This window comes from Actinokineospora fastidiosa (genome assembly GCF_014648415.1).
GTDB lineage: Bacteria > Actinomycetota > Actinomycetes > Mycobacteriales > Pseudonocardiaceae > Actinokineospora > Actinokineospora fastidiosa.
The window spans coordinates 114290-227953 of sequence record NZ_BMRB01000004.1; the positions used below are offsets into that span (position 1 = coordinate 114290).

General features: G+C 73.0%; 109 protein-coding genes (2 of these 109 only partly in view). 66 read left to right on the top strand and 43 right to left on the bottom strand.

Translation table 11 applies throughout. The features are described 5' to 3' along the window. The 9 genes from IEY98_RS22630 to IEY98_RS22670 form a co-directional block, all read right to left on the bottom strand. Window positions 1-368 carry the beginning of a UDP-N-acetylglucosamine--N-acetylmuramyl-(pentapeptide) pyrophosphoryl-undecaprenol N-acetylglucosamine transferase gene (locus IEY98_RS22630; RefSeq protein ID WP_189212626.1) on the bottom strand. The gene continues 736 nt to the left of window position 1, outside the view, so only the first 368 of its 1104 coding nucleotides appear in the window; it begins with the start codon at window positions 366-368; its stop codon lies off the left edge, out of view. A 12-nt stretch (window positions 369-380) separates the two neighbouring features. Beyond that, the gene (gene vanX / locus IEY98_RS22635; protein ID WP_189212627.1) at window positions 381-995 is read right to left on the bottom strand and encodes a D-Ala-D-Ala dipeptidase VanX; all 615 of its coding nucleotides are present in this window, start codon (window positions 993-995) and stop codon (window positions 381-383) included. Continuing rightward, a complete protein-coding gene (gene vanA, locus IEY98_RS22640) occupies window positions 992-2029 on the bottom strand; it encodes a D-alanine--(R)-lactate ligase (RefSeq protein ID WP_189212628.1) in 1038 nt (345 codons plus the stop codon). Before vanA ends, vanX begins: the two co-directional genes overlap by 4 nt. Further along, entirely contained in the window at window positions 2022-3038 is a 1017-nt protein-coding gene (locus IEY98_RS22645; protein WP_189212629.1) for a D-isomer specific 2-hydroxyacid dehydrogenase family protein, read from the bottom strand. Before IEY98_RS22645 ends, vanA begins: the two co-directional genes overlap by 8 nt. Before the next feature lie 133 nt (window positions 3039-3171). After that, a complete protein-coding gene (locus tag IEY98_RS22650) occupies window positions 3172-3528 on the bottom strand; it encodes a hypothetical protein (protein WP_189212630.1) in 357 nt (118 codons plus the stop codon). A gap of 98 nt (window positions 3529-3626) precedes the next feature. Continuing rightward, window positions 3627-5348 (bottom strand): ADP-ribosylglycohydrolase family protein, encoded by a 1722-nt coding sequence (locus IEY98_RS22655; RefSeq protein WP_189212631.1) that lies wholly within the window; start codon window positions 5346-5348, stop codon window positions 3627-3629. Between the two features lie 12 nt (window positions 5349-5360). Further along, entirely contained in the window at window positions 5361-7532 is a 2172-nt protein-coding gene (locus IEY98_RS22660) for an ADP-ribosylglycohydrolase family protein (RefSeq protein WP_189212632.1), read from the bottom strand. A gap of 55 nt (window positions 7533-7587) precedes the next feature. After that, entirely contained in the window at window positions 7588-8073 is a 486-nt protein-coding gene (locus IEY98_RS22665) for a hypothetical protein (protein WP_189212633.1), read from the bottom strand. Between the two features lie 48 nt (window positions 8074-8121). Then, window positions 8122-13578, bottom strand: coding sequence for a toxin glutamine deamidase domain-containing protein (locus IEY98_RS22670; RefSeq protein WP_189212634.1), 5457 nt, complete (start codon window positions 13576-13578; stop codon window positions 8122-8124). Between the two features lie 1171 nt (window positions 13579-14749). Here IEY98_RS22670 and IEY98_RS22675 point away from each other — a divergent pair. Continuing rightward, window positions 14750-15355, top strand: a complete 606-nt coding sequence (locus IEY98_RS22675; protein ID WP_189212635.1) for a hypothetical protein — start codon at window positions 14750-14752, stop codon at window positions 15353-15355. A gap of 402 nt (window positions 15356-15757) precedes the next feature. On the opposite strand, the gene IEY98_RS22680 is transcribed toward IEY98_RS22675, so the two are convergent. Beyond that, window positions 15758-15907 (bottom strand): hypothetical protein, encoded by a 150-nt coding sequence (locus IEY98_RS22680; RefSeq protein ID WP_189212636.1) that lies wholly within the window; start codon window positions 15905-15907, stop codon window positions 15758-15760. Window positions 15908-16114: 207 nt separating this feature from the next. Between IEY98_RS22680 and IEY98_RS22685 the strand changes: the two genes are divergently transcribed. The 4 genes from IEY98_RS22685 (at window position 16115) to IEY98_RS22700 (ending at window position 20459) form a co-directional block, all read left to right on the top strand. Further along, window positions 16115-16753 carry a TetR/AcrR family transcriptional regulator gene (locus IEY98_RS22685; protein WP_229787239.1) on the top strand — a complete coding sequence of 213 codons (639 nt, stop codon included), beginning with the start codon at window positions 16115-16117 and terminating at the stop codon, window positions 16751-16753. A 232-nt stretch (window positions 16754-16985) separates the two neighbouring features. After that, the gene (locus IEY98_RS22690) at window positions 16986-18170 is read left to right on the top strand and encodes a lipase family protein (protein ID WP_189212637.1); all 1185 of its coding nucleotides are present in this window, start codon (window positions 16986-16988) and stop codon (window positions 18168-18170) included. Window positions 18171-18198: 28 nt separating this feature from the next. After that, window positions 18199-19380: an acyl-CoA dehydrogenase family protein gene (locus IEY98_RS22695; RefSeq protein ID WP_189212638.1), complete on the top strand. Its 1182-nt coding sequence runs from the start codon at window positions 18199-18201 to the stop codon at window positions 19378-19380. Next, window positions 19377-20459 carry an acyl-CoA dehydrogenase family protein gene (locus IEY98_RS22700; RefSeq protein ID WP_189212639.1) on the top strand — a complete coding sequence of 361 codons (1083 nt, stop codon included), beginning with the start codon at window positions 19377-19379 and terminating at the stop codon, window positions 20457-20459. Before IEY98_RS22695 ends, IEY98_RS22700 begins: the two co-directional genes overlap by 4 nt. Before the next feature lie 53 nt (window positions 20460-20512). Here the strand turns inward: IEY98_RS22700 and IEY98_RS22705 are convergent, their stop codons facing one another. After that, the gene (locus IEY98_RS22705; RefSeq protein WP_189212640.1) at window positions 20513-21004 is read right to left on the bottom strand and encodes a MaoC family dehydratase; all 492 of its coding nucleotides are present in this window, start codon (window positions 21002-21004) and stop codon (window positions 20513-20515) included. 146 nt (window positions 21005-21150) lie between these two features. On the opposite strand from IEY98_RS22705, the gene IEY98_RS22710 reads away from it, so the two are divergent. The 8 genes from IEY98_RS22710 to IEY98_RS22745 all read left to right on the top strand — a co-directional run bounded on the left by IEY98_RS22710 (window position 21151) and on the right by IEY98_RS22745 (window position 29926). Beyond that, window positions 21151-22338: an acyl-CoA dehydrogenase family protein gene (locus IEY98_RS22710; protein ID WP_229787340.1), complete on the top strand. Its 1188-nt coding sequence runs from the start codon at window positions 21151-21153 to the stop codon at window positions 22336-22338. Window positions 22339-22340: 2 nt separating this feature from the next. Beyond that, window positions 22341-23117: an SDR family oxidoreductase gene (locus tag IEY98_RS22715; RefSeq protein ID WP_373292440.1), complete on the top strand. Its 777-nt coding sequence runs from the start codon at window positions 22341-22343 to the stop codon at window positions 23115-23117. After that, window positions 23110-24129: a phosphotransferase family protein gene (locus IEY98_RS22720; protein ID WP_189212643.1), complete on the top strand. Its 1020-nt coding sequence runs from the start codon at window positions 23110-23112 to the stop codon at window positions 24127-24129. The genes IEY98_RS22715 and IEY98_RS22720 overlap by 8 nt, the downstream gene beginning before the upstream one ends. A gap of 27 nt (window positions 24130-24156) precedes the next feature. Continuing rightward, entirely contained in the window at window positions 24157-24918 is a 762-nt protein-coding gene (gene fabG / locus IEY98_RS22725) for a 3-oxoacyl-ACP reductase FabG (protein WP_373292442.1), read from the top strand. A 28-nt stretch (window positions 24919-24946) separates the two neighbouring features. Beyond that, the gene (locus IEY98_RS22730) at window positions 24947-26146 is read left to right on the top strand and encodes an acetyl-CoA C-acyltransferase (RefSeq protein ID WP_189212645.1); all 1200 of its coding nucleotides are present in this window, start codon (window positions 24947-24949) and stop codon (window positions 26144-26146) included. A gap of 82 nt (window positions 26147-26228) precedes the next feature. Continuing rightward, the gene (locus tag IEY98_RS22735) at window positions 26229-27608 is read left to right on the top strand and encodes an MFS transporter (protein WP_189212646.1); all 1380 of its coding nucleotides are present in this window, start codon (window positions 26229-26231) and stop codon (window positions 27606-27608) included. Between the two features lie 19 nt (window positions 27609-27627). Then, the gene (locus IEY98_RS22740; protein WP_189212647.1) at window positions 27628-28428 is read left to right on the top strand and encodes an enoyl-CoA hydratase-related protein; all 801 of its coding nucleotides are present in this window, start codon (window positions 27628-27630) and stop codon (window positions 28426-28428) included. A gap of 4 nt (window positions 28429-28432) precedes the next feature. Continuing rightward, window positions 28433-29926, top strand: a complete 1494-nt coding sequence (locus tag IEY98_RS22745) for a class I adenylate-forming enzyme family protein (protein ID WP_189212648.1) — start codon at window positions 28433-28435, stop codon at window positions 29924-29926. On the opposite strand, the gene IEY98_RS22750 is transcribed toward IEY98_RS22745, so the two are convergent. Then, on the bottom strand, window positions 29916-30515 hold the full coding sequence (locus IEY98_RS22750) for a helix-turn-helix domain-containing protein (protein WP_189212649.1): 600 nt from the start codon (window positions 30513-30515) through the stop codon (window positions 29916-29918). The genes IEY98_RS22745 and IEY98_RS22750 overlap by 11 nt on opposite strands. Window positions 30516-30885: 370 nt before the next feature. Here IEY98_RS22750 and IEY98_RS22755 point away from each other — a divergent pair, with 370 nt between their 5' ends. From IEY98_RS22755 to IEY98_RS22760, 3 genes are read left to right on the top strand one after another with little or no spacing between them, the layout of a single operon-like run. Then, entirely contained in the window at window positions 30886-31512 is a 627-nt protein-coding gene (locus tag IEY98_RS22755) for a hypothetical protein (protein WP_189212989.1), read from the top strand. Then, window positions 31509-31733: a hypothetical protein gene (locus IEY98_RS33315; protein ID WP_308425918.1), complete on the top strand. Its 225-nt coding sequence runs from the start codon at window positions 31509-31511 to the stop codon at window positions 31731-31733. Before IEY98_RS22755 ends, IEY98_RS33315 begins: the two co-directional genes overlap by 4 nt. After that, on the top strand, window positions 31726-32685 hold the full coding sequence (locus tag IEY98_RS22760) for an MFS transporter (protein WP_308425919.1): 960 nt from the start codon (window positions 31726-31728) through the stop codon (window positions 32683-32685). Before IEY98_RS33315 ends, IEY98_RS22760 begins: the two co-directional genes overlap by 8 nt. Before the next feature lie 2 nt (window positions 32686-32687). On the opposite strand, the gene IEY98_RS22765 is transcribed toward IEY98_RS22760, so the two are convergent. The 6 genes from IEY98_RS22765 to IEY98_RS22790 all read right to left on the bottom strand — a co-directional run bounded on the left by IEY98_RS22765 (window position 32688) and on the right by IEY98_RS22790 (window position 37608). After that, window positions 32688-33311, bottom strand: a complete 624-nt coding sequence (locus tag IEY98_RS22765) for a CE1759 family FMN reductase (RefSeq protein ID WP_189212650.1) — start codon at window positions 33309-33311, stop codon at window positions 32688-32690. Further along, window positions 33308-34456 carry an LLM class flavin-dependent oxidoreductase gene (locus IEY98_RS22770; protein WP_189212651.1) on the bottom strand — a complete coding sequence of 383 codons (1149 nt, stop codon included), beginning with the start codon at window positions 34454-34456 and terminating at the stop codon, window positions 33308-33310. Before IEY98_RS22770 ends, IEY98_RS22765 begins: the two co-directional genes overlap by 4 nt. Before the next feature lie 28 nt (window positions 34457-34484). After that, the gene (locus IEY98_RS22775) at window positions 34485-34649 is read right to left on the bottom strand and encodes a hypothetical protein (protein WP_189212652.1); all 165 of its coding nucleotides are present in this window, start codon (window positions 34647-34649) and stop codon (window positions 34485-34487) included. Window positions 34650-35007: 358 nt separating this feature from the next. Further along, window positions 35008-36477, bottom strand: coding sequence for a ricin-type beta-trefoil lectin domain protein (locus tag IEY98_RS22780; RefSeq protein ID WP_189212653.1), 1470 nt, complete (start codon window positions 36475-36477; stop codon window positions 35008-35010). A gap of 111 nt (window positions 36478-36588) precedes the next feature. Next, window positions 36589-37053 (bottom strand): peroxiredoxin family protein, encoded by a 465-nt coding sequence (locus tag IEY98_RS22785; protein ID WP_189212654.1) that lies wholly within the window; start codon window positions 37051-37053, stop codon window positions 36589-36591. A gap of 27 nt (window positions 37054-37080) precedes the next feature. Continuing rightward, entirely contained in the window at window positions 37081-37608 is a 528-nt protein-coding gene (locus IEY98_RS22790; protein WP_229787241.1) for an RNA polymerase sigma factor, read from the bottom strand. A 228-nt stretch (window positions 37609-37836) separates the two neighbouring features. Between IEY98_RS22790 and IEY98_RS22795 the strand changes: the two genes are divergently transcribed. Then, on the top strand, window positions 37837-38499 hold the full coding sequence (locus IEY98_RS22795; protein ID WP_189212656.1) for a lytic polysaccharide monooxygenase auxiliary activity family 9 protein: 663 nt from the start codon (window positions 37837-37839) through the stop codon (window positions 38497-38499). Between the two features lie 46 nt (window positions 38500-38545). Here IEY98_RS22795 and IEY98_RS22800 read toward each other — a convergent pair whose 3' ends face one another. Both IEY98_RS22800 and IEY98_RS22805 read right to left on the bottom strand, forming a co-directional pair. Then, the gene (locus IEY98_RS22800; RefSeq protein WP_189212657.1) at window positions 38546-38899 is read right to left on the bottom strand and encodes a DMT family transporter; all 354 of its coding nucleotides are present in this window, start codon (window positions 38897-38899) and stop codon (window positions 38546-38548) included. A 23-nt stretch (window positions 38900-38922) separates the two neighbouring features. After that, window positions 38923-39261 carry a DMT family transporter gene (locus tag IEY98_RS22805; protein WP_229787243.1) on the bottom strand — a complete coding sequence of 113 codons (339 nt, stop codon included), beginning with the start codon at window positions 39259-39261 and terminating at the stop codon, window positions 38923-38925. Between the two features lie 104 nt (window positions 39262-39365). Here IEY98_RS22805 and IEY98_RS22810 point away from each other — a divergent pair, with 104 nt between their 5' ends. From IEY98_RS22810 to IEY98_RS22820, 3 genes are all read left to right on the top strand, one after another. Beyond that, window positions 39366-39752 (top strand): MerR family transcriptional regulator, encoded by a 387-nt coding sequence (locus tag IEY98_RS22810; protein ID WP_189212658.1) that lies wholly within the window; start codon window positions 39366-39368, stop codon window positions 39750-39752. A gap of 149 nt (window positions 39753-39901) precedes the next feature. Next, window positions 39902-40309 carry a YciI family protein gene (locus tag IEY98_RS22815; protein ID WP_189212659.1) on the top strand — a complete coding sequence of 136 codons (408 nt, stop codon included), beginning with the start codon at window positions 39902-39904 and terminating at the stop codon, window positions 40307-40309. Between the two features lie 5 nt (window positions 40310-40314). Next, window positions 40315-41460, top strand: a complete 1146-nt coding sequence (locus IEY98_RS22820; protein ID WP_189212950.1) for an RNA polymerase sigma factor — start codon at window positions 40315-40317, stop codon at window positions 41458-41460. A 498-nt stretch (window positions 41461-41958) separates the two neighbouring features. Here IEY98_RS22820 and IEY98_RS22825 read toward each other — a convergent pair whose 3' ends face one another. Together IEY98_RS22825 and IEY98_RS22830 are read right to left on the bottom strand one after the other, a co-directional pair. Next, complete coding sequence (locus IEY98_RS22825) at window positions 41959-42477, bottom strand: GNAT family N-acetyltransferase (protein WP_189212660.1); 519 nt, start codon at window positions 42475-42477, stop codon at window positions 41959-41961. Window positions 42478-42671: 194 nt separating this feature from the next. Then, complete coding sequence (locus IEY98_RS22830; protein WP_189212661.1) at window positions 42672-43232, bottom strand: CGNR zinc finger domain-containing protein; 561 nt, start codon at window positions 43230-43232, stop codon at window positions 42672-42674. A gap of 85 nt (window positions 43233-43317) precedes the next feature. Here IEY98_RS22830 and IEY98_RS22835 point away from each other — a divergent pair, with 85 nt between their 5' ends. Next, window positions 43318-44178 (top strand): alpha/beta fold hydrolase, encoded by an 861-nt coding sequence (locus IEY98_RS22835; protein WP_189212662.1) that lies wholly within the window; start codon window positions 43318-43320, stop codon window positions 44176-44178. Between the two features lie 10 nt (window positions 44179-44188). Here the strand turns inward: IEY98_RS22835 and IEY98_RS22840 are convergent, their stop codons facing one another. Continuing rightward, complete coding sequence (locus IEY98_RS22840) at window positions 44189-45106, bottom strand: alpha/beta fold hydrolase (protein ID WP_189212663.1); 918 nt, start codon at window positions 45104-45106, stop codon at window positions 44189-44191. An 86-nt stretch (window positions 45107-45192) separates the two neighbouring features. On the opposite strand from IEY98_RS22840, the gene IEY98_RS22845 reads away from it, so the two are divergent. The 9 genes from IEY98_RS22845 (at window position 45193) to IEY98_RS22885 (ending at window position 54503) form a co-directional block, all read left to right on the top strand. Continuing rightward, complete coding sequence (locus tag IEY98_RS22845) at window positions 45193-46002, top strand: helix-turn-helix domain-containing protein (protein ID WP_229787244.1); 810 nt, start codon at window positions 45193-45195, stop codon at window positions 46000-46002. A gap of 71 nt (window positions 46003-46073) precedes the next feature. Next, a complete protein-coding gene (locus tag IEY98_RS22850; RefSeq protein WP_189212664.1) occupies window positions 46074-46937 on the top strand; it encodes an AraC family transcriptional regulator in 864 nt (287 codons plus the stop codon). A 1023-nt stretch (window positions 46938-47960) separates the two neighbouring features. Further along, window positions 47961-48545, top strand: coding sequence for a helix-turn-helix domain-containing protein (locus IEY98_RS22855; protein ID WP_189212665.1), 585 nt, complete (start codon window positions 47961-47963; stop codon window positions 48543-48545). A 60-nt stretch (window positions 48546-48605) separates the two neighbouring features. After that, window positions 48606-49748, top strand: coding sequence for an NAD(P)/FAD-dependent oxidoreductase (locus tag IEY98_RS22860; protein ID WP_189212666.1), 1143 nt, complete (start codon window positions 48606-48608; stop codon window positions 49746-49748). Then, window positions 49745-50002 (top strand): (2Fe-2S)-binding protein, encoded by a 258-nt coding sequence (locus IEY98_RS22865; protein ID WP_189212667.1) that lies wholly within the window; start codon window positions 49745-49747, stop codon window positions 50000-50002. The genes IEY98_RS22860 and IEY98_RS22865 overlap by 4 nt, the downstream gene beginning before the upstream one ends. Further along, the gene (locus IEY98_RS22870) at window positions 49999-51276 is read left to right on the top strand and encodes an FAD-dependent oxidoreductase (protein ID WP_189212668.1); all 1278 of its coding nucleotides are present in this window, start codon (window positions 49999-50001) and stop codon (window positions 51274-51276) included. Before IEY98_RS22865 ends, IEY98_RS22870 begins: the two co-directional genes overlap by 4 nt. Next, on the top strand, window positions 51273-52172 hold the full coding sequence (locus IEY98_RS22875) for a dihydrodipicolinate synthase family protein (RefSeq protein WP_189212669.1): 900 nt from the start codon (window positions 51273-51275) through the stop codon (window positions 52170-52172). The genes IEY98_RS22870 and IEY98_RS22875 overlap by 4 nt, the downstream gene beginning before the upstream one ends. 1 nt (window position 52173) lies before the next feature. After that, window positions 52174-53169 carry a proline racemase family protein gene (locus IEY98_RS22880; protein ID WP_189212670.1) on the top strand — a complete coding sequence of 332 codons (996 nt, stop codon included), beginning with the start codon at window positions 52174-52176 and terminating at the stop codon, window positions 53167-53169. 5 nt (window positions 53170-53174) lie between these two features. Then, complete coding sequence (locus IEY98_RS22885) at window positions 53175-54503, top strand: aldehyde dehydrogenase family protein (RefSeq protein ID WP_268244606.1); 1329 nt, start codon at window positions 53175-53177, stop codon at window positions 54501-54503. Between the two features lie 46 nt (window positions 54504-54549). Here IEY98_RS22885 and IEY98_RS22890 read toward each other — a convergent pair whose 3' ends face one another. Both IEY98_RS22890 and IEY98_RS22895 read right to left on the bottom strand, forming a co-directional pair. After that, a complete protein-coding gene (locus IEY98_RS22890) occupies window positions 54550-55578 on the bottom strand; it encodes an alpha/beta fold hydrolase (protein WP_229787246.1) in 1029 nt (342 codons plus the stop codon). Between the two features lie 13 nt (window positions 55579-55591). Next, entirely contained in the window at window positions 55592-56914 is a 1323-nt protein-coding gene (locus IEY98_RS22895) for a cytochrome P450 (protein WP_189212672.1), read from the bottom strand. Between the two features lie 233 nt (window positions 56915-57147). Between IEY98_RS22895 and IEY98_RS22900 the strand changes: the two genes are divergently transcribed. Together IEY98_RS22900 and IEY98_RS22905 are read left to right on the top strand one after the other, a co-directional pair. Further along, entirely contained in the window at window positions 57148-57912 is a 765-nt protein-coding gene (locus IEY98_RS22900) for an SAM-dependent methyltransferase (protein WP_229787248.1), read from the top strand. A 19-nt stretch (window positions 57913-57931) separates the two neighbouring features. Further along, window positions 57932-60028 (top strand): putative bifunctional diguanylate cyclase/phosphodiesterase, encoded by a 2097-nt coding sequence (locus tag IEY98_RS22905; RefSeq protein ID WP_189212674.1) that lies wholly within the window; start codon window positions 57932-57934, stop codon window positions 60026-60028. A gap of 2 nt (window positions 60029-60030) precedes the next feature. Here IEY98_RS22905 and IEY98_RS22910 read toward each other — a convergent pair whose 3' ends face one another. Next, window positions 60031-60483, bottom strand: a complete 453-nt coding sequence (locus IEY98_RS22910) for an iron chaperone (protein WP_189212675.1) — start codon at window positions 60481-60483, stop codon at window positions 60031-60033. Window positions 60484-60828: 345 nt separating this feature from the next. Between IEY98_RS22910 and IEY98_RS22915 the strand changes: the two genes are divergently transcribed. Beyond that, the gene (locus tag IEY98_RS22915; RefSeq protein WP_189212676.1) at window positions 60829-61866 is read left to right on the top strand and encodes a fatty acid desaturase family protein; all 1038 of its coding nucleotides are present in this window, start codon (window positions 60829-60831) and stop codon (window positions 61864-61866) included. Between the two features lie 45 nt (window positions 61867-61911). Here IEY98_RS22915 and IEY98_RS22920 read toward each other — a convergent pair whose 3' ends face one another. Then, window positions 61912-63207, bottom strand: a complete 1296-nt coding sequence (locus IEY98_RS22920; RefSeq protein ID WP_189212677.1) for a DEAD/DEAH box helicase — start codon at window positions 63205-63207, stop codon at window positions 61912-61914. Between the two features lie 190 nt (window positions 63208-63397). Between IEY98_RS22920 and IEY98_RS22925 the strand changes: the two genes are divergently transcribed. Beyond that, window positions 63398-63745: a helix-turn-helix domain-containing protein gene (locus IEY98_RS22925; protein ID WP_189212678.1), complete on the top strand. Its 348-nt coding sequence runs from the start codon at window positions 63398-63400 to the stop codon at window positions 63743-63745. A gap of 533 nt (window positions 63746-64278) precedes the next feature. Here IEY98_RS22925 and IEY98_RS22930 read toward each other — a convergent pair. Then, window positions 64279-64869 (bottom strand): ClpP family protease, encoded by a 591-nt coding sequence (locus IEY98_RS22930; RefSeq protein WP_189212679.1) that lies wholly within the window; start codon window positions 64867-64869, stop codon window positions 64279-64281. Next, a complete protein-coding gene (locus IEY98_RS22935) occupies window positions 64866-65489 on the bottom strand; it encodes a ClpP family protease (protein ID WP_189212680.1) in 624 nt (207 codons plus the stop codon). The genes IEY98_RS22930 and IEY98_RS22935 overlap by 4 nt, the downstream gene beginning before the upstream one ends. A 399-nt stretch (window positions 65490-65888) precedes the next feature. On the opposite strand from IEY98_RS22935, the gene IEY98_RS22945 reads away from it, so the two are divergent. Both IEY98_RS22945 and htpG read left to right on the top strand, forming a co-directional pair. Next, window positions 65889-66311 carry a DUF7919 family protein gene (locus IEY98_RS22945; RefSeq protein WP_189212681.1) on the top strand — a complete coding sequence of 141 codons (423 nt, stop codon included), beginning with the start codon at window positions 65889-65891 and terminating at the stop codon, window positions 66309-66311. Between the two features lie 82 nt (window positions 66312-66393). Further along, window positions 66394-68250, top strand: a complete 1857-nt coding sequence (htpG, locus tag IEY98_RS22950; RefSeq protein ID WP_189212682.1) for a molecular chaperone HtpG — start codon at window positions 66394-66396, stop codon at window positions 68248-68250. A 306-nt stretch (window positions 68251-68556) separates the two neighbouring features. Here htpG and IEY98_RS22955 read toward each other — a convergent pair whose 3' ends face one another. Beyond that, entirely contained in the window at window positions 68557-69300 is a 744-nt protein-coding gene (locus IEY98_RS22955; protein WP_189212683.1) for an ABC transporter permease, read from the bottom strand. After that, window positions 69297-70229, bottom strand: a complete 933-nt coding sequence (locus IEY98_RS22960; RefSeq protein ID WP_189212684.1) for an ABC transporter ATP-binding protein — start codon at window positions 70227-70229, stop codon at window positions 69297-69299. The genes IEY98_RS22955 and IEY98_RS22960 overlap by 4 nt, the downstream gene beginning before the upstream one ends. 68 nt (window positions 70230-70297) lie before the next feature. On the opposite strand from IEY98_RS22960, the gene IEY98_RS22965 reads away from it, so the two are divergent. After that, window positions 70298-70921: a TetR/AcrR family transcriptional regulator gene (locus tag IEY98_RS22965; protein ID WP_189212685.1), complete on the top strand. Its 624-nt coding sequence runs from the start codon at window positions 70298-70300 to the stop codon at window positions 70919-70921. A gap of 2 nt (window positions 70922-70923) precedes the next feature. Here IEY98_RS22965 and IEY98_RS22970 read toward each other — a convergent pair whose 3' ends face one another. From IEY98_RS22970 to IEY98_RS22980, 3 genes are all read right to left on the bottom strand, one after another. After that, window positions 70924-71832 (bottom strand): lantibiotic dehydratase C-terminal domain-containing protein, encoded by a 909-nt coding sequence (locus IEY98_RS22970; RefSeq protein WP_189212686.1) that lies wholly within the window; start codon window positions 71830-71832, stop codon window positions 70924-70926. Then, window positions 71829-73067: a coproporphyrinogen-III oxidase family protein gene (locus tag IEY98_RS22975; protein ID WP_189212687.1), complete on the bottom strand. Its 1239-nt coding sequence runs from the start codon at window positions 73065-73067 to the stop codon at window positions 71829-71831. Before IEY98_RS22975 ends, IEY98_RS22970 begins: the two co-directional genes overlap by 4 nt. Window positions 73068-73197: 130 nt before the next feature. Continuing rightward, window positions 73198-73347, bottom strand: coding sequence for a thiocillin/thiostrepton family thiazolyl peptide (locus tag IEY98_RS22980; RefSeq protein WP_189212688.1), 150 nt, complete (start codon window positions 73345-73347; stop codon window positions 73198-73200). Window positions 73348-73666: 319 nt separating this feature from the next. On the opposite strand from IEY98_RS22980, the gene nocL reads away from it, so the two are divergent. The 16 genes from nocL (at window position 73667) to IEY98_RS23060 (ending at window position 93325) form a co-directional block, all read left to right on the top strand. Further along, on the top strand, window positions 73667-74833 hold the full coding sequence (gene nocL, locus IEY98_RS22985) for a 3-methyl-2-indolic acid synthase (RefSeq protein WP_189212689.1): 1167 nt from the start codon (window positions 73667-73669) through the stop codon (window positions 74831-74833). Window positions 74834-74835: 2 nt separating this feature from the next. After that, window positions 74836-75684: an alpha/beta fold hydrolase gene (locus IEY98_RS22990; protein WP_189212690.1), complete on the top strand. Its 849-nt coding sequence runs from the start codon at window positions 74836-74838 to the stop codon at window positions 75682-75684. A 20-nt stretch (window positions 75685-75704) separates the two neighbouring features. Then, the gene (locus IEY98_RS22995; protein WP_189212691.1) at window positions 75705-76916 is read left to right on the top strand and encodes an AMP-binding protein; all 1212 of its coding nucleotides are present in this window, start codon (window positions 75705-75707) and stop codon (window positions 76914-76916) included. After that, window positions 76916-78646: a hypothetical protein gene (locus IEY98_RS23000; RefSeq protein WP_189212692.1), complete on the top strand. Its 1731-nt coding sequence runs from the start codon at window positions 76916-76918 to the stop codon at window positions 78644-78646. Before IEY98_RS22995 ends, IEY98_RS23000 begins: the two co-directional genes overlap by 1 nt. Beyond that, window positions 78643-80499, top strand: coding sequence for a TOMM precursor leader peptide-binding protein (locus IEY98_RS23005; protein ID WP_189212693.1), 1857 nt, complete (start codon window positions 78643-78645; stop codon window positions 80497-80499). The genes IEY98_RS23000 and IEY98_RS23005 overlap by 4 nt, the downstream gene beginning before the upstream one ends. Beyond that, the gene (locus IEY98_RS23010; protein ID WP_189212694.1) at window positions 80475-81875 is read left to right on the top strand and encodes a nitroreductase family protein; all 1401 of its coding nucleotides are present in this window, start codon (window positions 80475-80477) and stop codon (window positions 81873-81875) included. The genes IEY98_RS23005 and IEY98_RS23010 overlap by 25 nt, the downstream gene beginning before the upstream one ends. After that, window positions 81872-84409, top strand: coding sequence for a lantibiotic dehydratase (locus IEY98_RS23015; RefSeq protein ID WP_189212695.1), 2538 nt, complete (start codon window positions 81872-81874; stop codon window positions 84407-84409). The genes IEY98_RS23010 and IEY98_RS23015 overlap by 4 nt, the downstream gene beginning before the upstream one ends. Further along, a complete protein-coding gene (locus tag IEY98_RS23020; RefSeq protein ID WP_189212696.1) occupies window positions 84399-85367 on the top strand; it encodes a lantibiotic dehydratase C-terminal domain-containing protein in 969 nt (322 codons plus the stop codon). Before IEY98_RS23015 ends, IEY98_RS23020 begins: the two co-directional genes overlap by 11 nt. Window positions 85368-85390: 23 nt before the next feature. Next, complete coding sequence (locus tag IEY98_RS23025; RefSeq protein WP_189212697.1) at window positions 85391-86614, top strand: cytochrome P450 family protein; 1224 nt, start codon at window positions 85391-85393, stop codon at window positions 86612-86614. Continuing rightward, window positions 86611-87750 carry a cytochrome P450 gene (locus IEY98_RS23030; RefSeq protein ID WP_189212698.1) on the top strand — a complete coding sequence of 380 codons (1140 nt, stop codon included), beginning with the start codon at window positions 86611-86613 and terminating at the stop codon, window positions 87748-87750. The genes IEY98_RS23025 and IEY98_RS23030 overlap by 4 nt, the downstream gene beginning before the upstream one ends. Further along, window positions 87747-88265 carry a VOC family protein gene (locus IEY98_RS23035; protein ID WP_189212699.1) on the top strand — a complete coding sequence of 173 codons (519 nt, stop codon included), beginning with the start codon at window positions 87747-87749 and terminating at the stop codon, window positions 88263-88265. Before IEY98_RS23030 ends, IEY98_RS23035 begins: the two co-directional genes overlap by 4 nt. Next, window positions 88265-88864: a class I SAM-dependent methyltransferase gene (locus IEY98_RS23040; RefSeq protein ID WP_189212700.1), complete on the top strand. Its 600-nt coding sequence runs from the start codon at window positions 88265-88267 to the stop codon at window positions 88862-88864. The genes IEY98_RS23035 and IEY98_RS23040 overlap by 1 nt, the downstream gene beginning before the upstream one ends. Next, the gene (locus tag IEY98_RS23045) at window positions 88861-90036 is read left to right on the top strand and encodes a cytochrome P450 (protein WP_189212701.1); all 1176 of its coding nucleotides are present in this window, start codon (window positions 88861-88863) and stop codon (window positions 90034-90036) included. Before IEY98_RS23040 ends, IEY98_RS23045 begins: the two co-directional genes overlap by 4 nt. Next, a complete protein-coding gene (locus tag IEY98_RS23050; protein WP_189212702.1) occupies window positions 90033-91163 on the top strand; it encodes a cytochrome P450 in 1131 nt (376 codons plus the stop codon). The genes IEY98_RS23045 and IEY98_RS23050 overlap by 4 nt, the downstream gene beginning before the upstream one ends. After that, the gene (locus IEY98_RS23055; RefSeq protein ID WP_189212703.1) at window positions 91160-92242 is read left to right on the top strand and encodes a Gfo/Idh/MocA family protein; all 1083 of its coding nucleotides are present in this window, start codon (window positions 91160-91162) and stop codon (window positions 92240-92242) included. Before IEY98_RS23050 ends, IEY98_RS23055 begins: the two co-directional genes overlap by 4 nt. Before the next feature lie 219 nt (window positions 92243-92461). Continuing rightward, a complete protein-coding gene (locus tag IEY98_RS23060; protein WP_258907911.1) occupies window positions 92462-93325 on the top strand; it encodes an AfsR/SARP family transcriptional regulator in 864 nt (287 codons plus the stop codon). 220 nt (window positions 93326-93545) lie between these two features. Here the strand turns inward: IEY98_RS23060 and IEY98_RS23065 are convergent, their stop codons facing one another. Continuing rightward, the gene (locus tag IEY98_RS23065; RefSeq protein WP_189212705.1) at window positions 93546-94733 is read right to left on the bottom strand and encodes a cytochrome P450; all 1188 of its coding nucleotides are present in this window, start codon (window positions 94731-94733) and stop codon (window positions 93546-93548) included. Window positions 94734-95074: 341 nt separating this feature from the next. Here IEY98_RS23065 and IEY98_RS23070 point away from each other — a divergent pair, with 341 nt between their 5' ends. The 13 genes from IEY98_RS23070 to IEY98_RS23130 are packed head-to-tail and all read left to right on the top strand — an operon-like array spanning window position 95075 to window position 108411. Beyond that, window positions 95075-95911, top strand: a complete 837-nt coding sequence (locus IEY98_RS23070; protein WP_189212706.1) for an NAD-dependent epimerase/dehydratase family protein — start codon at window positions 95075-95077, stop codon at window positions 95909-95911. 17 nt (window positions 95912-95928) lie between these two features. Then, the gene (locus IEY98_RS23075) at window positions 95929-96750 is read left to right on the top strand and encodes a TylF/MycF/NovP-related O-methyltransferase (protein WP_189212707.1); all 822 of its coding nucleotides are present in this window, start codon (window positions 95929-95931) and stop codon (window positions 96748-96750) included. Continuing rightward, window positions 96747-97886 carry a glycosyltransferase gene (locus IEY98_RS23080; protein ID WP_189212708.1) on the top strand — a complete coding sequence of 380 codons (1140 nt, stop codon included), beginning with the start codon at window positions 96747-96749 and terminating at the stop codon, window positions 97884-97886. Before IEY98_RS23075 ends, IEY98_RS23080 begins: the two co-directional genes overlap by 4 nt. Beyond that, window positions 97883-98671, top strand: a complete 789-nt coding sequence (locus tag IEY98_RS23085) for a class I SAM-dependent methyltransferase (RefSeq protein ID WP_189212709.1) — start codon at window positions 97883-97885, stop codon at window positions 98669-98671. Before IEY98_RS23080 ends, IEY98_RS23085 begins: the two co-directional genes overlap by 4 nt. 2 nt (window positions 98672-98673) lie before the next feature. Beyond that, window positions 98674-99852 (top strand): cytochrome P450, encoded by a 1179-nt coding sequence (locus IEY98_RS23090; RefSeq protein WP_189212710.1) that lies wholly within the window; start codon window positions 98674-98676, stop codon window positions 99850-99852. After that, a complete protein-coding gene (locus tag IEY98_RS23095) occupies window positions 99849-101048 on the top strand; it encodes a nucleotide disphospho-sugar-binding domain-containing protein (protein ID WP_189212711.1) in 1200 nt (399 codons plus the stop codon). Before IEY98_RS23090 ends, IEY98_RS23095 begins: the two co-directional genes overlap by 4 nt. Further along, the gene (locus tag IEY98_RS23100) at window positions 101045-102181 is read left to right on the top strand and encodes a class I SAM-dependent methyltransferase (RefSeq protein WP_189212712.1); all 1137 of its coding nucleotides are present in this window, start codon (window positions 101045-101047) and stop codon (window positions 102179-102181) included. The genes IEY98_RS23095 and IEY98_RS23100 overlap by 4 nt, the downstream gene beginning before the upstream one ends. A gap of 15 nt (window positions 102182-102196) precedes the next feature. Beyond that, entirely contained in the window at window positions 102197-103243 is a 1047-nt protein-coding gene (locus tag IEY98_RS23105; RefSeq protein ID WP_189212713.1) for a glycosyltransferase, read from the top strand. Between the two features lie 8 nt (window positions 103244-103251). Then, window positions 103252-104340 (top strand): nucleotide disphospho-sugar-binding domain-containing protein, encoded by a 1089-nt coding sequence (locus IEY98_RS23110; RefSeq protein ID WP_189212714.1) that lies wholly within the window; start codon window positions 103252-103254, stop codon window positions 104338-104340. Between the two features lies 1 nt (window position 104341). Then, the gene (locus IEY98_RS23115) at window positions 104342-105748 is read left to right on the top strand and encodes an NDP-hexose 2,3-dehydratase family protein (protein ID WP_189212715.1); all 1407 of its coding nucleotides are present in this window, start codon (window positions 104342-104344) and stop codon (window positions 105746-105748) included. Further along, window positions 105745-106659: an NAD-dependent epimerase/dehydratase family protein gene (locus IEY98_RS23120; RefSeq protein ID WP_189212716.1), complete on the top strand. Its 915-nt coding sequence runs from the start codon at window positions 105745-105747 to the stop codon at window positions 106657-106659. Before IEY98_RS23115 ends, IEY98_RS23120 begins: the two co-directional genes overlap by 4 nt. Beyond that, complete coding sequence (gene rfbH / locus IEY98_RS23125) at window positions 106656-107963, top strand: lipopolysaccharide biosynthesis protein RfbH (RefSeq protein ID WP_189212717.1); 1308 nt, start codon at window positions 106656-106658, stop codon at window positions 107961-107963. The genes IEY98_RS23120 and rfbH overlap by 4 nt, the downstream gene beginning before the upstream one ends. Window positions 107964-107967: 4 nt before the next feature. After that, window positions 107968-108411, top strand: coding sequence for a hypothetical protein (locus IEY98_RS23130; RefSeq protein WP_189212718.1), 444 nt, complete (start codon window positions 107968-107970; stop codon window positions 108409-108411). Window positions 108412-108458: 47 nt separating this feature from the next. On the opposite strand, the gene IEY98_RS23135 is transcribed toward IEY98_RS23130, so the two are convergent. From IEY98_RS23135 to IEY98_RS23165, 8 genes are all read right to left on the bottom strand, one after another. Then, window positions 108459-108896 (bottom strand): DUF488 domain-containing protein, encoded by a 438-nt coding sequence (locus IEY98_RS23135; protein WP_189212719.1) that lies wholly within the window; start codon window positions 108894-108896, stop codon window positions 108459-108461. After that, window positions 108893-109507 (bottom strand): DUF488 domain-containing protein, encoded by a 615-nt coding sequence (locus IEY98_RS23140; RefSeq protein WP_189212720.1) that lies wholly within the window; start codon window positions 109505-109507, stop codon window positions 108893-108895. The genes IEY98_RS23135 and IEY98_RS23140 overlap by 4 nt, the downstream gene beginning before the upstream one ends. Before the next feature lie 13 nt (window positions 109508-109520). After that, on the bottom strand, window positions 109521-109775 hold the full coding sequence (locus tag IEY98_RS32820; RefSeq protein WP_229787255.1) for a dual OB domain-containing protein: 255 nt from the start codon (window positions 109773-109775) through the stop codon (window positions 109521-109523). A gap of 4 nt (window positions 109776-109779) precedes the next feature. After that, the gene (locus IEY98_RS32825) at window positions 109780-110142 is read right to left on the bottom strand and encodes a dual OB domain-containing protein (protein ID WP_229787258.1); all 363 of its coding nucleotides are present in this window, start codon (window positions 110140-110142) and stop codon (window positions 109780-109782) included. Window positions 110143-110279: 137 nt separating this feature from the next. Continuing rightward, the gene (locus tag IEY98_RS23150; RefSeq protein WP_189212721.1) at window positions 110280-111521 is read right to left on the bottom strand and encodes an ATP-grasp domain-containing protein; all 1242 of its coding nucleotides are present in this window, start codon (window positions 111519-111521) and stop codon (window positions 110280-110282) included. Continuing rightward, the gene (locus IEY98_RS23155) at window positions 111518-112498 is read right to left on the bottom strand and encodes a glycosyltransferase family 2 protein (protein ID WP_189212722.1); all 981 of its coding nucleotides are present in this window, start codon (window positions 112496-112498) and stop codon (window positions 111518-111520) included. The genes IEY98_RS23150 and IEY98_RS23155 overlap by 4 nt, the downstream gene beginning before the upstream one ends. Then, window positions 112495-113502 carry an NAD-dependent epimerase/dehydratase family protein gene (locus IEY98_RS23160; RefSeq protein WP_189212723.1) on the bottom strand — a complete coding sequence of 336 codons (1008 nt, stop codon included), beginning with the start codon at window positions 113500-113502 and terminating at the stop codon, window positions 112495-112497. The genes IEY98_RS23155 and IEY98_RS23160 overlap by 4 nt, the downstream gene beginning before the upstream one ends. 101 nt (window positions 113503-113603) lie before the next feature. Further along, window positions 113604-113664 carry the 3' portion of a nuclear transport factor 2 family protein gene (locus IEY98_RS23165; RefSeq protein ID WP_189212724.1) on the bottom strand. It continues 314 nt past the right edge of the window, so only the last 61 of its 375 coding nucleotides appear in the window; its start codon lies off the right edge, out of view; it ends in the stop codon at window positions 113604-113606.

A 113664-nucleotide genomic window follows, 5' to 3' on the forward strand; every position in this document is an offset into this window, starting at 1 on the left:
ACGACGATCGGCAGGCCCCGCCCGCGGGCGGCGAGGTAGGCGGGCAGGGCGACGTATCCGCCGAAGCCCACCACGGCCTCGGCCCGCACGCGGTCGAGCACCGACCCGGCCGCAAGCACGGCGTCGCGCAGCCTGCCGGGCGTCTGCAGCAGTGCCCGGTTCAGCCTGCGCGGCAACGGCGCGGGCGGGATGAGTTCGAGCGGGTAGCCGCGGGCCGGGATGAGCCGGGTGTCCAGGCCGCGGACGGTGCCGAGGGCGGTGATCCGCGCCGTGGGCGCCAGGCCGCGCAGCGCGTCGGCGAAGTTCATCGTGGGCTCGATGTGCCCGGCCGAGTGGCCGCCTGCGACGACGACGCACGGTGCGGTCACGCGGTCCTCCAGTCAGATAGCGGTGATGGGGAAATCGAAGTAGGTGTCCGGATAGGGCTCGTGTTCCAGGGTGTAGTGCCACCACTCGCAGTCGTACCGCGCGAAACCGCAGTCCTCCATGATGGAGCAGAGGTGCTGGCGGTTCTGCGCTTCCACCGCCGTGATGCCGCTGGCGCCGTGGTGGGAGACCGGGTCCATGAGGTCGTGGCCGCCGCCCATGGGGGCGAGTTCTCCCGTGGCCAGGTCGTAGAGCGTCAGGTCCACTGTGCTGCCTCGGCTGTGGCCCGACCTGGCGGCGACGTAGCCCTGCTCGAACATCGCGGCTCTGTCGAGGTTCGGGTAGTGCCGTTGCTTCGTGCGGCCGTCCTCCGGCTGCCTCGACCAGCGGACAAAGCAGTCCACGGCGCGCTGCGGGCGGTAGCCGTCCCAGAGGAGCAGGCCGAAGCCGAGGGACTCGGCCTTCTCCTGGGCGTCCCCGAGGGCCGCGCACAGCGCCTTCGTGCCGACGATGCGGTTGGCGAGGTAGCCGTCCACCGGTCTGCCGGTGAAGTTGTCCCAAGTGGCGTACTTGGCGTCCCAGCGTATCCCGGGCACCAGTTCGTCCACGAAGGCGAAGTCGTCCCTCACTGGGGTTTCCCCGCCAGGGCCGACGAGATCAGCCGGTCGATCACCTCGGCGAGCGGCAGGCCCGCGGCCGCCATCATCCTGGGATAGCGGCTGTAGGAGGTCAGGCCCGGCAGGGTGTTCACCTCGTTGAGGACCACCTGTCCGTCGGCCTTGAGGAACAGGTCGACCCGCGCGATGCCCCGGCACCCGAGAGCGCGGTAGACGGCCTTCGCCGTCTCCTGCACGTACGCGCGCGACTCCGCCGGGATGTCGGCGGGGACGATGAACGTCGAGTTCTCCGAGCCGGTCTCCGGCGCGCTCTCCTGGTGGATCCGGAAGAACCCGTGGGAGAGCGCGACCCGGTCCACCTCGCCCACGATCAGCCCGTCGCCGTCGCCGAGGATGGCGCAGCCCACCTCGCTGCCGTCGACGGCCTCCTCGATCACCACCTTCGAGTCGTACTGCCGGGCGTCCTCGACCGCGGGCGCCAGCTCCTCCTCGCGGGCCACCTTGGTGACGCCGAAGGAGGAGCCGGACCGGGCGGGCTTCACGAAGACGGGGTAGGCGAGCTGGTCGGGATCGGGCTTCTCGTCCGCGCCGACGGTCCAGAACCGCGGCGTCGCGATCCCCGCGCCCCTGACGACGAGGTACGTGAGGACCTTGTCCATGCACAGGGCGGAACTCTGGACATCGCAGCCCACGTAGGGGATGCCGGAGAGCTCCAGTAGGCCCTGCATGGCCCCGTCCTCGCCCAGCCTGCCGTGCAGGACGGGCACCACGATGTCGAGCCTGATCGTCTCGTGTCGACCCTGATCCAGGACGAGCAGGCCGTGAACGCCTGCGTCGGGGGAGAGCACGGCGGGACGGCCGCCGGTCTCCCAGTCCGCGTCCGGGCCGTCGCAGAGCCGCCAGGCGCCGCTCCTGGTGATCCCGATGTAGTACGGCTCGTACTTCGCGGTGTCGAGGCTCTTCGCGACCTCGCGCGCGGATTTGACGGAGACGGGGTGTTCCTCGGAACGTCCCCCGAAGAGGATCCCGACCTTCAACCTATCCATGGTGATTCCGGCTCTCAGACTTCAGGCAGTTGATGATGGAGTTCTCCACGGCGTCGCGCAGGGCGTGGTCCGTGTAGTAGGCGGTGTGCGGGCTGATGAGCACGTTCGGCAGGCTTTGCAGCCGCAGCAGCGACTCGCTCTCGATGGGCCTGTCCCTGTGGTCGGCGTAGAAGATCCCCTCTTCGCCTTCGAGGACGTCCAAGGCCGCGCCGCCCAGGCTGCCGTTCTCGAGCGCCGCGAGAAGGGCAGCGGTGTCGACGAGCGGGCCGCGGCCGGTGTTGATGACGTACGCGCCCCGCTTCATCCGCTCGATGCGCCGCCGGTCGAGGAGGTGGTGGGTATCGGCGTACAGCGGCGCGTGGAGCGTGACGACGTCGCTGAGCTGGAGCAGGTCGTCAAGGGGGAGGTACCTGGCGGAGGCGCCGGGGCGGAGGTCGTGGGCCAGCACGCGGCAGCCGAACCCCCGCAGCCGGTCGATGACCGCCGCGCCGATGCGCCCTGTCCCGACCACGCCGACGGTCAGGTCGCGCAGCTCTCTCCCGGGCACGTCGTTGAGCCGGTAGTCGTGGACATCCGTGCGCCGGATGGTGGTCTTCGCGTCCCGGACCGCCATCAGCATCAGCATCAGCGTGTAGTCGGCGACACTGTCGGGCGAGTAGGCGACGTTCTCGACGCGGATACCGACGCTCTCCGCGTGCTTCACGTCGATGTGGTTGTAACCGATGCTCCGCGTGGAGATGTACGCGACCCCGGCCCGTGCGAGCGCGTCAAGCGTGCTGTTCCCGATGCGGACCTTGTGGCCGACGCTGACACACCGGTTCCCGGCCACGAGGTCGACGTTGCCCTCGGACACCGGCTCGTCGGTGAGCGTCGCCAGGACGCCGAACCGCGGCGCCAGCCGCCGGAACAGGACGGCCTCGTCCTGCCCGCACCCGTAAACCGTGATCCCCGTGGCCGAGGGCGATCGACCGGGGAACGCCGCCACTCGTGCCGGTTCGCTGTAGGCCATGCCGCCCAGTCAAGGCGATCGCGTGTTGCCAGCCCGTATCCGCTTTCCGATACGGCGACGATAAGTTACCGATCGGTAGGCGCAACGGGCCTCGGCGCGGTCGCCCTGCCTGCCCGACAGCCCCCGACGCCGCTCACCGGAACTCGTGCACGACCTCGATCGGCCCGACCAGGTGCGCGTTGAACTCGTCCAGTTCCTCGGCCGGGACCCACAGCTCCAGGATGGTCTCGCCCCCGGCTTGCTGGACCGGGTACCGCCGCAGGAACTCGGACTCGACGCGGAAGCGGGTCACGTATCCCACCCCGTGATGCGGGACGTTCCACTCCTTGGCGATCTTGACCGCGTACTCCTCGTTGAGCACGGGGTAGAAGATGGGCTGCTCGGGCAGCCGGGGCGGCCAAGAGCGCCAGCCGGACCGCCGGACGAGCTCCAACTCCTCCGGCCCGGTCGGCCGCCACAGCACAGTGGTCGGGGCCTGCTCGTTCTGCACCACTGTGGACCTTCCGTTCTCGCTGATCGTGCGGGGCCTCGGAGCGTAGACAGCCGCCCGCGTCCGCGCCATGCGATTTCGGTCGGCCCGCCGCCGTCTCAGACCTCGACGGGGTCCGCGTCCGGCCAGTAGCGGCGGCGCCAGTTCTCGCGGTCGGACCGGCTCTCGCGCCAGATGCCGTGGAGGGCGAAGTTCTGGTACATGTCCTCGGCCATGGTCTCCAGGACGCCCAGGTGGGCCAGGGACGTGACCCAGGGGAGGCCCGCGATGCCGTGGCGGGCGCCCAGCAGAGCGCCGGTGATGGCGGCGGTCAACGGGCGGTTGCCGGAGTGGGTCACCGACGCCAGGAGGGCTGTCGTCGGGTCGTAGTCGCGCTTGGCTGCGGCGAGGAGGGCGCGGGACAGGACCGAGTCGGGGGAGTGGCCGTCGCCGAGGGAGTCCAGTTGGTCCTCGTCGTCCGCGCCGCGGTCGGCGCGCAGGTCCAGGATCGGTTGGGCCAGCGGGAAATCCTCGCCCGCGAGGTCGCGCAACGGGATGCAGGCGGGCCAGCGGAACTCGTGGTCCAGCATCTTGTGGAGCACCCGGACCAGCAGGTCGATGCTCGGGCCCGCGCCCTCGTCGACGACGGGGCCGCACAGCGACCTGGCCACCGCGACGCCGAAGTCCGGGGACTGGTGGACCCGGCCGTTGGCCGCGGCCGTGGCGGGCAGCGCCGTGGTGAGCAGGTCGGCGATCCCGGACAGCGGCGGCAGTTCCGCGCCGAGCACGGCCGTCAGCCAGCTCGGCTCCCCCTCGACGGGAAGCGTCGCGGGGATCGCGGTGACGCCGTCGGAGAAGTTGCGGATCACCGCCACCGACTGGGCCAGCAGGTGACGCGTCAGGACGCCCCACCGCAACGGGACACCGTCGGGATGCCGCCCGGCCTCCGCGAGCAGCCCGACCGCCTCGCCGAGCGCGAAGCCGACATACGCGCCGGACAGCGCGAAGGCGGAGAAGACGCTGTTCGGCACCTGCTCGCCGAACTTGCCGAAGTTCCACGGCCGCGGCCGCGCCACGCCGTCCGCGTCGTACCGCTCGATCAGCCCCGCTGACCGCAGGTCGTCCGGCCAGCTCTCCGGCTGACCCGCCCGGCGCCGCTCCAGGTTGTCCCGCCAGACCCGCGCCGCCTTGCCGAAAACGCGCGCCTCGGCCACCGAGAAGCCCCGGCCGCCCGCGCGGGCCTTCTCCGCGGCCCGGTTCAGATCGGCGCAGGCCACGCCGGGCTCCAACTCGGGGAGCACCAGTTCGGCGGGCTCGACCTCCGGGGTGTCCGACTCCGGGGTCTCGAACAGCTCCGCGGAGCTGATCGGCCAGTTGAACGGCTTGCCGCCCAGCTCGATCACCGCGGAGTGGCGCCGATCGGCCGTGCGGCGCCACACCTTGAGCTGCGTGCGCACGACCTTGGGGTAGAGCCTGGGCACCCTGTCCAGCGAACCGGCCACCGGGACGGTCACCGGGCCTCGCGCGGAGTCGATCTCCGCGGGCAGGTACACCTCGCAGTCCAGGACGTGCCGCAGGAAGGTCTCGCGGGTGATCCACTGCCTGCGCAGGTAGCCGACGAGCAGTTCCAGCCGGTTCGCCGGGGCCGGGAACCCGATCCAGCGGTAGCCGTCCACGTAGTCGGGGTTCGGCCGGGCGGGGCCGTTGGGCAGCCACCGGGCGTCGACCGGCACCTGCTCCCAGCGCAGGATCGCGCGGACCGGGGTGGGCTCGCCGGGCAGCGCCTGCCCGTCCCACTCGGTGTCGACGACGGGGAGCTCCCCGTACACGATGTCGGGCATGGTCACTCCAGGTCACCCACGGGGATACCGCAGCAGCCAGTCGTCCGACCGGGTGAGCGGCGGGGGCGTGCGGTCGAACTGACAGACGGCGTCGGTGGCGAGGTTCTCGATCAGCGCGCGGAACTCCAGCGGCCGGCGCAGCTCAGCGGGCAGGCCGGGCAGCCCGGTGCGGGCGCCGAGGAAGGCGCCGACGAGCGCCCCGGTCAGCGCGCTGCGCCCGGAGTGGTTCACCGCGCGCCGCAGCGCGATCGCGGGCCGGTTCTCGAACCCGGTGATCGCGGCGAACGCCCGGCCGAGCACCGACAGCGCCGAGCGGCCGTCCCCGATCTGCTCCGGGTCCCGGTAGTCCGCCTGCCCGGCCCGGAAGTCCGGCATCGACTCGGCCACCATCGCGGCGATCCCGTCGGACTCCGGGCCCAGCACCTCGCGGCCGATCACCCAGGCGGGCGCGCTGTAGGTCTCCTTGGTCAGCATCCCCTGAAACACCGTCGCCAGGTATGCCACGGCGTCCAGGTCCGTCTCGTCGCGGTACAGCACGCCAGCGGCCAGTCGAGCCGCCCTGGCCGCCGACCCGGTCTCCGAGCCCGCCAGCGTCAGCGCCGCGGGCAGCGCGGCCACGAGCACGCCCGCGCCCCGGATGGACGGCTGCGGCGTGCCCAGCACCAGCGCGCGGGCGGCGGCGAACTCCGCCGGGTCCGGGTCGCGGGAGGCGCGCAGCTCGAAGATGGCCGACAGCAGGCCGTCGGCCTTCGGCCACGGGACGCCCTGCGTGTTCACCCAGCGGCACCACGCGTGCTGGACGGCCCGGCGCAGGGACAGCTCCTCGGACGGCTCGCCGCGGTACGGGCTGCGGATCACGCCCTCGGTGAGGAACAGCAGCTGCTGCGTCAGCGGCCCGATCCGGCCCGGCCTGCCGTACGGGTCGCCGTACCCGTTGAGGCCGCCCGGCCCGTGCTCCTCGTGGATCCGCTCCAGCGTCAGGCCGTCCACGGCGGAGCCGAGCGCCTCACCGATCGCGAACCCGACGTAGGCGCCGACGACGCGGTGCCAGCCGTAGCGGACCTCCTCGATGGGCTCCAGCTGGTACTTCCCGAACGTGTCGACCACCGGGTACGTGCTGCCGTCGGCGCGGTACCGGTTGGTGCGCGCGATCTGCTGGGACGGCGGCGCCACGTCGGGATCGGGCAGCTTGAGCCAGTTGACGGCCCGGACCGTGTCGCAGCACTCCTGGAAGGTCAGCTCATAGCCGCGGCGCCGGGCGTCCGGCCCCGCCTGCGGCGGCATCCGCTCCGGCTCGGGCAGCCCCGCCTCCGCCGCGGTGCGCGCCGCCAGCTCCTCCAGCTCGGGCGTCAGCTCCTCCACCATGCCGGTCTCGTGGACCCTCGGCGCGCGGCGGGGGAGCACCGCCAGGGTCTGCGCCAGTTCGCGCCTGGGGACGGGGACCTCGGTCCAGCCGATGTTGAGGAGATAGGTGGTGTCGGGGTCGGGCGTGTGCTCGAACAGGGTGGCCATGTCGTACCGGAGGGACGCCCGCGCGTCCGGCGGCAGATGCCTGCTGGCGGCGAAGACCCGCAGCTCCCTGCGGGTCTGGTCGAACTGCCGCAGGTCCAGCTCGTGCGGGGCGCTGGCCTCCAGGAACACCTCGGACTCGACCAGCCCGGCGAGGAGCATGTCGCGGTCGATCCAGCCCTGCTGCGCGAACAGCACGAGCGTCTCGACCTGGTTCTCCGGCGCCGGGAAGCCGCGCTGCAGCGGGCCGGGGCGGTAGTCGGGGTTGAGCCGGTAGCCGATCTGGTTGCCCGCGGCGTCCAGCCGCCGCCAGCCGAGGACGACCGTGCGCGGCACGCCCAGCCGCCCGAGTCCGGACTCGGCGTAGTACGGGTCGACGTCCTCCTGCTCGAACGGCTGCCCCGGCAGGCGGACCGGGCTGCTGACGCCACCGGCGTACGGGTGCGCGAAACGCAGCTCACCGTCCGGTTCCCGGACGATGATCGCCGGGGGCGGGAAGATCTGCCGCCCGGCCTGCCCGTCGTCCAGGAAGGCGATCGAGTTGTACGGCACGTACCACCCTTCCGGGTTGCGCACCACCGCACCCGGGTCGACCCGCACCGGATTGCCCGGTGCCGCCCGGTTCAACTCGCCGAGCCACGCCTCGACCCTGGCGACCGCATCAGCCGCGTCCACTCCCTGATCCTTCCCCCTTGTCCGGACCGCTCCGGCTTCCGGTGATCTCGTGTGCCTACCGCTCGGGGCGGGGGCCGAACCGCGGCCTGCCGGGGAATTCCTCTTCCTCGTCGATGGTGGTCCGCGGTCCCACCTGGCCGAGCCAGTCGTCGAACGCGGCGACCCCCTTCATCTCCGCCGCGCGGTCCTCCGCGGTGGGCGCGTACCACCGGAGTCCGGTGCGAATGGTCAGGAGGTCGACGATGTAGGCGCTGATGTCGACGTCGTCGTACTCGACATCGTCGCTGCCGTCCGGGGCGAACAGGAAGCCCTTCTCGGCGATCGAACTCACCAGCTTGGCCACTTTCCTGCCGCCGATTCCGTGCACGGGCACCAGCGAGAGCTTGAGGCCGAACACCTCGGCGACCTCGGCGTACCACTTGTTGTATTCGCCTTCGGCGAACGTGCAGCCGAGGGCCTGCCCGACGCGTTCGGCCACCTGCGTCATCTCGTCATCCGTGTCCGCACGCACGTTGAGGCTGATCTCCTGCCGCCTATGCACTCGCTTCTCCTTCACGTGGCGGAACGCGCCGCGGGTATCCTAGTCGGCTCACCACGGCTCCACAGCGCGGATGGCGATCACCGAATCCTCGATTCCGTTGACATGCGGGAAGGCGTCCTTGAGCGCTTCGCCGATTCTGATTCCCAGGCGGGCGATATCCCTCGGCCTGCGGCCGTCCGGCATGATCTTGTCGTCGTCGATGTCGAGGGTCGGGTTCTGCCGGGCGAGCTCGTCGAAGGTCTCCCGGTCGACCACCACGTACAGGTCGACGTCGAAGTCATTGGGGTCGAAGCGGGTCTTGCCCTTGTGCGCTCCCCGCCAGCCCGTCTGCATGCTGCCGATGTACCCGATCTTGTTGCCCCGGTAGTCGAAGTCCTCCAGCACCCGGTCGATCGTGGCCTGGACCTCCCGGAACGATTCCCGCCATGCCTCGGTGCCCTCGCGGTCGATCGTGCCTTCCGCCCTGCCTTCGGCCAGTTCCGGCACTCCCGTGCTGTTCGCGAACGCGGCCAGGTCCCGCAGCAGCCGATTCGATTCCTCGGTGAAACCGTCGATGACGCCCTCGGCCATGGCCGCGCCTTCCGGCGTGAGCGAGTACTCGTCGGACTTGCTGCGGAAAAGACCCTTCCACAGCTTCTTGAACTCCGCGGTCTGCTCCGATTGCAGGCTGGCGATGCGGTCGGCGAATTCGGCCTGGAATCGCTCCCGCACCTCCGGGCTCGCCGTGCGCTCCATGTAGCTGCGGAAGTTGTCGATCGCCACCCAGGACCGGCGGAACTCCGGCGTGCCGGGCAGTTCGCCCGCGAAGCCGTTGGCGACCTCGTCGGCCGTCGTGGTGTCCAGGCCCAGCGCGTCCTCAAGGGCGGAGGCCGCCGCGCCGATGTCGGGCTGCCTGCGCGGCTCCGGGCGGTTCTCGAAGCGCTCGACGGAGCGGACCAGGCGGTGCAGGGCCGCGCGGGCGTCGAACATCGCGCGCACGTGCGGCGGCGTGGTGGGGCCGCCGTTGTTGGCGTACGTCTCCGCGAACGCGGTGCGCAGCTGGTTGATCTCGCTCCTCGACAGGCCGAACTCGTGGCCGAAGTGGCCGATGCGCTGGTCGAACAGCGCCACGTCGCGCGCCGATGAGCCGGTGGGCGCGCCCGTGGAGTCCATCGACTGGTGCATGGTCGGCGCGTCGATGACGCTCGTGCCCTCGGTCGGGTCCCACAGGAAGTTGCCGAGGTGGGCGTCGCCGTGGGCGAGGCTCGCCGGGCCAGGGTCGGCAGCGGCGGCGTCGAGCGTGTCGTTCATCGCCGTGCGGATGGCGTCGACGTCGATGCCGAGCCGGTCCAGGATCGGGCGCCGGGCCTCCAGCCGGTCGAGGTGCTCGCGGATCGCGTCGGCGTGCGGGGCCAGGTAGTCCGGGGACGCCGTGCGGTCGTCGCCGCGGTGCAGCTCGGCCATGCCGCGGGCGACCCCGGTGACCGCGTCGCGCAGGTCGGACATCGCGCCGTCGCGGTCCCAGGACAGCGGGACCCTGCGCAGCATCGTGTCGACGGACTCGCCGGGCGCCAGCGAGGAGAACAGCACGCCGCGCCGGTCCCCGTCCTGCCCGGGCACCGAGGCGACCGCCATCACGTCCGGCACGGTGAAGCCGGTGAGGTCGGCGTTGGTGAGCCGTTCGGCGGACGACAGCTCGGCGGCGAACTCGGCGCTGTCGGGGACGATCTTGACGACGCCGACCGGCTCGCCGTCCACGAGCACCCGGTACACCGGGCGCTCGGTGCGGACGCGGCCGTCGCGGCCGCCGATCGGCTCCAGCGTCACGTCCCCGCTGAACACCGACCCGGCCAGCGCGCGGATCGAGGCCTCCGACCCGTCCGGCAGGCTCGGCAGGCTGTTGATCAGCGCGGCCGCGGCCTCGGTGTCGACCTCGCCGGTGTCGGTGCGGGTCTGCGCCGCGGCCTGCATCGCCGCGTCGACCGACTCCGGCCTGCTCCGGTCGGATCCGGTCTGGGGCGTGTCGGGCGCGGAACCGTAGCCGGGCGTCCGGTCCTGCTGGGGAGCGGAGCCGTGGCGGTCGGCCGGGTCGGACCTGGTGTCGCCGGTGTTCCGGTCGGGGGTGCCCTGGTCAGGGGTCTTCTGGTCGGGCGTCCTCTGGTCGGGTGTGGTGCTGGGCGTCTGCGCGGCCTGGGTCCCGGTGTCGGCGCGCTCGGCGACCTGCGACAGGTCGACCGGCAGCAGGTCCAGCCGCTGGGGCGGGTGCGGCAGGGTCATCAGGCCGCCGGTCTGCGGGTCGACGAACGCCACGCCGTGCTCGGTGTTGGTGACGATCGCGACGTGGCCGCGGGTCTCCCCGGACGGGTCGGTGTACTGCACGGCGACGACGGCGTGGCTGCCCGGCGGGGTGTCCCGCATCGTGCGGATCACGCTGTCGTAGTCGCTGTGCTGCTCGAACCTGCCGCCCAGCGCGTCCTGGACGCGGTCCAGGGTGCCCAGCTCGTGCAGGCGGTCCGGCGGGATCGGGTCGGCGGTGGCGTCGATGCCCGCCATGCGCTGCATGTGGGCGACGACGCTGTTGGTGCAGTTGGTCTGGTAGCCGTTCTCCCGCGCGTCCTGGTCGTGGTAGTGCGGGTTGACGCCCGCGAGTTCCGGGTGGCGCTCGGCGATGTACCGGGCGTCCTGCTCCGGGTTGGCCGTGCCCGCGTGGATCGCGGGCTCGCTCGGCGGGTTCGTCGCCTGGGCCAGCGGCGACCAGTCGTGGCGGCCCGGGGACTGCTCGTCGAACCGGGCGGTGGACTGGCCGGGGCTGTCCGGGGCGTGGTGGCCCCCGGGCTCCGCGGCGCCCGCGTAGCCGGTCGGGTCCTCCTTGCCGCCGAGGCGGTCGCCGATCGAGGCGGAGGGCGCCTGCGCGGGCGGCCGGGGGTCGTCGGACCGGGCAGGGCCGCCGAGCGCCTGTTCGATGGCGGACGGGCCGCTCTCCGCGCGGGCGGCCCGGCTGTCGGGGTGCACCGGGCCGTCGCCGGTGTGGTACGGCAGCGACTGGACCGACGAGGTCTGGTTGGGGACCGTGGCGAGCCGGTTGCTCGCCGGGTCGATCAGCGCGACGCCGTGCTCGGTGCTGAGCGCGAGCAGCATCGAGTGCTTCTGGGACGGCGGCGGGCCCGGGTCGACGTGTTCGACCGACAGCGCGGTGCGGGAACCGACCGGGAGGTCGCGCGCGCTGTCGACCGCGTCGGCGAGGGAGTTGTGGCCGGTCCACTCGCCGCCGAGCTGGTTCCGCAGGGTGTCGCGCTGCACGGCGGGGTCGTGCATCGGGTGGCCGTCCGGACGCGGGTCGGCGGCCGCCTGGGAGTCGTGCGCCATCCGGTTCTCGTAGGCCAGCAGCGACTCGGTGTCGTTGGACCGGTACGCCGGGTCGGACTCGAAGAACTTCGGGTTGACGCCCTCCAGCTGGGGGGCGATCTCGTCCAGCAGGCGGCGCTGGCGCTGCGGGCTGCCGTCGGACTCCTCCGTGGCGACGGTGTCGTGGTGCAGCGCCGGGGTCGGCAGTGTGTCGGTTGGACGGTCGAGCGAGCCCCAGCCGTCGTCAGGCTTGTAGAGCTCGGGCTGCTGGTGGACGGGGGTGTCCTGTGTGGACTCGACCGCCTTGTCCTTGTGCAGGCCGAGCGGGTCGAGGGCGTCGGCGAGGTAGTTGCCCCGCGCGTCCTCGGCCGCCCTCGTCTGGGCGCGCTGGTCCTCGATGCGCTGGTCGACCTCGTTCGGGGAGAGCCACTGCGGGTGGTCCGGGGTGATCTCCTCGGCGTGGATGACCCACTTGCTCTGCCCCTTGGTGACCGACCCGTCGGGGTTGACGGTGTCCGGCGTGGTGACGAGTTCCTTGCTGGTGACCAGGAGCTGCGTGCGCGGCTTGGACAGCACCTCACGCTCGTGCGGCTTGGAGGACAGCCCCTCGATGTCGCGGCCCGTGCGCGTCGTGAGGCGCAGCTCGACGGGGGCGGAGTCCGTCAGCGCCTTCTGCTGGCTGGCGGTCACCTTCGACGAGCTCATGAACCCGGGCTCGACGTAGACCTTGCCGACCGGGAACTGGTCGGCCAGCATCCTGGCGCCGTCCGGCCCCTCGCCGACCCCCATGAACCGCACGGTCGGCCCGACGTGCGGCGGCAGCTCGTTCAGCCCGGAGACCAGCGTCTTGGCGTAACCGAGCTGCTGGTCGAGATCCTCCCCGGTGCGCAGCGCCCGATTGAGCTCCGCGAACCCCTCGTTGTGCGTATAGGTCCGCACGGCGACGGCGCCGAGGTCGGACATGTGCGCGAAGTCGGGATTGGCGTCCCGGGCGTTGAGCGCCTCCCTGCGAATCTGGTCGTACCGCAACTCGCCGTTCTCGCGGACGACGCTGTTGAGCAGCGTGTCCCGCATCTGGCGGAAGTTCTCGGGATCGTCGGTCCGGTAGTCGGGATCCTTCAGGAACGACTCGTCGGGCCGCTGGTCCGCCTCGGCGTCTCGGCGCTGGTCCGGGTCACCGGTGGGCTGGTCGGCCTCCGCATCCTGACGCTGCTCCGGGTCGTCCTGACGCTGCCCTGGGCCGTCGGCGGCCCGGTCCGGGTCGGTGTCGGGGGTCTGGTCCCGGTCGTCGTCGGCTCGCTGGTCCGGCTCGACGTCGTCGCGCCGGTCGGGCTCGTCGGCGGGCTCGTCCGACCGCTGCTCCGGCTCCGTGTCGGCGCGCTGGTCGGCGTCGCGGGTCTGGTCCGGGCGGTCGCCGGGCCGCTCGTCGGTCTCGGACTCCGAGTCCCGCCCTGGGTCGGTGCCAGCGGTTGGGTCCGAGTCGGTGCCAGGGGTTTGGTCCGGCTGGTTGTCCGGGCGCTGGTCGGCCTGGATGTCCGACGGGGACTGGTCCGGCTCCTCGTCCTGGCGCTGGTCGGGCTCGTCCGTCGGGCGCTGGGCCGACGGGTCGCTGGGCTGGACTTGCTGGTCGTCGGTGCGCTGGGCCGACTGGTTGTCGGAGGAGCCTCCTGGCTGGTTGTCGGTGCGCTGGTCCTGGTCGGTGTCCGGGCGCTGGGTCGGGTCGGCTGGCTGGTCGGCGGGCGGCTTGGGGTTGGTGGCGTCCGGAGCGGTCGGGCGGGGGCGGGTGTCCTGCCACGGGGTGTCGGCGGGACGGGGGGTGCCTGCCGGGGGCGGGGTGGACGGGCGGGCGTCCCCCTGCCGGAGAGCGTCCGCGAGGCGCGACGGGGTGGCGATGTCGCGGTCGACGGGGGTCGACTGCTCGGGGCGGGACGGCGGGGCGGTCGGCTGAGCCGAGGGCTGGCCGGGCTGCGGCTGGACCGAGGGCTGACCGGCTTGCGGCTGGACCGGGGCCTGACCGGCCTGCGGCTGGACCGAGGGCTGACCGGGCTGCGACTGGGCCGGGGCCTGACCGGGCTGCTGCGGCTGGGCGGAGGGCTGACCGGGCTGCTGCTGGACCGGGGGCTGGCCGGGGTGCGGCTGGCCCGGGTTGTAGCCCTGGCGCGGCGGCTCGTGCGGCGGCATGCCGGGGGGCGTCTGGCGGCCGAGTGGCTGGTTGGGAGGGAAACCCTGCCCGTTCCCCTGAGGCGGCGGGTAACCGCCCGGGCCCACAGGACCGCGCGGGGGCGTGCCCATCGGCGGGTGGCCACCCTGCTGTCCATTGTGGAACGGCGCGTTCTGGGGCTGCTGGGTGTATCCGGGCGGCATCGGGCGGCCGGGCTGCGGCGGGTTGGCGGGCGGCCGGTGCTGTCCGGTCTGCCCCGGGGGCGGAGCGCCCCGGAACACCATGTTCCCCGGCGGCATCCCCCGGCCGCCCGGCTGCTGCCCGGGGAAGGGCCCCGCGGGCGGACGCTGCTGACCGGCAGGCGGATACCCCGGCGGCGGGCCAGCCGGACGACCACCCGGCGCCCCTGCGCCCGGCTGGTTCACGGCCGGGCCAGGACGCCCGCCACCAGGCTGGTGGTTCGCGGCAGGCGGAACGTTCGAGCGAGGCGGAACACCGCCCGGGTTGGGCGGTGCACCCGCCGGACGTGACGGGCCTTGACCAGGCGTCAGACCAGCAGGCGGCCGCCCAGGGCCGGGCGCGCCGAATCCCGGCCCCCCAGCCCGGGGCGCACCACCCTGCTGCGCCGGGTTCCCGGGGTTCGGGGCCCCAGGCTGCCCAGCGTGAGGCCCAACCACACCCGGCCCCGCCGTCGCACTGGGCCGGGACGTCGACGGCATCCCGTTGGCCGGATTCGCAGGCGAACCGGGGTTGCTCGCGCTCGGAGGCGTCCCCCCGATCGGATTCGCCGTCGTGCCCGGACGCGAGGTGCTGGTAGCGCTGATGGGCGTCCCGCTGGCCGGATTCGCCGTGGCGGCGGGGCGTGCGGGGTTAGCGGGTGTCCCGCTAGCCGGATTCGCGCCGGGGTGAGAGGGGTTGCTCGGCGTCCCCCCGGCCGGGTTCGGCGTTCCGCTAGGGCGTGCGGGGTTGTTCGGCGTTCCGCCGGTGGGGTTCGGCGTTCCGCTGGGGCGTGCGGGGTTGCTCGGTGTGCCGTTGGTGGGGTTTGCCGTCGCCCCCGGTCGTGCGGTGGGGGTTGCGCTGGTGGGGGTCGCCTGGGCGCCGGGGCGTGCGGTGTTGTTCGGCGTTCCGCCCGTGGGGTTTGCAGGCGTGCCGGGGCGTGCGGTGTTGGTTGCGCTGGCTGGGGTTCCGCTGGTGGGCGTCGCCTGCGCGCCGGGGCGCGGGGTGCTCGGCGCTCCTCCGGTCGGGCTGGGCGGGGTGCCGCCGGGCCTGGCCGTGTTGGGTGCGCTCGCCGTGGTGCTGGGGGGTGTTCCGCCGGGCCTGGAGCCGCCGGTCGGGTTCGCTGGTGTGCCCGGGCGGGCGTTGGTGGGGCTTGTCGGCGTTCCGCCGGGGCGGTTGGACGACGGGCCGGAGGTGGGCGGGCCGGGGCGGGACGGGTTCGTGGGGGTCGTCGTGCCGCCGCTGGGGCGCGAAGTCCCGGTCGGGCCCGCTGTGGGGCCTGGCCGCGAGGTGTTGGTCGGGCCGGTGGTGCCGCCGCTGGGCTTGGACGTGCTGCTCGGGCCTGCCGTCGGGCCGGGGCGGGAGGTGCTGGTCGGGCCCGTCGTCCCCCCGGTGGGGCGGGAGGTGGTGGTCGGGCCGGTCGACGGGCCGGGCCGCGATGAGCTGGTGGGGCCGGACGTGCCTCCGGTCGGGCGGGACGTGCCGCTCGGGCTGGCCGTGCCGCCCGACGAGCTGGTGCGGGCGGGACCGCTGCCGCCGCTGGCCTGGGGGGCCGAGTTGCCCAGGCCGTTACCGGACTGACGGACCCGGCTCGCATTCGACTGGTCCGTGTCGCGGGCCGCCTGGGCGGACTGCTTGACCTTCTGGCCGCTGGACTCCGCCGCCACCGCCGCGCGTTCGGCGCCCTGGCGGGCCGTCTTGATTGCCTCGTCGGCCTTCACCATGGCGACCTGGCCGAACACGCCCGCGCTGTTCGCCGACGCGCCGAGGTTCAGCCTGGACGCGATGCCGTTGCTGATCTGGTTGCCACGGTCGGTGATCCGGCTGCCGACGGAGTCGACGGCGTCGGGATCCATCTTGGAGCCCTGGCCGGACGCCATTCCCGGCGAACCGGACCCCGATGACCCGCCCCCGGGCGAGGACCCGCCCGATGACGACCCGTTGTGGCTCCCGCTGGACGAACCCCCCGAGGAACCGCCGTGCCTACGCGACATCAGCCACGATCCACCGGCGCGCGGGACCGAAGCCCGCCTCACCCGACCAGGACGCGCCCGCCCACCGCACCGCGGCGCGGTCGACCCGCGCCTCGGTCGCCATGGTCCCGGACTCCCGCGTCCCCTCGTCGGGCGTCATCACGTGCTACCCCTGTATCCGTCTGGGTGATTGACAGCCACAGGATGGCACAAGTGATCTGCCCCCACGGCGAGAACAGCCGAGATAGTCGCCGACGCCCAGTGACCTCGCGCACGACCAGGGCCATCGCGCCGCGTCCCGGGTGGTGGAGGGCTTGGCTGCTACCCTTCGACCAGCCGAGTGACCGGGTAAAGGTGAACGACCGCAGTGAATCCTTCGGAAGCGACTGACGACGAGCGGCCCGCGAGGATCACGCCGAGGAGCAGGCGGGGGATCCGGACCAAGCAGGCGCTTATCGCGGCGGCGCGTGAGGTTTTCGAGCGGGACGGGTATGTCGAGGCCCGGATCACCGATATCACGAAGGCCGCGGGCGTCGCTTCCGGGTCGTTCTACACCTATTTCAATGACAAGGAAGAGATCTTCGCCGCGCTGGTCGAGGTGGTGCAGGAGGAGATGTTGCACCCCCACCTGCGCGAGCGCACCGGGGAGAGCGATCCTCGGGCGCTCATCGACGCGGCCAACCGGGATTATCTCCAGGCATACAAGCGCAACTCGCGGCTGATGGCCTTGTTCGAGCAGGTCGCCCAGATCAACGAGAAGTTCTCCGAACTCCGCAGGGAACGCGCGGTCGCCTTCGGCAAGCGCAACGCGAAGATGATCAGCGATTTGCAGGAACAGGGCAACGCCGACCCCGAGTTGGATCCCTTCGTGACCGCGCTCGCCCTTTCGGCGATGGTCAGCCGCATGGCGTATATCGTTTATGTCGCCAAAATCCCGATCGGGTTCGAGAAGCTCGTCGGCACTGTGAACCGGATCTGGTTCAACGCGCTCCGCATCGACTCCTGATCCCACGCGCGCCGGTCGGGTGACCGCGCTGTTCGCACCGTAATCAGAGCGCACGCCGCCGCACGCGCTCGTCGGTGTTCGCGAATGCAACTTTCTGAACTTGACGTCAAGCTCAAGTATTGAGTCGTCCGCCGCCGGGCGGTTGCATGGGGTGCCTGCGGTCCCGCGGCCGACGAGCTGGGCGTCGCGTCGGGTGGACCGGGCGAACCCTGCAGAGCGCAAAGGAGCGCACATGAAACACGCGAACAAGGCCCGGATGGTGATCGCCTGCTTGACGGCCGCCTTGCTGCCCGTGACCGGACTCGCCGCCGCCGAGGCGCAGTCAGTAGCGGGAAGGCCAGGAGGCGCAGGAAACCCGGGAGAGATCGTGAGCGCCGAGCCGTCGGCGTTCCGGCTCCCGCCGGGCATCCCGACCGCGACGGCGGCGTGGAAGATCCACTACCGCTCCACGGGCGCGGGCGGGAAGGCGGACATCGTCTCCGGCACCGTGATCGTCCCGCTGGACGGCCGCGACGGCGTCCGCCCGCTGCTCACCTACGCGTTCGGCACGGTGGGCATGGGCGATCAGTGCGCCCCCTCGGCGAAGCTGGCCGACGGCAGCAGCTTCGAGGCGGTGGTCCTCAACGGCGCGCTGGAGCGCGGATGGGCCGTCGTGGTCACCGACTACCAGGGCCTCGGCACGCCCGGCGACCACACCTACATGATCGGGCGGGCCGAGGGCGCCGCCGTGCTCGACGCCGCCCGCGCCGCCCAGCGGCTGCCGGAGGCGCGGCGGGCGGGGGTGGACGCCACGTCGCCCGTCGCGGTCATGGGCTACTCGCAGGGCGGCCAGGCCAGCGGCTGGGCCGCCGAACTCGCCCGCTCCTATGCCCCCGAGCTGCGCGTCAAGGGCGTCGTGAGCGGCGGCGTCCCGGCCGACCTGCTGCGGTTCGCCTCGTCCAGCACGGACAGCAACCTGGCGCTGTCGCTGATGACGGCCATCGGCCACGACGCGGGCTATCCCGAACTCGACCTCGACAGCTACCTCAACGATGACGGCCGCGCGCTCGTCGAGAGCATGCGCAACGGCTGCGTGGTCGAGAACGCGCTCGCCGCGGAGGGCAAGTCCATCGACGAGCTGACCGTGCGCAACCCGCTGGAGGCGCCCGACTGGCGCAGGCGCCTCGGCGACAACCGCCTGGGCGAGCGGGCCGCGGCCGCGCCCGTCTACGTCTACCACGGCACCAACGACACGATCGTCCCGTACGCCATCGGCGAGCAACTGCGCGCCGACTGGTGCGCCCGCGGCGGCGTCGTGCAGTGGCGATCGATCCCCATGGCCGACCACCACACCGCCTACCTGTTCGGCGTGTCGCCTGCGCTGGACTGGCTCGCCGCGCGCTTCGCCGGGTCGCCGACGCGGGGCAACTGCGCCTGACCTGCCGGGCCGGGAACTGAGGAGAGAGATGAGTACCAAGTTGGACGCCACGTCGGCGCGCGAACGGGTGCGCGCCTTCGTGGCCGCCCATCGCGACGTCACCGATCGGGTCGGGTTCCTGCGGGCGCGGTTCGACGCCGGGCTCGCCTGGGTCCACTTCCCCGAGGGTCTCGGCGGCCTCGGCGCCTCCCGCGACCTGCAGGAGGTGGTCGACGCCGAGTTCGCGGGCACGCCGCAGCCGGATCTCGGCAAGCAGGGGGTCGGGCTCGGCATGGCCGCGCCGACGATCCTCGCCTGCGGGACCGACGCGCAGCGCAGGCGCTTCCTCCGGCCACTGTGGACGGGGGAGGAGATCTGGTGCCAGCTGTTCAGCGAGCCCGGCGCGGGGTCGGACCTCGCCGCGGTGGCCACCCGCGCCGTCCGGGACGGTGACGAGTGGGTCGTCGACGGGCAGAAGGTCTGGACCTCCGGCGCGCACCACGCGCGGTGGGGGATCCTGATCGCCAGGACGGACCCGGACGTGCCCAAGCACGCGGGCATGACGTACTTCGTGTGCGACATGGCCGCGCCCGGCGTCGAGGTGCGGCCGCTGCGCCAGATCACCGGCGAGGCCGAGTTCAACGAGGTGTTCCTCAGTTCCGTCCGGCTCGCCGACGACCTGCGCGTCGGCGGGGTGGGGGAGGGGTGGCGGGTCGCCCAGACCACGCTGATGAACGAGCGGGTCGCCATCGGCGGTGAGCCGGTCGAGCCGGGCGGCGGGCCGATCGGGCCGGTGCTTGAGACCTGGCGGACGCGCCCGGACCTGCGCACGCACGACCTCCACCGCCGCCTGCTCGCCCTCTGGGTCGACGCGGAGGCCACCCGGCTGGCGGCGGCGCGCTTCCGCGAGCAGCTCGCCGCCGGGCTGCCCGGGCCGGAGGGGTCGGCGGCCAAGCTGGCCTTCTCGACGCTGAACCAGCGCCTGTCCGGCCTCGACGTCGAGCTGAACCGGGAGGCCGGGCTGCGCTACGACGACTGGACGTTCCGCCGCTCCGACGACGTCGACATGTTCGGCCGCGACGCGGGCTACCGCTACCTGCGGGCGAAGGGCAACTCCATCGAGGGCGGCACGTCGGAGATCCTGCGCACCGTCATCGCCGAACGGGTGCTGGGCCTGCCGCCGGAGCCCAGGACCGACAAGAACGTCCCCTGGAAGGGGCTGCCGCGATGAGCCTGCTCTACACCGAACAGGAACAGGACCTGCGCGACGCCGTGCGCGCGGTGCTTGCCGACCGGTGCTCGGCCAACACCGTCCTCGCGCGCGTCGAGGGCGATCTGCCGTACGACGGGGACCTCTGGCGGGTGCTGGCGCGCGACGTCGGCGTCGCGGGCCTGCTGGTGCCCGAATCGCTCGGCGGCGCGGGGGCGTCGTCGCGGGAGGCGGCCGTGGTGCTGGAGGAGCTGGGCAGGGCCGTCGCGCCGGTCCCGTTCCTCACCAGCGCGGTGCTCGCGACCACGGTGCTGTTGCGCGCTGGAACGAGCGAGGCCGGGAAGATCCTCGGCGACCTGGCGGCGGGCGCCACGACGGCCGCGGTGGCCGTCTCCCTGGCGGCGGACCCGTTCCGGCCCGGGGGGAACGACGTCGTGGCCGAGGACGGCGGGCTCACCGGCGTCGTCCCCTGCGTCGCGGGCGCCGAGGTCGCCGACGTCCTGCTCGTGCCGGTCGGCGACGCCGTTCACGCGGTCACCGAGTTCACTGTGGACACCGACGTGTCGCTGGACCTGACCCGGCCGGTCGCGACGGTCACCCTGCGCGCGGCGCAGTCGGTGCGCGTCGCGGACTCCTCCGACGCGGTCCCGTACGCGCTGGCGTACACGGCGGGCCTGCTCGCCTCCGAGCAGCTCGGCGTCGCGGAGTGGTGTCTGGACACGACCGTGGCCTACGCCAAGGAGCGCACGCAGTTCGCCCGGCCGATCGGGTCGTTCCAGGCGGTCAAGCACCGGCTGGCGGACCTGTGGCTGGACGTCGTGCGCGCCCGTGCGGTCGCCAGGAACGCCGCCGACCAGCTCACCGGCGGCCTGACCGACGCCGCGCGGACGGCGGTGGCGACGGCCCAGGCGTGGTGCTCCCCGGTGGCGGTGCACGCCGCCGAGGAGTGCGTCCAGCTGCACGGCGGCATCGGCATGACGTGGGAGCACCCGGCCCACCTCTACCTCAAGCGCGCCAAGGCGGACTCGATCGCCCTCGGCGCGGCGGGCGACCACCGCGACGCCCTGGCCGGACTGGCAGGCGTTCCCGCGCCTGCCTGACCGCCCGGTGCTCCCTTCCCGCTTGACCCTGCGAGCGGGAAGGGAGCACGCCGTCATCCCGCCGTCGGCGGGGACTCGACAACGCGGGCGATCGCCTCGGCCACGACGATCGGCTTGGCCGCGCCCTCGCGCTCGAAGGTCTGCCGGACCCTGACCTGGATGCCGCCGGGGACCTCGGTGACGGCCAGGATCGTCGAGCGCATCCGGATGCGCGAGCCGACCGGCACGGGGGCGGGGAAGCGCACCGTGTCGTAGCCGTAGTTGAGCGAGTGCGCGAAGCCCTCGAACGAAAGCAGCGCATAGGACATCGCCGGGCCGAGCGAGAGGCTGTAGAGGCCGTGGGCGATCGTGCCGCCGAGCGGGCTCGCGGCCGCCCGTTCGGCGTCGACGTGGATCCACTGCCGGTCGCCGGTCAGCTCGGCGAAGGCGTCGATCCGCTCCTGCGTCACCTCGTGCCAGTCCGTCGGCCCGATCTCGGCTCCGACGAGGCCGCGCAGCTCGGCCAGCGACGACGGCCGCACGGGAAGCGCGCTCGTGTCGATCATCAGTGGTTCTCCTGACTCTTGAAATCGGCCTGCGCGTCCAGTAATACTTGAACTTGACGTCAACCTCAAGTGAGTGGAGGGGTCGCGTGGACCCGTTTCCCGTGTCCGACGCCGCGAAGCGGTACCGGGCCGACCTGCTGGACTTCATGGACGAGTGGGTGTATCCCGCCGAGGCGGTCTACGAGCGGCAGATGCTGGAGTCCGCCGACCCGCACCACCACCCGGCGGTCATGGAGGAGCTGAAGGCCGAGGCGCGCCGCCGCGGGCTGTGGAACCTGTTCCACCCGCACCCGGAGTGGGGCCCGGGACTGACCAACCTGGAGTACGCCCCGCTGGCCGAGATCATGGGCCGCAGCGTCCACTTGGCGCCGGAGGCCTGCAACTGCTCGGCGCCCGACACCGGCAACATGGAAGTGCTCACGCTGTTCGGCACCGACGAGCACAAGGAGAAGTACCTCCGGCCGCTGCTGGACGGGACGATCCGCTCCGCGTTCGCCATGACCGAGCCGGACGTGGCCAGCTCCGACGCCACCAACATCCAGCTGCGCATGGACCGCGACGGCGACGAGTACGTGCTCAACGGCCGAAAGTGGTTCGCCTCCAACGCGATGCACAAGAACTGCGCCGTGCTGATCGTGATGGGCAAAACCGATCCCGACGCCCCCGCGCACCGCCAGCAGTCGATGATGGTCGTCCCGATCGACGCGCCGGGGATCAGCCTCGTCCGCAACCTGCCGGTGTTCGGCTACACCGACCGGGAGGGCCACGCCGAGATCGAGTTCACCGACGTGCGCGTGCCCGCGCGGGACCTGCTCAAGGGCGAGGGCGAGGGCTTCGCCATCAGCCAGGCGCGCCTCGGACCGGGGCGCATTCACCACTGCATGCGCGCGATCGGCATGGCGGAGCGCGCGTTGGAGATGCTGTGCCAGCGCGCGGACTCCCGGGTGACCTTCGGCGCGCCGCTGAGCGAGCGGGCCAACATCCAGGACTGGATCGCCGAGGCCCGCATCGAGATCGAGATGACCAGGCTGCTGACCCTCAAGGCCGCGTGGATGATGGACACGGTCGGCAACAAGGAGGCGCGGACCGAGATCGCCGCCATCAAGATCGCCGCGCCGAGGATGGCGCTGGAGATCGTGGACCGGGCGATCCAGGTGCACGGCGGCGGCGGGGTCACCGACGACTTCCCGCTCGCCAGCGCGTGGGCCCACCTCCGCACGCTGCGCCTGGCCGACGGCCCCGACGAGGTGCACAAGCGCGCGATCGCGCTGTGGGAGCTGCGCAAGCACCGCGAGCCCGGCATGACGAGCGCGTGGACGGGGTCGCGCCCGTGACCGTGCAGGACTTCACCGGCCGCACGGCGGTGGTGACGGGCGGCTCCCGCGGCATCGGGCTCGCCGTGGCGCGCAGGCTCGCCGACGCCGGGGCGAACGTCGTGGTGACCTCCCGCAAGCCGGAGGCGGCCGAGGCCGCCGCCGCGCAGGTGGGCGCGACCGCGGTGGGCTTCGCCGCGCACGCGGCCGACGAGGACGCCGCGCGGCGCTGCGTGGAGTTCGCGGTCGAGCGCTTCGGCGGGCTCGACGTCCTGGTCAACAACGCGGGCACCAACCCGGCGCACGGGCCGCTGGTCGACCAGGACCACGCCCGCTTCGCCAAGACGGTCGACGTCAACCTGTGGGGGCCGCTGCTGTGGACGGCGACCGCGGTGCGGGCGTGGATGGGCGAGCACGGCGGCTCGGTCGTGAACGTCGCCTCCGTCGGCGGCATGACGGTCGAGCCGGGCCTGGGCGTCTACAACGCCACGAAGGCCGCGCTGATCCACCTGACCAGGCAGCTGGCGCTGGAGCTGTCGCCGCGCGTGCGGGTCAACGCGGTAGCGCCCGCGGTCGTCAGGACGCGGCTGGCCGAGGAGCTGTGGCGCGACCACGAGGACCGGCTCAGCGCCGTGTTCGCGCTCGGGCGCATCGGCGAGCCCGACGACGTGGCAGCGTCGGTCGCGTTCCTGGCCTCGGACGCGGCCTCCTGGATCACCGGGGAGACGCTGGTGGTCGACGGCGGCGCGCTGCTCGGCGACGCCACCGCCATGAAGGCGCGGACGGCGGGCGATGGCTGAGGGCGGCTTCGGCATCGACCCCGCCGCGCTCGCGCCGTGGCTGGCCGACATCGGCGTCGAGTTCTCCGGCGAGCTGCGGGTGGAGCGGATCGGGCTCGGCCAGTCGAACCTGACGTTCCGGCTCACGGACGGGGCAGGGCGGCGGTGGGTGCTGCGCAAGCCGCCGCTGGGGCGCTTGCTGTCCTCGGCCCACGACGTCGTCCGCGAGGCGCGCATCCTGACGGCGCTGGAGGACACCGACGTCCCGACGCCCCGGGTGCTCGGCGTGTTCCTCGACGCCGGGGCGCCGCTGGTGCTCATGGAGTTCGTCGACGGCGTCGTGGTCGACGGCCCGGCGGTCGCCGAGGGGCTGAGCCTCCACCGGCGTCGCGCGATCGGGCTGTCCCTCGGCGAGACGCTTGCCCGCGTCCACGCCGTCGACCTCGACCGGGCGGGCCTGGCCGACCTGGCGAGCCGCCGCCCGTACGCCGAGCGCCAGCTCGCGCGGTGGTCGAGGCAGTGGGAGAGGTCCAGGACACGGGAGCTGCCCGCGCTGGAGGCGTTGACCGAGCGGCTTCGCGCCGCGATCCCGGCGCAGCGCGAGACCACGCTCGTCCACGGGGATTTCCACCTGCGCAACGTGATCACGGGGACCGACGGCGAGGTGACGGCGGTCCTGGACTGGGAGCTGTGCACGCTGGGCGACCCGCTGGCCGATCTCGGCACCCTGCTGGCCTACTGGCCGGAGCCCGGCGACGCCGTCGGCGGTGAGCTGTCGGCCTCCGTGCTGCCCGGGTTCCCGCACCGCGACGAGATCGCCAGCGGCTACCTCGACCACACCGGCCGGGACCCGGCGGCCCTCGGGTTCTGGCACGCGCTCGGCCTCTGGAAGGTCGCCATCATCGGCGAGGGCGTCCTGCGCCGCGCCATCGACGACCCCAGGAACCGCGCCGCTGCCGGGACCGCGACCGCCGAGCAGATCACTGCCCTGATCGACTCGGCCACCGAGGTCGCCGACGCCGCCTGCGTCTGACATTTCCACCATTTCGCACGAGGAGTCATTGTGGGACAAGGGAAGACCACTGCGATCGTGACCGGGGGAGCGCGCGGCATCGGCGCGGCGATCGCCCGGCGGCTCGCCTGCGACGGCATGGCCGTCGGCGTCGTCGACCTGACCAAGGAGGCCTGCGCCGCCACCGTCGCGGCCATCACCGGGGCGGGCGGCAGCGCGGTCGCGGTGGGCGCGGACGTCGCGGACGAGGCAGCGGTGGCCAGGGCCGTCGGGACGGTGACCGAGGTGCTCGGCCCGCCGACGGTGCTGGTCAACAACGCGGGCATCATCCGGGACAACCTGCTGTTCAAAATGGACGTCGCGGACTGGGACGCGGTCGTGGCCGTGCACCTGCGCGGGGCGTTCCTGATGTCCAAGGCCGTCCAGGGGCACATGGTCGACGCGCGCTTCGGCCGGATCGTGAACCTGTCGAGCACGTCGGCCCTGGGCAACCGCGGCCAGGCGAACTACGCCGCGGCCAAGGCTGGCCTGCAGGGCTTCACCAAGACGCTGGCCATCGAGCTGGGCCGCTACGGCGTCACCGTGAACGCGATCGCGCCCGGGTTCATCGAGACCGACATGACCGCCGCGACCGCGGAGCGCATGGGCGTCGACTTCGACGAGCTCAAGAAGCTCGCCGTGGAGCGGATCCCGGTCGGTCGCGCGGGCCAGCCGGAGGACATCGCCCACGCCGCGGCGTTCCTGGCCAGCCCTGGAGCCGGGTTCGTGTCCGGGCAGGTCATCTACGTCGCAGGCGGCCCCGCCGCCTGACGGCGGGCCGACGAGGAAGGGAACACCCATGAGGGAAGCGGTCATCGTCTCGACCGCCCGCACGCCGATCGGCCGGGCCTACCGCGGCGCGTTCAACGACACCCAGGCCCAGCACCTTGCCGCGCACGCGATCGCGCACGCGGTGGAGCGGGCGGGGCTCGACGGCGCCGAGATCGAGGACCTGGTCCTCGGCTGCGCGCTGCAACAGGGGTCGTCGGGGCCGAACGTCGCCCGCCAGGCGGCGCTGCGCGCGGGGCTGCCCGCGACCGTCCCGGGGATGACGATCGACCGCCAGTGCTCGTCCGGGCTGATGGCGATCGCGACCGCGGCCAAGCAGGTCGTCCACGACGGCATGGACGTCGTCGTCGCCGGGGGAGTGGAGTCGATCTCGCTGGTGCAGAACGAGCACCTCAACCTCCACCGCGCGTCCGACCCGTGGCTGGTGGCCAACAAACCGGCGATCTACCTGCCGATGCTGCACACCGCCGAGATCGTCGCCGAGCGCTACGGCGTCAGCCGGGAGAGCCAGGACGAGTTCGCCGCGTTCTCCCAGCGGCGCACCGCCGAGGCGCAGGCGGCGGGCCGGTTCGACGAGGAGATCGCGCCGCTGACCGCCGTCCGGTCCGTGGTCGACAAGGAGACCGGCGAGGTCGCCAAGGAGCAGGTGGTCCTCACCCGGGACGAGGGCAACCGGCCGTCGACCACCGTCGAGACCCTGGCCGCCCTGCGCACGGTCCTCCCCGACGGCGAGGTCACGGCCAGGTCGACGGTGACGGCGGGGAACTCCTCGCAGCTCTCCGACGGCGCGTCGGCCGTGGTGCTCATGGAGGCGGGCCAGGCGCAGCGGCGGGGGCTGCGGCCGCTCGGCGTCTACCGGGGCATGGCGGTGGCCGGGTGCGAGCCCGACGAGATGGGCGTGGGGCCGGTGTTCGCGGTGCCGCGGCTGCTCAAGGAGCACGGGCTGACCGTCGACGACATCGGCCTCTGGGAGCTCAACGAGGCGTTCGCCTCCCAGGCGGTGCACTGCCGCGACCAGCTGGGCATCGACCCCGAACGGCTCAACGTCAACGGCGGCGCCATCTCGGTCGGCCACCCGTACGGCATGACCGGGTCGCGGCTCGTCGCCCACGCGCTCATCGAGGGCAGGCGCAGGGGAGCCCGCCACGTCGTGATCACCATGTGCGTCGGGGGCGGCATGGGCGCGGCGGGCCTGTTCGACGTCGCGTGACCGGTACTTGAACTTGACGCAGAATTCAAGTAAGACGGGCATCACCCCGGCGCTGTCCGCCAGGACCTCCGAAGGAGCGGTCATGACCTCACCGCCAACGCAGTCGACGAGAGAGCAAGCGGGCAAGCGCACGCCGGGACAGCGCAGGATGCTGTTCGCGGGCCTGATCGGCAGCTCGATCGAGTGGTACGACTTCTTCATCTACGGGACGGCCGCCGCGCTGGTCTTCCCCGCCGTGTTCTTCCCGCAGGCGTCGGCGATGACCGGCGTGCTGCTGTCGTTCAGCACGTTCTGGGCCGGTTTCGTGGCCCGCCCGCTCGGCGGCGTGATCGCCGGGCACCTCGGCGACCGCCACGGGCGCAAGAAGGTCGTGGTCGCGTCCCTGGTCGCGATGGGGCTCGGCACGTTCCTCATCGGCTGCCTGCCCGGCGCGGGCACGATCGGGGTGCTCGCGCCGATCCTGCTGGTGGCCCTGCGCTTCGTGCAGGGCGTGGCGTGCGGGGCGCAGTGGGGCGGCATCGTCCTGCTGCTCACCGAGTCCGCATCGCCCAAGCGCAAGGGCTTCGCGGGCACCTTCGGGCAGATGGGCGTCTCGTTCGGCGTCTTCATCGGCAACGCCGCGTTCCTGGTGGTGGCCCGGACCATGTCGGAGTCCGCGTTCCTCAGCTGGGGCTGGCGCGTCCCGTTCCTGGCCAGCGCGCTGATGTTCCCGGTCGCGCTCTACATCCAGGCCAAGGTCGAGGACTCGCGGGAGTTCCGCGAGCTGGCCGCGGCCAGGAAGTCCCAGGACGACGTAGTCCGGGCGCCGGTGTCGGAGGCGATCAGGAACCACTGGCGCACGATCCTGCTGGCCGCGGGCCTGCTCGCGGGCACCAACGCGCTGTTCTACATCGGCATCGCGGGCGTGGTCAGCTACGCCACGACGGCGCTGCACCTGAGCCGCGACGCCATCCTGTCGATCTCGCTGCCGATCGCGCTGGTGAGCGCCGTGGTGGTGCTGTGGGCGGGCAGGCTGTCCGACCGCTTCGGCCGCAGGCCGGTGGTGCTGGCGGGCGCCGCGCTGATCGTGGTGTGGGCGTTCCCGTACTTCTGGCTGGTCGACACCGGCTCCCTGACGGCCATCGCCGTCGCCGTGGCCGTCGGGTCGCTCGGCCAGTCGCTGACGTACGGCCCGCTGGCCGCCTACATCGGCGAACTGCTGGCGCCCGGCATCCGCTACTCCGGGGTGTCGCTGGCCTACCAGCTGGCGTCGGTCACCGTCAGCGGCGGCACCCCGTTCATCATGACCGCGATCATCTCCGAGACCGGCTCGACGGCCCTCGTCTCGGCGTACATCGCGGCCATGGGGCTCATCACCCTCGTCTGCGCCTGGGTGCTGGCCGAGACCAACCCCGCCGCCGTGCGCGCCGACCCGCACGCGGTCCCCGGTCCACCCGCCCGTCCCGGCGTCCGCACGGTCTGATCAGAGAGGCATCACCCCCATGAAGCAGGAAACCAAGCAGGGCGAGACCGTGCTGGCGGTCCGCCGCGGCCCGGTGCTCGTGCTGACGCTGAACCGGCCCGACCGGCTCAACGCCTGGAACGACGAGCTCGAACGGCGCTACTTCGCGCTCCTCGACGAGGCCGAGGCCGACCCCGGGGTCCGCGCGATCGTGGTGACCGGGGCGGGCCGGGGCTTCTGCGCGGGCGCGGACATGGCGGACCTCCAGCGGATCGGCGCCGACGAGATCGACTCGGTCGAGCGGCCCCGGCCGAGGACCTTCCCGATGACCGTGCGCAAGCCGCTGATCGCCGCGATCAACGGCGCGGCCGCCGGGCTCGGGCTGGTGGAGGCCCTGTACTGCGACATCCGGTTCGCCACGCCCACGGCGAAGCTGACCACCGCGTTCGTCCGGCGCGGCCTGATCGCCGAGTACGGGATGGCCTGGCTGCTGCCCCGGCTCGTCGGCACCAGCACGGCGCTCGACCTGCTGATGTCCGGTCGCGTGGTCACCGGCGAGGAGGCGCGCGCGCTCGGCCTGGTCGACCGCGTGGTCGAGCCGGACGCGCTGCTCGACGCCGCCGTGGACTACGCGACCGAGCTGGCGACGCTGTGCTCGCCGGAGTCGATGCGGATCATCAAGGAGCAGGTCCGCGCCGCGCTGGACTCGGAGTTCGCCGACGCGGTCGCCGAGGCCGACCGGCTGATGGTCGAGTCGTTCCGGCACCCGGACGCGGCCGAGGGCGTGGCGAGCTACCTGGCGAACCGGCCGCCCGCGTTCCGGCCGCTGGCCCCCCGGTGACGGGATGCCGAACACAGCCGAAGCCCTCTGGCGGCACGCGAGCGCCACACCCGACCGCGTCGCGCTCCTCGGGGGCGGCGACGTGTGGACCTACCGGGAGCTGCGCGACCGCGTCGCCGCCGTCGCGGGCCACCTGCGCGAGGTCGGCGTGCGGCCGGGCGATCGCGTGCTGCTGGTGGCACCGTCCGTGCCCGAGTTCGTCGGCGCGTACTACGGCGTCCACGCCGTGGGAGCCATCGCCGTCACGGCGAACACGATGTCGACCGGGCCCGAGCTGGAGCACATCGGCACGGACGCGGGCGTGGTGTTCGTCCTGAGCTGGGACGGGGTCGGGCAGGCGCCGGGGAGGGCGGCCGAGGCGCTGGGCGTCCCGTGCCTGCCGCTCGTCCCCGGCCTGGTCGGCTTCGACCGCGGCGGCGCGGTCGAGACGCCGCCCGCGACCCCGGCGGACGCCACGGCCGCAATCCTCTACACCTCGGGCACGACCGGACGTCCGAAGGGCGCCCAGCTGACCCACGGCAACCTGGAGGCGTCCGGCGCGATCCTGCGCGCGAGCCACGGCATCACCGCCGCCGACCGGGGCGCGACCGCGCTGCCGCTGTTCCACGTGTACGGGCAGGCGTGCGTCATGAACGTCGCGATGCAGGCCGGGGCGAGCCTGGCGCTGCTGGCGCGGTTCGAGCCCTCGGCCATGCTGTCGCTGCTGCGGGAGACGGAACCGACCTTCCTCGCGGGGGTGCCGACCATGTGGAACGCGCTCCTGCACGCCGCGGGGGCGGGCGGGGCCGGGGAGTTCGCCGGACTGCGCCACGCCTCGTCCGGCGGGGCCTCCCTGCCCGCGGAGGTCATGCGCGCCTTCGAGGAGCGGTTCGGGTGCGCGATCCTGGAGGCGTACGGGCTGACGGAGACGTGCGGGGCGGCGACCTATCAGGACCCCGGCAGGCCCTATAAGCCCGGACATGTGGGCATTCCGCTGCCTGGGTGCGCCATCGCCATCCGGGACGAGGGCGGGGCCGACCTCCCGGCTGGCGAGGTCGGCGAGGTCCACATCAGCGGGCCGGTCGTGATGAAGGGGTACTGGAACCGCCCCGACGCCACGGCCGAGGTCCTGCGCGACGGCTGGCTCCGCACGGGCGACCTCGGGACCCTGGACGCCGACGGCGACCTGCGGATCGTCGACCGCAAGAAGGACATGATGATTCGGGGCGGCTACAACGTCTATCCAAGCGAGGTCGAGGAGGTCCTGTACGGGCATCCGGACATCGTGGAGGCCGCGGTGGTCAGCGTGCCTGATGACCACTACGGGGAGGAGGTGGCCGCGGTCATCACCCTGCGGCCGGGCGCCGAACTCGCCACCGAGGACCTGCGCGCGTGGGCGAAGGAACGGCTGTCGGCCTACAAGGTCCCGCACCTGGTGGCCGTGGTCGACGAACTCCCCAAGGGGCCGACGGGCAAGATCCTCAAACGGGCGATCGACCGGACCGTGTTCAGCCGCTGACCCGGGGGTCGCGCCTGGTGCGGGCGCGGATGTGGATGCGCTCACCCTGCTTGCCGAAGAGGCTGAGCACCTCCACGTCCGCCCGCCCGGCGGCGCCGAACCAGTGCGGCGTCCGGCAGTCGAACTCGGCGGCCTCGCCGGGACCCAGCACCACGTCCTGGTCGCCCAGCATGACCCGGAGACGACCGCGCAGCACGTAGAGCCATTCGTACCCGGCGTGCGTGCGCAGCCGAGGCTCGGCGTCCTCGGGCGGGATGATCATCTTGTAGGCGCGCGGCTCGCTCTGCTGCCGGGTCAGCGGGATCAGCACCCGACCGTCCACCCGCGCCGACGTCTGCGGCACCCGAGGATCCACGACCCGGGGCGCGGACACGATCTCGTCGAGCCGCAGCCCGAGCGCGGCGGTGATCGGCAACAGCAACTCAAGACTGGGACGGCGCTGCCCGGACTCCAACCGCGACAGGGTGCTGGTGGAGATACCGGTGGTGCGGCTGAGTTCGGCCAGCGTCACCCCCTTCTTTTCCCGAGCACGCCGCAGACGGGGCGCGATCTGGTCGATCGCCGCGGCGACGGTGGGCTGGTCCTCCATGGGCCCCAGTCCACCACCCTGTCCCGATTTCGGCAAGAACGTTTGCCGGAACCGCCCGACACTGCGGATGCTGCGGGCGGAGGTGATGACCATGGATTCCCCATGGGACAGGGACGTTCCGGGCGCGGCCGCCGTCTCCAGGCGCGCGGCCGGAGCCGGGACAGCGCCAGCCCGCACCGCGCGGAGCGGCTCGCCCGGACCATCGCTGCGCCCGGCGAGGACCGACGCCACCGGCAGGGCAGGAGAAGCCAGGGTGCGCGTGGTCCACGCGCCGAACGTCCGCTCGGTGGCCTGCTCATCGAGCAGGCGGGGCGAAGGCGAGTGTGGTCGGCGTGGCGGGCCGATGCTCGTATGGCGAAGGAGCCAGCCGATGAGCGCGGTCGTCGGCGAGGTGCAGGCCGCCGGGCGGTGGCCGGTTGGGGTGTATCTGTTGTCCTACAACCTGTTTGCGGTGGGCAGTGCCGGGTTCTTGATGGTGGGTGTCTTCCCGGTGGGCGCTGCTCGTCGGGCAGGTGAGGTGAGGGGGTGTGTGGTCGGTGTCGGCGGGTCGTCGTTGGGGTGGCGAAGGAGCCGGTGGGTGAGCGCGGTCGTCGGGGAGGTGCGGGTTGGCGACCGGTTGTCCGTTGGGTTGCACCTGTTGTCGTTCGGTCTGTTTGCGGTGGGCAGTGCCGGGTTCTTGATTGCGGGTGTCTTCCCGGTGGGCGCTGCTCGTCGGGCAGGTGGGGCGGAGGGGTGTGTGGTTGGTGTTGGCGGGTCGTCGTTGGGGTGGCGAAGGAGCCGGTGGGTGAGCGTGGTCGTCGGCGAGGTGTGGGTTGGCAATCGGTTGCCGGTGGGGGTGTATCTGTTGCCCCTCGGTCTGTTTGCGGTGGGTAGCGCCGAGTTTCTGATGGCGGGCGTCCGCTCGGGGTGCGGCGTTGCTCTCCCGGCAGGTGGGGCGAAGGTGCGTGTGGTCGGCGTCGCGGGTCGTTGCTCGGATGGGGAAGGGGTCGGTCGGTGAGTGCGGTTGTCGGTGGGGTGCGGGTTGGCGGGCGGTTGCCGGTGGGGGTGTATCTGTTGTCGTTCAGCCTGTTCGCGATGGGTTCGGCTGAGTTCCTGATGGCGGGAGTCCTCCCCGCGGTGGCCAGCGATCTTGGTGTTTCGCTGTCCTCGGCGGGCTGGCTGATCACCGCGTTCGCGCTGGGGGGTCGTCGTCGGGGGGCCGCCGTTCGCTGTGCTTAGTCTGGGGTGGCCTCGGCGTACGACGCTGCTGGTCACGCAGCTCGTCTTCGCCGTTGCCGTGGCGGTTGGGCTGGTTGCTGATCACTGGGTGTTGCTGGTCACCCGGTTCGTGGCCGGGCTCGCCTACGCCGGGTTCTTCGCCGTGGCCGCGGTGACCGCCATCGGGCTGGTCACGCCGGACCGCAACGCCCGTGCCTCAGGGGTGGTCGTCAGCGGGCTCAGCGTCGCCATGGTCGCGGGCGGCCCGGCGGGCACGCTGCTCAGCCACCTCACGGACTGGCGGGGCGGGTTCTGGGGCGTGGTCGTCCTGACCCTCGCGGGCGCGGTCGCCTGCGCGGTCGGGTTGCCCGCCACGCGACCCGCGGCCGCGCCGAGCCTTGCCGGGGAACTGGCCACGATGCGGAAGCCGCGCCTGTGGGGCGTCTACGCGACCACCATCCTGAGCACGGCCGCGTACATGATCTCCTTCAACTACCTCGCGGCGGTCCTCGCCGACGTCACCGGCATCGCGGAGGCGTGGGTCCCGGGCGTGCTCGCGCTGTTCGGGGTCGGCGCGTTCGTCGGCCTGTCGGTCGGCGGGCGGGTCGCCGACCGGCGGCCGCACCACGCGCTCGTCGGCGGTGCGGTCGGCGTCGCGGTCCTCTCCGCGCTCCTCGCGGTGCTCGCCGAGCACCCGGTGGTCGTCGTGCCGGTCGTCTTCCTGCTCGGGATCGCGGCCTTCGTGCTCAATCCCGCCCTCTACGGGCGGGTGTTCGCCATCGCCGCGGCCGCGCCGACCCTCGCGGGCGCCACCACCGTCTCCGCGTTCCAGCTCGGCATCAGCCTCACCCCGGTCTTCGCCGCCACGGCGCTCGACCTGGGCGCCCCGGTGACCGCCGTGTCGTGGATCGGCGGAATCCTGGCCTTGGCCACGATCCCGCTCATCCTCATCGACCGGACGGCCCGGCCGTGACCTCAGCCGCCCCGCAGCAGAGTCTCGAACGACGGCGTGCCGCCGAAGGGCCCGTCGAGCCCCTTGTCCGGGGCCGCCTGCCGACGCCCGGCCATGAGGTCGGCCAGCTCGCCCGCCGCCCGGTCGATCCGGGTGGCCAGCGCCCGGTCGACGCCGCCGTCGCCGCCCCAGTCCTCCGGGGCCGCGAAGACCCCGGTGGGGACGGCGATGGCGCGCAGGTAGGCGAACAGCGGCCGCATGGCGTGCTCGACCACCAGCGAGTGCCGGGCCGTGCCCGCGGTCGCGGCCAGCAGGACGGGCTTGCCGACCAGCGTCTCCTTGTCCAGCACGTCGAAGAAGGTCTTGAACAGGCCGCTGTAGGAGGCGGAGAACACCGGGGTGACGGCGATGACGCCGTCGGCCCCGGCGACCGCGTCGATCGCGCCCCGCAGCGACTCGGTGGCGAAACCCGTCACCAGGTTGTCGGCGAGGGCGCGGGCGTGGTCGCGCAGCTCGACGACCTCGACGGCCGGGTCGCCGCCCCGCTCGCGCAGGGCGGCGGCCGTCGCGGCGGCGAGCCGGTCGGCCAGCAGCCGGGTGGACGAGGGCACGCTCAGCCCGGCGCTGACGACGGCGAGGGTGCTCATCGGACCTCGACCTCCTCGGTGACCTGCCCGGTGACGCCGTCCGCCGCCGCGTACACGGTGGCGTCCTTCGCCCCGCCCTTGGCCGCGACGCGCGCGGCGTGCGTGGGGGCGTCGGGGACGTGCGCGGGCCTGCGCGCGGCGAACTCCTTGCGCAGCACCGGCACGACCTCCTCGCCCAGCAGGTCCAGCTGTTCGAGCACCGTCTTCAGCGGCAGCCCGGCGTGGTCGATGAGGAACAGCTGGCGCTGGTAGTCGCCGACGTAGTCGCGGAAGCCCAGCGTCCGCTCGATGACCTGCTGCGGGCTCCCGACGGTCAGCGGCGTCTCCCGGCTGAACTCCTCCAGCGACGGGCCGTGGCCGTAGACCGGCGCGTTGTCGAAGTACGGCCGGAACTCCCGCACGGCGTCCTGGCTGTTCTTGCGCAGGAACACCTGTCCGCCCAGGCCGACGATGGCCTGGTCGGCCGAGCCGTGGCCGTAGTGCTCGAACCGGCGGCGGTAGAACTCCACCATCCGCTGGGTGTGCTCCGGGGGCCAGAAGATGTGGTTGTGGAAGAAGCCGTCGCCGTAGTACGCGGCCTGCTCGGCGATCTCCGGGGACCGGATCGAGCCGTGCCACACGAACGGCGCGACGCCGTCCAGCGGCCGCGGCGTCGAGGTGAAGCTCTGCAGCGGCGTGCGGAACTTGCCGGACCAGTCGACGACGTCCTCGTCCCACAGCTTGCGCAGCAGCGCGTAGTTCTCGATCGCCAGCGGGATGCCGTTGCGGATGTCCTGGCCGAACCAGGGGTAGACCGGGCCGGTGTTGCCCCGGCCCAGCATCAGGTCCACTCGGCCGTCGGCCAGGTGCTGCAGCATCGCGTAGTCCTCGGCGATCTTCACCGGGTCGTTGGTGGTGATCAGCGTCGTCGCCGTCGACAGGCGCAGGCGCGAGGTCCGCGCGGCGATGTAGGCCAGCGTCGTGGTCGGGGAGGACGAGAAGAACGGCGGGTTGTGGTGCTCGCCCAGGGCGAAGACGTCCAGCCCGACCTCCTCGGTCTTGCGCGCGATCGCCAGGACCGCCTTGATCCGCTCCGCCTCCGACGGCGTGCGGCCCGTCGTGGGGTCGGTGGTGATGTCACTGACCGAGAAGACACCGAACTCCATCTCATCCTCCAAGTAGATGACGTGTCAACTACATCGGGATCAACCTACCTGACACGTCAACTATTCCCAGGGCATAGGCGCGGACGATGGTCTGGTCGACAGCGTTGCCCCTGGTGTCCTTGGCCTGGGCCCGGAGGGAGACGAACCGGGCGTCCGCCGGGTGGGTCAGCGCCGCGTGCCAGCGGTCACCCACCCTGACCAGCGGCGTCGGCGCCCAGGTGAGGCGCTCGTCGTAGGACGTGGACCGCGAGTCCAGCTGGCCCCGTGGTTCTCGGCAGGGCTGGGCCGAAGACCGCGACGTTCCACCTGCGGACCCCCGGCTGGGAGACCGGCGGCGGGGGCGCCGTCGGCTAGCAGTGACCCGCCCGCCATGGCGTCGACGAACCCGGCGCCCGGTCCGTGGCCGACCGTTTGCGTCCTGATCAGATCGCTGTCCGGGAAGTGTCTGGTCAGCGTGGCAGGCATGCGGCCGTCGTCGGTCCAGCGGAGGTTGTACCTGGACGGCGCAGTAGGGGAGGGACGGCGCCGCCGCGCCGCCCCTCCCGGGTGGATCAGCCCCTGCGCCACTTCTGGTTCGCGCCGCCGGTGCACTCCCACTGCTGGAGCGGTGTGCCGCTGCCGCCCCACGCGGTCACGTCGACGCACTTGTTCGCCTGCGGGTTGACCAGGTCGCCCGCCGCGCTGAGGACGAACTGCTGGGCCGGGTTGCCCGAGCAGCGGGCCAGCTGGATCGCCGCGCCGTTGTCGCGGGAGCCCCACGCGACGTCCATGCAGAGGCCGAACGCGCGGACCGTGCCGTCGCCGGGGAAGGTCCAGTTCTGCGCCGCGGTGCCGTTGCAGTCCCAGATCTGGAGCCGCTGGCCGTCGACGGCGTTGCTGTTGGGCACGTCGATGCACTTGTCCTGCCAGCCGATGATCCGGCTCGTGCTCCCTCCGCCCACTGTGGTCAGTTGCAGGCCGTACACGCCCAGGATCTCGTTGAGCGGCTGGAAAAGCGTCGTGCCGCCCGTGGAGCAGTTGCCCGACCCGCCCGAGGTGACGCCCTGGGCCTGGGTCCCGGCCAGCCACGCCCCGCCCGAGTCGCCGCCCTCCGCGCACGCCGTCGTCGACGTCAGGCCGTGCACGAGCCTGCCGGAGTAGTTCACGGTGACGTTCTTGGCCTGGATGGTGCCGCAGCGCCACCCGGTGGTGCGCCCGGAGCGGCACACCGACGCCCCGACGGCGGCCTCCTGGGAGCCGGTGACCGCCGCGCTGCCGCCGGAGTAGTTGTTGACGTACGGGGTCGGGGTCCAGTTGCCGTTCGTGCGCACCCAGCCGTAGTCGTTCTCCGGGAAGGACGACCCGGCGAACGTCCCCTGGCCGACGTTGTTGTACCCGAGCGTGGGGCTGCCGACGCCGCCGCAGTGGCCCGCGGTGACGAAGCCGCCGTTGTTGACGGAGAACCCGACCGAGCACAGGGTGTTGCCGTTGATGACGTACTGGTCGCCGCCCCGGATGTCGTACAGCGGCCGGGGCCGCTGCCCGACGACCGCGCGGGCGGGCACCCCGGCCGCGCGGGCGAACGCCGCGGCGGCGCTCGCGGTGCCGCCCTCGACCACGACCGAGTTCGTCGCCGGGTCGGCGTACCAGGCGTAGACGTCCGGGCCGGGGGAGTGCCGGTCCAGTCGCGCCTTGTCGGCGATCAGCGCCCGCTCTGACCTGGCCACCGGCACCGGCTGCGCGCCCGCGGCCCGCACCGCGGCGGCGTCCGCGCGGTCGAGCACGCCGACCTTGAGGCCGCCGTCGTACCAGGCGCCGCCGAAGCGCTCGCCCAGCCGCTGCCGTAACGCCTGTTCCACCGGCACGGCCGCGGTCTCGGCGGCCTGGCGCACGGCGGCCTCGGCCGGGCGCCAGCCCAGGTCGCGGGCCAGGGCAGCGTGCAGCCCGTCGGGGGACGCGACGGGCTCGGCCTGGGCCGCCACCGGGGCACTGACCAGCGCGGCGGCCGTCAGGGCACAGCTCAACGTTATCCGCGTTCTCACTACAGCTCCTTACGCAGGGAGGAGACGTGATGAGAGCTCTCTTCCGGAGCTTCGCAGGTGGTCTGGACCTCGTCAAGAGAGCGGTTACACGGACACTCGGAAATCTGACGATCAGTCCTGAGTGGAGGACGCGATGGCCGCGGCGATTCCTTGTCGGTCGTAGCTGCCCGTGGGGAGGGTGGCGCCGTGGGCGTGGCGGACGATGCCGTGGCGGTCGATGAGGACGCTGCCGGACTGCTGCATCGCGCCGAAGATCCTCCTGGTCAGCCCGATCAGCTCGTGCGGGCTCCTGTCGCGGCCGGTGAGGACGGGGAACGGGATCGCGTGCCGCGCCTTCCACCGTGCCGCCCGCTCGCGGTCCTCCGGGACCGCGATAAGGACGCGGACGTTGTCGGCCTCCAGTTCGCCCCGGCGGGCGACGAGGTCGCGCACGTGCCGGGTGCAGACCGGGCACGACGTCGACCGGACGAAGAAGAGCAGGACCGCGTGGTCGCCCTGGTGATCGGACACGCGGACGGTCTGTCCGTCGGTGTCCTCCAGCACCATCTCGGGCGCGGGTGAGCCGGTTGTGAGCATGGCGAGGTTCCCTTCGGTGGGGGAGTGTCAGGCGCTCAGGCCCGCGCGGAGCGCGGCCCTCGCCCGGTGCAGGTGGGACTTCATCGCCGGGGTGCTCAGGCCGAGCGCCTCGGCGACCGCGCGTCCCGGGTGGCCCAGCACGTCGCGCATGACCAGCACGCGGCGCTGGATGTCGGGCAGCGCCCGGATGGCCGCCGCGACGCGCTCGGCCTCCAGGCGCCGGATGGCCTCGTCCTCGGCCGACGCCACCGGGTCGGCGTCGGTCCCGTCGTGGCGGTCGACCAGCCGCCGGGCGCGGCGCAGGCACTCGTGCCGGACGATCCGGAACATCCAGGAGGCGAGCGCCGCCGTGGCGCGCAGGGAACCGATCTTGCGGTAGAGGATGATCAGCGCCTCCTGCGCCGCGTCCTCGGCGTCCTGCGGGGACGCGCACAGGTGGTCGGCGAAGCGCCGCACGTGCGGGTGCGCCCCGTGCACCACCGCGGCGAGCGATTCGAGGTCGCCGCCCTGCGCGGCCGCGATGAGCTGCTCGCTCGCCCAACCCCGGTCGACCACGTCCACCCCCGCGGCACGCGGCGATCCCGTCGCCCGTGTCCCTCGTAACGTATCCATCGGCCATAAGAGGGCCGGGGGCGCGGAAAGGATTCACCGCCGCCGGTTGGTCGTTCCCGAGGTAGCTCAGTGTTTCGTTGATGTTTCGGTGCGTGACGTATACGCTGAGAACCGCTCTGGGAGCGCTCCCGATCGTGACCGCTCACCCAACCGGAGAATGGAGGCCCATCCATGCGTCTGCGCGGAACCTCGGGGTCCGTCACCAGACGGCGGGGCATCATCGCACTGGCCATCAGCGTGCTGGCCTGCATGTTCGTCTGGACCACGCCCGCATCGGCGCACGGGACGATCGTCAGTCCCGCCACCCGCGCCTACCAGTGCTGGCAGACCTGGGGAAGTCAGCACACGAACCCGGCCATGCAGCAGCAGGACCCCATGTGCTGGCAGGCCTTCCAGGCCAACGCCGACACCATGTGGAACTGGATGAGCGCGCTGCGGGACGGACTTCGGGGCAACTTCCAGGGGTCGACCCCCGACGGACAGCTCTGCAGCAACGCCCTCTCCCGCAACAACGCCCTGAACACCCCCGGCCGGTGGAAGACCACCAACGTCGGCAGCAGCTTCTCGATGCGGCTGTACGACCAGGCCAGCCACGGCGCGGACTACTTCAGGGTCTACATCAGCAAGAACGGCTTCAACCCCGCCACCCAGCGGCTCGGCTGGGGCAACCTGGACTTCATCACCCAGACCGGCAGGTTCGCCCCCGCCCAGAACATCTCGTTCACCGTCAACACCAACGGCTCCTACCGCGGCCACCACATCGTCTTCACGATCTGGCAGGCCTCGCACCTGGACCAGACGTACATGTGGTGCAGTGACGTGAACTTCGGCTAGCCGCCCTGCCCAGCCCGGCATCCGTCGATGCCGGGCTGGGTCCGGCCTAGGTCCGCTTGGGGCTGTCGGCGAGCTTGAGCCACACGACGCCCGCGATGATCACGGCGAGCCAGAACGCCTTGGCGGGCGTCAGGGTCTCGTCGAGGAGGACGGGGCCGAGCAGCGCCGCGCCGACGGCCCCGATGCCCGCCCAGACGGCGTAGCCGATGCCCACATCGATGGTGCGCAGGGCGAGGCTCAGGGCGAAGAGGGTCAGCAGGAAGAAGACGACCGCGACGAGCGACCAGGAGAGCACGGTGAATCCCCGGCTGCCGCCGACGGCGAGGGCGTAGCCGACCTCGAACGCTCCGGCGAGGAACAGGACGAGCCACGCTCGGGCGCGGTGGGTGCGGTTGGACATGGGGGTTCCTTCGGTCGGGGTTCTCATACCGCGCCGCTGAGCTGGAGGCCGACGACGCCGACGATGACGGCGGCGATGCCGACGAGCTTGCGCCAGCCGAGGCGCTGGTTCAGCAGGACGGCGCCCAGGACGACGATCCCGACGCCCGCGCCGGAGGTCCAGATCGCGTAGCCGACGCCGACGTCGAAGGTCAGGAGCGCCAGGCTGAGCAGGTAGGTGGCGATGCCGCCGCTGACGAGCGTGGCCGCGGTCCAGGCGGGCCGGGTGAAGCCCCGGGCCTTGCCCGCGGAGACGGCGACGGCGATCTCGAAGACGACGGCGATGCCGAGGTAGAGCCAGTGCATGGCGTGGGTGTCCTTCATCGACGGGAGCCCTCGGGTGGCGGAGGGCGCTGCGGTCGATGGTGGAACCTCACACCGGTGTCAACTGCAAGAATGGAGTCCGCGGAGAGCTTGTGGGAGGTGTCATGCGCATCGGTGAGCTGGCGGAGGCCAGCGGCGTCAGCACCCGGTCCCTGCGGTACTACGAGGAGCACGGCCTCATCCGCTCCACCCGCACCCCCGGCGGGTGGCGCGACTTCGACGGCTCCATGGTCGAGCGGGTCGTCATGATCCAGCACCTGTTCGCCGCGGGGCTGCGCAGCGCCACCATCGCCGAGCTGCTGCCCTGCCTGGACGCCCCGCCGGCGGAGCGCACGGGCGTCATGGAGCGGCTGCTGGCCCAGGAGATCGCCCGCCTGCAGGCCAAGCGCCGCGACATCGACCGCGAACTCGACACCCTGCGGGCCCTCCGCGAGGAAACGGCCCTGTCCGGCGAGGTCGGCACGGGGGCTGCGGCGCAGCCTGCGCGCTGATGCCCTCCTGACCTGGGCGAACGCCGTCAGGACAGCTCCGGTGGACGTTTCTCGGAAAAATCTTGGGCGGGGATGTCGAGAAGCCGGTCGCGGCTTCGTCCCGGGGGTGAAGAGGCCAGAATGGGCCTCACCACACCGAGGAGTACACGATGGCCAAGTACCTGCTGCTCAAGCACTACCGGGGCGCGCCCGCGGCGGTCAACGACGTGCCGATGGACCAGTGGACGCCGGAGGAGGTCACCGCGCACATGCAGTACATGCGCGACTTCGCCGCCCGGCTGGAGGAGAGCGGGGAGTTCGTCGACGGCCAGGCGCTCTCGCCGGAGGGGACGTTCGTCCGCTACGACGGCGAGGGGCGCCCGCCGGTCACCGACGGCCCGTTCGCCGAGACCAAGGACCTGATCGCGGGCTGGATGGTGATCGACGTCGACTCCTACGAGCGCGCGGTCGAGCTGGCAGGCGAGCTGTCCGCGGCCCCGGGCGCGGGCGGGAAGCCGATCCACGAGTGGCTCGAGCTGCGGCCGTTCCTGACCGAGCCCCCGACCATCACGGAGTGACCGGAGTGGACGAGGCCCTGCTGCGGACCCTCACCCCCACCGTGATCGGCGTCCTCGTCCGCCGCGGAGCAGACTTCGCGGCGGCCGAGGACGCCGTGCAGGACGCGCTGGTGGAGGCCCTGCGCACGTGGGCGGACGACCCGCCGCGCGACCCCAAGGGCTGGCTGGTCACCGTGGCGTGGCGCAAGTTCCTCGACGCCGCCCGGGCCGACACGTCCCGGCGGCACCGGGAGGTCCGCGTCGACGCCGAGCCCGCGCCCGGCCCGGGCGAGGCGGTGGACGACACGCTGCAGCTGTACTTCCTGTGCGCGCACCCGTCGTTGACGCCCGCGTCGGCCGTCGCGCTGACGCTGCGCGCGGTGGGCGGGCTGACGACGCGGCAGATCGCGCAGGCGTACCTCGTGCCCGAGGCGACCATGGCCCAGCGGATCAGCCGGGCCAAGCGGACCGTCTCCGGCGTCCGGTTCACCCGGCCCGGCGACGTCGCCACGGTGCTGCGCGTGCTGTACCTGGTCTTCAACGAGGGCTACTCCGGCGACGTCGACCTCGCCGCCGAGGCCATCCGCCTCACCCGCGAGCTGGCGGCCAGGATCGACCACGAGGAGGTAGCGGGCCTGCTGGCGCTCATGCTGCTCCACCACGCCCGCCGCCCGGCCCGGACCGCCGCGGACGGCAGCCTGGTGCCCCTCGCCGAACAGGACCGAGGGCTCTGGGACACCCGCATGATCGCCGAGGGCGTGGACGTGCTCCAGGCCGCGCTCGCGCGCGACCGGCTGGGCGAGTTCCAGGCCCAGGCCGCCATCGCCGCCCTCCACGCCGACGCCCGGACAGCCGAGGAGACCGACTGGGTCCAGATCGTCGAGTGGTACGACGAGTTGGTGCGCATCACCGACAGCCCGGTAGCCCGCCTCAACCGCGCGGTAGCCGTCGGCGAGGCCGACGGCCCCCGAGCGGGCCTGGCCGCCCTGTCGGCCCTGGACCCCACCCTCCCCCGCTACACCGCCGTCGCCGCCTACCTCCACGAACGCGACGGCGACCCGACAACCGCCGCCCGCCTCTACGCCGAAGCCGCCCGGGCAGCGACCAACCTCCCGGAGTGCGGCCACCTCACCCGCCAGGCGGCCCGACTCAACGCGCAATTGCGTGGGTGAGGTTTGAGGGCCCCGGGGGGAGGGTGCTCTGCGCGCGGCCGGGGGTTCTGCCGACGGCAGCGTGTCTGACTGCGGTCACCCCTGTCGCCGGGCGGGCCGACTCAATGCGCGGTTGGGTGGGTGAGGTTGGTGGCGGCGCGGCTCAACGTGCGGCTGCGTGGGGGAGTTTGCCGCAGAGCGACCGCTTCCTCGGCAGGACGCGCGGCTGCGTGAGACCGCAGGGCACACCACTGTGGCCCGGGGCGGGAGGTCATGCGGCCGCTGGGGCTTGATCACCTCGCTCGGCGGGCGCGGCTGCGACTGAAGTCCGCTCTGCGCTCGGGCGACGTCACGCGGATGAGTGGTCGGCCGAGCGCCATGACCTCATCCGGTGGGCCACCCGGCTGTCTGGTCAGGACGCGACCAGCCTGGCCGAGTGTGGTCACCTCACCCGGCAACGGGTGCGGGCCGCGGGGTTGTCCGGCCCCGCGGCCCGCATCGTTCACTCGCGTCCGGTGGTCAGACTCCGAACGCTGGTGGGTAGTGGACCGTGCCCCTGGTGAGGGGGCGGTCGCACAGGGCCATCGCCATCATGGCCTCGTCGGGCACCTCGAACGGGGCCTTGATCCCGAACCCGGATGCGGGGGTGAAGCCGAACCTCGGGTAGTACTCGGGGTGGCCCAGGACGACAACCGCGTTCTCGTCCAGGTTCCGGGCGGCGGTCAGGGCTGCTCGGATGGCGGCCGAGCCCGCGCCGGTGCGTTGTGCCGTGGGGGTCACCGCGCATGGGGCCAGGGCGAGGGCCGGTTCGGCACCGATGTGGCATCGCGTGAGCAGCGCGTAGCCCACCGGGACGTCCGCCGCGTCCGTGGAGACGATGGACAGGCCATCGATCCACGCCTCCGCGTCGGCGCGCAGGGCGTCGACGATGCCCGCTTCCAGGGCGGTGGGGAAGGCGGCGACGAGGATGGCGCGGATGGCCGCGATGTCCTCGGGCGTCTCGGCACGGGTGTGCCAGGTATTGCGGTCGTGAGACAACGTGGATCCCTTGGTTCAGGGGACCCCGGCGATCGCGAAGCGGTGCCCGACAACCGTCATGGCTGGGGCGGAGGTGTCAGACCGGGGTCCGGGACGTGAGGAAGGTCCGATCGCCGTCGCGCGCGGCGACGGCCTTGGCGGCACTCATCAACTCACCCATTCGGCATCAGATCCGGTCCTGCACGCCGAGATTATCACGGCCGGTGACGCCGGTAATAGCGCGCCACCCGCGTGCGGTTGCCGCAGCGGGTCGGCGAGCACCAGCGCCTGCGGGGATGCGCGGGCAGGAAGACCATCACGCAGTCGTCGGCCTCGCATCGCTTGAGGCGGCTGACCGCCGGGTCGGTGAGCAGGTCGACCGCCGCTTCGGCGAGGCGGGCGGCCAGCCTGACGCCGAGCCTGCCGTCCCGTCGGGACGTCGCGGTGACGCCCGCGCCGTCCCACGCCAGCTCCCGCACGGCGGGCGCGGCGCGCTGCGCCTCGGTCAGGCCGCGCAGGGCGGCTTTCGGCGGGCGGACGCCGTTCAGCAGCGCATGGACGACGGCGTCGATGTGCTCCCGCACGGCGTGCACGGGGCCGAGATCGGCGGCCGTGGGGGCGGCGTTGCCCACATCCGCCTGGAGCGCGGGCTCCCTGGCCAGCCAGGCGGCCAGCCGGTCCGGGGTGGCGAGCAGGTCGGCGCGGCCGTCCTCGGTGACCGGGCGGGTGTTGACCAGATCCAGCGCCAGGCCCTCGCCGGTGAGCGGGTCACTCATGGCGCTAATGCTATCAGGACCGTTTGACCCGTTAGATCATGTCGCGGTAGAACTAATGCGTCATCGAGCCAAGGAGGCATGTGACATGATCGCTCGCGTCGCCCATCGCCGGGTTGCCGTGGACGGGGTCGAGGTCTTCTACCGGGAGTCCCTTCCGGACAGACCCGACGCGCCGATCCTGCTGCTGCTGCACGGTTTCCCGTCGGCATCGCACCAGTTCCGCCGCCTCATCGACGCCCTCGGCGCGCGATACCGGCTCGTCGCGCCCGACTACCCCGGGTTCGGCCACACGAAGGCCCCCGACGGGTTCACCTACTCCTTCGACCGCCTCGCCGACATCGTCGAGGGCTTCGCGGACCGGGTGCTGCCCGGGCGCTTCGCCGCGTACCTGTTCGACTTCGGCGCGCCCGTCGGCTTCCGGCTCGCGCTGCGCCGACCCGAGCGGATCGCGGGCCTGGTCGTGCAGAACGGCAACGCCTACACCGAGGGCCTGTCGCCCGCGGCCCGCGACTTCATCGCCCTCACCCCCGACACCCCCGGCGCCGAGCGGACGATCCTGGACCTGTTCACCCTCGAGGCCACCCGCGCCCAATACGAGGGCGGCACCGCCGATCCCGAGCTGATCGCGCCGGAGGGGTGGCTGCTCGACCAGTTCTTCCTGGACCAGCCGGGCCGCAAGCAGGCCCAGCTCGCCCTGGCCTACGACTACCACCGCAACGTCGCCGCCTACCCGGACTGGCAGGCGTGGCTGCGCGAGCACCGCCCGCCGACCCTGATCACCTGGGGCGTCAACGACCCGTTCTTCACCGAGGCGGGCGCCAAGGCCTACCTGCGCGACGTCCCGGACAGCGCGCTCCACCTGTTCGACACCGGCCACTTCGCCCTGGAGGACCACCTGCCCCGGATCGCCCCGCTGATCGCCGACTTCCTGGACGACAACCTGTGATCGCCGCTGGTCAAACGGAGTCGACGAAATCGCGCAGGAGCGCGCCGGTCGGGTCGGGGGCCTCGATCATCGGCGTGTGGCCGACGCCTGCGAGGAGTTCGAGGCGTACTTGGGGGACCTGCCGGTAGTCCTCGGCGGACGACGGCTGCCACCGACGGTCCTCGGCCCCGAAGATCACCAGCGTGGGGAGGGCCACGCGGGTCAGGCGGTCGGGGATGGGGCTCTCGGCCAGGAAGGCGTCGACGCCCTCGCCGGTCTCGGTGAGGCCGCGGTAGGTCACCCGGCGGACGTCGGCGACGAGCCGGTCCGGGATCGGCACCTCGCGGGTGAACGCGGTGCTCAGCGCGTCGCGGATCGTGCTGTCGGTGCGGAAGCGCCAGAGGAGTTCGCCCGCCACGGGGGTGGTCAGCAGGCGGGCGGCGACGCTCTCGCCGAGGAACGCGTCCGCCCGGGGACCGGTGTTGACCAGGGCGATCGCGGACACCAGATCACGCCGCCGCTCGGCCAGCGACGTGGCGACGGCGCCTCCGGTGGAGTGCCCGACGACGGTCGCGCGGCGCACCCCGAGCCGGTCGAGCGCCATCCCGACCCGGTGGGCCTGCTGCGCGATGCCGTAGCCGTCGGTCGGTTTGGCCGATCCGCCGTGGCCGAGCAGGTCGAGCCGCACCACGCGGAGGCCGCGCAACGCGGGCAGCACCGGGTCCCACCACGCTGTCGAGCCGCCAAGGCCGTGCAGGAGCACCACCGTCGGCGCGTCAGCCTGCCCGTCCTCCACGACGTGGATGTCCCCGCCGTCCAGGCGGACGATGTGCTCGCCCTCGGCCTCGGCGGTCTCCGCGCGCACGGCGATCGTGTTCCACGCGAGGAGGACGGCCAGCCCGCCGACGCTCAGCAGGACGATCCGCCGTCGTTTGGTCGCTTTCCCCATGGCTCCTCTCTCGGTTCGGGTGCGGTCACCCTTCCGGGACGGAGGCGTCGGGGTCTTGGAGAAATGTCCGCTCGTACAGTCGGGGTGTGCGACCAGGTGACTCCACAGCCGACTGGGAGATCGCGCGCCCGCCGCGGGCGACGCCCGGCGTCGCCATGGCCGGGTTCCGCATCCGCGGGGACCGCCCGGTCGAGCTGCGGGCCATCCCGCATCCGGCCGTCACCCTGGCCGTCGAGTTCGGCGACCGCCCGTTCGACGTCCACGGCACGCCGATCCGCTCCGGTGGTCTCGCCGCGGGCCTGGGCTTCTCCGCGTTCCCGGTGCGCGCCGATGGGGTGGAGTGCGTGCAGGTACGGCTGTCGCCGGTGGTCGCGCGCCCCGTGCTCGGGGAACTGGGCGACGGCGTCATCACGCTCGACGACCTGTGGGGCCGCGACACGCCCCGCCTGCGCGAGCGGCTGCACCACGCCCGGACCTGGGCGGAGCGGTTCGCGTTGCTCGACGCCGAACTGCGGGCCCGGCTTCACGCGGGCAGGCCGGTCGACCCCGAGGTGGCCTGGGCGTGGCGGCGGATCGTGGCGAGCCGGGGGCGGGTCCGGGTGGGCGATCTCGCGGCGGGGGTGGGGTGGAGCCGTCAGCGCCTGTGGTCGCGGTTCGGCGCGCAGATCGGGCTGACGCCCAAGCGCGCGGCCATGCTGGTCCGCTTCGACGACGCCGTCCACCGGCTGGTCCGGGGGCACAGTCCTGCGCGGGTGGCGGCCGATGGTGGCTATGTCGACCAGTCCCACCTGTACCACGACGTCCGCGCGTTCACCGGGGCGACTCCCGCGGTGGCCGCGGGTGAGCCCTGGCTGGCCGCTGACGCCAGGGCGTGGCCGGAGCGCGTGGTCGAATGACCGCATCGGTCCGCGACGGTCGGGCGCGGGCGGGGGCGCGTCGGTCAGGGTTGGTGTCGAAGGGAGGCACGATGATCTCGGCACTCAACCGGCTCGTCGACGTCGTCGAGGACGCCGACGAGGTGGACGTGAGCGCGCTGGCCAGGGAGTTCGGCACGACCGAGTACCACTTGCGCCGGATGTTCTCGTCGCTGGCGGGCATGCCGCTGTCGGAGTACGTGCGCAGGCGGCGGATGACCCTCGCCGCCGCCGACGTCGTCCGCGGCGTGGACGACCTGCTGAGCATCGCCGTCCGGCACGGGTACGGCTCGACCGAGGCGTTCGGTCGCGCGTTCCGGGGCGTCCACGGGGCCAACCCCGGCGACGTCCGTCGCGACGGCGGCCCCCTTCGCACACAACCACGGCTCAGGTTCCGCCTGAGCGTCGAAGGGAGCATCCCCATGGACACCCGCATCGTCGACCGCCCCGCCTTCCGCCTGGTCGGCCACGCCACCCGCGTCCCGCTCATCCACCACGGCGTCAACCCGCACATCCAGGAGCACATCGCCGGGCTGCCTGCGGAGGAGCACGAGCGGCTGAAGGCCATCGGCGACACCGAGCCGCCGGGCCTGCTGCAGGTCTGCGACGACCTCGACCCCGACAGCGCCGAGGGCAGCGAACTGACCTACCTGCACGGCGTCGCCGTCACCCGGGACACGGCCACCCCTGACGACCTCGACGCCATCGAGGTCCCGGCGGGCCGCTGGGCGGTCTTCCGCACGGACGGCCCCTACCCGCAGACCCTGCAGACGACCTGGGCCGCCACCGCCACCGACTGGTTCCCCTCCAACCCCTGGCGCCTCCGCCCCGGCCCGTCGATGGTCGCCATCCTCCACCGAACCCCCGACTTCACCACGGCGACGTGTGAGCTGTGGCTGCCGGTCGAGCCCGCGTGACCTGAGGGCCGCCTACCGCGGCCGTGGACGATTCCACGGCCGCGGTAGGTGGGGTGGGTGGGTCGGGACCTGGTCGCGGATGTGGGGTGGGTGCGTGCGGGCTGGTCGCGGGTGGTGTGTGTGGCGGGTCGCGGGTGTGGGGTGGGTGCGTGAGGGTCTGGTCGCGGGGGTGGATAGGTGCATGGGGTGGGGTGATCTGGCCGCAGAGTGAGTGGGCATGGGACGGCTGAGCGCCGGTGGCGCAGTGGACTACGGGTGGTGAGGTGCGGTTGGCGACGTGCGCTGCGTGGTGGGGTGGTGAGCGCGCGGCACGGTGGGCTAGCTGTGGCGTGGCGTGGCGTGGTGGCGAGCGCGGCTTGGTGGAAGGGCTGCGGGTGCGCGGCGCGGGTGGGGTGGTGTCCGTGCGGATGGTGGATGAGTGCGGGCAGGTCGATGCGGCAGGCAGTTGGCGCGATCCCGAAGGTGGGGCTGCGGGGTGCAGTGCAGGAGTGGGACTTTGCGTTCGGCCCAGGAGGTGGTGGCTGTGGGCTCGCCCTAGCGCCGCCCGGCAGGAGGCTGGCGCGGCCCGGTTGGGGATGGCTGGGGTGGGGCGATCGGACTGTGGGGGGCTGACCGGCGTGATCGGGGGTCGGTTGGCTGGGGTTGGGGTTGGGGTCGGGCGTGGGGGCTGGGGTTGGGTGGCCAGGGTGCCCGGTTCCGGCGTGCCGGTGAGGTAACCGGCGTGCTGATGGGTAACCGGTGTGCTGCTGGCATGACTGGTGTGCCCATGGGGGGACTGGCATCCCCGTGAGGTATCCGGCGTGCCGGTGTGACTGGGGGTGCTGGTGGGGTGACTTGGCGGGACCTGGGAGGGGATGTGGGCTGGCAGGAGGGTGGCTGCGAGTGGGGCGGCGGCGGGGGCTGGTGCGGTCCTGCTGCTCCGTTCCGCCCGCGAGCTGGAAGCCGCCTGGTAGGGCTGCGGGTGTTGTGGCCGGGCGTGGTGGGGGTGGGTCGGTAGGGTTCGGGGGCGGGGAGGTGGTTGTCGTGGAGCGGGGTCAGGCCGGGCAGGTGTTGGCGGCCAATCTGCGGGCGTTGCGGGAGCGGGCCGGGTTGTCGCTTTCTGAGTTGGCTCGGCGGTCGGATATCGCCAAGGGGACGTTGTCGCAACTGGAGAGTGGGAACGGGAATCCGACGATCGAGACGGTGTTCAGTTTATCGAACGCGTTTGGGGTTCCGGTGTCCACGTTGCTCACCGAGCGGGTGGAGCCGGAGGTTGTGTTGGTGCGGTCGGCGGGGGTTGATGTGCTCAGCAGCAATGCGGTTGACCTGCGGATGTTGCGGCGGATGGACGTCACCGACACCGTGTTCGAGTTGTACGACCAGCGCGTGCGGCCGGGGGAGGTGCAGCGGTCCGCGGGCCATCCGGGGCGCGAGCACGTCGTGGTGATCTCCGGGGTCCTGCGGGTGGGCCCGCCCGAGGCGCCGTATGAGCTGGGGCCGGGGGATTACGTCTGCTTCCCCGCCCAGGGGCCGCACGTGTACGAGACGGTGGGAGGCCCGGTGGCGTCCGTCCTGCTGCTGGAGTACCCCTCCGACACCCCCGCCGCCGCGTGCGTCGTTCGGGGTTGACCCTCCCGCGCGTCGCGGGCTAGCCTCACTGGCGTTCATTCTATTGAACGGTGGTGCGGGATGGTCGACGTCACGGTGGTCGGCGCGGGCGTCATCGGCGCGGCGTGCGCCGAGGCGTTGAGCGCGGCGGGGCTGCGGGTCCTCGTCGTCGACCGGGCCGACCCGGCCTGCGGGACGACGGCGGCGGGCGAGGGCAACGTGCTCCTGTCGGACAAGCCCCCCGGGCCGGAACTGGAGCTGGCGCGGGTCTCCCGCGCGCTGTGGCCGGAGTTGCTGGCACACCTCGGAGCGTCCGCCGAGTGGGAGCCCAAGGGCGGCATCGTCGTCGCCACGACCGACGCCGGGGCCGCCGCCCTGGCCGCGACCGCGAGCGGCCAGCGGGAGTCCGGTGTGGACGCCGTCGCGCTGACGCCCGACCAGGTCGCCGACATGGAACCCCTGCTGACCAAGCACATCACCGCCGCCATGCACTACCCCGAGGACGCCCAACTACAGCCAGTCCTGGCCACCGTCGCCTTGCTGACCGCGGTCCGCCAGCGCGGGGGAGAGGTGCGCTCGGGCGAGGCCGCCGTCGGCGTGGTCACCAAGGGCGGCGCCGTTGCGGGCGTCCGCACCGAGCGGGAGACCGTGCCCTGCCGCATCGTGGTCAACGCCTGCGGGCCGTGGTCGGCGGCGTTCGCCCGGGCCGCGGGCGCGCCCATCGACGTGCTGCCCCGCCGCGGCATGATCCTGGTGACCGCGCCCCTGCCGCAATCCGTGCGGCACAAGGTGTATGACGCGGACTACGTCGGCGCTGTCGCCAGCGGCGACGCCGACCTCCAGACGTCCACAGTGGTCGAGTCGACGCAAGCGGGCACGGTGCTGATCGGGTCGAGCAGACAGCGCGTCGGCTTCGACGACACCATCCGGGTCGACGTCGTGACCGAGCTGGCGCGCAAGGCCGTCGCGCTGTTCCCGTTCCTGGCCGATGTCCCCGTGATGCGCGCCTACGGCGGCTTCCGCCCGTATTCCCCCGACCACCTGCCGGTGATCGGCGAGGACCCCCGCCTGCCGGGCCTCTGGCACGCCACCGGCCACGAGGGCGCGGGCATCGGCCTGGCCCCGGCGACCGGCCGCCTGCTGGCCGACCTCGTCCTGTCCCGCCCGCCCTCGGTGGACCCGCGCCCGTTCCGCGTCGACCGGCCCGCGGTGATCGCGGCATGAGGGTCGAACTGGACGGGGAGTGGGTGACGGCCGTGCCGGGCCAGACCGTCGCGGGCCTGCTGCTGGCGCGCGGCCGGGTCAGCTGGCGCACGACCAGGGCAGGCGGCGCGCCGCGCGGCGTCTTCTGCGGGATCGGGGTCTGCCACGACTGCCTCGTGGTGGTGAACGGCGTGCCCGACGTGCGCGCCTGCCAGCGGCTCCTCGCCGACGGCGACCGCGTCCGCTGCCAGGACGGCGCGGAGCTGCCGTCATGAGCAGCGTCGTGGTCGTGGGGGCCGGACCCGCCGGACTGGCGGCCGCCGCTGCCGCCGCCCGGGCAGGCCGCGACGTCCTCCTGATCGACGCCGAGAGCAGGCGCGGTGGCCAGTACCACCGGCAGGACCTGCTCGACACCACCGAACGCTTCCCGCTGCCACCCGGCGTCGAGCACCTTGCGGAGACCGTCGTGTGGGCGGTCGAGCCGGGCAGGCGGCTGCACCTGCTCACCGGCCCGGCCGACGGGCCGGGCAGGCGGCGCCGCACGGTGGACGCCGCCGCGCTGGTCATCGCGCCGGGCGCGCACGACCGGGTCCTGCCGTTCCCCGGCTGGACCCTCCCCGGCGTCTACACCGCGGGCGCGGCCCAGGCCATGGCCAAGGGCCAGCGGGTGGCGGTCGGCCGCCGGGTGCTGGTCGCGGGCACCGGCCCGTTCCTGCTGCCCGTCGCGCGGGCCGTGCTGGGCGCGGGCGCGGAGGTGGCGGCCGTCCTGGAGGCCAACCGGCCCCGCTGGCACACCGAGCCGCGCGGCCTGGCCGCGGGCCTGGCCAAGGCGCCGGAGCTGCTCGGATACCTCCGCACGCTCGCCAAGCACCGCGTCCCCTACCGGACGCGGACCGCGGTCATCGCCGCCCACGGCGCGGACCGGCTCGAATCGGTCACCACGGCCAGGCTGGACGAGCGGTGGCGGGTGCGCCCCGGCACCGAACGGGAGCTCGAGGTCGACGCCCTCTGCGTGGGCCACGGCTTCACCCCGCGCCTCGAACTCGCCGTCGCCGCCGGATGCGCGCTCAGCGGCGGCTTCGTCTCCGTCGACCCCGCCCAGCGCACCTCGGTCCCCGGCGTCTACGCAGCGGGCGAGGTCACCGGGATCGGCGGGGCCGACCTGGCCGCCGCCGAGGGCGCGGTCGCCGGCCTGGCCGCGGCGGGCGCGCCGGTCCCGCCCCGCCTGCTGCGCCGCGTCCGGTCCCTGCGCCGCTTCGCCGCCGCGCTCGACCGCGTCCACCCCGTCGGCGACGGCTGGCGCGAGTGGCTGACCGACGACACCCTGATCTGCCGCTGCGAGGAGGTGCCCTACCGGGCGCTGCGCGCGGCGGCCCCCGGCGCCCGCGCGCTCCGGCTGACCTCCCGCGCGGGGCTCGGCCTGTGCCAGGGCCGCACGTGCGGGGCGGCCGTCGCCGACCTGTGCGGCCTGCCCGGCGACGCGTTCGCCCGCAGGCCGATCGCCGCGCCGGTCCGGCTCGGCGAGCTCATCGACGAGGAGAACGAATGACGGAGAGGCTCGACGGCGTCATCGTCGCCACCGCCCTGCCCTACGCCGAGGACCCGGCAGCGCCCGCGGGCCTGCGCGTCGACCTCGACCGCTACGCCGAGCACTGCCGGTGGCTGGTCGGCAGCGGCTGCCGGGGCGTCGGCCCCAACGGCTCGCTCGGGGAGTACTCGTCGCTGACCGACGCCGAGCGCAGGGCCGTCGCCCGGGCCGCCGTCGACGCGGTGGGCGATGACGGGGTCGTCGTGGTCGGGGTGCACGGACCCGGCTGGCACCAGGCGAAGGCGTGGGCGGAGCAGGCCGCGGAGGACGGCGCGCACGGCGTGCTCTGCCTCCCGCCGACGATGTACCGTGCGAACACCGCCGAGGTCGTCCGGCACTTCGCCGAGGTCGCCTCGGTCGGCCTCCCGGTCATGGTCTACAACAACCCCATCGACACCAAAGTGGACCTCACGCCCGACCTGATCGCCGAGCTCGCCCTGATCGACAACGTCGTCGCCGTCAAGGAGTTCTCCGGCGACGTCCGGCGCGTCCTGGAGATCCGCGAGCGCGCGCCCGGTCTGACCGTGGTCGCGGGCGCGGACGACGTGGCGCTGGAGTCGCTGCTGATGGGCGCGACCGGGTGGTTCGCAGGCTTCCCGAACGTCTTCCCCGCCGAGTCCGTCCGGCTGTTCGAGCTGGCGCTCAGCGGCGACCTCAAGGCGGCGCGGGCGCTGTACGAGCCGATGGTCGCCGCGTTCCGGTGGGACTCGCGCACCGAGTTCGTCCAGGCCATCAAGCGCGCGATGGACCTGGTGGGCCGCTACGGCGGGCCGTGCCGCCCGCCCCGGGGTCCGCTCACCGACGACCAGCTCGCGGCGCTGGACGCCGACATGCGCCGCGCGATGGGCGGCCTCTGACATGCGCGCCGCCCGCTACTTCGCCGCCGTCGACTCGCACACCGAGGGGATGCCGACCCGGGTGGTCACCGGCGGGCTCGGCGTCATCCCCGGCGCGACCATGGCCGAACGGCGGCTGCACTTCATCGAGCACCTCGACCACATCCGCGAGCTGCTGATGAACGAGCCGCGCGGCCACTCCGCGATGAGCGGCGCGATCCTGCAGGCCCCGACCCGGCCCGACGCCGACTGGGGCGTGCTCTACATCGAGGTGTCCGGGTGCCTGCCGATGTGCGGGCACGGCACGATCGGGGTGGCGACCGTGCTGGTCGAGACCGGCATGGTCGAGGTCGTCGAGCCGGTGACGACCGTGCGGCTGGACACCCCGGCCGGGCTGGTCGTCGCCGAGGTCGCCGTGTCCGGCGGGCGGGCGGAGTCGGTCACCATCCGCAACGTGCCGTCGTTCGCCTGCAGGCTGGACGCCTCGGTGCGGGTGCCTGGCCTGGGCGAGGTCCGGTACGACCTGGCGTACGGCGGGAACTTCTACGCCATCCTCCCGGTCGCCGACCTCGGGCTGACCTTCGACGACAAGGACGCCATGCTCGCCGCGGGCCTGGCCATCATGGCCGCGATCAACGAGCAGGACGAGCCCAGGCACCCCGAGGCGGACGGCATCGCGGGCTGCCACCACGTGCAGCTGGTCGGGCCGGGCGCGCCGGGCAGCGACTCGCGCAACGCCATGGTCATCCACCCCGGCTGGTTCGACCGCTCGCCCTGCGGCACCGGCACCGCCGCCCGCATGGCCCAGCTGCACGCGCGCGGCGCGCTCGAACTGGGCGCCGACTTCGTCAACGAGTCGCTGTTGGGCACCCGGTTCATCGGCAGGCTGGTGGCGGAGACCGCGGTGGGCGGCCTGCCCGCCGTGGTGCCGACCATCTCCGGACGCGCCTGGATCACCGGGATGGGCCAGTACCTGCTCGATCCGACCGACCCGTTCCCCAGGGGGTTCGTGCTGTGAACCGTGTGCAGTCGACGTCACCGCAGCGTCCGTCGGACGTGGTGGTGGACGTCCCGCTTTGTGATCCGTCCGATGTGGTCAGTGCCGTGGAGACGGCCCGTGCCGCGCAGCGGGAGTGGGCTCGCGGTGGGCCCGCGGTCCGGGCGGCCGCGCTGACGGCGTGTGCCGACGCGGTGGCGGCGCGGACCGATGAGCTGGCCGCGCTGGTGGTCCGCGAGGTCGGCAAGCCGGTGCTGGAGGCCCGGGGCGAGGTGGCGCGCGCGGCCGCCATCCTGCGGTACTACGCCCAGCAGTGCTTCGACCCGATCGGGGAGACCTACCCCGGGGCCGGACTGGACTTCACGGTGCGCAGGCCGCGCGGGGTGGCGGGGCTGATCACGCCGTGGAACTTCCCGCTGGCGATCCCGGTGTGGAAGGCGGCGCCCGCCCTGGCGTACGGCAACGCGGCCGTGGTCAAACCCGCGCCGGAGGCCACCGCCTGCGCGCTCCGCCTCGCGGAGCTGTTCGCGCCTCACCTGCCTTCGGGGCTGCTGTCTGTCCATCCGGGACACGGTGAGACGGGTGCGGCTCTGGTCGATGCCGCCGACGTGGTGTCGTTCACCGGTTCGACCGGGGTCGGCAGGCGCGTCGCCGCGGCGGGGGCGGCGCGGGGGATCCCGGTGCAGTGCGAGATGGGCGGGCTGTCCGCGGCGATCGTCCTCCCGGACGCCGACCTCGGCCGCGCGGCCACCCACGTCGCGGGCGCCGCGATGGGCTTCGCGGGGCAGAAGTGCACCGCCACCAAGCGGATCCTCGTGGTCGGCGACCCGGCGCCGTTCACCGAGGCCCTGCGGGCCGCGGTCGACGCCCTGCGCGTCGGCGACCCGGCCGACGACGGCGTCGCGGTCGGGCCGGTGATCACCGAGGCCGCCCGCGACCGCGTCCGCGACGCCCGTGCTGGCCGCGTCGTGGTCAGCCGCGACGTGCCGGACGAGGGCTGGTTCGCCGCGCCCACCGTCGTCACCGACCTGCCCCCGGACGCCCCGCTCAACACCACCGAGACGTTCGGCCCGATCTGCACCCTCGCCGCGGCGCCGGACGTCGCCTCGGCGCTCGCCCTGGCCAACGGGACCGCGTACGGCCTGGTGACCGCGCTCTACACCAACGACCTGGCCGCGGCGATGGCGTACGTCGCCGAATGCCAGTCGGGCATGGTCAAGGTCAACGCCCCGACCGCGGGCGTCGACTTCCACCTCCCCTTCGGCGGCGAGAAGGACTCCGGCTACGGCGGCCGCGAACAGGGCAAGGAGGCCCAACGCTTCTACACCAGCCCCCGCACGGTCCAGTTCGGCTAGCTGCCTTCGGGCCGATCCGTCGAGGAGCCGGGCGGCTGACCGGCTGCTACCTCGACGCGGGGCCGCGGGCCGGGGTTCCGGGCAGGGCGGTGGTCCACTCGATGACCGCTCGGTGGTACTCCGGGGCGTGCGGGGAGAAGTTGAGGGAGTGGCCGTAGCCGGGGACGACGTGGGTGTGCAGCCCGGCCTCCGGGGCGTAGAACGGGCCCTCCGAGGCGCGCAGGGCCTCGGCCGACGAGCAGTCGGCGCCGAGTGGGGGGCCGCAGAAGTTCGCGTCGCCCGCGCCCATGACCACCATGACCGGCACCTTGATCTGCCGTGACAGGGGGATCAGCGTGCTGATCAGCACCGTGTCCACCGTCTCCGTCGGGGTGACGACGTCCTTGGTGGCCTCATCGAAGGCGAGCGCGGCCGGGTCCGGGGCGCCGGGGGTGTGGAACGACCGGTAGCGGGAGCCGGGCGTGGTCGTCAGGTAGCCGAGGTCCAGGCCGTAATCCCGCAGGCGCGCGTCGAGGACGGCGGGGACGAGGGTGGTGAACACCGGCACGGCGCCCGGGAGGTTGATCCGGTGGGTGAGCCCGGTGATCACCACGCCGTCCACGTCGCGGTGGCGGGCCGCCTCGATCGTGGCCACCGCGGAGCCGACCGAGTGGCCGACGACGACCACCCTGGCGAAGCGCGGCCGCAGCGTCTGGATCACCCGGTGCACGGCGTCGGCCTGGCTGCGCGCGTCGAGGAACAGGCTCGCGGGCCGCGAGCTGCGGCCGCTGCCGAGCCGGTCGACGGCGATTGTCGCGATCCCGGCCCGGTTCATCGCCAGCCGGTACGACAGCGTCTCCGGCGCGTGGCCGATGTCCCAGTACGCGCTGGTGTAGGTGCCTCCGGGGATCAGCACCTGGACCGTCGACGCGCCCTGCGGCACGCACAGCCTCCCGTGCATCGACTGCGCAGTGAGTCCTGCCCGCACCGGTACGGTCACGTCCTCGCAGGTGATCTGCGCCGCGCCCGCCGTTCCGGGCGTCATGCAGACCGCGGCGGCGAGCAGGGCCACGACGCCCAGACGGCGGTATCGCACCACAACCTCCAGATCAGTGCCGCGGGATCGCGGTCATCAGCAGGCCGCTCGGGTAGGCGGCGGACGTGAACGTGACGCGGACCGGCTTGCCGGGCACGGGAACCAGCCGCCACCGCGCGGCGACCGTGGCCACCGCGATCGCGATCTCGGTCTGCGCGAACAGGTTCCCGACGCACTGCCGCCCGCCCGCGCCGAACGGCACGAACGCGCCCTTGGGGACGCGCGACGCCCGCTCGGGCGACCAGCGGTCGGGGTCGAAGCGGTGCGGCTCGGCGAACGAGGCCGGGTCGTGGTGCAGGGCGTGCGGGCTGAAGATCACCTCGGTGCCCTCGGCGAACGGCACGCCGCCCAACTGCACCGGCGCGAGGGTGCGCCGCATCAGGAACCAGACCGGGTACATCCGCAGCACCTCGTTGACGACCCGGTTGAGGTACACCAGCTTCTCGACGTCGGCGAAGGTCGGCGGCCGCCCGCTCAGCACCTCGTCGACCTCGGCGTGGACGCGGCGCTCGACATCGGGGTGCCGGGCGAGTTCGTGGAAGGTCCAGGCCAATGCCAGCGCCGTCGTCTCGATGCCGCCGACGAGCAGCGTCATGACCTCGTCGTGGACCTGCTGGTCGGACATGCCCGCGCCGGTCTCGTCGTCCTGGGCCAGCAGCAGCATCGACAGCAGGTCGCCGTGGTCGGCGCCGTCCTCCCGCCAGCTGCGCACGACGTCGAGCACGATCGCGCGCATGCGGGCGATGGCGGCGTCGAACTCGCGGTTGGCGCGCAGGGGCAGCCGCTCGACGAACGACGGCGACAACGCGCGGACCATGCCCTGCTTGAGGACCAGGAAGATGGACCGGCGGATCTCCTCGATCGCGCGCTTGCCCATCTCGGTGGAGAACAGCGCCTCGCCCACGATCGTGACCGCCAGGGACTGGGCGTCGGCCTCGACGGCGCGCACCTGGCCGGGCCGCCAGGAGGCGGTGAGGTCGGCAGCGGCGCGCGCCATCGTCTCGGCGTAGCGGGCGATGCGGTCGCGGTGGAAAGCGGGTTGCACCATCCGCCGCTGACGGCGGTGGTCAGCGCCGTTCGAGGTGGCCAGGCCGTTGCCGAAGAACGGCCGGAACTTGTCGAACAATGCTCCCTTTCGGAATAGCGCACCCTTGGTGACCAGCAGTTCGTGGACAAGGCGAGGATTCGTCAGGAAATACGTCGGCATGGTCCCCAGATCGATGCGCACGATGTCGCCGTACTCCCGCAGCGACGCGGTGAACCGGTGGCGTTCGCGCAGCATGGGCAGGGTGTGGCCGAGCAAGGGGAGTCGACCCGGGGCCACCGGGACCGCCATGTCCGCTCCTCGCCGAGTTGGGGATGGATCGTGGGGAAGGATCGTGGGGATGGATCACAGTAAAGCCGTTCGGGTGGCGCCGACAGTGCCCGATCGGGCGATCGCGAGCCACCCCGATGGCCCAATGGAGCGCCCTTCCCGGATGGATAGGATGTTGCCTTTCTAGCAAAGGGGTGTTCGCAGTGGCGCAAGGGGAATGGATTCCGCCGAGTGTCGACGTCTCGGTCCCGAGCATGGCGCGCACCTACGACTTCCTGCTCGGCGGCGCCCACAACTTCGCGGTGGACCGGGAACTGGCCGCCCACGTCGAGCGGGTCATGCCCGACGCGCGGTCGGCTGCCCGGGTGAGCCGGGCGTTCCTCGGCCGGACCGTGCAGTACATGGTGGGGCAGGGGATCCGCCAGTTCCTCGACATCGGCTCGGGCATCCCGACCGTGGCCAACGTGCACGAGGTCGCGCAGGCGGCGGACCCGGAGTGCCGGGTGGTGTACGTGGACAAGGACCCGATCGCGGTGGCCCACAGCGAGTTGATGCTGGTGGACAACGACCGCGCGGCCATCGTGCACGCCGACATGCGCGACCCGGACTCGATCCTGGACCACCCGCAGACCCGGCGGCTGCTCGACTTCGACCAGCCCGTCGGCCTGCTCGTGCTGATGATGCTGCATTGGCTGCCCGACGAGGCCGACCCGTGGGCGCTGATGGCGCGCTACCGCGACCCGCTGGCCCCCGGCAGCCACCTCGCGATCACCCACGTCACCGCGGACAACCAGGACGAGCGGCTGACCGAGGTGACGGACCTGATCAAGGAGAGCCGCAGCGCCGACCAGCTCACCGAGCGCCCGCACGATCAGGTGGTGGCGCTGTTCGGCGACTTCGAGCTCGTCGAGCCCGGCCTGGTCGGGTGCGCGGCGTGGCGGCCCGCCGGTCGGGGCGACATCGCCGACGCCGCCGAGATGAACATGGTGATCTACGGCGGGGTCGCCAGGAAACCCTGATGCCGAGGCAGGACTGAGGATGTCGCAGCCCGGATCCAGGCCGGACCCGCGCCCGGACGGCGGACGCGCGCGGGAACTCCTCGCGCGCAAGTGGGCGTACCTGCTGAGCGGCGTCGCCGTGATCCCGCTCGCGGTCGAGGAGCTGGAACACGAGCTGCGCGAGCAGATCGACGCCCTGTGCGCGGCCGCGGCCTGCGACCCGGTCGACACGGCGGCGGCCGAGCGCGTCGGCGACCACGTCGTCGGGCTCGGCTACGTCGGCGAGGACGGGCTGCGGCGGACCGTCGAGGTGCTCGGCAAGGGACTGCCCGCGCTGCCCGGGTTCCAGCGCGCGGAGCAGGCCGCGCTCGTGATCGGCGCGCTGGCCGCCGGATTCCTCGTCGCGAACCGGCGGGTGGTGTTCGAGCAGCAGGAGCGGATGCAGTTGTCGCTGCTCAAGGCCGTGCGCGACGCCAAGTGGCACCTCAAGGAGAGCGAGGCGCGCTTCGACTCGGTGGTCACCTCGTCGGCCAGCGGCATCATGATCGTCGGCCTGGACGGGCGGCTGGTGCGGACCAACGCCGCGGTCGCCGAGATCCTCGGCCGCACCCCGGCCGAGCTGACCGGCGCGACCCTGTTCGACCTCGTCCACCCCGACACCGTCGGGATGCTCCGCGAGGCGATGCGGGCCGTGGCCGAGGGCGGCCAGGACCGCGTGCGCCAGTCACAGCGGCTGCTGCGCAAGGACGGCGACGTCGCGCGGATCTCGCTGACCGCGTCGCTGCTGCGCGACCCGGACGGGGCGCCGAGCCACTTCGTCGCCGTCGTCGAGGACGGCACCGAGCTGATGCTGCTGCAGAGCGAGCTGCACCGGCAGGCGCTGCACGACGTGCTCACCGGCCTGCCCAACCGCCAGTTCTTCGGCACCCACCTGGAGAGCGCGGTGCGGCGGGCCGACCCGGTCCACGGCGTGACGCTGCTGCACCTCGACCTCGACGGGTTCGGCATGGTCTGCGACAGCCTGGGCTGGCTCGCGGGGGAGCGGCTGCTGGTGCACGTGGCCCAGCAGCTGAAATCCGTGCTGGCGCGGGAGAAGGCGATGGTCGCCCGGTTCGACGGCGACGAGTTCGGCATCCTCGTGGAGAACACCGCGACCACGCCGAACACCGCCGCGCTCGCGGCCGCGATCAACCGGGCGCTGGCTGAACCGGTGTACGTCGACGGGCACGGCCTGGCGGTGTCGGCGTCGATGGGCGTGGTGCGCGGCGTGTCGCGGAACCAGGAGCCCGCCGAGCTGCTGCGGGCGGCCGACCAGGCGCTGCGGCGGGCCAGACGGGGACGCCGCGGGCAGTGGGAGCTGTTCGACCCGGGCCGGGACACCGCGGACCGCTCGGCCCTCGCGCGGGCAGTCGCCATGCCGGGCGCGTGGGAGCAGGGCGAGTTCACCGTCCGGTACCGGCCCGTGGTGCGGCTGGCCGACGGCGGCGTCGCGGGCGCGGAGGCGGTGCTGCGCTGGGACCGGCGGGACGGGCGGCTGCCGCACGAGCGGTGCGTGGCGCTGGCCGAGCGGACGGGCTTCATCCTGCCGCTCGGCGAGTGGCTGCTCACCATCGCCGCCGGTCAGGTCCGCTGGTGGCAGCGAGACGCCTCGGCGGTGCCGCTGTCGGTCGCCCTCACCGCGCACCAGGCGACCGACGCCGACCTGGTGTCCCGCGTCGTCCGGGTCCTGGACGCGACCGGGTTGCCCGCGAACCGGTTGGCGGTCGCCGTGCCCTCCGCCGCGGTGACCGCGCCCGACGTCGCCGACAACCTCGGCGTGCTGGCCGAGATGGGCGTGCGGACGGCCCTGCGCGATCTCGCCCTCGGCCCCGACGACGTGGCCGCCGTGCGCGACCTCGGCATCCACTCGGTGCGCGTGGCCGCGCGGCTGGTGGAGCTGCAGAGCAGGGCGGACGCCGCGTACGTCGGCGCCCTGCTCCCCGCACTGGTCGAGACCGGCGCCGTCATCGGTGTCGACGGCGTCGTCACCGAGGAGCAGGCGGCCTGGTGGCGGGAGGCGGGCGCGGAGCTGGGCACCGGGCCGCTGTTCGGGCCCGACCACTCCGCCGCGGGCTTCCACGCCCGCCTGCGCCGATAGCGTCAGCCCGCGGCCTTCTTGACCAGGGCGGTGATGCGCTCCTCCACCTCGGGGGTCACCCCGGTGAGCGCGAAGGCGGTCGCCCACATCGCGCCCTCGTCCAGCTCCGCGGTGTCGTTGAACCCGAGCGTGGCGTAGCGGGCCTTGAACTTGTCCGCGCTCTGGAAGAAGCAGACGACCTTGCCGTCCAGCGCGTAGGCGGGCATCCCGTACCAGAGCTTGGGCGCGAGCGCCGGGGCGTTGGTTTTGACGATGGCGTGCACGCGCTCGGCCATGACCCGGTCGGACTCGGGCATCTCGGCGATCTTGGCGAGCACGTCGCGCTCGGCCTCGGCGGCCTTGTCCGCGCGCGATCCTCGGCGCGACTGCTTCTTCAGCTCCTGGGCGTGCTCCTTCATCGCGGCGCGCTCCTCGGCCGTGAACCCGTCGTACGCCTTGGTCGCCTTGGTGCCCATCGTCGATCCCTTCCCGGAGTGGTTCCTGCTGATGGGAACGCTAGGTGGTGGTCCAGCGGTCCGCTTCTCCATTCCTGACCGGTCCGCCACCGCAGGTCAGCGGCCTTTTCGGGTGAACTGTCGGGGAACGCGTCCGCGCTCGGCTCTGGCTCATCAGCCCATGGGGTACTGTCGGTGACGACGCCATGTCACTTCGCGGGGACCTTCTTCGCGGGCGCCGCTCGCCCCGTCGGGTGCACCCCGAGCTGCCTGTTTCAACCCGTCTTCAGCCGGGAAAACCCCGGCCAACCGGCTTCTGCCTCCTGGCGGATCGGTGCTACCCGTCAGATCGACCTCCGGAGGCCCGTGTTGTCCCTCTCCTCTCCCGTTTCCCTGGGCAAAACCGGGGACTTCACGGAGCTGGTCGGCCTCGTCCGGCAGTCCGGGTTGCTGGACCGCCGCCACCGGTACTACGCGGTGCGGATCGTGCTGAACCTGGTCGTGTTCGCCGCGGGCTGGGTGGTGTTCGCCCTGGTGGGCGACTCGTGGTGGCAGCTGCTCACGGCAGTGTTCTTCGCGGTGATGTTCACCCAGCTGGCGTTCATCGGCCACGACGCCGGGCACAAGCAGATCTTCCGCTCCCGCCGCGCCAACGACGCGGTCGGCTACGCCCACGGGGCGCTCGTCGGGATCAGCTACGAGTGGTGGGTGAACAAGCACATCCGCCACCACGCCAACCCGAACCACGAGGAGGACGACCCCGACCTGGACATCCCGCTGCTGGCGTTCAGCCGCGCGCAGACGCACAGCAAGCGCGGGTTCCTGCGGTGGACGACGAAGTACCAGGCGTTCCTGTTCTTCCCGCTGCTGTTGCTGGAGGGCCTGAACCTGCACTGGGCGGGCGTGCGGGCGGTGATGACCGGCGAGGTCAAGTCCCGGGGCCGCGAGTCCGTGCTGCTGCTGGTGCACGTCGCGGTCTACCTGACGGCGGTGTTCGTGGTGCTGTCCCCGCCGATCGCGCTGGCGTTCATCGCGGTCCACCAGGGGCTCTGGGGCGTCTACATGGGGTGCTCGTTCGCGCCCAACCACAAGGGGATGCCCACCATCGCGCCGGGCACGAAGCTGGACTTCTTCCGCAAGCAGGTCATGACCAGCCGCAACGTCAGCGGCGGCCGGTGGGTCGACTGGCTGCTGGGCGGGCTGAACTATCAGATCGAGCACCACCTGTTCCCGAACATGCCGCGGCCGAACCTGCGGCGGGCACAGGTGCTCGTGAGCGAGTTCTGCACGCGCCACGGCGTCCATTACGCCCAATGTGGACTGATGACGTCCCTCGCGCACGTCCTGCGCCATCTGCACGAGGTCGGAGCGCCCTTGCGGGCTCGGAGCCGACCGGCGAACTAGCCGCCGGGCAGCCGGAGCACCAGCGTCGCTGGTGCTCCGCCCTGATCAGCCTGCCCGACGGGCGCCGCCGCCCGACTTCGCCCGCCGCGGCGGGCCACCCCTGCGGGACGACCGGCGCCTGTCCTGCGCGGCGGCGACCGGCGCGGCGCCCGGGGCGGTGTAGGAGCGCTCGCCGGGGGCGAGTTCGGCCAGCAGCGGGTGGCCGGGGCCGAGCTTCGTCGTGGTCGGCTTGATCTTCGCCTTGCGGACCAGGTCGCGCACGTCGGACACCTGGTCGTCGGTCATCAGGGTGACGACCGTGCCGCCCGCGCCCGCCCTGGCCGTGCGGCCGGAGCGGTGCAGGTACGCCTTGTGCTCGACCGGCGGGTCGGCGTGGACCACGCGCACCACGTCGTCGACGTGGATGCCGCGCGCGGCGATGTCGGTGGCCACCAGGATCTTGGCGGCGCCGGAGGCGAACGCGGTCAGGTTGCGCGTGCGCGCGCCCTGGGCCAGGTTGCCGTGCATCTCCACCGCGGGCACGCCCGCGGCGTTGAGGTGGCGGGTCAGCGCCCGCGCGCGGCTCTTGGTCCGGGTGAACACCAGCGTGCTGCCCGGCGCGGCGACGAGGTCGACCAGCACGGGGATCCGCTCGGCAGCCCGCACGTGCAGGATGTGGTGGACCATTGTGGACACCGGCGACTGGGCGGAGTCCACGCTGTGGGTCACCGGGTCGGTGAGGAAGCGCCGCACGAGCACGTCCACGCCGGAGTCCAGCGTCGCCGAGAACAGCAGGCGCTGCCCGGTGCGCGGGGTCTCGTCGAGCAGCCTGCGGACCGCGGGCAGGAACCCGAGGTCGGCCATGTGGTCGGCCTCGTCGAGGACGGTGATCTCCACCGCGTCGAGTCGGGCGTCGCGGGTGTCGATGAGGTCGCGCAGCCGTCCCGGGCAGGCGACGAGCACGTCGACGCCCTGGCGCAGGGCCTTGACCTGCCCGCCGCGGTTGACGCCGCCGAAGACGGTGGCGGTGCGCAGCGACAGGGCGGCCGCCAGCGGGGCGGTGCTCGCCTCGATCTGGGTGGCCAGCTCCCTGGTCGGGGCCAGGATCAGCGCCCTGGGCCGCCGGGGCGTCCTCGGCGCCGCGCTCTCGGCGAGGCGGGCGAGCACGGGCAGCACGAACGCGAACGTCTTGCCGGAGCCGGTCTGGCCCCGGCCGAGCACGTCACGCCCGGCGAGCGAGTGCGGCAGCGTCGCTTCCTGGATGGGGAACGGTGCGGTGATGCCCTGCTTGGCGAGCACCCTGGTCAGCTCGGCGGGCACGCCGAGCTCGTCGAAAGTCGTGTGGGGGCGGCGGACCGCCATGAATTCTCCGAACGCTGAAGGATCGTCCTGCCCGGCGCGAACTCGACGGTCGCGGCGCATGGGGGTCGATGTGGAAACGTGGCCCGAGGCAGAACAGAGCGGGCCACGCCCCGAGCGTACCTCATGTCCGGGATTCCGCTGGGAGCGGAAGCGCTGCCCGCGCCGACGGGATCGGTGCCAGGATGTCCCCATGGCGGACGTGGTCCAGTTTCCCCCCAACCGCACCCCCGCTCCGGACGGCGACCCGGAGCCCCTCTGGCGCGCCGCCCTGGGCCGCAACCTGCGGGCGATGCGGGAGCGCCAGGGCGGCCGCCTGGTCGACGTCGCCGAGCGGGCGGGCATCTCCCCGCAGTACCTGTCGGAGATCGAACGCGGCCGCAAGGAACCCTCCAGCGAGATGATCGCCGCGGTCACCGGCGCCCTCGGCGTGGAGCTGGCCGACCTGCTGATCGACATCTCCTGGGACGTCCGCCGCCACCGCGGCCCCGGCCCGATCCCCCGCCGCCGCCCGAGCGGCCCGGTGCTGATGGCGGCCTGAGGCCTCCGGCTGCCGGGTCGGGTGGCGGGATCCGTCGGGTCGGGTGGGGGGAGATCCGTCGGGTCGGGTGGTGGGGAGATGGAGGTCGGCGAGGCGACCCGCCCCGGTCAGGTGCCGACGGCCGCGTGAGGTCGAGAGGTCTGCGCGCCACGGCCGAGGCGCGGGGGCCGCAGGTCGGCGACGTCGCGCGGCGGGTTGTCGCGCGGCGGGTTGTCGGGTGGCGGGTTGTCGCGCGGCGGGTTGTCGCGCGGCGTTGTCGCGCGGCGGGTTGTCGGGTGGCGGGTCGGCCGTGTGGCTTCCTGGCCTGCGGAGGTGACCACGGGAACCTCTGGCCCAGCTCGGTGCGCTGGGCCGTCGTCGGGGAAATGCGGAATCTCCTCTCCGGTCGGATGAGGCGTCGGCTGGCTGGTCGGGCGCTGCGGTGTGGGTCGTGGGCTTTGCGGGCCCGCCGCTGGAGCGGTTCGTCTGGTTGTCTGCCCGGTAGGCCCGGTGCTCCAGGGGGGCGAGGCTGCGGCCCGCCCCCGCCTCGGGGATCAGGCCCTGTGTTCGAGGACCTGGTCGGCCAGGCCGTAGGCGACTGCGCCGGGGGCGTCGAAGACTCGGTCTCGGTCGGTGTCCTCGCGGAGGCGGGCTATGTCCTTGCCGGTGTGGGCGGAGAGGACCTCCTCCAGCTGGGTGCGGACCCGCACCACCTCGTCGGCCTGGAGGATGAGGTCGGGGATGGTGCCTCGGCCCTGGGCGGCGGGTTGGTGGAGCACCACGCGGGCGTGGCGGAGGACTGCTCGGCGGCCTGCCTCGCCCGCGGCCAGGAGGACCGCGCCCGCGGCCACGGCCTGGCCGACGCAGGTCGTCACCACCGGGGCCTTGATGAAGCGCATGGTGTCGTAGAGGGCGAGCATCGCCGACGGGTCGCCGCCCTCGCAGTTGATGTAGAGGTTGATCTCCTGCTCGGGGTTGTCCGACTCCAGGAACAGCAGCTGCGCGATCAGCGCGTTGGCCACGCCGGAGTCGATCGGGGTGCCGAGGTAGACGATGCGCTCGGAGAGCAGGTGGGAGTAGACGTCCATGATCCGCTCGCCGCCCGCCACGCGGGTGATGACGTTGGGGATGGTGTACGTGCTCATGCTGTCGCTCCCGTCTCCGCGCGCAGCCCCAGCCGTTGGGTGCGCACGGGCAGCACCTGGTCGAAGGCGTCGACGATCTGGTCGATGAAGCCGTACTCCCGCGCCTGCTCGGCGGTGAACCAGCGGTCGTGCAGGGAGTCGGCGAAGATGCGCTCGATCGGCTGACCGGTGTCGGCCGCGATGATCCCCAGCACGGTGTCCCGGGTGTGCCGCAGGTCGTCGGCCTGCACCTCGACCTCGACCGCCGAGCCGCCGATGCCCGCCGAGCCCTGGTGCATCAGGACCCGCGCGTGCGGCAGGGCGAAGCGCTTGCCGGGCGTGCCCGCCGACAGCAGGAACTGGCCCGCGCTGCACGCCAGCCCCAGCGCGAGCGTCGTCACGTCGCACGGCACGAGCCGCATGACGTCGCGGATCGCCAGCATCGATGGCACCGAGCCGCCGGGCGAGTGGATCCACAGCGCGATGTCCTTGTCCGGGTCCTCGGCCGCCAGCGCGAGCATCTGGGTGGCGAGGACCGTCCCGTTGTCGTCGTCGAGCACGCCGTCGAGGACCAACACCCGCCTGCTGAGGAACCGTTCGCGGAGCCGGTGGTCGAACAGCGGCTGTTTCTCGTTCGTCATGCCCCGACAATGCCGCCGCGCCGCCCCCGTCCGCCGCTCTCGCTGCCGTGAGCAGATCCGCCCACGGCAGGCGCATCCACGCGGTGTCGGGATGTGGGAAGCTCCAAGCAGACCGGGAGGCTGGATGGCGGACGACCACGCGCGGAGCCCGCGACGGCGCGGACCTGCGCGGACTGGCGCACGTCATCCGCGACTGGGCTCGCAGCGACCCGCAGCCACAACCCCGTTCGACGCCTACCGCGAGTGGGCGTCCGGACACGCCCCCGCGACGCTCCGCCGCACCCTGTCCTTCTCGACCCGGCTGCACGCCGTGGTCTCCCTGGACCTCGCCGGCCACTTCACCGGCCTGCTGATCACCGAGGAACTGCACGGCCGATCGATGACCCGCGCGGCGCCGGCATGGTGAGCCACGCCGACCTCTGCGGGTTCACCACCGAGACCGGCCAGGTCATGGTCGCCGTCGGATGGCTCGATCCGCGCGGCGGGTTCCCGGTGGGCGCGGCCGACCCTCGGCTGCTGCCCGCGTTGACCCGGTTGTGCTACACGCACGAGCAGAACCTGACCCGGGCCTGCTACCAGTGCCCGTACTGCCTCGCGCACCACGTGTTCAGGGACGTGCCGGAGATCCCCGGCGCCCGGCCCGTGCTGCTGGGCAACGCCGAGATCCACATCGTCGGCCCCGACGGCGTCGCCTACGCCGCGCCCACGCTGGTCGTGCACTACGTCGAGGAGCACGGTTACCTGCCGCCGCGACCGTTCGTCGAGGCGGCGCTGTGGGTGGACGCCCGGACGCCGCGGGAGTTGCAGGAGTGGAACCGGTGAGCCCACCCGGCCTCCAGCACCGCGGGGCACGGAATACCATGGTCGACCGCTAGATCGGGACCTAAGTGCGGAAAGGACGGCCGTGGAAACCCTCGAGTTCCAGTCCGAGGCGCGTCAGCTGCTCCAGTTGATGATCCACTCGGTGTACTCGAACAAGGACACCTTCCTGCGCGAGCTGGTGTCCAACGCCTCCGACGCCCTGGACAAGCTGCGGCTGGAGGCCTTCCGGGACAAGGACCTCGACGCCGACACCGCCGACCCGCGGATCACCATCGAGGTCGACCGGGCCGAGCGGACGCTGACCGTGCGGGACAACGGCATCGGGATGACCCGCGACGACGTCGTCGCGCTCATCGGCACCATCGCCAAGTCCGGCACCGCGGAGTTCCTGCGGGCGCTCAAGGAGCGCGACGGGTCGTCGTCGGACGAGCTGATCGGGCAGTTCGGCATCGGCTTCTACTCCACCTTCATGGTCGCCGACCGGGTGACGCTGGTGACGAAGCACCCGAGGTCGGCGGAGGGGGTGCGCTGGGAGTCCGACGGCGGGGGCACCTACACCATCGAGCCCGTCGCCGACGCCCAGCAGGGCACGGCGGTGACGCTGCGGCTCAAGCCCGCCGACGACGATGACCACCTGCCCGACTACACCGACCCCGCCAGGCTGCGCCAGATCGTCAAGCGCTACGCCGACTTCATCACCTGGCCGATCACCCTCGCGGGCGAGGACGGTGCGGAGCCGGAGGTCGTCAACTCCCGCAAGGCGCTGTGGGCGCGGCCGCAGAGCGAGGTCACCGAGGAGGAGTACGCCGAGTTCTACCGGCACGTCAGCCACGACTGGAACAAGCCGCTGGAGACCATCAGCCTCAAGGCCGAGGGCACGTTCGAGTACCAGGCGCTGCTGTTCATCCCCTCGCAGGCGCCGCTGGACCTGTTCATGCGCGAGCGCAAGCGCGGTGTGCAGCTCTACGTCAAGCGCGTCTTCATCATGGACGACTGCGAGGAGCTGATGCCGGAGTACCTGCGGTTCGTCAAGGGGGTCGTGGACGCCCAGGACCTCTCGCTCAACGTCTCCCGGGAGATCCTGCAGCAGGACCGGCAGATCCAGCTGATGCGCAGGCGCCTGGTCAAGAAGGTGCTGGCCACCTTCAAGACCATGATGTCCGACCGGCCGGAGAACTACGCGGTGCTCTGGCGCGAGTTCGGCGCCGTGCTCAAGGAGGGCCTGCTCTCCGACCCGGACAACCGCGACGCGATCCTCGCCGTCTGCTCCTTCGCCTCCACCCGCGACGCGGAGGCCACGACGACCCTGGCCGACTACGTCGAGCGCATGCGCGACGGCCAGGAGGAGATCTACTACATGACCGGCGACTCGCGCGCCGCCGTGGAGAACTCCCCGCACCTGGAGGCGCTGCTGGCCAAGGGGTACGAGGTGCTGATCCTCACCGACCCGGTGGACGAGATGTGGGTCGGCGCCGTGCCGGAGTTCCAGGGCAAGCGGTTCCAGTCGGTGGCCAAGGGCGAGGTGGACCTCGGCTCGGACGAGGACCGGTCCCAGGCCGAGCAGGACTTCGCCGACCTCACGTCCTGGCTGACCGAGACGCTGTCCGAGCAGGTCAAGGAGGTCCGCCTGTCCAGCAGGCTGACGACGTCGCCAGCGTGCGTGGTCGGCGACTCCCACGACCTGACCCCGACCCTGGAGAAGATGTACCGGGCGATGGGCCAGGAACTGCCCCGGGTCAAGCGCATCCTGGAGCTGAACCCGGCCCACCCGCTGGTCGAGGGCCTGCGCGCGGCCCTCGCCGACGGCCGCGACCGCGCCGAACTCGCCCCCGTGGCCGAACTCCTGCACGGCTCCGCCCTGCTCGCCGAGGGCGGCGACCTGCCCGACCCGGCCCGCTTCGCCCGCGTCCTCGCCGACCACCTCCAGCGGGGGCTCTGATCTCCGGACGGGCGGCGTCGCTCCGGGGTCGCCGCCCGTCTCACTCGTCGTGGGTGTGGTCGGTGGGTACTGCTGTGGCGAGGGTGAGGGCGGTGAGCTTCCGTGTCCCGGCTCGCTTTGCCCGCGTTCTCGTCGGTCACCTCCGGCGGGTGGCCTTTTGATCTGTGGACGGGCAGCGCTGCCGTGGGGCGTCGCCCGTCTCACACGTCACGGGTAGTGGGGCGGAGGCGCGGCTGCGGCGGTCGTTGCGAGGGTGAGGAGTTCTGACCTCCGGACGGGCGGTGTTGCTGCGGGGCGTCGCTCGTCTCATGCGTCTCGGGTGTGGAGGGCGGCGTGGGAGGCGGTGGAGATCGCTGCGGCGGCTGCGGCGAGGATGGCGAGGCCGAGCCACGGGGTGAGGGCCCCGTCGGTCGGGACGACCGTGTAGACGGCCTGGCCCGCCGTGATCGGCCAGTGCCGGGCGAGCCAGTCGCCGAGGGGGGCGGGTAGGCCGGGGGCCAGGGCGGGGACCAGGAGCAGGGCGCCGACGAGCACGGCGAGGCTGCTGGTGGTCGACCGGGTGAGCGCGCCGACGGCGACCCCGATGAGGGCGATGATCGTCAGGTAGAGCGTGCCCCCGACCAGCGCGCGCGGCACGCCGGGATCGCTGAGGGTCGCCGGGGGAAGGCCCGCCACGTCGAGCATGAGCTGCACCGCCGCGAAGCTGACGAGCGTGGTGGCCAGGCCGGTGGCGACGGCAATGGCCGCCACGACAGCCGCCTTCGCGGCCAGCAGGCGGGACCGGGCGGGCACGGCGGCCAGGCTGGTGCCGATCGTGCCGGTCGCGTACTCCGGGGTCACGCTGAGCGCGCCGAGCATCCCGATGACGAGTTGGGCGAAGAGGAAGCCCTTCAGGCTGGCGGCGGTCGGGTCCCAGTCCTCGGGCGGCGCGGTGAGGTCGGCCGCGCCGAGCACGCCGAGGGCCGCGCCGGACCCGACGGTGCTCGCGGCCGTGATCCAGGTGCTCCGCAGGCCGCGGAGTTTCGTCCACTCCGAACGGATGGTCCTCATGCCGCCCGGCTCCCGTGGTCGGCGACCGCGCCGGTGATCCGGAGGAAGAGGTCCTCAAGGGACTCCCGGACCCTGGTCAGCTCGTCGAGGGCGATCCCCTCGGCAGCGGCGATCCGGCCGACCGAGGACGGGTCGGCCCCGGTGACGACGAGGCCGCCGTCCTGGCCGCGCTCGACGGTCATGCCCGCCCGGGTCAGTGCGCGCGCGAGGTCGTCCAGCGCCTGGGCGCGGACCGTGACGGCCTGGGTGGTGTGGGCCAGCACGAACTCCTGCAGCGTGGACTCCGCGATGAGCCGACCACGCCCGATGACGACGACGTTGTCCGCGGTCAACTCCATCTCCGACATCAGGTGGCTGGAGAACAGCACGGTGCGGCCCTCGGTTGCCAGGTCGCGCATGAGGACGCGCATCCACCGGATGCCCTCGGGGTCGAGGCCGTTGAGCGGTTCGTCGAACACCAGCACGCCGGGGTCGCCCAGCAGGGCCGTCGCGATGCCCAGCCGCTGGTGCATGCCCAGCGAGAACTCACCGGCCCTGCGGCGCGCCGCGTCCGCCAGCCCGACGAGGTCCAGCACCTCGTCGACCCGCCGCCTGCCGAGGCCCGCGGTCTGCGCGACGGCGAGGAGGTGGTCGGCCGCGGTGCGGCGGGGGTGGACCGCGCGGGCGTCGAGCAGCGCGCCGACCGCGCGTACCGGGTCGGTGAGGTCGGTGATGTGCCTGCCGCCGATGGTGATGTCGCCGCGCGTGGGCCTGACCAGGCCGAGGAGCATCCGCAGCGTCGTGCTCTTGCCCGCTCCGTTGGGTCCGAGGAACCCGGTCACGGCCCCGGGTTCGGCGGTGAAGGACAGCTCGTCGACCGCGGTCCTGGTCCGGTACCGCTTGGTCAGGCCCCGCGCCCGGATGGGGAGGCCGCGCTTCTGCTGTGGCACTGGTGCTCCTCGACTCGAAAACTACACTGCACAGTGTGGTGTAGTTTCGCTGAGGATACGCTGAGACCGTGGTGCGGGCCGAGGAACAGACGCCGGGACGCCAGCGGCGGACCGAGCACAAGCGCGCGGTGATCCTGGACGCCGCCGAGGCGCTGTTCGTGTCCGCGGGCTACGAGCTCACCGGGGTCGACGCCATCGCGGCCAGGGCCGGGGTTTCCAAGCGCACCGTCTACGACCACTTCGGCGACAAGCAGTCCCTGTTCCACGCTGTCCTGGTGCGGGTCAACGAAGCCCTCGCCACGGCCGTGCGCGCGGCGATCGACGAGGAGATCACCGACGGCCGCGACCTCCGCGCCGCCCTGACGGCCTTCGCGCTGCGGGTGGCCACGCGGACGTTCCCGTCCTCGGAGTACGCCGCGTTCCGCCGACTGACCACCCACGACCGGACAGCGCCCCGCCTGGCCGTCCCCGACTACCCGGAACGGATGCTGGAGGAGCGCTTCACCCGACTCGCCGCCGACGGCGCGATGGCCGAGGCCAACCCGCGCCGCGCCGTGCAGCACTTCACCGCCCTGACCCTGCTCCTCGCCCTCGACGCGGCCAAGGACGACCCGGGTGAGCCGGAGATCCGGGCGATCATCGCCGACGGCGTCGACGTGTTCCTCCGCGCGTACGGCCCGAGGCGGCGGTGAACTCAGCCGTTCTCGCCCAGACCCGCTGAGGCGATGCCGGACAGGACCGCGACGCTCTCCACGTCGTAGACGGACTCGCAGGCCCGGCTGACGACGTGGCAGAGGACGTAGCGGTCGGCGAGGGACAGGCCGATGCTGTGCAGGGTCAGGTACAGCAGGCTGGTCAGCAGCCGGGTGGCCAGGAAGCCGGGGTCGCCGCCCAGGTAGTCCTGCAGGTCGGCGGACGCGCCCGCGATCTGGTGGAAGCGGCTGCCCGCGAAGTCGTCGCGCTCGCGCAGGTGGTCGCCCGCGTACTCGGTGTGCGCCCGGATCCCGCCCGCCCGGAAGAGCTCGGTGATCCCCGGCTTGGCCGCCTTGGCCACGTCGTGCCAGCGGCGGGCGCCCGCCGGGACCTCCCCGTCCCGCAGGATGCCCGCCACGCGCGCCTCGACGGTGTCGCGGACCGCGGCGTAGCGGGAGTCCAGGGCGTGGCGGGCGGCGGCGGGGTCGCGGCTGGTGACGACGAAGGCCTCGGCGTGCGAGCGGTAGCTGAGGAAGCTCAGCGGCGGGCCGCCCTGGGCGCCGGGGCGGGAGACGGCGGGCAGGTGGGCGGTCATGAGGTCCAGCGCGAGCGCGGTCAGCCCCGCCCGGTCGGCGGGCAGGTCGAGCAGCGCCGGGGTGACGCCCGCCAGGACCTGGCGGGTCGCCGGGCCCAGCTCCGGGCCGGAGAACACCGGCCCGGCCAGCGGGACCGTGGTCGCCGGGGCGCGCGGGGCGGGGGCGGCGAGGTGGTCGGCGCCGCGCGCCTGCACGACCAGCCGCCCCTCCGCGCGCAGGAACAGCCCGTCGCCGCCCGCGTCGATGGCGGCGCGCAGGAACGCCGTCGCGGCGGGCAGCGCGTCGGCGGGCAGCGCGAACTCCGCCCAGGTCATCCCAGCTCCGGCTGCGACATCGCCATCTCGAAGGCCAGCTCGATCAGGGTGAGCCCGGCGACCCTGCGGTCCAGCCGGATGCCGCGCTCGTCCTCCACCAGCCCGCGCCCGCGCAGGAACTCCGCCAGCGGGGCGATGGACGGGCGGGTCAGCACCTCGTCGAGGTCGGTGCCGGTGGACACCCGCCACTCCTCGCGCAGGATGCCGTCGAACATCGCCAGACCGGCCTGCAGGAACGACACCAGCGCGCGGTCCTGGCCTGCGGGCACGGCGATGTCGAACCCGAGCGGGTCGGCGATGTACTGGTGCAGCCTGCCCTTGCTGTGGGAGAGGAACCGCTGGTCCACCAGCGAGATCGCGCCGGAGCCGAAGCCGACGGTGTCGGCGCGCAGCTGGAAGTACATCGCCGCGAACGGCGAGACCCGTCCGAAGTAGCCGGAGGCGTACTCGGTCAGGCCCGCGTCCTCGATCATCTTGCGGGCCTCGGTGAACAGGACCTGCTGGCGGCGCAGGTAGGCGCGCTTGTCGTCGCCCTGCATCTTCTTGCGCATGAACGTGCCCGGCGTCGGCCGGAACGAGTACAGCGACAGGTGCGTCAGCGGCAGCGCCACCGCCTGCTCGACGGTGTCGCGCAGCTCGTCCATCTCCTGGTCGGGGAACCCCGACATGATGTCGATGGACACCTCGTCGAACCCGGCCTCGCGGGCGGCGTGCACGATCCGGCCCGCCTGGTCGGCGGTGTGGCGCCTGCCGAGCGCGCGCAGGCGGGTGTCGCTGAAGGACTGCACGCCGCTGGACACCCGGTTGAAGCCCAGCTCCCGGAAGAACTCCAGCTTCTCCCGGTCGACGGTGTCCGGGCTGCACTCGATGGTCGCCTCGGCCACCCCGTCGAAGTCGAACGCCGAGCGCAGCGCCGACATCACCTGCGTTGCCTCGTCGCGGTCGAGGCTGCTGGCCGTGCCGCCGCCCCAGTAGACGACGTACGGCTGCCCGGACAGCGCCGCCCCGCGCGCCTCGATCTCGGTGCACAGCGCCCGGATGTAGTTGCGCCGCACCGAGTCCTCGGGCTTGCGCAGCAGGTCCTTGGTCGGGATCGCCTGCACCCAGTCGCAGAAGGTGCACTTGGAATGGCAGAACGGCACATGCACGTACAGCATCAGCATGTGCCGTTCGTCGGTGCTGGAGGGCAGTGCCGACAGCGCCGCCTCGGCGGCGGCGGTCGCGGTGGGCGGCATCGGCGGTCCTTTCGTCGTGGGGTGGTCGCGCCCGGGAAGGCGGCTCCCGCGGTGGGCGCCGGGTCCCGCGGAAGCCGCCTTCTCAGGTGTTACGCGTCGAACCCGCCGCGGCGCGCGCGGCGGAGCCGAGTCAGGACGAGCAGCTGCAGGAGCACTCGCAGGTGGTGCAGGAGGCCGACATGACCTTGGCCACGACCTCGCTGTCCTCCAGCCTGCTGTCGTCCAGGAACTCCGAGATCTCCAGGGAGTCGATGTTCAGCGCCGACAGGTCTGCTGCCATTGCGCACCTCTTTCACGTGTTGTTCCGGCAATTCCGGCCCCGCAACCGAAGTTATGGATCCGGCGCCGGGGGTGTCAAGGAATCCGGCTCGTGCGGCGACGGTTTCCGGAGCGGTTTCTACTACCGCTATAGGAGCGCTGTAAGCAACGTCGAAGTGGTCTGTAAACCACTTGGAGTGGCGGTGTTCCGCTACTCGTCTTCGCAGGTCAGGCCGTTTTGGAAGGGATTAGAGGTGGTTGCCGGGCCACGCTGGCGGGTTGTAGGACTTGGTGTGGGCGCCATCGAAAGGAACCCAATGAGCGTTTATCCGGAGGCGGGAATGCGCGACTTCGTACTGCCCGACATGGCGGCCATTCGGGCCGAGGCCGCGACCGTCGACACCCGCGCGGTGCTCGGCGCTGGCGTCGACGACGTGGGCGCCTCGCGCGCCGCTGTCGCCCTCGCCCTGTGGTCCGACCGCTCGATCGGCACCGCCGAACTGCAGGCGCTGGCCGAGGAGCGGTGCGCGGCGCGGGAGCCGCGGCTGCACACGTTCGTGCCGCTCTACACGACCAACCACTGCGACTCCGAGTGCAAGATGTGCTCGATGCGCAAGGGGAACGCCCGCATGGAGCGGAAGTTCTCCGGCCGCAACGAGATCATCGAGCAGATGGAGATCCTGTACCGCCACGAGGGCGTGCGCGGAATCGGCTTCCTCACCGGAGAGTACGAGGACAAGTACACCCGGCTCAGCACCGCGTTCCGCATCGGCTGGGCCATGCGCACGGCGCTGGACATGGGATTCGAGCGCATCTACTTCAACATCGGCAGCATGGAGCCCGACGAGATCGCGGTGCTCGGCGAGTGGATCCAGCGCGACGAGCCGGTGACCATGTGCGTGTTCCAGGAGACCTACGACCGCGAGTCCTACCGGCGGTTCATGGGCAAGACGTCGGTTGGCGTGCCGAAGGCGGACTACGACCGCCGCGTCGTCTCCTTCGACCGCTGGCTGGACGCGGGCTACCGCTACGTCAACCCCGGCGTCCTGGTCGGCCTGCACGACGACCTCGACGCCGAGCTGGTCGCGCTGGTCGCGCACGGCGACCACCTGCGTGCAAGGGGCGCTGTCGTGGACCTGTCGGTGCCGCGCATGCGCCCGGCGATGAGCTCGCGGGACAGCACGCGGGTCAACGACGACGACTACCTGCGGATGATGGCCGTGATCGCCTTCGTCTGCCCCGAGCAGCGGCTGGTGCTCACCACCCGCGAGCCGCAGGAGTTCCAGGACCGCGCCATCGGCATGGCGGGCGTGATCAGCCCCGGCAGCCCCGACGTCGCGCCGTACCGGGCGGACTCGCAGGCGCGCAACGAGGAGACGACGTCGCAGTTCCTCGTCGCCGACCTGCGCAGGCCCCGGCACATCCTGGGCCGGATCGAGGCGGGCGGCACGCCGGTCGGGCACTTCGCCAACCCGTCGGTCGGCGCAGCGGTCATCCCGATCGGCTGAGCATGGCCACCGTCTACGTCCTGCACGGGCTGCTCGGCACGGCGTACGGCCACTTCGGCCACCAGATCACCGCGTGGCGGGACCGCCACCGCGTGGTTCCCGTCGACCTGCCCGGCCACGGCCGCTGCCCGCTCGACGCTGCGGAGGACTACCTCGACCAGGCGTACGGGTACGTGCGGGCGCTGGTGTCGCGGTTCGGGCCGGGCCGGGTGGTGGCCGCGTCGTACCTGGGCGGGCCGGTCGCGGTGCGGCTCGCCGCCGAGCACCCGGAGCTGGTGTCGTCGCTCGCGCTGACCGGCTTCGCCCCCGACCTGGACCGGGAGACCTTCCTGCGGCTGCTGGAGGGCTTCCCGCGTCTGGTGGAGGCCAGCCCGGAGCTCGCCGCCGAGTACGACCGCCTGCACACGCCCCGCTGGCGCCGCACGCTCGCGGTGTTCGGCGCGGCGGCGGCGCCCGCCGAGCTGGTCACCGGCGCCCGGCTCGGGGCGCTGGCCGCCGACGTGCTGCTGGTCAACGGCTCGCACAAGTCGGTGGAGCGGGAGGCGGCCGAGCGCGCGGGCGCGTTCGGCCCCCGGGTGCGCGGGCAGGTGCTCGACGGCGCGGGCCACATCGCCAGCCACGACGCGCCGGAGGCGTTCACCCGGGCCGTCGAGGCGTTCTGGCTGCGGTCGGACCTCGGGAACCTGCTGCAGGAGCGCGACGCGGGGCGGGCGCTGGACTCGCTGGAGACCGTGACGGTCGTGACCTACCTCAGGGGCATGGGCCTCGCGCCCGACGAGGCCATGCCGGACCGTCCCACGACGATCGAAGGATGGGGAGCATGGGCCGCCCAGCGTTCACTCGTTTCCTAGCCCCGGGCGGGGACCGCGGCGTGCGGTGGGGGACGGAGTTCGCCACGTGGGACGCGCTGCTGCGCACGGGCCGGGACCGGTCGCGGCTGGTCGAGCCGGGCTCGGCGTACGCGGTGGACCCCGCGGGCGGGCTGGACGCGATCGCGTCCCTGCTGGCCGTGGCCACCGTCCCCGACACCGTCCTGGTGTGGGCGTCGGGCATGAAGGGCAGGGAGCTGCTGCCCGGGCTGTCCGCCGTGGAGTGCCCGGTGCGCGAGGATCGTCCTCTGTGGGCAGTCGCGACCTCGGGCAGCTCGGGCGTCCCCAAGCTGGCCGTCGGGCACGCCGACTCCTGGGAGCTGGTAGCCCTGCACTACGAGCAGGCCATGTTCCCCGGCGGTCTGCCGCCCGTGCTGGCGACCTGCCTGCCGCTGCAGTTCTCGGCGGCGTTCTTCATGACGCTGCTGCCGAGCCTGCTGCTGCGCAGGGATCTCGTGGTCTTCCCGGCGCAGGACTGGGAGCCGGTGGTCGCCGCTGCCGCCCGGGACGAGGTGTTCGTCCTGGGCGTGCCCGCGCTCGCCGCGGCGGCGTGCCTGGGCATGACCGCGCCGGTGGACATGCGCCGCGCCCGGCTGTTCCTCGGTGGCGGCCACCTCAGCGCCACCCGGGTCGACCTGATCCGGTCGCGCTTCGCCGGGGCCGAGGTGGCCAACCTGTACGGGACCGCGGAGACCGGCGCCATCGCGGTCGACCACGACCCCGGCCACAACCGGCACGTCGGACCGCCGATCCCGGGCAAGGCCGTCTGGCTCGCCGACGCCGACGAGCACGGGGTGGGCGCGGTCGCCGTGGCCGGTCCCGACTGCTGCCGGTACGTCTGGCGGCCGGGGGAGGGCGTGACCCCCAACCCCGGCTACGTGACCGGCACCGACTACGCGCGCTTCGACGCCGACGGGAACCTGTGCCTGGAGGGCAGGGTCGACGGCGGGGAGAAGCTGCGGGGCGTGCTGGTGTACCCGCGCGCCATCGAGCGGCACCTGCTGGCCCTCGACGGCGTCGCGGACGTCCGCGTGCTGGTCCAGCGGCCGGACAACGGCCTCGAACACCTGGTGGCCAAGGTGGTCGGCCGGGTCGGGGAGGCCGAGGTCCGCGCCCACTGCGCCGCCCTGCCCGAGCCCGAACGCCCGACCCGCGTCGAGTGCGTGCCCGAGTCCGCGGCCCTGGCCGCCTACAGCGCCAACGGGAAGCTGTGATGATCGACGAACGACGGTTCTCCGTCCGCGCCGACGCCTTCTACGTCCGCCACGACGACGGCGTCTGGCTGCGCAACAACATCGGCTCGTTCTCCATCCGGGGCGCGAGCGCCTACGAGCTGGTGGGCGCGGTCTTCGCCAACCTCGATGGCAGGCGCACGGTCGCCGACATCTGCGCCGGGCTGCCGGAGAACGCCCGCACCTCGGTGTCCCGGCTGGTCGACACGCTGGCGGGCAACGGCTTCCTCCGCGAGGTCCGGCACGACCCCGAGCCGGTGCCCGCCTGGATGTCCGAGCGCTACGCGGCGCACCTGGCGTTCCTCGACCACCACGCCGACCGCCCCGTGGCCCGGTTCCTCAAGGCCCGCTCGGCGCTGATCGGGTGCGTGGGCGACGGCGTCGCCCTGCGCGGCCTGCTGAGCGCGCTCGCGGAGTTCGGCCTGGCCCGCGTGCGGGTGGAGTCGGCCGACGCGGACGCGCCGGACCTGGTCGCCGAACTGGGCGCGACCGACCCGGGCTTCCGCTGGGAACTCGGCACGGTCGCCGACGCCGACGTCGTACTGGTGGCGACGGACAAGGACAGTCCCGCGGCCGCCGACGTGCCGGTCACGGCCCCGGTCGGCGTGCTGGGCCGGTGCGGCGAGTACGTCGTCGCCGTCCCGCCTGGCGTGGGCCGCGACTGGTGCTGGGAGTGCGTGCACCGTTCGATCGCCGTCCCGGTCGCGGTCTCGGCCGCGGACCACCCGCCCGCCGCCGCTCCCGCCACGATCGGCGCGCTGCACCTGGCGCAGCACACGTTCGCCAGGCTCGCGGACATCACCCTGCCGACCGCGGACACGGTGACCTCGGTCGAACCGGTGGCCCCCGCGGTGCGCAGCCACACCGGCCGCAGGCACCCCCTGTGCGGCAGGCACCCCCGGCCCGCCGACCACGCCGCGCGGCCGACGCGGGTGGAGGCGGTGCGGCCGGATATCGCGGCGTCGACCGACTCGGCCGAGTCGATCGCGGTGTCCGACCGGATCGTGGCCGTGACGACCGCGTGGACCGACCAGGTGGCCGGGCCGCTGCACTCGCTCGGCGAGGGCGGCCTGGAGCAGGTGCCGGTGTCGGCCAGCAGCTGCCTGGTGGCCGATCCGGCGAGCACCGCGTCCGCGCCCGACACCCGGCTGGTCGTCTGCCGGGCGCTCGCCGCCCGGGAGGCGCGCAACCAGGCCGTCCTGTTCGCCGTCGAGTGGCTTGTCCGGCGCACCGCCGAGGTGCTGGGGGAGCCGGTCGACGGGTTCGCCGTCGGGGCCGGGTGGACGTGGGACGAGGCGGTCTACCGGGCTCGGCTGACCGCTGCCGCCGCCCTGCCGCCCACGTCGCTGTCCTGGCGGCCCGCCGCGGACACCGATCACCCGGTCGGGGACTTCCTCGCCGAGACCCTGCGCGCCGAGGGGCGGCCGTGGTGCGCCACCTCGGTCGAGCCGCTGGCCGGGGGACTGGTGCGCGCCCGGGTCCGCACCACCGACTTCGAGGTCGCCACCGCCATCGGCGTCGACGACGACCACGCCGTCCGCAGCGCCCTGCTGCACGCGGTGACCGCGGGCTCCGACGGGCACACCGCCCACCTCGCCCCGCCCGAGTGGCTGACCGGCGACGTCGAGCCGGTCGACCTGGCCCGGCTCGTCCCGTTCCTGGGCGCGGACGCCGCCGTCGTGGGCGTCCGGCTGCCGGGGGTGGGCCGGTGACCGCCCAGCTGACGCCCACCACCGTCATCGGCGACGGCTTCCTGGCCGCGCACCTGGCCGCCCGCCTCCGCGACGTGCCCGCGCTGGTCCTGGTCGCCGAGCTGGACCGGCTCGCCGAGCACAACGACACCATCGTCGAGTGCCTGGGCACCGGCAGGCCGCTGCTGTTCGTCGGGACCTGGCGCTCGTTCGTCTACATCGGACCGTACTGGCGCCCCGGCACGGCGGGCTGCCCGCACTGCCTGGTCACCCGCACGGCCAACTCGCCGTTCGGCCCGGACTTCGCAGGCGACGCGCTCGCCGAGGCCGTGCCGAGGGACATCGACGTCTGCGTGCTCGGCCCCGCCGTGCTCGGCATGGTCGAGGCCTACGTCCGCGCCGCCACCGACGACGGGTCCGTCATCGTCGTCGACGGCCAGAACGGGACCGCGGAGCGCCGCAATCTGCTCGCCGACTCCACCTGCCCCAGCTGCGGCGTGACCACCTCGGACACCGTGCCCGCGTTCACCGACGCGCCGCTGACCAAGCTCGCCCCCACCACCCTGCGCACGGCCGAGCTGGACGCCGAGACCGTGGAGCGGGAGTACCTGTTCAGCGGGCTGGGCCTGTTCACCGAGGTCCGCCAGGACCTGCAGAGCCCGATCGGCGCCTGCTCGGTCGAGCTGTCCACCCGGTGGGGCAGGCGCGAACCGGCCATCGGACGCGGCCGCACGTACCGGGGCAGCCGCACCATCGCCGTCCTCGAAGGGCTCGAACGCTACGCCGGGCTGCACCGCGGCGGCAGGCGCGCGCCGGTCCGCGCGGCCTACCGCGAGGTCGCCGACACCGCCGTGCACCCGCTCGACCTGGGCACGCACCCGCGCGAGTCCTACCGCCTGCCCGGCTTCCGCTACCGCGAGTTCCACCCCGACACCGTGGTCGACTGGGTGTGGGCGTACTCCTTCCGCAGGCGCGACCGGGTGCTCGTCCCGGAGCGGGCCGCCTTCTGGGGGCCGCGCCACGACGGCGAGACCGCCTTCGTCTACGACACCTCCAACGGCTGCGCCCTGGGCAACTCCGTCGAGGAGGCCGTCCTGCACGGCCTGCGGGAGGTCGCCGAGCGCGACTCCTTCCTGCTCACCTGGTACCGCCGCCTCACCCTGCCCGAGGTCGACCTGGCCACCGCGCCGGAGTCCGTTCAGGCGCTGGTGCGCAAGGCGCGGCTGTTCACCGGGTTCGGCTTCCGCGCGTTTCAGTCCACGATGGAATACGGGATGCCGACGTTCTGGCTGGTCGCGGAGAACACCGCCGACGACGGGCCGAGGGTGCTCGCAGGCGCTGGCGCTCACCCCGACCCCGCACAGGCCATCGCGGGCGGGCTGCACGAGCTGATCGGCAGCGTCATGGCCACCCAGCACAGCTACCCGCGCAGACGCCCCGACGGCCTCGCGATGCTCGCCGACCCGGGGCTGATCACCCGCATGGAGGACCACTCCCTGGTCGGCGCCCTGCCCGAGGCCCGCGAGCGGTACGCGTTCCTGCTCGACGGCGACCACGACCGCGTCGCGCTGGCCGACGTGCCCGCCTTGGTCACCACCGGGGACGACCTGCGCGCCGACCTCGACCTCGCGGTGTCCGGGGTGCTCGCGGCGGGCCTCGACGTGCTGGTGGTCGACCAGACGATGCCCGAGCTGCGCCGCACCGGCCTGGCCTGTGTGCGGGTGCTGGTGCCCGGCGCGGTGCCGATGACGTTCGGCCACCGCAACCGCCGCACCGTCGGGCTGCCGAGGCTGACCGAGGGCACGGGCGTGCCGTACCGCTCCGGGCTCGCCGACGGGGAGGAGGTCGGATGCGTTCCCCATCCGTTCCCGTGATCGACGGCTTCACCGCCGCGCTGCGCGAGACGCCGAAGGACGTCAACCCGGCGGACTGGCGCGTCGACTGGGACCGCGCGCCGTGGCCGGTCAAGGTCTACGCCGACGCCGACCGGGTCCCGCTGGGCACGGCCGACCCGCTCGGGCGGCTGCTCTGGCTCGGCTTCGGCGTCACCCGGGTGCGGTTCGACCCGGCGGGCGGGCGGCCGCCGACCCCGCGCGACCCGGCGCCCGCCGCGCCGCGCTACCTCACCCGCCGCCCGATCCCCTCCGGCGGCGGCATGTACCCGACCGAGGTGTACGTGCTGCGCGACCAGCGCGCCTACCACTACGACCCGTACCGGCACGACCTCGTCGACCTGCACCGGCCCGTGCCAGCTGGCACCGCTTCGGTGGCGCTGGTGCTGGCCAACCGGCCGGGCAAGAACTACTTCAAGTACGGCGACTTCGCCGCCCGCCTCGGCGCGGTCGACGCGGGCGTCGCCGTCGGCCGCGCCGTGCGCCTCGGCCAGGCCGCCTTCGGCCACACCGAGCTGTGCCTGGACTTCGCCGACGAGCGGCTGAACGCCCTGCTCGGCCTGGACGGCGCGGAGGAGACCGCGCTGGCCGTCCTCGGCCTGGGCCGGGCCACCTGCGCCGAGCCCGTCCCGCGACCGGCGTGCGATCCGCCGACCACGGTGGACCGCAGGCTCCCGGTGCCGGTCTCCGACCGCTTCGACGCCCTGCGCCGGGCCGCCTACCAGCACACACCGCCGCTGCCCGTGCCGGACCGCAGGGGACCGGCCCCGGCCGTCCCGCCGGTGGACGCCGCCGCGCTGCTGCGCCGGACCTCCAACGGCAGGCTGTTCACCGGGCGGGCGGTCGCCAGGGCGGCGCTGACCCGGGTGCTCGACGAGGCCACCGCCGCGCTCGACCTGCTCAGGTGGAGCGGCCACGGCCTGCTCGGCCAGGACGTGGACGTGCGCTGCGCCGTGCACAACGTGGACGGCGTCGAACCCGGCTGGTACGGCCGCGACCTCGTCGGCGTCCCCGGCGACACCGGCCGGGTCCTGCAGGCGGCACTGTTCGCCGAGACCTACAACGTCGACCTCGCCGCGTTCACCGTGCACGTCGTGGCCGCCACCGACCACCGCGCGGCCGGGCGGGGCGAGCGCGGCTACCGGGAGCAGCAGCTGGCCGTCGGCGCGGCGGTCGACGCGGTCGTCTCGGCCGCAGCGGCGCTGGGTCTGGGCAGCCACCCCGTCCTGGGCTTCGACACCCCGGCGGTGGACCGCGCCTACGGCCTCACCGGCACCGGCCGCGGCGCCCACGCCCAGATCTCCGTCGGCGCCGCGCGCCCGGCGCCGTACGTGGAGGTGACGGTGATGCCGCGATGAGCTTCAGCCCCTACGTCCTGTTCCGGCGGGGCACGCTGGGCCCCGCCGCGCTGTCCGGCGTCGTCCCGGAGCGCACCTGGGCCCTGCTCGCGGAGACCGCCGAGCCCGACGACCTGCGCGAGCGCCTGTCCGACGCGCTGCACGCCCTCATCCCCGCGCTGCCCGCCGACCGCCGCCGCGCCTGGCTGAAGGTCCGGCGCGACGTCCACAACGGACGCGTGCCCAGCCCGCCCGACGACCCGCTGCCCCCCGGCACCGCCGCGCTGCTGCGCGAGTGGACCGCGCGGCAGGCCGAGTCGCTGCGGCACGCCGACGCCGTCGCCGCCGCCTACGCCGAGGACCTCGACGCCGCCCGCAAGACGCTGGCCGACGTCGCGCTCGGCGAGGACTTCCAGCGCGGCGTGCAGCTGTCCGGCGAGGACGTCCACCGCGAGGTGCGCGCCTACGCCGCCGACCCGTTCGACACCTCGCGCAAGCCGAGCAGGCGGCGCAGGGCCGAGAGCACGATCACCAGCTTCGCCTACCGGGTGGCGTTCAAACCGTCGCCGTTCGGCTCGTTCACCGAGATCGGCGCGCACCCGTTCGCCCCGGGCGAGGGCCGGGGCGAACGGGTCGCCATGACCCGGCTGAGCGTGGGCCTGCTCGCCTGGATGGCCCACCAGCTGCACCGCCTCGACTGCGCGGACGACGTGCTCCGCGTGCGCATCAACAACTCCCTGCTGATCGACGGCGACCAGGCGGTGTTCGCCCGCAGGCCGCTGGAGGGCGCCGACGACGGCTTCACCCCCGACCGGATCGTCACCGCGCGCAACTCCGCCCTGGTCGGCCTCCTGCGGACGCTGCTCGGCGAGCACGACCGCACCGTGCGCGACCTCCGTGATCGCCTCATCGAGGCGGGTCTCGACCGCGAAGGCGCGCAGAACACGATCGACCAGCTCGTCAAGCTCGGCCTCTGCCACCGCGGCCTCGGCTTCCCCGACCAGCTGACCACCCAGGCCGACGCCGCCGCCCGCGTGCTCCGCGCCGCGGGCACGGAGCAGGCCGTGCGCTGCGCGGAGGTGTACGAGGGCCTGCGCGACATCGAGGACCGCTACGCCGACGCCGACGCCGAGCGGCGCACCGGGCTGCTCGCCGACCTGCGCGCCCTCGTCCAGCGCTTCGTCGACATCCTCGGCTGCCCGCCGCCCGCCAGGGAGGCGATGCGCGCGGCGATGTACGAGGACGTCGGCACCCGGGCAGCGGCGGCCACCTGGCGGCCCGCGCTCCTGACGGCCAACCGCGAGCACTTCGCCCTGTTCCAGCGCATCGTGCCCGTGCTCGACGACGCCACCATCGAGAAGCTGGGCCTCTACGCGTTCTTCGCCCGCCACTACGGCGAGGACCACGCGGGCGTGCCGCTGCTGGAGCTGTACCGCGCCTTCTCCGCGCTCACGCCGAAGGAGGCCAGCGCGGTCATGTGCGGGGTCGGCGACCCGGCGTCCGACCGGGTCCGCGACCTGCGCGCGGAGTTCTTCACCTTCCTCCGCGAGCAGCCCGAGGACCTGCGCATCGACCCGGCCGCGCTGGCGGCCTACGCCGACGCGCTGCCCGCGACCGTCGTCCCATGGCGCTCGGCGGCCTACCGGGTCCAGATCGGCGACAAGGTGGTCGTCAACGGGGTCACCACCGGGCACGGCGTGTTCTTCTCCCGCTACTGCGACCTCCTGGAGACCGGCGACGGCTGGAACATGCGGACCGCGCTGCGCGAGCACATCGCGGCCACCGCGCCCCGCCAGACCGACATCACCGCGGCGCTGGGCCTCAACTTCAACCTCCACCCCCGCCTCAGCCCGCACGAGCTGGTCTACCCGGGGTCGGTGCCGCTGCCGGGCGCCGAGCACACGCTGACCCTGGCTGACCTGGTCGTCACCGCCGACCGCGCGACCCGCCGCCTCACCCTGATCTCCACAAAGGACGGACAGCCGATCGACCTGGTGCCGCTGAACTTCCTCTACCCGGCCGCCGCGCCCATGCTGTACCGGTTCCTCTGCGCCTTCGCCCCGACCCGCACCTACCGGGGCGGGCTGTGGGACCAGCTCGACCGGGTGCGCCCGTCGACCGGGCACCGGCCCCGGGTCCTGCTCGGCGACCTCGTGCTGGACCGCCGCTCCTGGCGGTTCCGCGCCGCCGACCTGCCCGACCGCGACGGCCTGGAGCGCCAGGACCTCGGCGCGGTCACCGCGTTCGACCGCTGGCGGCGCGAGCACGGCCTGCCCAGGCACACGTTCTTCCGCGTGCACGCGCCCCGGCCGGTCGCCGACGGCGAGCGGGACTTCCTCGCCGAGACCCGCCAGTGGGCGCTGGAGGCCCGCAGCGCGCGCCTGCACAAGCCGCACTACCTCGACAGCCGCAACCCGTTCCTGCTGCACGTGCTCGCCAAGCAGGCCAGGGACGGCGACGTCGTGTTCCACGAGTGCCTGCCCGAGCCCGCCGAGCACCCCGCCGAGGAGTTCTTCGTGGAGTACAACCTGGAGGGAGACGCCCATGTCGGCTGAGCCGTGGCGCAGCGTGCACATCCACCGGTACGGGCTGCAGGACGAGTTCCTGGTCGAGGCCGTCGCCCCGGTGCTGGCCGACCTCCGCGACGCCGTCCCCGCCTGGTTCTTCCTGCGCTACTGGCAGGGCGGCCACCACATCCGGCTGCGCATGCGCACCGACGCCGACACCCTCGACGCGGTCACCGGCAAGCTCGCCGCCTACCTCGCCGAGCACCCCAGCGGCGCGGACTTCGACGCCGACGAGTTCCGCGCCGCCCAGCCGACCATGGCCGCGCTGGAGGACGAGCGGGTCGACGACGTCCTGCCCGCCGACACCATCCGCCCGGCCCGGTACACCCCCGAACTGCACAAGTACGGCGGGGAGCGCGGGGTGCGCGCCGCCGAGCGGTTCTTCCACGCCAGCAGCGAGGTCGTCCTCGGCACGCTGAGCGCCGCGGCGGGCAACTCCGGCAGGCGGCTGGGCGCGGGCTTCTCCATGATGCTGCGCGGGCTGCTCGCCGCGGGCCGCACGCCTGCGCAGATGGCGGCGTTCTTCCGGCACTACTGCCTGCTCTGGGCGCCGTACACCTTCGACCAGTTCCTCGACGCCTGGCCCGCCCTGCTCGAGGCCCGCGCCCCCGTGATGCGCGCGCACGCCGAGAGCGTGCTGGAGGCCCGGCTCGACGGCGACCCGTTCCACGACGCCGTGCGCGACACGTGGGCCGCGGTCGACGACGACGTGCTCGACGCGGTGACCCTCGCGGGCGCCGACGCCCCGCGCGAGCGGCGCGAGCAGGTGCTGCTCGTCAGCTACCTGCACACCCACAACAACCGGCTCGGCCTGATCCCCGAGCACGAGTCCTTCCTCGGCTTCCTCGGCCACCACGTGCTGAGCGAGTGCGCGGGCGCCACCCCGGCCGACGACCTGCCGGGCGCTGTGCGGGAACACCGGGAGCAGCGGCTCGGCGCGAGCTGAGCCGACCGACGTAGGAGACGCGAGTGGACCTGACAAGCAAGACGTACCCGTTCGAGCGCAAGTGCCCGTTCGCCATGCCCGAGGAGTTCGCCTGGATCAGGGCGAACCAGCCGGTGGCCAGGGTCAAGCTGGCCAGCGGCGACCCCGCCTGGCTGGTGACCAGGTACGACGACGTGCGCGCCGCGCTCACCGACGCCCGCTTCAGCCGGTCGATCAACCAGGAGGGCGCGGCCAGGGTCGACACCGGCTTCGCCGCCGACCGCTCCAGCCCGGTGTTCACCTTCGGCGGCTCCATCTCCATGCCGCCCGGCCACACCCGCTGGCGGCGCATCGTCAACAAGGCGTTCACCCAGCGGCAGGCCGACGCCATGCGCCCGCGCATCGCCCAGCACACCGAGGACGTGCTCGACGAGATCCAGGCCAGGGGCGGCGGCTTCGACCTGATGGCCGACTTCGCCTACCAGCTGCCGATCCGGGTGATCGCCGAGCTGCTGGGCATCGACGAGAGCGGCCGCCCGGAGTTCACCGAGCTGGCCGCCAAGCTGACCCGCAGGGACATGCAGTCCGGCTTCGCCGCGTTCGGCGAGGCGCTGCAGGGCATCGGCCGCTACGCGATCGGGCTCATCGTCCGCAAGCGCAAGGACCTCGGCGACGACCTGCTGAGCACGCTGATCGGCCTGCACGACGACGATGACACCCAGCTGTCCAACGAGGAGCTGGTGTCCACGGTCATCCTGCTGCTGATGGCGGGCTACGAGAGCACCGCCGTGCAGTTCGGCAACGGCTTCTACGCCCTGTTCCGCAACCCCGAGCAGCTGGCCAGGCTCAAGGCGAACCCCGCGCTGATCGGCACCGCGGTCGAGGAGATCCTGCGCTGGGCGCAGATGGGCACCGGGTTCGCCGTGGCCAAGTTCGCCACCGAGGACATCGAGCTGGGCGGCGTCACGATCCCGTCGGGGTCGACGGTGTTCGTCTCCCTCGGCTCGGGCAACCGGGACGAGGCCGTGTTCGGCGCGGACTCCGAGGACTTCGACATCGCCCGCGCGCAGGCGGCCCGCCAGCTCGCCTTCGGCAGCGGCCCGCACTACTGCCTGGGCGCGGCGCTGGCCAGGGCCGAGATGCAGGAGGGCTTCCAGCGGCTGTTCGCCCGCTTCCCCGACCTGCGCTTCGACGGCGACCTGGACGACGTCGTGCTGAGCAGCAACCTGTTCACCTTCTACCCGCGCGCGCTGCCGGTGCTGCCGTGAACGCGCCGACCATGCCGCCGGGCCTGCGCTGGGACGACACCCGGTCGCGGCTCAAGGTGCTCACCCCGGAGCTGGCCGACATCGCGCTGCGCGACCCGCACATCATCACCGGGGTCGACCGCAGCAAGGAGTCCATGGCCCGGCTGATGCCCGCCGAGGACGGCGCGCCGACGATCGTGCAGTTCTTCGAGCTGTGGTACACGGTCAACGACAACTACACGCCGTTCAACACCGAGCTGCGCAAGGTCTTCACCGCCCGCTCCGCCGCGGAGTGCGCCGACCGGTTCACCGCGCTGGCCGCCCGGCACGCCGCGGCGCTGCCCGCGCGCGGCGACCTCGCCAGGGACTACTTCGGCCCGTACCTGACCACCAGCACGTTCGCCATGCTCGGCGTCCCCGAGGGCGACTGGCCGAACCTGACCAAGGTCGCCAAGCTCGTCATCCACCTGTTCAAGCAGCAGCTGCTGGGCGTCACCGAGCACAGCGCCGCCGAGGTGCGCGCGTTCGAGACGGTGATGCGGTACCTGAAGTCGCTGACCGACCGGCTGCTCGCCGACGGCAGCTCCCCGTTCCTCGACGCCGCCCGAACGCTGTCCACGATGGACACCGGGACCTGGCCGATCGCCGCGCTCGTCGGCCAGCTGCTCATGGCGGGCATCGAGCCGATGATCACCGCGTCGGCCGTCGCGGTCCGGGAGATCTGGCGCGACCCGGCGCTGCCCGGGCGGCTGCGCGACGGCGACGCCGACGCCGGGCAGGTCGCCGAGGAGGTGATGCGCCAGCAGCCGCCGTTCGGCAACATCTTCCGGTTCGTCCGCGAACCCTGCGACTGCCTGGGCGTGCGGCTCGACCCCGGCACCGTCGTGGCGATCGACACCGCGGCGGTCAACCTCGCCGAGGCGCCCGCAGCCGACCCCGCGCACGGCTGCCCGGTGCGGCCCAGCGCGGTGCTGACCTTCGGCCGGGGCACGCACTACTGCCTGGGCGCCAACAGCGCCCGGCTCCAGGTGGCGACCGGGCTGCGCGAGCTGGTCCGGCGGCCGGTGGCGCTCGACCCCTCGGCCGTGCGGATCGACACGCACAACAACCTCAAGGAAGTCCGCGCCGTGCCATACACCCTCCAGGAGGAATCGTGACGACCCACGCCAACCACCCCAGCCACGAGGCCGCCCCCGAGGGCGTCGGCTTCGACGACATCCCCGACATGCCCAACTTCGCCGTGCTGCTCGTCAGCGACCTGGAGAAGTCGCTGCAGTGGTACACCGAGGGACTGGGGTTCTGGGTGGAGAAGCAGCTCACCGGCCCGGACGGCCAGCTCGCCGTCATCCACCTGCGCCGCGCCCAGTACCGCGACATGCTGCTGCGCCCGGCCCGCGAGCCGCTGACCGGCCCGCTCGGCAAGGGCGTGCGGCTCAGCTTCACCGTCAACGCCGAGACCGAGGCCACCATGCGCGAGATCGCCGACCGCCTCGCCGCGCTGCCGCAGGGCACGGTGAACGGCCCGCTCTCCACCCCCTGGAACACCATCGACGTCGAGGCCACCGACCCCGACGGCTACGTCGTCGTGCTCACCACGGTGGCCGACCGCGCCCGCACGTGGACCGAGCTGAAGGACAGCGTCCGCTCCGACGACCGGCCGGTGCGGCTCTGATGCCCAAGCCACCCCAGTCGTCGAAGCTGGTGTCCAAGTCGTACAACCTGGCCTACAAGGTCGGCTACACGCCCTGGGACGCCGAGCCCGTGATGCCCGAGCTGGTCGAGCTCATCGAGGGCCCCGACCGGCTGACCCCCGGCCGCGCGATCGACCTCGGCTGCGGCACCGGCACCAAGTCGCTCTACCTCGCCCAGCACGGGTGGACCGTCACCGGCGTGGACATCGCAGCGGAGGCGGTGAAGAAGGCCCGCAGGAAGGCGGCGGAGCAGGGCGCGGACGTCGACTTCGTGCAGTGCGACCTGCTCGACATCCCGGTGGGCGCGCTGCCCGGCGGTTACGACTTCCTGCTGGACTTCGGCTGCGCGCACAGCCTGCGCGACGAGGCCAAGGCCCGCTACGCCGCCGCCGTCGCCGGACTGGCAGCGCCGGGCGCGACGCTGGTCCTGTACGCCTTCACCAAGGGCCCGCTGAGCGTCCGGCAGTGGGAGATCGACACCGCCTTCAGCCCCCACTGGGACCTGGTGTCGGCCACCCCCGGCAGCGTCCGCCGCACGCCGGACGCCGGTCCGACCTGGTACCGGCTGGTCCGGCGATGACCACGGCGGGGACCGAGCCGCTCGACCTGGCGGGCCTGCTGCCCGACCCGTACCCGGCGTACGCGCGGCTGCGGGCCGACGGCGGCGTGCACCGGTCCGAGCGCTGGGACGCCTGGTTCGTCACCACCTACGAGCAGTGCCACGCGGTGTTCTCCGACGCGGCCCGCTTCGACGCGGTCGGCCAGCCGTTCCTGCGGATGCTCCAGGCCGAGGTCCTGCGCGGCGCGACGTCGTGGCGGACACCGCAGGCGCCGCCAGCGGGCGACGACCCGGCGCGGGCCGCGGGCAGGCGGACCACCGGCCGCGCCCTGGGCACGCCGTTCGTCGACTCGCTGTGGCCCCGGTTCGAGCGGGACTGCCGGGAGACCGCGGCGGCCCTGCCCGCCGCCGCCGACCTGGTCGCCGACTTCGCGATCCCGCTGACCACCCGGCTGCTCGCCGACCTGATGGCGGTCACCCCGGCCGACCTGCCGGTGTTCGCCGCGTGGGCGGAGAGCGGCTACACCGGCGGGCCGTCGCGGACGGCGGTGCGCGACGTCCGCCATCTGCTGGCCCAGCAGGCGGTCAGCCGCGTCGCCGAGCCGGTGGACGACTTCGTCGGCAACCTGGTCGCCCACCCCGGCGCTGACCTGCGCGCGCACCTGGAACTGGTGCTCGGGACCGGGCTGATGATCTCGATGGTCACCCACCAGGGCCTGGTGCTGAGCTTCAGCACGCTGCTCAACGCCCTGATGGCCGCGCCGGACCAGTACGCCCTGCTGCGCGCGGACCCCGGGCTGATCCCCAACGCGGTCGAGGAGGGCCTGCGGTTCGACTCATCGACGCAGGCGCTCGGCAGGCTCAGCCGGGTCGACGCCGAGCTCGGCGGGACGCGCGTCCCGGCGGGCAGCCTGCTGGTCTGCCTCACCGGCTCGGCCAACCGGGACGGCGCGCAGTTCCCCGACCCGGACCGCTTCGACGTCACCCGGCCCGTGCGCTCCAGCGGCCGTCACCTGTCCTTCGGGCACGGGGCGACGTCCTGCCTGGGCGCGGCCATGTCGCGGCGGGCGCTGGGGCACATGCTGTCCGCGATCGTGGCCAGGGCGGACCGGGTGCTGCCCTCGGCCGAGCCCCGGCTGTTCGAGGAGTTCATGACCAGGGGCTTCGTGTCGCTGCCCACGGAGATGAGGTGACCATGCAGACGCTGCCGCACGGTCTGGAGCGGCGGGCGGACACCGGCCAGTGGGTCGTCCGCAGCCAGGAGCTGGCCGACATCGCGCTGCGCGATCCGCACATCGGCATGGCGATCGACCCCGACCGCGTCGGCGTCGGGCTGCCCGGACCGGACGACGTGCCGACCGTGGCGCAGTTCTTCGAGCTCTGGTACCACCGGGGCGCGAACCACCCGGTGTTCGGCAGGCAGCTGCGCGGCGTGTACAGCGCGGCGGCGATCGCGCCGTTCGAGCCGGTCTTCGCGCGCATCGCCGAGGGGCTGGCGGGCAGGCTGCCGGACAGCGGGGACCTGGTCCCGGCGTTCGTCGCTCCCTACTGCCTGGACAGCACCTTCGCGCTCATGGGCTTCCCCGAGGCCGAATGGCCCCGGCTCGCCAAGGCCTACCACGTGGTCATGCACGTGATCAGGCAGCGCTTCCTCGGAGTGCTCGACCTGCCAGCACGCACGGCCGCCGCGTTCGACGCGACGATGCGCTACCTGCGGTCGGTGATGACCCAACCGCTGGCCGACACGCCCCTGATGCGCGCCTTCGCCGCGTACGAGGGCGCGTCGGTGTGGTCGGACGTGGCGACCATCGGGCAGCTGCTCGCCGCGGGCGTGCCGCAGGTGACCACCGGGCTGGGGGTGTCCGCCCACGCGCTCTTCGGCCAGGACGACGTGCTGCGCGCGGTGCGCGCCGACGAGGTCGGGGTCGCGCAGGTCGCCGAGGAGGCCATGCGGCTCGCCCCGCCGTTCCTCGTCATCGCGGGGTGGACGAACGAGGTGTGCGAGTGCCTCGGCGTGCGGCTGGAGCCGAGGACGCCCGTGCTGGTCGACATCGTCGCGGTCAACCGGGACACCGAGCGGCCCGCCGAGTTCTGCCCCGTGCGCGGCCGCAACACCGCCATCACCTTCGGCAAGGGCGCGCACTACTGCCTCGGCGCGACCAGCGCGCGCAAGCAGATCGCCGCCGCGCTCGCCGTGCTGGCCGAGCGCGACCTGCGGGTCGACCCGCCCACCCTCGACGACGACGGCTTCTCGCAGGTGCTGCGGGCGCTGCCGTACCGGGCGGACGACCACAGTGGACGGTCCGGGGCGGGCGGGTGACCGTGCCGGAGCCGCTGCGGATCGGACTGCTCGGCGGCGCCGCCGTCGCCCGTCGCAGGACGCTGCCCGCGATCGCCGCCTGTCCGGACACCCGGCTGGTCGCCGTGGCCTGCCGCGACGGCGACCGGGCGCGGGAGTGGGCCGGGGCGTTCGGCTGCGCGGCCGAGCCCGGCTACGACAGCCTGCTCGCCCGCGACGACGTCGACGCCGTCTATGTCCCCCTGCCCGCGGGCCTGCACGCCGAGTGGTCCGCCAAGGCGCTCGCCGCAGGCAAGCACGTGCTGGTGGAGAAGCCCATGGCGACCACCGCCCGGCAGGCCCGCGAGCTGGCGGACCTGGCCGCCGAGCGGTCGCTGGTGCTGATGGAGAACCGCATGTTCGCCATGCACCCCCAGCACGCCGCCGTGCGGACCCTGGTCGACGCGGGCGCCATCGGCGAACTCCGGGTCGTCACCGCGGCCATGGCGATCCCCGCGCTGCCCGCCGACGACATCCGCTACGCCGCGCACCTCGCGGGCGGCGCCCTGCTCGACGTCGGGTTCTACCCCGTGCAGGCGGCGCTGATGTACCTCGGGGAGCAGGTGGAGGTGTGCGGGGCGCACCTGCGGGTGGACCCCGGGCGCGGCGTGGACGTCGGCGGCGCGGCGCTGCTGCGGGACCGCGCCGGGGTGTGCGCGCAGCTCACCTTCGGCTTCGAGCACGCCTACCGGGCGAGCTACGAGCTGTGGGGGAGCACCGGGCGGATCCGGCTGGAGCGGGCGTTCACGCCGCCGTCGACCCTGCCCACCGTGCTGCGGATCGAGCGGCAGGACCACGTCGAGGAGCGCACCCTGCCCGCCGCCGACCAGTTCGCCGCGCTGGTCGCCCGCTTCGCCTCGGCCGTGCGCGGCGAGACCGACTGGCGTCCCGACCTGCGCGCTGGCCTGCTTGGTCTGTCCATCTTGGACGACATCCGAGCCGGGGGCGGGGCGCATGCGGTCGAGGACGGGGCGCGGCCGCGGCCCACCTTGTGGAGTAATTCTCCGAGTAACGCTTCGCGTCCCACCGAATTGATGATAGGGCGCCACTCTTCTCGGTGACCCGGTCACTGTACGGGTTGACACGGTGTAACCGAATGGTCTAAGCAGGGCAATCGAGTAAGGGCCGCGTTAACCAACCACGAGTCCGTGACTTTGTGGCAGACTCGGGAAAGCCGGGCCGCCGCCGAGGCAGGCCGGACCGTCGTGAGGGACATTGGGGGCGCTTTGGAGATCAAAATTTTAGGTCCGCTAGAAGTGCGCCATTCCGGCGTGGCGATCGTGCCGTCAGCGGCCAAGCCGCGCACCGTTCTCGCTCTGTTGGCCGTACACGCGAATACGGTTGTGCCCGTCGACGCGATGGTCGCCGAACTCTGGGGGAAGGACCGGCCGCGCAGCGCCAAGACGGTGATCCAGACCTACATCATGCACCTGCGCAAGCTGGTCGACTCGCTGCTGCCCGGCGGCGTCGGCAAGCAGATCGTGGCCACCCGGCCCGGCGGCTACATGCTCGACGCCGAGGGCACCAGCCTGGACATGCGCCACTTCGACCAGTCGGCCGCGGCGGGCCACCGGGCCAGGGAGGCGGGTGAGCTGACCGAGGCCTCCCAGCACTTCGCGGAGGCGCTGAGCTGGTGGCAGGGCCGCCCGCTGCTGGACATCCAGCTCGGCGAGACGCTCACCTACCAGGTGAAACGGCTGGAAGAGGCCTGGTTGAACGTGCTCGACCGCAAGATCGAGGTCGACCTGCGGCTGGGCCGCCACCACGAGCTGCTGGGCGAGCTGACCGCCATGGTGGCCCGCCACCCCACGCACGAGGGGCTCTGCGCGCACCTCATGCTCGCGCTGTACCGCTCGGGGAGGCGGCCGGAGGCGCTCGACGTCTACCGGCAGCTGCACACGCGGATGGTGGAGCAGCAGGCGCTGGAGCCCTCGCCCGCCCTGCGGCGGCTGCACCGGTCGATGCTGGTCTCCGACCGGGGCTCGGCCGACCTGACCGACCTGTGGCAGGGCGCGGCCGTGCAGGGGCGGCCCTCGGTTCCCGCCGCCCGCTCGGGCGCCATATCGCCGGAACTGGCCGCGATCCCGTGGAACGCGCATCCGGAGGAGCGGTCTCCGTCATCGGCGGGGGCCTGGCGTTCCTGACGCCGAATCGGACGTAGGGCCTGATCCCGCTATAAAGCAGATATAATCGCACTTGATTTCCGCTATTGCCAGCTCTCGATCGCGACGTGCCGGTCGCCCGTTTGCTGGTTTTGTCGAAGAAGCAATTGGCGGTAAACGCCATTCTTGATCTTCGGGGAAAACGCCGACCGCGGGCACACCGAAACGGTGTGCCCGCGGTGGGAAATGAAACTCTTCCGGGTTACCAGCCGACCGGGAGGGTGCGCGGGTAGCGGGTGAACCGGTTGGCGGTCATCTCCGGGGCGTCGACGGCGAACGCCGGGCGCAGCCCGGGGAACCGGCGCACCGTCCGGCCCAGCGCCTCCTGCAGCTCCACCCGCGCCAGCGGCGCGCCCATGCAGAAGTGCGCTCCGAAGCCGAAGCTGAGGTGGTGGCGGGCGGCGCCGCGGGCGAGGTCGAAGCGGTCCGGGTCGGACACCTGGTCCGCGTCGCGGCCCGCGGAGTCGATGGAGATGAACACCGCGTCCCCGGCCGGGATGGTGGTGTCGCCGATGGTCACATCCGACGTCGGATAGGTCAGCCCGGCGAACCCGGTGCCCGCCTGGGCGTAGCGCAGGATCTCCTCGACCGCAGGCTCGACGCCGACCTCGCCCGCGCGCAGCCGGTCCCACTGCCCGGGGTGCTGGAACAGCGCGAGGAACCCGTTGCCGAGCTGGGTGGCCACCGTCTCGTACCCGGCGACGGTCATCAGCATCATCGTGGACACGGCCAGCTCGGGCGAGCACGGTTCGCCGTCGTCGTGCTTGGCGGCGAGCAGGTCGCCGACGATGCCCCGGCCGCGGGCGACCAGTTCGCGCACGGAGGCGTGCAGCGCGTTCATCGCCTCGGCGAACGCGGTCATGGACGCCCCGGAGGCGCGCAGCGCCGTCGCCCACTCCAGGAACCCGCCGCGCAGGTCGTCGGGGACGTCGAACAGCGCGAGCAGCACCCGCAGCGGGAGCGGGAACGCCAGGGCGTCCATGAGGTCGGGGTGGTCGGCGGCCGCGAGGTCGTCGAGCAGGTCGTCCACGATCGCGGCCACCCTCGGCCGCATCGCCTCCGCCTGGCGGACGTTGAACACCTGCGCGGTCAGCCGCCGCCACCGGGCGTGCTGCTCCGGCTCGGCGATCGAGGCGCCGAAGTCGAACGCGGGCGCGGGCCCGCGCTGCCTGCCCACCGCCGCGTCGCGCACCGGCCGCCTGCTGAAGCGCTCGTCGGCCAGCACGGTCCGCACGTCGGCGAACCGGGTCACCAGCCACCCCTCGCCGCCGCGGGCCAGGGTGACGGGGGCGACCGGGGCGTTGGCGCGCCGCCAGGCGAACTCCTCGTGCGGCTGGAACGGGCAGCGGGCCGGGAACGGGTAGGTGGCGGCCTCCCGGGAGGTGGTCATGAATGCTCCTCGCCAGCCGGTCTGACAATTCTCCATCGTATTCGAGCATGGGTGTGGGCCGCGGTGGTGTCAAGGTGTGGCCGACCATTCTGTTGGAACGCTCTAGGGGCTCTATAAAGTCGCTATCGAGCCCTTCTAGCGGTGGTGCACGAATCCCGCACTGACCGCTCTGACCTGCGGTTATGCTTTGTTCTGCGATGATCGGACGCCTTGCGTGGCCTTTGCTGGCTGTGGCAGCATCGCCGCGAGACCGACATTAATTCCGCAATTGCCCCGATTTTCGAAAGCGGGCGCCGACTTGTGGGGATGGGCCAGCCGTGACCAGTGACCATTCGGCAGTCGTGATAGGCGGTGCCGGATTCATCGGCGCCCGCCTGTGCGCGACGCTGACCGACCTCGGTGTCGCGGTGCTGCCGGTCACCCGGGGCGACCCGCTGCCCACCACCGCCGAGCTGCGCGCCGCGGGCACCGTGTTCATGGTCGCGGGCAGCGTCACCCCGCTGACCGCGCAGCAGGACCCCGGCCGGTGCGCTGAGGACCTGGCGGGCCTGCGCCGCCTGCTCGACCGCGTCGGCGACCCCGACGGCGCGCCGCACGTGGTGCTGACCAGCTCGGGCGGCACGTGCTACGACCCGGACAGTCCGCCGCCGTACCGGGAGACCGACCCGGTGCGCGCGACCACCGCCTACGCGGCCCTCAAGCTCGACCAGGAGCGGCTCGTCGCCGAGTCCGGCCTGCCCGCCACCGTGTTGCGGCTGGCCAACCTCTACGGCAGAGGCCAGCGCGCGGGCACCGGCCAGGGGGTCATCGCGCACTGGCTGGACGCGGTCGGGCGGGGCGAACCGCTGCCGGTCTACGGCAGCCTCGACACCGTCCGGGACTACCTCTACCTCGACGACCTGATGGACCTGCTGGTGCGGCTGCACCGCAGCGGCCCGGTCGCCCCGGTGCTCAACGTGGGCAGCGGCGCGCCGACCGCCCTGCGGGACGTGGCCCGGCTCATCACCGCGGCGACCGGGTGCGCGGAGCCCGCGCTGGACCACGCCGCCGCCCGCCCGGTGGACCGCCAGCGGTTCTGGCTGGACGTCGGGCTGGCCAGGGCGGCGCTCGGCTGGCTGCCGATGACCCCGCTGGCCCAGGGAATCCGACTCACCTGCACCGCGCTCGCGCGGCCTTGACAACTCAGGAGGACGGCATGGCCGACAGCGGCGCCGAGATGTACCTCGACCTGCTCAAGCGCGCGGTGGTCAACACCCTCTACCAGGACCCGCCGATCCCCACGCCGTGGCGGACCGAGGACACCTTCGACCGCGCGGCGCGGGAGCTGGGCAGGGACTGGCCGAGCCAGGCGCACTCGATGATCGGCTTCCGCAGGCTGGAGAACCTGCGCGCGCTGCTGGAGGGCGTGCTCGCCGACGGCGTCCCCGGCGACGTCCTGGAGGCGGGCGTGGCCCGCGGCGGCGCGATGGTCTACGCCCGGGGCGTGCTGCGCGCCCACGGCGTCACCGACCGGACGGTGTGGCTCGCCGACTCCTTCCAGGGCTTCCCCGAGCCCGACGAGCACCAGGCGCCGGACACGTTCCACCCGGAGATGGCCGAGGACCTGCTGAGGTTCCAGGAGGTCATGGCCGAGCGCGCGGTCAGCGCGGACGAGTTGTACGGCCAGTTCCTCGTCGGGACGTCCGAGGCCGAGGTGCGCGACACCTTCGACCGCTACGGGCTGCTCGACGACCAGGTCCGGTTCATCGCCGGGTGGTTCGCCGACACGCTGCCCGCCGCGCCGGTCGAGCGGCTGGCGGTCCTGCGGGTCGACGCCGACCTCTACGACTCGACGCAGATCGCGCTGGAGTCCCTGTACCCCAAGGTCTCCCCGGGCGGCTACGTGATCATCGACGACTACCAGTCGGTCGACCAGTGCCGCAGGGCGGTGCACGACTACCTCAAGAGCGTCGAGGAGGACCCCAGGCTGGTCACCGTCGACGAGGACGCCGTCTACTGGCGCAAGGAGCGGGCATGAGGCTGCTGTTCGTCACCTCGCCGCTGGTCGGGCACGTGTTCCCGCTGGTGTCGACGGCCTGGGCGGCCGCGGCGGCGGGGCACGACGTGGTCGTGGCCACCGCGGGCGACGCGGTCGGCGCGGCCCGCGGCGCCGGGCTGGCCGTGGTCGACCTGACCGGCGGGCAGAACCCGATGGCCCGCTTCCGCGCGCAGGCCCCCGCGCCGCCGCCGGTGACCGGCGAGGGCACCGCCGAGGCGATGGTCGCGCACCTCTTCGGCACGTGCAGCGTCGACATGGCCGCCGCGGCGGTCGCGCTGGCCGCGGACTGGCGGCCCGACTGCATCGTGCACTCGGCCCTCGACGGCGCGGGCCCGATGGCCGCGCGGACGCACAAGATCCCGCTGGTGCGGCACACCTTCGCGATGGGCGAGACGGCCCCGGCCATGATCGACGGCGTGTGGCGGATGCTGGAGCCGCTGCGCCGCGAGCACGGCGTCGACGACGATTCCGTCGAGCCGCTGGCCGTGGTGGACCCCGGGCCGAGGAGCCTGCGCGAGTCCACACCGGACCGCGTCGCCGCGTGCCGGTTCGTGCCGTTCAACGGCGGCGGCGAGCTGCCCGACTGGCTGTATCGGGGCAGCGGGCCGCGACTGTGCGTGACGCTGGGCACCGTCGTGCCGTGGACCTCCGGCGCCGACACCTTCCGCACGCTGCTCGACGCCGCGGCCGGGCTGGACGCGGAGGTCGTGGTGGCCAACGGGCACGCCGACCTCTCCGCGCTCGGCGCCCTGCCGCCCAACGTCCGCGTCGCGGGCTACGTCCCGCTGTCCGCGCTGCTGCCGACGTGCGCCGCGGTCGTGCACCACGGCGGTCCCGGCTCGGCGGCCAACGCGCTCGCCGTGGGCATCCCGCAGCTCGCGCTGCCGCACATGGCCGACCAGTTCGACATCTCCGCCGCCCTGGACCGGCGGGGGATCGGCCTGGTCCAGCACCCGCAACAGGCCACTGTGGACAGCCTGCGCCGGGACATGGCGCTGCTGCTCGACGACCCGGGACTGCGGGAGCGGGCCGGGGAGGTCGCCGAGGAGAACGCGGCCCTGCCCCCGGTCGCGGACATGGTGGCGGGCCTCGTGGGCAGGGTGGCCGCCCGATGACCACCGCGGCCGAGTACGCCGATTCCGTCGCCGCCTTCGCCCACGACGACGTGCCGGGCTGGTTCTTCCCCGCCGACGCGCTGCTGTTCCGGGCGGTCGACGAGCTGCAGGGCGCGCGCGGGATCACCGGCGACCTCCTGGAGATCGGTGTCTACCAGGGCAAGAGCGCCATCCTCATCGGCTGCTTCCCGCGCGCGGGCGAGCGGTTCGCCGTGTGCGACGTCTTCGGCGACCTCGACGCGCTGAGCGCCGAGAACCGCGACGAGAGCACCACCTACTACCCGGGGTACGAGCGCGCCGCCTTCGAGCGCAACTACCTGCGGTTCCACGCCGAGCTGCCGGACGTGCACGCGGTGGCGTCCGCGCGCCTGCCCGACCTGCTGCCCGCCGGGTCGTTCCGCTTCGCCCACATCGACGGCGGTCACTCCTACGACGTGGTGCGCCAGGACATCGAGACCGTCCGGCGGCTGCTCGGCCCGGGCGGCGTCGTGGTGCTCGACGACTGGTCGACGTCGCACGCGCCGGGCGTCGGGCGGGCGCTGTGGGCGGCCTTCGCCGACGGCGGGCTCATCCCGCTCGCCTTCACCCCGGGCAAGTTCTACGCCACCTGGGACGCCGACGGCCTCACCGGAGCGGACTTCGCCGGGTGGGCGGCGGGGCACGCCGAGCTGGAGAGCACCTACGAGCACCGCTTCGGCGAGCACACCGCACGGCACTACACGATGGGCGCGCCGTTCTGGCAGCGGTTCGCCCCGGGCACGCCGGTCCCGGCGGAAGAGGAGTAGCGGTGCTTCCCGAGCCGTACACCCCCGAGTTCTACCGCGACCCGCACCCGACGCTGGCCGCGCTGCGGCGCACCGAGCCGGTCAAGCGCTTCCGGCTGTTCGGGTTCGTCGACGCCTGGCTGGTGACCCGCTACGCGGACGCGCGCACGGTCTTCGGCGACCCGCGCTTCCAGATGTCGCTGCCCGGCGAGCGCGGCCCGTTCGAGCCGCCGCTCGACGACATCAACGCGCCGACCACGCTGGCCAACGCGAGCCCGGAGGACCACGCCCGGCTCAAGGGCGTGATGATGCGCGGCTTCACCCCGCGCGGCCTGGCCGCCGTGGAGGCCCGCGTCCAGACCATGGTGGACAAGCTGCTGGCCGAGCTGGCCGGGCGCGCGGAGTTCGACGTGGTGTCCGAGTTCGCGCGGCCGGTCGCGTTCGGCGTCATCGGCGAACTGCTCGGCGTGCCCGAGCACGAGCGCCCCGGCCTGCCGGACAGGATCATGGGCAAGCCCGCCCGGCACATGTCCGGCGAGGAGCTGAAGCGCCGCAACCAGGAGACCATGCGCCGCGCCCACGCCTACCTCGCCGACCTGATCGCCGAGAAGCGGGCGAACCCCGGCGACGACGTCACCACCGCGATGATCGGCGCGGCCGACGACGGCGGCCCGATCACCCCGGACGAGCTGCGCGCGGCGCTGATGTCGCTGCTCATCGCGGGGTTCGTCACCTCGCTGAACATGGTCGCCAGCGGCATCGGCGAGCTGATCGCCCTGCCGGAGGCGCGGGAGCGGGTGGCCGACGACCCCGACGCGGCGCGCTGGGCGGTCGAGGAGGCGTGCCGGTTCCACAGCCCGTTCCTCTCCGCGTCCCGGGTGGCCGTGGCGGACCTGGAGCTCGGCGGGCGGACCGTGCGCAGGGGCGACATCGTGATGGTGTCGCTGAACTCGGTCAACCGCGACGGCGACCAGTTCGCCGACGCCGACCGGTTCGACATCGACCGCAGGCCCAACCCGCACCTGGCCTTCGGCCACGGCGCGCACCACTGCATCGGCGCGGCCGTGGCGCGGCTGGAGGGCCGGATCGCGTTCCGGTCGTTCTTCCGGCAGCTGCCCGGCGTGCGCGCGGTGAGCGACGAGCGGGCGTGGCGCTCGGACGGGATCATCCGAGGGCTGGCCGAGCTGCGGGTGACGCGATGAGCGCGCGGGTGCTGTTCCTGGCCGCGGACGGGCTGGGCCACGTGTTCCCGATGGTGCCGCTGGCCTGGGCGATGCGCGCCGCCGGCCACGAGGTGCTGGTGGCCACCACCGGCTTCGGCCTGGCCGCGGCGGAGGCGGGCCTGCCGGTGGCCGACTACGCCCCGGACACCCCGCAGGGCGCGGAGTGGCACGCCGGGCTGGCCGCCACGCCCCGGCTGCTCGCCGACACCTACGGCGTGCCCGACCTCGCCGAGCGGATGCGCGAGGGCGCGGAGCCCGTCGACATCCGGATGTCCTCGGCGATGCTGGCGGGCTTCGCCGAGGCGATCGTCGACAACGCCGTGGCGATCGCCCTCGGGTTCCGCCCCGACCTGGTGATCCACGAGTCCATGTGCCCCGCGGGCGTGGTGGTGGCCGCGGCGCTCGGCGTGCCCGCGGTCCGCCTGGAGCTCAACCCGGCGCGGACGACGGAGCTGAGCGAGCACATGCTGCGCCACCTCGCGCCCACCTTCGCCCGGTTCGGCGCCACCCCGGCCCCGGACGCCGCCGTCCTGGACAGGACGCCGCCGAGCATGGTGGTCGAGCCGGGCGGCGTGCCGCTGCGGTTCGTCCCCTACACCGGCGGCACCGTCGATCCGCCGACCGGTCCGCCGCCGTCGGAGCGCAGGCGGGTGCTCGTCACCATCGGCACCACGCTGCCGGAGGTGACCGACGCGGGGAGCCTGGTCGGACGGCTGGCCGCGGCGATGGCCGACCTCGACGCCGAGGTCCTGCTCGCCGTCGGCGGCGCGGACCCGGCCGCGCTCGGCCCGCTCCCGCCCGGCATGAGCACCGTCGGCTGGGCGCCGCTGGAGTCGCTGGTGCGCGGCGTGTCCGCCGTCGTCCACCACGGCGGCGCGGGGACCACGTTCGAGTGCCTGCGGGCCGGTGTCCCGCAGGTGGTCCTCCCGCACAGCCGGGACACCCCGGTCAACGCGGGCGCGGTGGCGGCCAGGGGCGCCGGGCTCGCGGTCGACCCGGCCGACTTCACCGCCGCGCACGTGGCCGCGGTGCTCGACGACCCCCGGTACGCGGCCGCGGCCGCCGAGGTGCGCCGGGAGATGGCGGCCATGCCCGCTCCGTCCGAAGTGGTCCCGACGTTGACCGGCCCGGCCGTCGCCGGGGACCGGCGAGAGAATGCGCAGGTGGCGGTGTGATTGATCCGTGGGGGCCGGTCGAGGCCCTGTTGCTGGCCGTCGGCGGGCGCGACGAGCACCTGCTCGCCGCCGTCGACGAGGTCGGTCTGCGCGCCACGATGGACGTGGTGCGCGACGAACTGCTGATCCGGTGCGCCGTCCCCGAGGTCGTGGACAAGGTCGCCGTCCAGCTCGTGGTCGTCCACGGGGACCAGCGCGCCGGGCTCGCGTTCACCTTCGCCGACGGCTCGGTCGACGCCGAGCACGGCTTCCACGACGGTGAACAGCCGACCGTGACCTACACCGTGGTCGACATCCTGCGCGGCCTCTTCGGCGCCGACGACGCGGTCACCCCGAGCCGCAACGTCCAGATGTGCATGCCGAAGACGGACTCGTTCGCGGGCGGGTTCGACTGGGCGCTGCGCCAGATCCGCACGACCTCGGCGCTGGTGGCCGCGATCTCCGACCGACCGGCCGACCTCGGCAGGCTGTCCATGGCCAACGGCTCGGACAAGTGGGGCGGCTGGCACTTCTACACCCCGCACTACGAGCGGCACTTCGCCCGGCTGCGCGACCAGCCGGTGCGGCTGCTGGAGATCGGCATCGGCGGCTACGACGACCCCAACCTCGGCGGCGCGTCGCTGCGCATGTGGCGGGACTACTTTCGCAGGGGCCTCGTCGTCGGGATGGACATCCATCCCAAGCCGGGCGTGCAGGGGCCGCGCATCCGCACGGTGCGGGGCGACCAGACCGACCGGGAGCTGATGACCGCCCTCGGCGCGGAGGCGGGCCCGTTCGACATCGTCGTCGACGACGGCAGCCACATCAGCGCGCACGTCATCGCGACCTTCGGGATGCTGTTCCCGCACGTGCGCCCCGGCGGCTTCTACGTGATCGAGGACCTGCAGACCTCCTACTGGCCGGAGTTCGGCGGCTCGACCACGGAGTTCACCAGCCCGACGACGACCGTGGGGTTCCTCAAGACCCTGCTCGACGGGCTGCACCACCCGGAGATCGACGGCGCCGAGCCCGACTACGCCGCGTTGAACATCGCGGGCCTGCACTTCTACCGCAACCTCGTGTTCATCGAGAAGGGCGCCAACGCCGTCGAGGGCCTGCCCGTGATGCGCACCCAACCCAAAGCGCGTCCGTAGAAAGGAATCCAGGCCGTGCGCGTCCTGTTCGTCACCACCCCGGTGATCGCCCACACCTACCCGCTCGTGACCACCGCCTGGGCGCTGCGCGCTGCCGGGCACGACGTCCTCGTCGCGACCTGCGGCGCCACCGCGCCTCGGGTCGCGCGCGCGGGCCTCGCGGTCACCGACACCGCCCCCGGACTGGAACTCGGCGACGTCTTCCGGGAGCTGGCGCCCGGCGCCAACCCGTTCGCGGTGCTGGCCGAGCGGATGCTGCCCGGCGTGCTCGCCGCGGGCCGTCCGGACGCCGTCGTGTTCACCCCGCACGCCTACGCCGGGCCGCGCGCCGCCGCCGAGCACGGGGTCCCCGCCGTGGTGCACGGGCTCGGCCTCGGGCCGGGGCTGGACCAGATCCGGGAGACCTACGCGGGCGCGGGCGTCGCCGCGGACTTCGCCGCGGGCATCGACGTGGCGCCCGACAGCATGCGCGTCGGGGAGCGGCTGGGCTGGTCGGCGCGCTACGTGCCGTTCAACGAGGGCAGCGTGCTGCCCGCCTGGGTGCGCGAGCCCGCGCCGCGCCGCCGGGTGCTGGTCACCCTCGGCACCACGGTCCCGTCGATGGTGGGCCTGGCCCGGCTCACACCGCTGTGGAAGACCATCGACGCGGCCGCCGACGTCGACGCCGAGTTCGTCATCGCCCTCGGCGACATCGACACCACCGAACTGGGGGAGCTGCCGCCGAACGTGCGCGTCGTGCCGGGCTGGCTGCCGCTGATCGCCCTGCTGCGCACCTGCGACGCCGCGGTCCACCACGGCGGCTCCGGCACGCTCATGGCCGTGCTGGACGCGGGCCTGCCGCAGCTCGTCCTGCCGCAGGGGGCCGACCAGTTCGCCAACGCCGAGGCGGTGCGCAAGCGCGGGGTCGGCCTGGTCCGCACCCCGGACGGGCTGTCAGCGGCGGCGATCACCGAACTCCTCGGCGACGGGGACCTGCGGGCCGCTGCCGCCGAGGTGCGCGCGGAACTGCGCGCGCTGCCCGCGCCGAGCGCGCTCGTCGACCGGCTGACCGGACTGGTTTAGGAGGCACCATGCGCGTCTTGTTCGCCACCCTGCCCGCGGTGGGCCACCTCTACCCGATGGTGCCGCTGGCATGGGCGCTGCGGGCCGCGGGCCACGACGTGCTGGTCGCGGTGCCGGACGACTTCACCGCCGAGGTCACCGCCGCGGGCCTGCCCGCGGCGTCGACCAGCGCCACCCTGCGATCGCAGTCTACAGTGGATCAGCTGCGCACCGGCGTGGTCGGCCGCGAGGTCGGCGCGGAGGGCGGGCTCGTCGACGTCACCGAGGCCACTGTGGACGCCACTGTCGCGCTCGTGCGGAACTGGCGGCCGGACGTCGTGGTGATCGAGCCGACCGCGCGCGCGGGCCAGCTCGCCGCCGCGCACGCCGGGGTGCCGGTGGTGCTGCTGCCGTGGGGGATGCTCATCCCGCCGGAGTTCAGCGCCGGGGGAGCGGGCGTGCGGTGGAACGAGCCCGGCCCGCTGGAGCGCCGCCTCGGGCTGACCGAGGTCCCGCCGCCGGTGCTCGCCCTGGAGGTGTGCCCGCCCGGCTACCAGTACCCGAACCCGTTCCCGGTGCGGCACATGCGCTACGTCCCGTATAACGGGCGCATGGTCCGGCCGGACTGGCTCGACGAGGACCGCCGCCGCGCCTGCGTGACCGTCAGCTCGCCGTCGGAGCCGATGGCCGCCGTCGTGCGCGAGCTGGCCGCCGCCGGGCTCGACGTGCACATCGGGGTCGCCGACCGGCACCGCGAGCAGGTGCTCGCGCTGGTGGGCGACGTCGCGGGCGTGCGGTCGGTCGGGATGCTGCCGCTGGGCGTCGTGCTGCCGTCCTGCGCCGTCGCCGCGCACGACGGCAGCGCGGGCAAGGCGCTGACCGCGCTGGCCCACGGGGTGCCGCAGCTCGTGCTGCCGCTGGAGGCCGACCAGTTCCTCCACGCCGACCGCGTCCAGGAGGTCGGGGTCGGCCTGCGCGCCGACGCCGACCCGGCCGCCGCGGTGCGCGCGGTGCTGGACAGCCAGGAGATCGCCAAGCAGGCCCGCGTGCTGGCCGAGGAGATCGCCGCCCAGCCGAGCCCGGCCGACATCGCCGCGCGGTTCGGGGAGCTGGTCTGACATGGCGCGCTCCCTGCTCTACCCCGACAGCCCGGCCACGGCGGTCCGGCTGGCCGAGTCCGTCTGGACGCCGGACAGCCCCCGGCTGCCCAGCGCGCAGTTCCCCGCCTGGCTGGCCGAGCGCGCCGCGGCCACCGAGTTCGCCGTCGCCCCGATCCCGTTCGAGCGCGCGCGGGGCTGGGGGTTCGACGAGCGCACCGGCGACCTGCGGCATGCCAGCGGGCGGTTCTTCGCCGTCGAGGGCCTGGCCGTCGCGTCGGCGCAGGGCGACTGGGAGCAGCCGATCATCGTCCAGCCCGAGATCGGCATCCTGGGCATCGTCGTCAAGGAGTTCGACGGCGTCCTGCACTGCCTGATGCAGGCCAAGGTCGAGCCCGGCAACGTCAACGGGGTGCAGCTGTCCCCGACGGTCCAGGCCACGCACAGCAACTACACGCGGGTGCACCAGGGCAGGGAGATCCCCTACCTTGAGCTCTTCACCCGGCGCGCGAACGCCCGCGTGCTGGTGGACGTGCTGCAGTCTGAGCAGGGCTCGTGGTTCCTGCACAAGCGCAACCGCAACATGGTCGTCGAGGTGACCGAGGACATCCCGACGCTCGACGACTTCTGCTGGCTGACCCTGGGCCAGCTGCAGGCGATGCTGCGGGTGGACAACCTGGTCAACATGGACGCCCGCACGGTGCTGTCGTGCCTGCCGTTCGCCCGCCCCGGCGCGCCCGCCGACGCCGACCCGTTCGTCACGGCGCTGACCCGCTCGCTGGACCCCGCGCTCGGCGCCCGCCACCGCGACGCGGACGTGCGCAGCTGGTTCACCGAGGCCAAGACCCGCAGCGAGCTGACCGTGCGGCGGCGCCCGCTGGACGGCGTGGCGGGCTGGTCGCGCGACGGCGAGCGGATCGGCCGCGCCGACGGCAGGCACTTCCAGATCATCGCCGTGGACGTGACCGCGGGCAGCCGCGAGGTCAGCCGCTGGTCCCAGCCGCTGCTGGCGCCCGCCGAGCGCGGCGTGGTCGCCTTCCTCGCCCGGCGGTTCGACGGCGTGCTTCACTTCCTGGTGCACGCCCGCGTCCAGCACGGCTACCTGGACCGCGTCGAGATGGCGCCCACGGTGCAGTGCCTGCCCGGCAGCCACCCCGACCCCGCGGTCCGGCCGCGCTTCCTGGACTACCTGCTCGGCATCGATCCGGCGCGCATCCGGTACGACGTGCTGCAGTCCGAGGAGGGCGGGCGCTTCCACCACGCGGTCAACCGCTACGTCGTGGCCGAGGTGGACGCGGACTTCCCCACCGAGGTCCCGCCCGACTACCTCTGGGTCGCGCTGCACCAGCTGATCGAGCTGCTGCGGCACAGCCACTACCTCAACGTCGAGGCGCGCAGCCTCGTGACCTGCCTGCACAGCCTGTGGTGACCCGGCAGCGCGCCCTCGTCGTCGGCGGCACCGGCTTCCTCGGTCGCCACATCGCCGCCGCGCTCGCCGAGGACTACGAGGTCACCGTGACCACCCGCGACCCGGCAGTGCCCGGGCGCACCGTCGTGCTCGACCCGACGCGCGGCTACCGCGAGCAGTTCGCCGCCGCGCTGCGCGAGCTGGCCCCCGCGGTCGTGGTGAACGCCGCGGGGGAGACGTGGCGGCCCGACCCGGCCGCCCGCAGGCGGGCCAACATCGAGCTGCCCCGCCTGCTCGCCGAGGCCATGGCCGACTGCCCGGCGCGGTTCATCCACCTGGGGTCGTCGCTGGAGTACGGCCCCGTCGACCCGCCCGCCGCGATCGGCGAGGACACCGCGGCCGAGCCGATGAGCGACTACGGGAGGACCAAACTGGACGGCACGGCCGCCGTGCTGCGCCTGCGCGGGGACGCGGTGGTGCTGCGGGTGTTCAACGCGATCGGCGCGGGCATGTCCCCGGCGTCGGTGCTCGGGTCGACCGTGGCCACGCTGCGCGCGGCCCGCGCGGAGCGGCGCCCCGCCGTGATCGAGCTGCTCGACCTGCCGCAGTCCCGCGACTTCGTGGACGCCCGCGACGTGGCCGCCGCCGTGGCCGCGGCGGCCACCCGCGGCTCCGGGGTGGTCAACATCGGCTCCGGCACCGCCCGCGCCGCCGAGGACGTGGTCCGCGCGCTGGCCGAGGTCAGCGGCGTCGGCTACCGGATCGTCAAGCGCCGGGCCCCGCGCGGGCACACCCGCGCCGTGGGCAGCGACTGGCAGCTGGCCGACATCCGGCGCGCGGGCGCCGACCTCGGCTGGGCGCCGAGGCACGGGCTGGCGGACACCCTGCACCACATCTGGAACTTCGGCCCGGCTGGAAGGCGAGCGAGATGAGCGGCGACCGCAAAGCGGAGATCATGGAGCTGGTCCGCGAGTACCACGGCAGCGCCGAGACCGCGGGGTTCGTGCCCGGCAGCACCCCGATCCTGTCCTCCGGCGCGGTCCTGACCGCCGAGGACCGGATGGCGCTGGTGGAGGCCGCGCTGGAGCTGCGAATCGCGTCCGGGGTGTACTCGGTGCGCTTCGAGCGGGCCTTCGCCCGGCACTTCGGCCTGCGCAAGGCCCACCTGACGAACTCGGGGTCGTCGGCCAACCTGCTGGCCCTGTCCGCCCTCGGCGCGCGCGAGCTGGGTGACGAGCGGCTGCGCCCCGGCGATGAGGTGATCACCGTGGCCGCGGGCTTCCCCACCACGGTCAACCCGATCATCCAGAACGGCCTCGTGCCGGTCTTCGTCGACATCGAGCTGGGCACCTACAACACCACCGCGGACCGCGTCGCCGAGGCCATCGGGCCGCGGACCCGGGCCATCATGATCGCGCACGCGCTGGGCAACCCGTTCGAGGCGGCCGAGATCGCCGAACTGGCCCGCGAGCACGGCCTGTGGCTGGTGGAGGACAACTGCGACGCCGTCGGCTCCCTCTACAACGGCAGGCTGACCGGCACGTTCGGCCACCTGAGCACGGTGAGCTTCTACCCGGCCCACCACATCACCATGGGGGAGGGCGGCTGCGTGCTCACCGACCGGCTGGACCTGGCCCACCTCGTGGAGTCCTACCGCGACTGGGGTCGCGACTGCTGGTGCGAGCCCGGCGAGGACGACCGCTGCCACAAGCGCTTCGGCTGGCAGCTGGGCACCCTGCCGGAGGGCTACGACCACAAGTACACCTTCTCCCACATCGGCTACAACCTGAAGTCCACCGACCTGCAGGCCGCCCTGGGGCTGCGCCAGCTCGACCAGCTCACCGAGTTCGGCGACGCGCGGCGGCGGAACTGGAAGCGCCTGCACGGCGAGCTGGCCGACGTCCCCGGCCTCCTGCTGCCCCGCCCGACCCCGGGCAGCGACCCGAGCTGGTTCGGCTTCGTCATCACCGTCCGGCCGGACGCGGGCTTCACGCGCAAGGACCTCCAGCTGCACCTGGAGTCCCGCCAGATCAGGACGCGCCTGCTGTTCAGCGGCAACCTGACCCGCCACCCGGCCTACCAGGACGTCGCCTACCGCGTGGCGGGCGACCTGGCGAACAGCGACATCGTCGTGGACAACACGTTCTGGATCGGGGTGTACCCGGGCATCACCGACGAGATGATCGATTACGTCGGCCGCGTCATCCGGGACTTCGCGGCCACGCGGACGGGGTGAGCGCGTGTTCGTGTCGTTGGTGCTCTGGGACCTCTCGCTGTCCATCCAGACGGTGGCCTCGCTGCGGTCCCACTTGCGCGACTACGCCGTGGAGGCCTACTCGACGGTGCCCGGCCTGCACCAGAAGATCTGGGTCGCCTCCACCGGGCCCGAGGGCGAGACGTGGGGGGCGCTGTACCTCTGGGACACCTGGGACCTGGCGTACGGCAGGCCGCCGGGGGTGTCCAAGGTGGTCGAGCTGATCGGCTACCCGCCCACCAGCCGCACCTACTTCGGCGTCGAGGCGGCCACCGGGGGCCTCTCCGCCGTCGCCGTGCTGGCCCGGGGCGTCGGCCTCGCCTACGACCCCGACTCGCCCCCGCCGCCGACCCGGCCCGCGGAGTACGTCCCGCCGGGCACCCCGGTCATCTGGCGCAACCGCGACAGGGCGGCCGACCCGCCCTCGTAAGAGAGCCGGGCAGGTCTGGCCGGTCTCGACAGCGGCGCCCCGCCCGGTCAGGTCAGGTGCTCGACGGTCACGTCGTCCCAGCGCTCGGCCAGGTACTCGGCGACCAGGCGCCGGTGGCACTGGTGCGGCTTGTCCTCGCTGCACAGCAGCACTGCGTTGTCGAGCAGGCCGGTCGGCAGCGTGTGCTCGATCCGGCGCTGCCGGATCAGCTCCAGGAAGCGCTCCTCGTAGGCCGCCCACCCGGAGCCGTTCTTCTTGTAGGCGTCGAGCATGTCCTGGGTCGGCGCCAGGTCGGGACGGTGCGCGTAGGCCATGCCGCAGAGTTCGGCGAGGAAGAACCTGAGGTCGTCGCGCTTGGCGAAGCCCGCCAGTTGCGACACGTTGTTGAGCCGGACGTCGACCAGCGTGTCCGCGCGGGCGGCGCGGAGCAGGCCGAAGAACCGCTCCGCCGACTTCTTGGTGAAGCCGATGGTGTAGATCCTCATGGCAGGTCCGCCCGCTCCGCGCGCAGGGTCTCGTCCACGTACGCGATGCGCTCCTCCTGGCGGCGCAGCGCTTCGTCCATGCGTTCCCCGCGGGTGCGGAACAGGTCCGGCTCCGCCAGGCCGAACCTCGCCATCAGGCGCTCCATCGCCGCGTCGTGGGGCTCGATCCACCCGTCGCCGTGGACATGGTCGACCGGCACGTCGAGATCGGTGAGCACCCGGGCCACCAGAACGGTGCGGTGGCAGTCCAACGGCTCGGCCTCGGCGCACATGACGGCGATGCGTTCGGTGCTCGCGCCCTTCCTGAGCCGGTCGATCCCGTTCGTGAAAGCGCCGCTCGCGGCGAGACGCGCGTAGTGGACCCGGCCGTCCTCGTAACACGCGGCGTCCTCGGATCGGGCCCCGAGTTCCTTTCCCAGGAAAACGTACTTGATGCCCGATTCGCTCAGGCTCTGCTCGATCTGCCCGCGGTTGAACTGGGGGGTGAACCGGCTGAATGGCGTCGAGCGCACATCCGCGACTGCCGTGATCCCGTGTTTGCGCAGCAATGCGACGAAGGTCTCGACGCGGTGTGTCGAGTGTCCGATGGTCAGTATTGCTGCGTCGCTCATGCGGGGCTGTTCCTCAGCTAGGCGGTGGCCGCTCGATGATAGCCGCTACCAGCTTGTAGAACCGGTCGTCGAACTCCTCGGCCAGGCTGACCGTCAGGATCGACTCGCGGAGCGGGTAGGACCCGGTTCCCCGAGCGCGGTACCGCTCCTCCTGCACGGGGTCCGTCAGCTTCAGGGCGTAGGCATGGCCCGCGTGCTCGAACCGCGCGCGGACGACCGGGCGCCGGTCGCTGGCGAACCGGTGCGCGGGACTGACCTTGACGGCCACCTGATCAGCGCGGATCAACGCTCGTCTTGTGCCCGTTGATCCACAAAGGCCCGGCGTCGCGGGTGAACCGGAGCAGGTCGTCCCACGTCATCCGGCCCGCCCGCCGCCAGCGCTTGCCGCTGTCCAACAGCCAGTTCTCCCGGTGCACCTCGGCGGGCCGATGCCCGATGAGCGGCACGTCGAGGACGTCCAGCGGCGCCGGTTCCGAGCCGTCCTCGTATTGGCGTTCCGACGCCGAGAGCTCGTGTCCCGGGCGCTTGCTGATGGGGCGGATCCACCGGCCGGAATCCAGGTCGATCCCCGCCACGCAGCGGCCCTGGTGTTTGCGCGAGTTGGCCAGGCAGACAATTCGCTTCGTCACTGCCACGCGTCGGACCTTTCGCGGAGCCCACCGATCACCGAAGATGATCTTAGTGGGCGCCCCGAGCGCGTGTCACGCTTTTGCGCATTCCGCGGCGGAAGCCCAGGAAACAGCGGTGTGGTGACAATTGCTCGATTTCGTCGTCACCGGGTGTTCGCCGCGACCTGCCCTTCTCTGACGCCCAGCGGTCGGACGGCCAGGTCGAGTGCCGCGACGACCTCGGACACGCGGGGCTCCAGGTCCTCCGCGTCATCGGCGGTGACCACGACCCAGCCGAGTTTGCGGCCCGCTTCGGTGAACGGTTGGACGATGTCGCCCGGTGCGACGAACAGCTCCACCGACGTCACGTCCGGCATCGCCGCCACCTCGGCCAGGCCGCGGGCCGCGACGAACTCGCCTGCGTCGGGCAGGGGGGAGGTGAGCACGTGCAGGCGGGTCGGGCGCAGGTGGGTCGGCGTCAGGTCGACCGGCTCGCCGGTGGCCAGGGAGACCAGCGCGGCCACGCAGTCCACCCCGGCCAGGGCGGACACCAGGCGGGGGAAGCCGTTGCCGGACATGCGGGCGCCCACCTCGAGGGTGTACCGCGTGCCGTCCGGGCGGACGACCACGTCGAAGTTCGCCGGGCCGTCGTGGAGGGCGAAGGCGCGGCAGAGGTCGCGCGCCTCCCTGGTCATCGCCGCCTCGACCGAGGGCGACAGGCGGGCGGGGGCGGTGTGGCCGCCGATGAGGAACCCGGGGCCGGGCAGGATGGCCTTCTCGGTGATGACGCTCAGCGCCACCTCGCCGCCGGACATGAACACGTTCACCGTGTAGTTCACGCCCTCGACGAACTCCTCGACGATGACCTGCCCGCGCGGCGAGTGGACTGCCGCGTGCTTCAGCGCCGCGTCCAGCTCGCCCGGGTCCGGCACGCCGGTCACGCCGCGGCCGCCGGAGGCGTCGGTCGGCTTCACCACCACGGGGAACCGGAAGCCGCGCGCGGCGTCGGCCAACTCCACCAGGTCGTCGGACTGCGCCCAGCGGTAGGTGGGCACCCCGGCCGCGCCCGCGATCCGGTGGAACGCCGACTTGTCCATCGACGCCGCGGCCGCCTCCGCCGGGTACACCCAGGGCGTTCCGAAGTGGACGGACAGGTGGTGCCAGGACTCCAGGCAGGTGTCCGCCGCGGTCGACACGACCCCGGCCAGCCGTCTGCCGCGCAGGGCGTCGGCGATCGCCGCGTGGTCCATCGTGGAGATCTTCAGGAACTCGTCGGCCAGCGGGATGCCGGGCCGGTCCGCGCGCATGTCCACGGCGATGGTCCGCAGCCCGCGCCTGCACGCCTCCTGGTACAGCACGACCTGTTCCTCGCCAGCGCCGAGGACCAGCAGCTCCCCGGCGCTCACCTCGGGGCCGTCCGCGCCTCGGCCTGCCGCGGCGGCGGCGGGGCTGGCGCGCCCCGGTCCAGCCGGTCCTCGTCGGACACCGGGAAGTTCGCCTCCCGCACGTAGTAGATCCGCCGGGGCCGCACGTCCATCATCCGCCGGTACAGGTACCGCCCCACGACGGCCACGCCCGCGGCGGTGGCCGCCGACACCAGCAGCGAGGCCACCAGCAGCGCGGTGCCGCCCACGACGCCCGCCACCCCGAGGACCGACAGCACGACCGCGGCGACGGCGGCGAGCGCGGCCAGCAGGTACACCGCGTTCAGCGGCCGCCAGGAGAACCCGAACCACAGCTCGAACGCGTCCCCGGCCAACCGTCCGAGCCGGAACTTCGACGTGCCCGCAGCGCGTTCGCGGTGGGCGACGGGCACGGTGGCGCACCGGGCGCCGATCTGCGGGGCCTTCGCGACGAAGTGCGAGTTGCCGGTGGGCAGGTTCACGATGGTGCGGCCGACCTCGGTGCGCACCACCCGGAACGACGTGGCGCCGTGCGGCACCTCGACGCGCAGCCAGCGGCGCGCCACCCAGTGCGCGCCCGCCGCGCCCATCCGCCGCAGCACGGAGTCCTTGCGGTCCGCGCGGATGCCGAACACGACGTCGTACCCGTCGCCAGCGGCGTCCAGCAGCCGCCACGTCTCCGCGGCCGGGAACTGCATGTCGGCGTCGAGCTGCACCGCCCACGGCCTGCTCGCGTACCGGAACCCGGCGGTGACCGCGGCGGGCAGGCCGAAGTTGCGGGCGAAGGACACGTACCGCACGCGCGGATCGGTCTCGGCGATGCGCTTGATCCGCTCCAGGGTGTCGTCGCGGCTGCCGTCGTCGACGAACAGCACCTCCAGGTCGTCGATCGTGCCGAGCGCGGCGCACACCTCCTGGTAGGCGACGTCGACCTGGGCGCCCTCGTTGTAGCAGGGCACGATCGCGGTCAGGCCGCTCACATCAGCCGCCGGGTCCAGGTCGCCGGGGTCAGCTCGGTGACGATCTCCAGGTCGAGGTTGTAGTCGAACTCCCTCGGCCCCTGCGCGGAGATCCACTCGACCATCTCGGTCAGACCCTCGCGCAGGCCCACCTGCGTGCGGTAGCCGAGGAGCCTGCGCGCCTTGTCCGAGCTGCAGGTGGCGTGGTGCACCTCCAGCGGACGCGCGGGCATGAAGATCGGGTCGCAGTCCACGCCGATGATGTCGCAGATCGTCTGCGCCAGTTCGAGCACCGTGACGGTGCCCTCGTCCGGCCCGACGTTCACGACCTCGCCGACGATGTCCGGGTCGATGGCCAGTTTGGTCAGACACGACACGACGTCGGAGACGAAGCTGAAGCAGCGCAGCTGGCTGCCGTCGCCGTAAATCACCGGCCGCAGCCCGCGCAGCACCCGGTTGATCATGATCGCGGCGACGTTGCGGTACGGGTCGTCGAAGCGCTGGCGCGCGCCGATGATGTTGTGCGGCACCGCGATGTTGTGCTCCATGCCGTGCACGCCCGCGATCGCCGCCACCTGCAGGTCCGCTGCGTACTTCGCGATCCCGTACGGGGTCAGCGGCTCCGGGCGCATGTCCTCGGTGAACGGCGGGACGAGCGCGCCGTAGCGCGACATGGACGAGCAGTGCACGAACCTCCGCACGCCGCAGCGCACCGATGCCGCCAGCATCGCCACGGTCGCCCCGGTGGTGTGTTCGTTCACCATGTAGGGCGCGAACACGGACAGGCCCTCGTAGGGCGCGGCCGCGCAGTGGAAGACGATCTCCACGCCGTCGAGCATGTCCTCGTACTCGGCGGCGTTGCGGCAGTCGGCGACCCGGAAGTCGACGCCGTCGGGAACGTTTTCCTTGAAACCATCCATCATGTTGTCGATGCCGCGGACCCGGTAGCCGTTGGTGAGCAACCAATCCGCCACGTGGCTGCCGAGGAACCCGGCAACCCCGGTGATGAGAACGCTATCTGCCATCTTGCGTCGCCCTTTCCCCACGGCGCGAAGTGCCCGGACTGTAACAATCGGCTCGGTGTCGGGAAAGAGCGTTATCCACCCGAAATGCCGGTAATCGGGAACTACTCCGAACGGAGGACGGTGCACTGGTCGTGGATGAGCAACCAGCGGCTGTCCTGCCGG

Coding starts and splice junctions, on each gene's coding strand:
- vanA (WP_189212628.1), bottom strand. CDS start 2,029: ATGGATAGGTTGAAGGTCGGGATCCTCTTCGGGGGACGTTCCGAGGAA.
- IEY98_RS22645 (WP_189212629.1), bottom strand. CDS start 3,038: ATGGCCTACAGCGAACCGGCACGAGTGGCGGCGTTCCCCGGTCGATCG.
- IEY98_RS22655 (WP_189212631.1), bottom strand. CDS start 5,348: ATGCCCGACATCGTGTACGGGGAGCTCCCCGTCGTCGACACCGAGTGG.
- IEY98_RS22670 (WP_189212634.1), bottom strand. CDS start 13,578: ATGCCGCCGCACGAGCCGCCGCGCCAGGGCTACAACCCGGGCCAGCCG.
- IEY98_RS22680 (WP_189212636.1), bottom strand. CDS start 15,907: ATGACGCCCGACGAGGGGACGCGGGAGTCCGGGACCATGGCGACCGAG.
- IEY98_RS22690 (WP_189212637.1), top strand. CDS start 16,986: ATGAAACACGCGAACAAGGCCCGGATGGTGATCGCCTGCTTGACGGCC.
- IEY98_RS22695 (WP_189212638.1), top strand. CDS start 18,199: ATGAGTACCAAGTTGGACGCCACGTCGGCGCGCGAACGGGTGCGCGCC.
- IEY98_RS22700 (WP_189212639.1), top strand. CDS start 19,377: ATGAGCCTGCTCTACACCGAACAGGAACAGGACCTGCGCGACGCCGTG.
- IEY98_RS22705 (WP_189212640.1), bottom strand. CDS start 21,004: ATGATCGACACGAGCGCGCTTCCCGTGCGGCCGTCGTCGCTGGCCGAG.
- IEY98_RS22710 (WP_229787340.1), top strand. CDS start 21,151: ATGGACGAGTGGGTGTATCCCGCCGAGGCGGTCTACGAGCGGCAGATG.
- IEY98_RS22720 (WP_189212643.1), top strand. CDS start 23,110: ATGGCTGAGGGCGGCTTCGGCATCGACCCCGCCGCGCTCGCGCCGTGG.
- IEY98_RS22730 (WP_189212645.1), top strand. CDS start 24,947: ATGAGGGAAGCGGTCATCGTCTCGACCGCCCGCACGCCGATCGGCCGG.
- IEY98_RS22735 (WP_189212646.1), top strand. CDS start 26,229: ATGACCTCACCGCCAACGCAGTCGACGAGAGAGCAAGCGGGCAAGCGC.
- IEY98_RS22740 (WP_189212647.1), top strand. CDS start 27,628: ATGAAGCAGGAAACCAAGCAGGGCGAGACCGTGCTGGCGGTCCGCCGC.
- IEY98_RS22745 (WP_189212648.1), top strand. CDS start 28,433: ATGCCGAACACAGCCGAAGCCCTCTGGCGGCACGCGAGCGCCACACCC.
- IEY98_RS22750 (WP_189212649.1), bottom strand. CDS start 30,515: ATGGAGGACCAGCCCACCGTCGCCGCGGCGATCGACCAGATCGCGCCC.
- IEY98_RS22755 (WP_189212989.1), top strand. CDS start 30,886: ATGAGCGCGGTCGTCGGCGAGGTGCAGGCCGCCGGGCGGTGGCCGGTT.
- IEY98_RS22765 (WP_189212650.1), bottom strand. CDS start 33,311: ATGAGCACCCTCGCCGTCGTCAGCGCCGGGCTGAGCGTGCCCTCGTCC.
- IEY98_RS22770 (WP_189212651.1), bottom strand. CDS start 34,456: ATGGAGTTCGGTGTCTTCTCGGTCAGTGACATCACCACCGACCCCACG.
- IEY98_RS22785 (WP_189212654.1), bottom strand. CDS start 37,053: ATGCTCACAACCGGCTCACCCGCGCCCGAGATGGTGCTGGAGGACACC.
- IEY98_RS22795 (WP_189212656.1), top strand. CDS start 37,837: ATGCGTCTGCGCGGAACCTCGGGGTCCGTCACCAGACGGCGGGGCATC.
- IEY98_RS22800 (WP_189212657.1), bottom strand. CDS start 38,899: ATGTCCAACCGCACCCACCGCGCCCGAGCGTGGCTCGTCCTGTTCCTC.
- IEY98_RS22805 (WP_229787243.1), bottom strand. CDS start 39,261: ATGAAGGACACCCACGCCATGCACTGGCTCTACCTCGGCATCGCCGTC.
- IEY98_RS22810 (WP_189212658.1), top strand. CDS start 39,366: ATGCGCATCGGTGAGCTGGCGGAGGCCAGCGGCGTCAGCACCCGGTCC.
- IEY98_RS22815 (WP_189212659.1), top strand. CDS start 39,902: ATGGCCAAGTACCTGCTGCTCAAGCACTACCGGGGCGCGCCCGCGGCG.
- IEY98_RS22830 (WP_189212661.1), bottom strand. CDS start 43,232: ATGAGTGACCCGCTCACCGGCGAGGGCCTGGCGCTGGATCTGGTCAAC.
- IEY98_RS22835 (WP_189212662.1), top strand. CDS start 43,318: ATGATCGCTCGCGTCGCCCATCGCCGGGTTGCCGTGGACGGGGTCGAG.
- IEY98_RS22840 (WP_189212663.1), bottom strand. CDS start 45,106: ATGGGGAAAGCGACCAAACGACGGCGGATCGTCCTGCTGAGCGTCGGC.
- IEY98_RS22850 (WP_189212664.1), top strand. CDS start 46,074: ATGATCTCGGCACTCAACCGGCTCGTCGACGTCGTCGAGGACGCCGAC.
- IEY98_RS22860 (WP_189212666.1), top strand. CDS start 48,606: ATGGTCGACGTCACGGTGGTCGGCGCGGGCGTCATCGGCGCGGCGTGC.
- IEY98_RS22865 (WP_189212667.1), top strand. CDS start 49,745: ATGAGGGTCGAACTGGACGGGGAGTGGGTGACGGCCGTGCCGGGCCAG.
- IEY98_RS22870 (WP_189212668.1), top strand. CDS start 49,999: ATGAGCAGCGTCGTGGTCGTGGGGGCCGGACCCGCCGGACTGGCGGCC.
- IEY98_RS22875 (WP_189212669.1), top strand. CDS start 51,273: ATGACGGAGAGGCTCGACGGCGTCATCGTCGCCACCGCCCTGCCCTAC.
- IEY98_RS22880 (WP_189212670.1), top strand. CDS start 52,174: ATGCGCGCCGCCCGCTACTTCGCCGCCGTCGACTCGCACACCGAGGGG.
- IEY98_RS22895 (WP_189212672.1), bottom strand. CDS start 56,914: ATGGCGGTCCCGGTGGCCCCGGGTCGACTCCCCTTGCTCGGCCACACC.
- IEY98_RS22900 (WP_229787248.1), top strand. CDS start 57,148: ATGGCGCGCACCTACGACTTCCTGCTCGGCGGCGCCCACAACTTCGCG.
- IEY98_RS22905 (WP_189212674.1), top strand. CDS start 57,932: ATGTCGCAGCCCGGATCCAGGCCGGACCCGCGCCCGGACGGCGGACGC.
- IEY98_RS22910 (WP_189212675.1), bottom strand. CDS start 60,483: ATGGGCACCAAGGCGACCAAGGCGTACGACGGGTTCACGGCCGAGGAG.
- IEY98_RS22920 (WP_189212677.1), bottom strand. CDS start 63,207: ATGGCGGTCCGCCGCCCCCACACGACTTTCGACGAGCTCGGCGTGCCC.
- IEY98_RS22925 (WP_189212678.1), top strand. CDS start 63,398: ATGGCGGACGTGGTCCAGTTTCCCCCCAACCGCACCCCCGCTCCGGAC.
- IEY98_RS22930 (WP_189212679.1), bottom strand. CDS start 64,869: ATGAGCACGTACACCATCCCCAACGTCATCACCCGCGTGGCGGGCGGC.
- IEY98_RS22935 (WP_189212680.1), bottom strand. CDS start 65,489: ATGACGAACGAGAAACAGCCGCTGTTCGACCACCGGCTCCGCGAACGG.
- IEY98_RS22945 (WP_189212681.1), top strand. CDS start 65,889: ATGGTGAGCCACGCCGACCTCTGCGGGTTCACCACCGAGACCGGCCAG.
- IEY98_RS22955 (WP_189212683.1), bottom strand. CDS start 69,300: ATGAGGACCATCCGTTCGGAGTGGACGAAACTCCGCGGCCTGCGGAGC.
- IEY98_RS22970 (WP_189212686.1), bottom strand. CDS start 71,832: ATGACCTGGGCGGAGTTCGCGCTGCCCGCCGACGCGCTGCCCGCCGCG.
- IEY98_RS22975 (WP_189212687.1), bottom strand. CDS start 73,067: ATGCCGCCCACCGCGACCGCCGCCGCCGAGGCGGCGCTGTCGGCACTG.
- IEY98_RS22980 (WP_189212688.1), bottom strand. CDS start 73,347: ATGGCAGCAGACCTGTCGGCGCTGAACATCGACTCCCTGGAGATCTCG.
- nocL (WP_189212689.1), top strand. CDS start 73,667: ATGCGCGACTTCGTACTGCCCGACATGGCGGCCATTCGGGCCGAGGCC.
- IEY98_RS22990 (WP_189212690.1), top strand. CDS start 74,836: ATGGCCACCGTCTACGTCCTGCACGGGCTGCTCGGCACGGCGTACGGC.
- IEY98_RS23000 (WP_189212692.1), top strand. CDS start 76,916: ATGATCGACGAACGACGGTTCTCCGTCCGCGCCGACGCCTTCTACGTC.
- IEY98_RS23010 (WP_189212694.1), top strand. CDS start 80,475: ATGCGTTCCCCATCCGTTCCCGTGATCGACGGCTTCACCGCCGCGCTG.
- IEY98_RS23015 (WP_189212695.1), top strand. CDS start 81,872: ATGAGCTTCAGCCCCTACGTCCTGTTCCGGCGGGGCACGCTGGGCCCC.
- IEY98_RS23020 (WP_189212696.1), top strand. CDS start 84,399: ATGTCGGCTGAGCCGTGGCGCAGCGTGCACATCCACCGGTACGGGCTG.
- IEY98_RS23040 (WP_189212700.1), top strand. CDS start 88,265: ATGCCCAAGCCACCCCAGTCGTCGAAGCTGGTGTCCAAGTCGTACAAC.
- IEY98_RS23045 (WP_189212701.1), top strand. CDS start 88,861: ATGACCACGGCGGGGACCGAGCCGCTCGACCTGGCGGGCCTGCTGCCC.
- IEY98_RS23065 (WP_189212705.1), bottom strand. CDS start 94,733: ATGACCACCTCCCGGGAGGCCGCCACCTACCCGTTCCCGGCCCGCTGC.
- IEY98_RS23075 (WP_189212707.1), top strand. CDS start 95,929: ATGGCCGACAGCGGCGCCGAGATGTACCTCGACCTGCTCAAGCGCGCG.
- IEY98_RS23080 (WP_189212708.1), top strand. CDS start 96,747: ATGAGGCTGCTGTTCGTCACCTCGCCGCTGGTCGGGCACGTGTTCCCG.
- IEY98_RS23085 (WP_189212709.1), top strand. CDS start 97,883: ATGACCACCGCGGCCGAGTACGCCGATTCCGTCGCCGCCTTCGCCCAC.
- IEY98_RS23095 (WP_189212711.1), top strand. CDS start 99,849: ATGAGCGCGCGGGTGCTGTTCCTGGCCGCGGACGGGCTGGGCCACGTG.
- IEY98_RS23110 (WP_189212714.1), top strand. CDS start 103,252: ATGCGCGTCTTGTTCGCCACCCTGCCCGCGGTGGGCCACCTCTACCCG.
- IEY98_RS23115 (WP_189212715.1), top strand. CDS start 104,342: ATGGCGCGCTCCCTGCTCTACCCCGACAGCCCGGCCACGGCGGTCCGG.
- rfbH (WP_189212717.1), top strand. CDS start 106,656: ATGAGCGGCGACCGCAAAGCGGAGATCATGGAGCTGGTCCGCGAGTAC.
- IEY98_RS23135 (WP_189212719.1), bottom strand. CDS start 108,896: ATGAGGATCTACACCATCGGCTTCACCAAGAAGTCGGCGGAGCGGTTC.
- IEY98_RS23140 (WP_189212720.1), bottom strand. CDS start 109,507: ATGAGCGACGCAGCAATACTGACCATCGGACACTCGACACACCGCGTC.
- IEY98_RS23160 (WP_189212723.1), bottom strand. CDS start 113,502: ATGGCAGATAGCGTTCTCATCACCGGGGTTGCCGGGTTCCTCGGCAGC.